We start from the raw sequence: 111,087 nt of genomic DNA, 5'->3' as shown, positions 1-111,087 counted from the left end.
CTACCAGATCGTCTTCTCGGGTTCGGAGGCGGCGCAGATCACCCAGATCAAGCAGTTCGCCAAGGGCAAGAAGCCGTTCCTGTCGTACTGGTACGAGCCGCAGTGGCTGTTCAACCAGGTGCCGATGGTCGAGGTCAAGCTGCCCAAGTACACCGACAAGTGTGCGAACGAGGGCACCAAGGACCCCGAGTCCGTCGACTGCGCCTACCCGACCACACCGCTGCAGAAGTACCTCAACGCGGACTTCGCGAAGCAGGGCGGGAAGGCGTCGGCGTTCCTGAAGAAGTTCCACTGGACCAAGCAGGGCCAGAACGAGGTGTCAGAGCTGATCGCCTCGCAGGGAATGTCGGCCCAGGACGCCGCGAAGAAGTGGGTCGAGGCGCATCCGGACGTCTGGAAGAAGTGGATGCCCTGAGCCCGGATCGCGCTCAGGGCGTGCCCGCGTAACCGGATTACTTGAGGAAGCCCGCGGTGTCGAGTTCGAGGCCGAGCGGTTCGGGGAGCGTCAGCGGCTCCCCGAACGCCGCTCGGTGCTCGTCCCGGTAGCGGCCCTTTCCGTCCGGTGCGGAGTACACGGTCGTGGAGCCCTCGTCGTCGTGCGGGTCGATCAGCAGATAGATCGGCACGTTGGAGTGGGCGTAGCCCTTGACCTTGGCCTGGAGATCGCGAGCTCGTGTGGAGGGCGATGTGATCTCGGCGACGAGCAGGACGTCACCCGCCTGGACCTGCCATTCCTCCATGCTCTTCAGCGCTTCCGACTCACAGATGAGCAGGTCCGGAATGAACCTCTCTTCCGTCGCGGGGAGGAAGACCGTTGTGGTGTTGGTAATGCGCCATTGAGTCGGTACCTCGCGGACGAGCTGGAGGTTCAGTTCGCTGAAGATCCAGTTGTGGAAATTCGCAGGCGTCGGTGAGATGACGATCTCCCCCCCGATGAGTTCTGCCCGCATTCCATCCGGCAGCTCCAGCTGGGCATGGATGTCGAGCAGATTTTCGAACTCTTGGTCGGGCAGTGGCGCCGTCATCACGAGACCTCCCATCGGTGGGTCCCCCTTCTGGCTGTGTTGCCTTCGTGCCGTACTGCCTTGCGAGGGCCTGTCACCATCATGCGTTACGCGATGACTCCGACGTCGGACAACGGCCCCCGTCGTCATCAACGACGCCGGGGGCAGATGGTCACACGGTCGGCTTATAGGCGCCGGGGGTCATGCGGGTGGTCACACCGATGCGGTTCCAGGCGTTGATGGTGAGGATCAGCGCGATCACCTGCGCCAGCTCCTGCTCCTCGAAGTGCTTGGCGGCGCGCTCGTAGACCTCGTCGGGGACGAAGCCGTCGGTCAGGACGGTGACGGCCTCGGTCAGGGCGAGGGCGGCCTGCTCCTTCTCGGTGTAGAGGGAGCCGGCCTCCTCCCAGGCGTTGAGGAGGTAGAGGCGCTCCTCGGACTCGCCCGCCGCGCGGGCGTCCTTGGTGTGCATGTCGATGCAGAAGGCGCAGTGGTTGAGCTGCGAGGCACGCGTCTTGACCAGCTCGGCCAGCGCCGGGTCCACGCCCTTCCGGGCGGCCGCGTCCAGGCTGATCATGGCCTTGTAGACCTCGGGGGCGGCTTTGGCGAATTGCATCCGTGGGCCGTGTGCATGAGAAGTTCCGGTCGTCATGCCTCCACGCTAGAGGCCGGGCGGCCCAGGGGTATGGTCCATTTCCATGGCGGATTCATGGGCCACTCCGGGGGACGAACCCGGACAGCGGACGGACAGCGCGGCCGGGCCGGGGGCGGATCTTCATCTGGATCTGCCGCCCGGTGGCGGGACCGGGGTGCGAGTCGCGCTCATCCGCGCCCTGCGCGACGCCGTCCGCACCGGGCGGCTCGCCCCGGGCGCCCGGCTGCCCTCCTCCCGCTCGCTCGCCACTGACCTCGGCATCGCCCGGAACACCGTCGCCGACGCCTATGGGGAGCTGGTCGCCGAGGGCTGGCTGACCGCCCGGCAGGGCTCGGGCACCCGGGTCGCCGAACGCGTCGTGCCGCCCGAGCCCGCCCCGCCGCGCACACTCCCGCCCGCCGCCGTGGCCGCCACCCGGCCCACCTACGATCTGCGGCCCGGCGAACCCGATGTCTCGGCCTTCCCCAGGACCGCCTGGCTCTCCGCGGCCCGGCGCGCCCTGATCGCCGCGCCGAACGACGCCTTCGGCTACGGTCACCCCGCCGGACGGCCCGAGCTGCGGCGGATCCTGGCCGACTATCTGGCGCGTGCCCGCGGGGTGCGGGCCGCGCCGGAACGGATCGTGGTCTGCGCGGGGTTCGTCCAGGGGCTGGCCCTGCTCAGTCGGGTGCGGGAGAAGGCGGGACACCGTGAGGTGGCCGTGGAGTCCTACGGGCTCGACGTCCACTGGAATGTGATGCGCGGGGCCGGGCTGCGCACCGTACCGCTGCCGGTCGATCAACAGGGGGCGCGGACGGCGGAGCTGGACCGGTCGGCCGGGCTGCGGACCGTTCTGCTCACCCCGGCGCATCAATTCCCCATCGGAGTTCCGCTGGACCCCGACCGGCGCGCCGCCGTGGTCGACTGGGCCTCGCGCGTGGGCGGACTGGTGCTGGAGGACGACTACGACGGGGAGTTCCGCTACGACCGTCAGCCGGTCGGGGCGCTGCAGGGGCTCGACCCCGAGCATGTGGTCTATCTGGGCACCGCGAGCAAGAGCCTGGCGCCCGCGCTGCGGCTGGCGTGGATGGTGGTGCCGGACCATCTGATGGACGACCTCCTGGCGCTCAAGAGGACGGGGGAGTGGGAGTCGGGCAGGCTGGACCAGTTGACGCTCGCGGAGTTCATCGACTCCGGGGCGTACGACCGCCATGTGCGCGGTATGCGGATGCGCTACCGGCGCCGCCGCGACCAGTTGGTGGCGGCGCTCGCCGAACGCGCCCCGCGGGTGCGGGTCACGGGCATCGCGGCCGGGCTGCACGCGGTGCTCCAACTGCCGCCGGGCACGGAGCAGTCCGTGGTGCGGGGCGCGGCCTGGCAGGGCCTGGCGCTGGAGGGCCTGTCCCGCTACCGCTACCGCGACGAACAGGGGCAGGAGCGGCAACAGGAGCCGGGCGAGCCCGGACCGGGGCCGGGCGGGCAGCCGGACGCGCTGGTGTTCGCCTATGGCACCGCGCCCGACCACGCCTTCACGGGCGCACTGGAGGCGCTGTGCCGGGTGCTGCCCTGAAGCCATGCGTTTCAGCGGCCTGAACCCACATTCTTCGGCCGAGCCCCGGCGTCCATGGGCGCGGCAGCTCCCCCTAGGGTGGGCGGTTGCGGCCTCGGGAGACCGGGGAGACCACGCCCTCGGGAGAGACGATGGCCTCGGGGGAGAGGAACGGGGGAGACGGGGATGGAACGAAAGACGACGCGGCGACTGCGGTCGAGCACGGTGATCCTGGGCGGTATGGGCGCGCTGGCGGCGACGCTCACCTCCTGTGGTTCGGAACCGGACAAGCGCTGTGTGGACCGGAACAGCTATGACGCGGTGAATGGGTACCGGGTCGTCGACTCCGGCGCCTGCAAGGGCTCTTCGTCCACCACGGGCGGCAAGGGGAAGAAGAGCCGGGGCACGAAGAGCGCCGACGGCGAGTGGTACTACGACTCCGAGGTCAGCGGCCGCTGGGCGGACTACGGCACGTTCGACAAGAGCAAGGCGGCCGACCGGGGCGGCTTCGGCTGCTCGGGCTCCGGCGGCGGCTGAGCGGGCCGCCCCACGATGAAGCGCCACACCATCGACCCCCGCCCCGACTGGCAGTCCACGGTGGAGGAGCAGGGGGTCATCTATCCGCTGACCCGCTACCCGGACGGCTCGCTGCGCCCCTACTGGGACGAGAGCGCCTACTACGCCTTCTCGCTGCCCGAGGTCGAGGCGCTGGAGGAGGTCGTCGAGGAGCTGCACCGGATGTCGCTGGCCGCGGCCGCCCATATCGTCGAGACCGGCAGCTTCGCCGACCTCGGCATCGACGATCCGCGGTTGGCCGGGCTGATCGCCGAGTCCTGGCACCGCCGGGCCGAACAGCCCAGCCTCTACGGCCGGTTCGATTTGCGCTACGACGGTGAATCGGGCCCGGCGAAGCTGCTGGAATACAACGCGGACACGCCCACCTCGCTGGTGGAGGCGGCGAGCGCCCAGTGGTTCTGGATGGAGGACCGCTTCCCGGGCGCCGACCAGTGGAACTCCCTCCATGAGCGGCTGGTCGACGCCTGGCGGAGCCAGGCCGCGCTGCTGCCGCCGGGGACGCCCCTGTACTTCGCCCATTCGGCCGGGGACGAGCTGGGCGAGGACCTGATGACGGTGGCCTACCTCCGCGAGACGGCCGACCAGGCCGGGCTGAGCACCGAGGCGATCTCCATGGAGGACATCGGCTGGGAACGGCTGTCGGGCCGCTTCGTCGACAAGCGGTTCCGCTTCATCCGGAGCTGCTTCAAGCTCTATCCCTGGGAGTGGCTGGTCACCGACCGGTTCGGCCCGCAGGTGCTGGACACCCTCGACAACGGGGGCGGCACCGGATCCACGCTGTGGATCGAACCGGCCTGGAAGATGCTGCTGTCCAACAAGGCGCTGCTGGCCGTGTTGTGGGAGCTTTTCCCGGACCACCCCAACCTGCTGCCCGCCTACCTCGACGGCCCCCGTGAACTGTCCGGCGCCAACGGCTATGTGGCCAAGCCGCTGCTCGGCCGCGAGGGCGCCGGGGTCACCGTGCACCCGCCGGGCGAGGAGCCCGTCCTCCGCGATGAGCCGTGCTGCTACCAGGAACTGGCGCCGCTGCCCGACTTCGACGGCAACCGGGTGGTACTCGGCACCTGGGTCGTCGAGGGCGAGGCGGCGGGGCTCGGCATCCGCGAGTCGGCGGGGCTGGTGACAGATGAGTACGCGCGCTTCATCCCCCATGTGATCCTCTGAACCAAACTGATTCTCCAAGCAGGACAGGGCCACCGAGCCGTACCGGGTCATTCGGCCAGCACCGCCCTGAGCTGGTCCAGCGCCCACTCCAGATCCTCCTCGCTGATCACCAGGGGCGGGGCGATGCGGATGGTGGCGCCATGGGTGTCCTTGACCAGCACTCTGCGGTCCATGAGCCGCTCGGAGATCTGCCGCCCGGTGCCCCGTGACGGATGGATGTCCACCCCTGCCCACAGCCCCCGGCCACGCACCTGCTCAACTCCCCTTCCCACGAGCAGCCCCAGCTCCCGGTGGAGCAGCTCGCCCAGCGTGGCCGAGCGCCGCTGGAACTCCCCGGTCCGCACCATGGCGATGACCTCCAGGGCGATCGCGCAGGCGAGCGGGCTGCCGCCGAAGGTGGAGCCGTGCTCCCCGGGGCGGTGCACCCCGAGCACCTCGCCGGAGGACACCACCGCCGACACCGGTACCACCCCGCCGCCCAGCGCCTTGCCCAGCACATAGACATCGGGGACCACCCCCTCGTGCTCACAGGCGAAGGTGGTGCCGGTGCGTCCGAGGCCCGACTGGATCTCATCGGCGATGAACAGCACATTCCGCTCCCGGGTCAGCTCCCGGACCCCGGCCAGATAGCCGGGCGGCGGCACCACCACTCCGGCCTCGCCCTGGATCGGCTCCAGCAGCACGGCGACCGTCTCCTCGGGCGCGGCGTCGAGCGCCGCCTCCATCGCCGCCAGATCCCCGTACGGCACGATCGAGAACCCGGGGGTGAAGGGACCGTGGTCGGCACGGGCCTCCGGATCGGTGGAGCAGCTGATGAGGGTGATCGTCCGGCCGTGGAAGTTGTCCCTGGCGGCGATGATCCTGGCCCGGCCGTCCGGTACGCCCTTGATCCGGTAGCCCCATTTACGGGCGGTCTTGATGGCCGTCTCCATCGCCTCCGCCCCCGTGTTCATGGGCAGCACCATCTCCATGCCGCACAGCTCGGCCAGCTCGGAGCAGAAGGCGCCGAAGCGGTCGTGGTGGAACGCGCGGGAGGTGAGGGTGACCCGGTCCAGCTGCGCCTTGGCGGCCTCGATCAGCCGGCGGTTGCGATGCCCGAAGTTGAGCGCCGAGTATCCGGCGAGCAGATCGAGATACCGGCGGCCCTCGACATCGGTCATCCAGGCGCCTTCGGCGGACGCGACGACGACCGGCAGCGGATGGTAGTTGTGCGCGCCATGGGCCTCGGCGGCGGCGATGGCCCGCTCCGCGGAGCCTCCCGATCCCATCTTGTCCTCCTTGTCTCACTAGCTAGAGTGGGGGTGCGCACCGTGACTGGCGAGCCGAGCGTGGAACCGACCACGAGGAAGCGATGCGCGGCCTTAGCGCCACGAGGTGCCGCCCGCCTGGGCACCCCGGGACACGACCGGACCGTCACCGATCGCCCCGGAGGACTCGATGAGCCTGCCCCTTTCCCATCCCGCCCTGTCGGCCGCCGACCCTGAACTCGCCTCCCTCGTCGGCTCCGAGGAGCTGCTGCAGTCCGAAACCCTGCGCCTGATTCCGAGCGAGAACTATGTCTCCGCCGCCGTCCTGGAAGCCTCCGGGACGGTGCTGCAGAACAAGTACAGCGAGGGCTACGCCGGCCGCCGCTACTACGAGGGCCAGCAGATCATCGACCAGGTGGAGACCCTGGCGATCAACCGGGCCAAGGCCGTCTTCGGCACCGAGCACGCCAATGTGCAGCCCTACTCCGGCTCGCCCGCCAACCTCGCGGTCTATCTGGCCTTCGCCCAGCCCGGTGACACCGTGATGGGCATGTCACTGCCCATGGGCGGTCATCTCACCCACGGCTGGGGCGTCTCCGCCACCGGCACCTGGTTCCGCGGCGTCCGGTACGGGGTGCGCCAGGACACCGGCGCGATCGACTTCGACCAGGTGCGCGAGCTGGCCCTCGAGGAGCGGCCCAAGCTGATCTTCTGCGGTGGCACGGCGGTGCCCCGCACGATCGACTTCGCCGCCTTCGCGGAGATCGCCCGCGAGGTGGACGCGGTGCTCGTCGCCGATATCGCGCATATCGCCGGTCTGATCGCGGGCGGCGCCCACCCCTCGCCCGTTCCGTATGCCGATGTCATCTCCACCACCACTCATAAGACGCTCCGGGGTCCGCGCGGCGCGATGCTGATGGCGCGCGGGACCCATGCCAAGGCCATCGACAAGGCCGTTTTCCCCGGGCTGCAGGGCGGTCCGCACAACCAGACCACCGCCGCCATCGCGGTGGCCCTGCACGAGGCCGCCCAGCCCGCCTTCCGTGACTACGCCCATGCCGTGGTCGCCAACGCCAAGGCGCTCGCCGAGGAGCTGCTCGCCCGCGGCTTCGATCTGGTCTCCGGTGGCACCGACAACCATCTGATCCTGATGGACCTGACGCCCAAGGAGGTGCCGGGCAAGGTCGCGGCCAAGGCCCTGGACCAGGCCGGGATCGTGGTGAACTACAACACCGTCCCCTACGACCCGCGCAAGCCCTTCGACCCCTCCGGCATCCGGATCGGCACCCCCTCCCTCACCTCGCGCGGTCTGTCCACCGAGCACATGCCCGCCGTGGCCGACTGGATCGACCGCGGGGTGACCGCCGCGAAGAGCGGTGACCAGGGCGGCCTCATCAAGATCAGGGCCGAGGTGTCCGAGCTGATGGCGGGCTACCCGGCTCCCGGTCTGCCGACCGGCTGACGCCGCCCGCGGGCCCCTGCCCGGCCTCCAGGCCGGGCAGGGGCCGCCACCACTGCTCCTCCCGGATCCGGTCGTCGGCCACCGGCACCGGCAGGCCCACGATCCGGGCGAGCACCCGCTCGACCAGCGTCTCCCCGCCCTCCGGCGGCGCGCCGCCCTCCAAGGACTTGGCTCCCTCCAAGGACTTGGCTCCCTCCGGGGGCACGCCTGCCTCCGGGGGCACGCCGCCCGCCCGGGACACGCCGTGCCGCGACGGTCCGCCGGACGGCGGTATCTCCAACGCCCGCCCGAGCGCCCGCAGCTCTCCGGGCAGCCCTTCCTCGGCCATCTCCTTCGCCTCCCCACTCGGTCCCATCGGCCGTCCGTTGAGTTTCCTCGGCCGTCCACTGCCTCACATCGGCCGTCCAGCGCGTCCCATTGGCCATCCACCGCGTCTCATCGGCGGTCTCCGACGGCCCCAGCAGCCGCTCCAGCCGTCTCAGGGCGCGGCTCAGCCGTGATTTCACCGTGCCGCGCGGCCAGCCCAGCGCCTCCGCGGTCTCCCCCTCGTCCAGATCCAGCAGATAGCGGTAGATCACCACCCGCCGCTGCGGCTCGCTCAGCTCCTCCAGCGCGGCCAGCAGCCGCTCCCGCCGCTCGCCCGCCAGTGCCACGGCCGCCGGATCGGCGGACTCCGGTATCACCGGCTCGGCCCCGGCCAGCAGCGCTCCCTCCCGGTCCGCCGCCGTCCGCCTCCGGCGCGCCGAACGCACCGCGTTACTCGTCTCATGGGCGACGATCCGCAGCAGCCAGGGCCGGAACGCCGCCTCGCTCTCGAACCGCCCCAGCGCGAGATACGCCTTCACAAAGGCGTCCTGCACCACATCCTCGGCATCCGCGCCCGCCCCGAGCAGCCGGGCGGTGCGGTGCGCGATCGGCGCATGGGCCCGCACCAGCTCGGCATATGCCTCGGTGTCGCCGGCCAGCACCCGCGCGATGATCTGTGCTTCACGAGTCCTCACACCTTTCATACACCGGCGGACGGAGTCTGGTTCCACACCTGAGAGAATGGGTGCCATGGTCCTCGATCGTCCCCGTGCGCTCTCCGGTATCCAGCCCACCGCAGGTTCCTTCCACCTCGGCAACTACCTCGGTGCGATCCGGCAGTACGTCGCGCTGCAGGAGACCCACGACGCGTTCTACACCGTGGTCGACCTGCACGCGATCACCGTGCCGCAGGATCCGGCGGAGCTGCGCGCCAACAGCCGGCTCGCCGCCGCCCAGCTGCTCGCCTCCGGCCTGGACCCGGACCGCTGCACGCTCTTCATCCAGAGCCATGTGCCCGAGCACGCCCAGCTCGGGTGGGTGATGAACTGTCTCACCGGCTTCGGCGAGGCGTCCCGGATGACGCAGTTCAAGGACAAGTCGGCCAGGCACGGCGCCGACCGGGCCACCGTCGGCCTCTTCACCTATCCGATCCTGCAGGTCGCGGACATCCTGCTCTACCAGGCCAACCACGTGCCGGTCGGCGAGGACCAGCGCCAGCACATCGAGCTCACCCGGGATCTGGCCGACCGCTTCAACGGCCGCTTCGGCGAGACCTTCACCGTCCCCGAGGCGTACATCGTCAAGGAGACGGGGAAGATCTACGACCTCCAGGACCCGACGATCAAGATGAGCAAGTCGGCGTCCACGCCGAAGGGGATCGTCAGCCTCCTCGATGAGCCCAAGGTCTCGGCGAAGAAGATCAAGAGCGCGGTGACCGACCTCGAGACGGAGATCCGCTACGACGAGGAGAAGAAGCCGGGCGTCAGCAATCTGCTGACCATCTACTCCACCCTGACCGGCACCGCCATCCCGGAGTTGGAGAGCCGTTACGAGGGCAAGGGCTACGGCGCGCTCAAGACCGAGCTCTCCGAGGTGCTGGTCGAGTGGGTCACGCCGTTCCGCGAGCGGACCCAGGAATACCTCGCCGACCCCGCGACGTTGGACGGAATCCTGGCCAAGGGAGCCGAGAAGGCCCGAGCCGTCGCCGCCGAGACGCTGGCCGCCGCCTACGACAAGGTGGGCTTCCTGCCCCCCGCGCGCTGAGCGGCGCGTCGAGCGTCGTTCGCACCACCCGGTGAGCACGGCGCGCCCCGCGCACGTATGGGATACGGACCCGCGCGGACAGCGGAACGCACCGGTCCGGCCCCCTGACCAGGGGGCCTGTGGATGGGTGTGTGGAAGAACCGAGGAATCTAGCCGCGAAGGCGGCGCAGCCGCCACACTGACACGGGTGCAGCGGCCACAACTCAGCAGCCCGGGAGGGCCAGGAGGGAGAACGCAGTGGGGACCGTAACGCTCGGCGTTTCGATCGCGGTCCCGGAGCCGTACGGCAGCTTCCTCCAGGAGCGGCGCGCGGGCTTCGGGGACCCGGCCGCCCATGGCATCCCCACTCACGTCACCCTCTTGCCACCGACCGAGGTCGACGCCTCGGCACTGCCCGCCGTGGAGGACCATCTGGCGCGGGTCGCGGCCGAGGGGCGGCCGTTCCCGATGCGGCTGGAGGGCACCGGCACCTTCCGGCCGCTCTCGCCGGTCGTCTTCGTCAGGATCGTCGAGGGCGCGGAGGAGTGCGCGGTGCTGCAGGAGCGGATCCGGGTGGAGTCCGGGCCGTGCGCGCGGGAGCTGCAGTTCCCGTACCACCCGCATGTCACGATCGCCCACGGCATCGACGAGGGGGCGATGGACCGGGCGTTCGTCGAGCTCAAGGAGTACGAGGCCGCCTGGACGATCACCGGCTTCGCGCTGTACGAGCAGGGGGCGGACGGGGTCTGGCGGCTGGACCGCGAATATCCCTTCGGGGCGGATGAACAGCCGGGCGGTGGCTCGCCCGTGGTGCCCCGTCAGGCCGGTCTCTCGCGTCCGGCGGCGCCCCGCTAGGCGCGCCGCTGGGGTTCCGGTGGCGTTGGTCATCTGCGGGTCCGTCGTGGCTGGTCGCGCAGTTCCCCGCGCCCCTACCGGGGCCCGCTCAGGCGGGAGACGGACCGGGGCAGCAGGCGGCGTGCCGCCATCGTCAGCCGCAGCGCGCCCGGTGCCCAGATGATCGCGGCGCGCCGCCGCAGCCCCTCCTCGATGGCCTCGGCGACCGCCTGGGGCGTGGTGGCCAGCGGCGCGGGCCGCAGCCCGGCCGTGAGCTTCGTACGGACGAAGCCGGGGCGGACGACCATCACATGGACGCCCGTGCCGCGCAGCGCCTCGCCCAGCCCCTGCGCGAACGCGTCGAGACCGGCCTTGGCGGAGGCGTGGATGAAGTCGGTGCGGCGGACCCGTCCGGCGGCGGCCGAGGAGAGCACCACCAGCGAGCCGTGGCCCTGGCGGCGCATGGCGTTGGCGCAGATCAGGGCCGCGGAGACGGCGCCGGTGTAGTTGGTCTGGGCGACGCGGACCGCCGCCGGGTGATCGGTCTCGTCCCGCGCCTGGACGCCCAGGATGCCGAAGGCCAGCAGCACCAGATCGATGTCGCCCTCGGCGAAGACCTTGCCCAGGGTCACCTCGTGGGCCTCGGGCGCGAGCGCGTCGAAGGGCACCGTAAGGGTCTCGGCACCGAGGTCCCGCAGCTGCCGGGCGGCCGACTCCAGGGCGGGAGAGGGGCGGCCGGCCAGCCAGACCGTACGGGCGCGACGGCTGATCAGGCGGCGGACGGTCGCCAGGGCGATCTCGGACGTGCCGCCCAGGACGAGCACCGACTGCGGGGAACCGACTACGTCCTTCATGGGGTGAACGTATCCCCCGATGCGGGGCATATGGAGTGATTGTGTGCCCGTACTCACGGCCTCACCGAAAAGAGTGATGAGCGGAGCGGCTGTCCGGGGAACCCGGATATCCGTATCGCGCACCGGCGCGCCGAGGAGTGACTCCGCGCAGAAGGGTACTTGCTGATCATGGAATCGTTGACCCGGCTGCCCGTCGTCGGCCCCGCGATGGCCTGGCTGATGCGCACCCACGCCTGGCGTACCTACGAACGGCTGGACCGCGTCCACTGGACCCGGCTCGCCGCCGCGATCACGTTCACCAGCTTCATCGCCTTCTTCCCGCTCATCGCCGTCGGGGCGGCGATCGGCGCGGCGACGCTCAGCCAAGCGCAGATGGCCCAGTTGCAGAAGAAGATCGCCCAGCAGATCCCGGGTATCTCCGGCCAGCTCGACCTGGGCGCACTCGTCCAGAACGCCGCCACGATCGGAGTCGTCGCCGGCGCCCTGCTGCTGTTCACCGGCATCAGCTGGGTGGGCTCGCTGCGCGAGTGCCTGCGCGCGGTATGGGAGCTGGAGGAGGACCTCGGCAACCCGCTGGTGCGCAAGGTCAAGGACGCCTTCGTGCTGATCGGGCTGGGCGGTGTGGCGCTCGTGTCGTTCGCCGTGTCCGCCCTGGCCGCCACCGCCGTGGGCCGGATCGTCCGGCTCATCGGCATCCCCGAGAACGGGATCGGCGGCTGGCTGCTGCGGATCGCCGCGTTCGCCATCGCCGTCTGCGCCGACCTCGTGCTGCTGAGCTACGTCCTGACCTGGCTCCCCGGCGTGCAGCCGCCCCGCCGTACGGTCGTGGTCGCCGCGCTCATCGGCGCGATCGGCCTCGAACTGCTCAAGGTGCTGCTCAGCAGCTATCTGAAGGACGTGGCGGCCAAGAGCATGTACGGGGCCTTCGGGGTGCCCATCGCCCTGCTGCTGTGGATGAACTTCACCGCGAAACTCACGCTGTACTGCGCCGCCTGGACCGCCACCCCGCCCGCCGCCCAGGCCGAGCGCGAGGCCGAATGGGCGGCGGAGGCGGACAGGGCCCAGCTGTCCGACGCGGACAAAGCCGAGCCGTCCGGGCCGGACCAGGCCGAGCCGTTCGAGCCGGGCCGGACCCAGCCGTCCGAGCCGGAGGTCGAAAAGCCACGCGCCCGCAGGCCCGAAGGCCCGCAGGCGGCGGCGTGACGGCGACCGTAAGAGGGCCGGCTCGGCCGTAAGGGCTCGCTCAGTCGCGCGAGCGGCGCCGCACCAGCTCCGGCAGCGGCCAACGGCGGTGCACCCCGAAGGCCACCGCGCCCAGCAGCGCCAGTGAGCCGCCCGCGATGCCCACCGCGGTCCATGCCCCGCCGGAGCCCCCGTTGTCCGTGGAGACGGACGCCTGGGCGTGCTTGTGGCCGTCCTCGCCGCCGGCCGAGGGGTGGTTCGCGCCCGCCGCACCGGGGCGGACGAGGGTGCCGACCGGGTGCACCGAGCCCGCCGCCTTGAAGCCCCAGTCGAAGAGCCTCGCGGTCTCCTTGTAGACCTCGTTCGCCTCCTTCTCCTGCGGATTCATGACGGTGACCAGCAGCACCCGGCTTCCGCGCTGGGCGACCCCGGTGAAGGTGGCGCCCGCGTTCGTGGTGTTGCCGTTCTTGACCCCGGCGATGCCCTTGTAGGGCTCGACGCCGAAGCCGGTCAACAGCCGGTTGGTGTTCTGGATGCCGAAGCTGGAGCGCTTCTTCTTGCCCTTTTCGAACGTGCCGGGGAACTGCGCGGTCGCCGTCGAGCAGTACTCCCGGAAGTCCGCCTTCTGCAGCCCCGAACGGGCGAAGAGGGTCAGGTCGTACGCGCTGCTGACCTGGCCCTTCTCGTCGTAGCCGTCGGGTGTGACCACATGGGTGTCCCTGGCGTTCAGATGCTTCGCGTGTGCCTGCATGTCGCTTACGGTCGCCGGGACACCGCCGTTCATGGCCGACAGCACATGCACCGCGTCGTTGCCCGAGCGCAGGAAGACGCCGAGCCACAGGTCGTGGACCGAGTAGGTGTAGTTCTCCTTGACGCCGACCAGGCTGCTGCCTTCACCCATCCCCTCCAGGTCGGACAGCTGCACCTTGTGGGTCTTCGTCTTCGGCATCTTCGGCAGCAGCGTGTCCGCGAACAGCATCTTCAAGGTGGACGCGGGCGGGAGCTGCCAGTGGGCGTTGTGCGAGGCGAGCACATCACCGGACTCGGCGTCGGCCACCAGCCAGGACTTTCCGCTGAGCTCCTTGGGCAGCGCGGGCGCGCCCGCCTTGGGGTCCACCTGGGTGCCGGGGCGGCCGAGCCGCTTCCCGCCCACCGTGGACATACGGGCGGGCGGCTTGACCGCCTCGGTGGAGCCGCCCGGCTGATCGGCGGCGTGCGCCGGGGCGGCGGCGAGCGGCCCGCACAGCAGGAGGGCGGCGGCGGTGGCGGCCAGCGGCACGGCGGCGCGGCGGGCGGGGGTACGGCGACTGCTCGTGCGGGTGCTCTTGCCGGTGCTCTTACGGGTGCGGTCTCGGACGTGAGTGCTGGTGAAGGAAGGTGTGGGCACGGAGGTGAACGTACCTGGCGTCGCTGAGGAGAGCGACAGCGGCGCCGACGTATTGACGGCAGACCCCCGCGTGGAGGTATCCGGGGCCGTGCCCATACTGGATCCCATGAAGCTCAGCCGCCCCGTGTCCTGGTTCCTGCTCGCCTTCGGGGTCTGGAGCTGGGTCATCTGGTTCACCTTTGTCAAAAACTTGTGGAAGGACGCCAGCGGACTCGCCTTCGACGACTCCGGCGACCCCACCACGTACTTTTGGGTGCATCTGCTGCTCGCGATCACCTCGTTTCTCTTGGGGACGGCGATCGGGGTGATCGGGTTGCGTGGGGTGCGCGCTCTGCGTCGAAACGACGCCTCCGAGTAGCCGTTCCGGGCAGCCGTCGGGTAGTCGCTAGGGGAGGGGACCGGGGATGGTCGTGCTCTACGTCCTGATCGCGCTGGCCGTCATGGGTCTGCTGACCGGCGTCCACTGGTATGTGTGGCGGCGGCTGGTCGGCGACACGACGGCGCGCGGGGGGTGGGTGCGCCGTACGGGCACGACGGCGGCCTTCGTGCTGCCACTGATGAGCGTCGGCGCGGTGATCTCGGGCCGCGCGGGCGCGCCCTTCGCGCTCCAGCGCGTCCTGGCCTGGCCGGGCTACCTCTGGCTGGCCCTGCTCCTGTACCTGACCCTCGCCCTGCTCGTGGGCGAGGCGGTACGGCCCTTGCTGCGCGCATGGCTGAGCCGTCGTGACTCCGCCAAGTCCGCTGATGTGCGGTCGACCGAGGGCCCGGCGGCGGATGCGGATGCGGCTGCCGCCGCCGGGCGGAGACCGGATGCCGGTTCGGCCGTGACCGCCGACGAGACCGGCGCCGTCGGTCCCGCCCCGGCGGCCGTCCGCACGGAGGGCCGCGAGGGCGTGGCGGCCGGGGACGGCGCGGGCGGGGACGGCCCCGTCGGCGCCGTCGCGAGCAACGGCGGCGGTGGGGCGCTGGCATCCGAGGGGGCGTCGGGCGGGGTGCCGACGGCGCTCGCCGACGACAGCGGGGCCGCCGTGACGGTGGTGCCCGACGGCGGGGCCACAGCTCTGGCAAGCGACACGGTGGCGGCCAGAGACGGCGCGGGCTGGGCTGGCAGGGCGGCCGTGGACAGCCCGGTGGCCGCCTTGGACGGCCCCACGGGTCGGGCGTCGGCAGGCGCCGCGGGCCTGGTGAAGCACGCGGTCGGGGACGGCGAGGGCGCGGCTGTGGCGAGCGGAGCGGCGGCGGCCGGAAGCGTCTCGGGCGGGGCTGCGGAGGCCGCTGCGGACGGCGCGGCGCCCGCCGCCTCCCGGCGGCTGTTTGTCGCGCGGGCCGTGGCCGTCGGTGCCACGGCCGTGGCCGCCGGAACGGTGGGCTACGGGACGAACACCGTGCTGCGCGGGCCGCGGGTCAAGAGGATCACCGTGCCGCTCGCCAAGCTGCCGCGCCAGGCGCACGGCTTCCGGATCGCCGTCGTCAGCGATATCCACCTCGGACCGATCCTGGGCCGCGCCCACACCCAGCGGGTCGTCGAGGCGGTCAACCGCACCAACCCCGACCTCATCGCCGTCGTCGGCGACCTCGTGGACGGCAGCGTCGCGGACCTTGGCCCTGCCGCCGAGCCGCTGCGCGCGCTGCGCGCCCGTCACGGCAGCTACTTCGTCACGGGCAACCACGAGTACTACTCGGGCGCCGAGGAGTGGGTGGACCATGTGCGCGGGCTGGGCCTGCGTCCCCTGGAGAACGAGCACACCGAGCTGCCCGGCTTCGATCTCGCCGGGGTGAACGACGTAGCGGGCGAGAGCGAGGGGCAGGGCCCCGACTTCGGCAAGGCGCTCGGCGACCGCGACCGCTCGCGTGCCTCCGTGCTGCTCGCCCATCAGCCCGTGGTGATCCACGACGCGGTGAAGGCGGGCGTCGATCTCCAGTTGTCCGGCCACACCCACGGCGGTCAGGTGTGGCCCGGCACCTATGTGGCCGAGCTCGCCAACCCCACCGCCGCCGGTCTCGAGCGGTACGGCGACACCCAGCTCTATGTGACCCGCGGGGCGGGCGCCTGGGGCCCGCCGGTACGGGTCGGGGCGCCACCGGACGTCACCGTCGTGGAGCTGGCCTCGACCCGTACCTGAGCGCCTGAGCGCCCGCCATCCCGGCCCCACCCCGCATCAGCGCGAGTCGGCGGCGGACCGCTGAACCTCCGCCGAGCCGGTGGCACCGGTAGGCCCGCTGGGACCGACGGGACCCGTGCTGACCAGCGGACGGTCGAGGTCCCCCGCCGGTGCGTCGTCGACGGCCCGCGCCACCGCCACCGCGACCGGCTCCGACTCGGCGGCCTGCGCGGCGGCCCGTACGCCGCCACCCTGCGCGTCGGCCCGTTTGGCGCGGCGGTGCGGCAGCGGGGCGTTGCGTATGCCCGAGATACGGTCGTGCGGGGCCAGCCGGTCCGGGTGGCGCAGCGTCTTCCGTACGCAGGTGGCGGTCAGTGCGAACCCGGCCATCACCGCCAGCAGTTGGATGGGGCTCAGCGCCGTAAGGACCGCCGCCGCGCCCTGGGCGCCCGAGTCGCGGACGGTGGCGAACAGACCGGACGGCCACGGCTCGTGCAGCAGGGTCAGCATGGCCAGGAACAGCCCCGACAGGAACGGCATCACCAGCGCCCCGAGCAGCAGCGCGCGCAGCGTCAGCCGCCAGGGCACCAGCGGGCCCCCGTCGTCCGACACCAGCTTCAGCAGCAACAGCCGCTTTCCGGGGGTCGCGCCGGTCGCCAGCGGCAGGAGGATGAACCAGGCCACGAAGATTCCGACCGGTATCCATGAGGGGGCCGCGCCGCCCTGATAGGTCATCACGGCCGCGGCAAACACCGATGCGACGACATATCCGGCCACATCCACGACCAGCGCCGTAAGCCGCCGCCCGAAGGGCACCGGACGTGCCGCCAGCGCCCGCCCGTCCAGTGCCTCCAGGGCGGGCAGCATCCGCGCGACCGGTCCGGCCAGCAGCCAACCGACCACCGCACCCGCCGTGTTGACGATCAGGTCGTCCACGTCGAAGAGCCGGTACGGGCAGTTGTACAGGCCCCACACCCCGGTCCACTGCGTCAGCTCGAAGGACATCGAGACCACGAAGCCGATCCCGGCGGTGGCGCGCAGCGAGCGCCCGAAGTGGTAGCGCAGGAAGACACCGAGCGGCAGAAGCAGCAGCAGATTGAAGACGGTCCCGGCGACGGCGGGGTTCTGGAGGACGAGCGAGTTGAGCCCGACCTTGTGGTGGGCCTCTTTCCAGATGTCGCTGAAGGTGTTCCCGGGCATCCACTGCGGATGGGCCACGGGTGCGAACCGCTCGCACATGTCGCCGGTCTGTTTCGGCAGCGGCACGATCGTCATGCAGAAGGCGGTGAGCGAGTAGTAGAGGAAGCCGTACAGCGACAGCGTCCGCCCCCGGGACATCACGCCATGACGGCGGTACAGGACGACGGCTGTCGGCAGCAGCAGTAAGAGTGCCAGCAGCGGGAAGAGCGCGGCGGCGGTCTTGATCGGCAGAAGGTAGGCGGTGGCCATGCGCAGGACTATACGCCATGCGTATACATCGTGTGTATAGCCACCCGGCGTGCGCCGATACGACAAGGGCCCCGCCCCCGGAATCCGGGAAGCGGGGCCCTCGCCCACAAGCTCGGAGCCACAAGCTCCGAGCCAAAGGCAGGCTCAGAGCCCAAAGGCTCCGTGGCTCAGAAGCGGCGCGTGATCAAAGCGCGCTTGACCTCCTGAATGGCCTTGGTGACCTCGATGCCCCGCGGGCACGCCTCGGTGCAGTTGAAGGTGGTGCGGCAGCGCCAGACGCCGTCCTTGTCGTTCAGGATCTCCAGCCGCTGCTCACCGCCCTCGTCGCGGGAGTCGAAGATGAAGCGGTGCGCGTTGACGATCGCCGCCGGGCCGAAGTACTGGCCGTCGTTCCAGAACACCGGGCACGAGGAGGTGCACGCGGCGCACAGGATGCACTTGGTGGTGTCGTCGAACCGCTCGCGGTCCTCGGCGGACTGCAGCCGCTCACGCGTCGGCTCGTTGCCCGTCGTGATCAGGAAGGGCATCACATCGCGGTACGCCTGGAAGAACGGCTCCATGTCCACGATCAGGTCCTTGAGGACCGTGAGCCCCTTGATCGGCTCGACCGTGATGGGCTTCTCCGGGTTGATGTCCTTGATCAGCGTCTTGCAGGCCAGCCGGTTGCGGCCGTTGATCCGCATCGCGTCGGATCCGCAGATGCCGTGGGCGCAGGAGCGGCGGAAGGTCAGGGTGCCGTCCAGCTCCCACTTCACCTTGTGGAGACCGTCGAGGACGCGCTCCTTCGGGTCCATGTCGATCTGGAAGTCCTCCCAGACCGCCTGGTCCGAGACCTCCGGGTTGAAGCGCCGGATCCGGAAGGTGACGGTGATCAGGTGCGAGGCGGTGGCGTCGGCCGCCTCGGGGGCCTGGTCGGACTTCTCAAGGGTGGGGGTGCTCATCAGTACTTACGCTCCATCGGCTGGTAGCGGGTCTGCACGACCGGCTTGTAGTCGAGGCGGATGGACTCGGAGCCGTCCGCGCCCACCTCTCGGTACGCCATGGTGTGCCGCATGAAGTTGACGTCGTCGCGGTTCGGGTAGTCCTCGCGGTAGTGGCCGCCGCGCGACTCCTTGCGGGCCAGCGCCGAGATCGCCATGACCTCGGCCAGGTCGAGCAGGTTGCCCAGCTCGATGGCCTCCAGCAGATCGGTGTTGAACCGCTTGCCCTTGTCCTGGACGCTGACGTTCTTGAAGCGCGCCCGCAGGTGGCCGATCTCCTCGACGGCCTCCTTGAGCGTCTGCTCGGTGCGGAAGACCATGACGTTCTTGTCCATGGTCTCCTGCAGCGCCTTGCGGACCTCGGTGACCCGCTCGGTGCCGGTCGCGTCCCGCAGGTTCTCCACCTGGCTCTGGACGAACGCGGCCGGGTCCTCCGGAAGCTCGACGAAGTCGGCCCTGGCGGAGTACTCCGCGGCGGCGATGCCCGCCCGGCGGCCGAAGACGTTGATGTCGAGCAGCGAGTTGGTGCCCAGCCGGTTGGCGCCGTGCACCGAGACGCAGGCGACCTCGCCGGCCGCGTACAGGCCCGGGACGACGGTGTCGTTGTCCGCCAGCACCTCGCCCTGGACGTTGGTCGGGATGCCGCCCATCGTGTAGTGCGCGGTCGGCTGGATCGGGATCGGGTCCGTGTACGGCTCGATGCCCAGGTACGTCCGCGCGAACTCGGTGATGTCCGGCAGCTTGGCGTCGAGCTGCTCCGGCGGCAGGTGGGTCAGGTCCAGATAGACGTGGTCGCCCTCCGGACCGCAGCCGCGGCCCTCACGGATCTCCGTGTAGATGGACCGCGATACGACGTCTCGCGATGCCAGGTCCTTCATGACCGGCGCGTACTTCTCCATGAAGCGCTCGCCGTCCTTGTTGCGGAGGATGCCGCCCTCACCGCGGGCGCCCTCCGTCAGCAGGATGCCCATGCGCCAGATGCCGGTCGGGTGGAACTGGAAGAACTCCATGTCCTCCAGCGGCAGCCCGCGCCGGTAGGCGACCGCCTGGCCGTCACCGGTGAGGGTGTGCGCGTTGGAGGTCACCTTGAAGAACTTGCCGCAGCCGCCGGAGGCGAAGACGACGGCCTTCGCCTGGAAGACGTGCAGCTCACCGGTGGCCAGCTCGTAGGCGACCACACCGGCGGTGCGCTTGACCCCGTCGACCTCGGTCATCAGGAGGTCCAGGACGTAGAACTCGTTGAAGAACTCCACGCCCTCCTTGACGCAGTTCTGGTACAGCGTCTGGAGGATCATGTGGCCGGTGCGGTCCGAGGCGTAGCAGGACCGGCGGACCGGGGCCTCGCCGTGGTTACGGCTGTGGCCGCCGAAGCGGCGCTGGTCGATGGTGCCGTTCGGGGTGCGGTTGAACGGCAGGCCCATCTTCTCCAGGTCGAGGACGGAGTCGATGGCCTCCTTCGCCAGGATCTCGGCGGCGTCCTGGTCGACCAGGTAGTCACCGCCCTTGATCGTGTCGAAGGTGTGCCACTCCCAGTTGTCCTCCTCGACGTTGGCGAGGGCGGCGGCCATGCCGCCCTGTGCCGCGCCGGTGTGGGAGCGGGTCGGGTAGAGCTTGGTGAGCACCGCGGTGCGGCTGCGCTTGGTCGACTCGATGGCCGCGCGCATTCCGGCCCCGCCGGCGCCGACGATGACGGTGTCGTACTTATGGATCTTCATGAGTGGATACCTCAGCCCCGGGGCCTAGCGGATGTTCGGGTCGAAGGTGAAGATCACCAGAGTGCCGAGCACGATGGTGAATCCTGCCGCCGTGTAGAGCAGCGCCTTCAGCCACAGGCGGGTGGTGTCCCGCTCCGCGTAGTCGTTGATGATCGTGCGCAGGCCGTTCGCGCCGTGCAGCGTGGCGAGCCAGAGCATGATCAGATCCCATGTCTGCCAGAACGGCGAGGCCCAGCGGCCGGCCACGAAGGCGAAGCCGATCTTGGTGACACCGCCGTCCAGCACCAGCTGGATCAGCAGATGGCCCAGGACCAGGACGACCAGCAGGACGCCGGACAGGCGCATGAAGAGCCAGCCGTACATCTCGAAGTTCGTACGGGTCGCCCTGGGCGTCTTGCGGGTACGGGCCCGCGGCGGCTCGATGACCGGGGCCGGATGATCCACGTCGTACCCGGTGACCGGGTCGCTCGCGGGGGTGGTGGTCTCGGCGGACATGTGCGTCAGCTCCCGAACAGTTCGCGCAGCGTGTGCTGGAGGATCGGGTAGAAGGCGCCCGCCATCAGCACGACCCAGATACCGACGACGCCCCAGAGCATCTGGCGCTGGTACCTCGCTCCCTTGGACCAGAAGTCGACGGCGATGACGCGAAGGCCGTTGAGGGCGTGAAACAGGATGGCGGCCACGAGGCCGTACTCCATCAGGTTCACGACGGGATTCTTGTATGTGGCGACCACGTTGTCGTACGCCTCGGGCGAGACGCGGACCAGCGAGGTGTCCAGCACATGTACGAACAGGAAGAAGAAGATGAGGACGCCGGTGACTCGATGAGCCACCCAGGACCACATGCCTTCCCGGCCGCGATACAGCGTTCCAGCCGGCACGGAAAAACCCTCCGGAAGCGGATTTGGGGCCTGCCGGCTTCACGGTCGGTCGGGCCCGGCCGGGTACGGTCCACCGGCCCTGGCCATCGTACCGACGTGCTGTCGGCAGGTTCGTCCGGGGGGCTCAGGTGTGATCTATCAAGCACGAACGGGCGATCATGCGATACGGAACCCGGATACGTCCGGGGACCGGGAGGTGTTCGCGGCCAGCCGGACGAGCCTGCCGCGGGCGATGCGCCGCAGCTCCTCGGCGGTGTTGTCGCGCTCCCTCTCCCGCTCGTTGCCCAGCCGGTTCCGGATCCCGGTCAGCAGCCGGTCGAGCCGCTCCTCGGGCCGCAGACCATCCAGACAGATGACGAAAACGTGACCGAATCGACGCTCGTACGCATCGTGGGCGGCCCGGAGCGCGGTGTGGGCGGCCGGCGACCCCAGGCTCTCCGCGGGCGGCAGCTCATGGCCGACGACCGACTCGTCAGCGAGCGCCTCGTCCAGATCGGCCGGGGTGAGGTCGTAGCTGGCCTCGTCCCCGGCGGCCAGCAGCGCCTCCAGATCGGGGTACGGGCGGTGGGCCGCGATCAGCCGGGCCCAGCGGCGGCTGCCGCAACAGGCGAGCAGCGCGGCCTCGGCCGCGTCGGCGGTGGCGGCGTTGAGCCGGTCGAGGCGGGAGGCCGCGGCGCGGGACCTGGGCGTGGGCCTGGACCTGGACATGGACCTGGACAGCGTGGACTCCTCGGACACGCGGTGGACTCCTCTGGCACGCAGGGGACACGCATGGGAGCGGACGCCCAGGAGAAAGGACACCCGGGAGAAACGGACACCCGGGAGAGGCGCGGGAGACATGGCTGGGCGTATGAGCAGTACACGCTAACGATGCGGGGAGGTGGGTGTGCCGGGGGGAACGCGATATCACCCGAACGGGGACGTTTTACTGCATGCGGTGGACGGCATTCGGGGCGCAGGGTGTTTTTCGGCCCAGAATCGGCCGAATGCCCGAAGCGGGGAGGGCCTAAGGAGGTACACCGCCATGGGATTGCCGCTCAGAGCCACCAAGGCGTCCTGCGTCCGCGGTCTCATCGCGGGTGCCGTCGCCACCCTCGTCCTGGCGGCCCTCGGCTGTCAGCAGACGGGCGGTGGCCAGGGCCAGGCCGGCACCCGGTCCTCGCCGGCCCACTCCGCGCACGCCATGACCGCCACCTCGGCGCGGTCCCCCTCCGCCTCGCCCCACGGAACGGCGGCCTCCGCGCCGCCCCGCACCATCCCCTCCGTCCGCGACTTCACCCCGGCCACGGGCCCGGGCTGGCGGCCCGGCAGCGGCAGCCGGGTGGTGGCCGACCTCAATGGCCCGCTCGCCGACGAGGCCCGCACGATCGCCGCGGAACTGGGGCTGCGCACCGCCTCCGGCACCGCTCGCCGCGGTGATCTCTCCCTCGCCCTCGACCCGGGGCAGAGCGGTGGCGGCGAGGCGTACACGCTGACGGTCGGCGGTGGCCGCGCCCGGATCACCGGCCCGGCCGACGCGGGCGTCTTCTACGGCACCCGCACCGTGAAACAGGCCCTGCGCTCCGGCGGACGCCTCCCCGAAGGCGTGATCCACGACCGGCCCGGGCGCCCCCAGCGCGGCCTCAACCTGGACATCGCGCGCAAGTTCTTCACGGCCGGGTGGATCGAGGCCCGGATGCGCGAGATGGCCGACCTCAAGCTCAACCAGCTGGCCCTGCACTTCTCGGACGACCAGGGCTTCCGCATCCAGAGCACCAGCCACCCCGAGATCGTCTCGGCCCAGCACCTCACCAAGGCCCAGGTCCGGCAGATCGTCGCGCTCGGACAGCGGCTGCACATCACCGTCATCCCCGAGATCGACTCGCCGGGCCACCTCGGCGCCGTCATCAGGGCTCATCCGCAGCTCCAGCTGCGCAACGCGGGCGGCACCACGTTCCAGGGGTCGGTGGACATCTCCAATCCGGCCGCGGCCCGCATCGTCGATCAGCTCATGCGCGAGTACGCCCCGCTCTTCCCCGGCCGCTGGTGGCATCTGGGTGCCGATGAGTACCTCGCGCTGACTGTCAAGGACCCCCAGGCGTCGTTCCCGAAGCTGGTGGCCGCCGCGAAGGCGAAGTACGGCCCCAACGCCCGGGTGCAGGACCTGGTCACCGGCTGGCTGAACGACCGGGCCCGGCTCGCGCGGCAGCTCGGCAAGCAGCCCAAGGCGTGGAACGACGGCTTCTTCGCCGGCGGCGTCGTCAAGCCCGACAAGAACATCGAGGTCGAGTACTGGACGGGACGGCTGAAGGAGACGGCACGGCCGCCGCTGGAGTACCTGAAGGAGGGCCGCAAGGTGGTCAACCTCAACGACTCGTACCTCTACTACGTCCTCGGCGAGCCCGGCGGCTTCACCTACCCGACCGGCGAACGCATTTACGAGAGTTGGTCCCCCGCGGTACTGCGCAGTTCCACGCCCGTCGCCGACAAGTCCCTGACCGGACCGAACCGGATCCTCGGTGCCCGTTTCGCCATCTGGGGTGACCGGCCCGAGGCCCAGACGCCCGCACAGGTGGCCCAGGGCATCCGGCTGCCGCTCGCGGCGCTGGCCCAGCGGGTGTGGGACCCCGGGAAGCCGCCGCTGAGCTGGTCCGACTTCACCCGGCTCGCCGAGCGGCTCGGGGTCTGAGCGCGGGCCCGAGCGGGAGAGCAGCGGGAGAGCAGCGGGAGAAAAGAAGGACGGTCGGGGCCGCCACCCCCCACAGGAGAGGCCCCGACCGTCGATCAGGGAGAGCCCGCATGAGGCTCGCACCCCTTACAGCGTCGCACGCCTCGATTGCGTCACACCTCCCCTTGCGCGAAACCGGGGACTTCGCCCCGTGTCCAGGGTCCGTTCCGCTCTGGACTTGACCGGTCGGATGCCCGTAACGTGCAGGTCCGCGCTCTGGGCGCGGTCAGAGGCTTTATTTTCTCGCGTGGCCCGCAGCGGGTCACGTTCCCAGGGGGACTCAAAAGACCATGTATCCGTGTGGGAACTGCCGCGCTGTCGCCGTCGGCCCCGACGGGCGCTGTGCCGCATGCGGGACGTACCAGCAGCAGCTGCAGCCCTCCGCGCCGCAGCAGCCGTCCGTCCCGCCGCAGATGGCGCAGATGCCGCCGATGCCCGGCGGCTACCCGGCGGCCCCGCCCATGGGCCTGCCGACCGGCGGGGTCGATCTGCGGCGCGGGCTTTCCACCACGCTCGTCGCGCTGTTCGGCGTGGCGCTGCCGGCGCTCGTCTTCCTCTTCGTGGGGCGCTCCGGCCAGTACAGCGTGATCGGGGACATGCTGGACGCGGTCGAGGGCAAGTCCGTCTCGATCACCGAGGACGACCTCAACGACGCCGACGACCTCTTCACCACCGCGCAGGTCATCTACTCGCTGCTCACCGTCGCGATCGCCGTGGTCTGGGCGATCTGGTTCCGGCGGCTGCGGCTGAACGCCGAGGTCTTCGCGCCCGGCCAGCACCGCTTCAGCAGCGGCTGGGCGGCCGGTTCATGGTTCACCCCCGTCGTCAACTTCTGGTTCCCCAAGCAGATCGCCAACGACATCTGGCGCGCCAGTTCCCCGCAGGGGCCGCACGCCGTCAGCCGCGGTCTGCTCAACGGCTGGTGGGTCACCTGGATCGTCGCGCTGGTCACCAACGCCATCGGCGGCATCCGCTACAACCTGCTGCGGGGCAAGGTGGAGGCCGACGACTACGCCCCCTCTCGCTCCGAGGCGAAGAGCGACATCGAGAGCCTGCACTCCATCCTGGCCTTCGACATGTTCGCGATCGTGATCTTCATGGCCGCGGCGGTCCTCGCGCTGCTGCTGGTCCGGCAGATCACCGCGATGCAGGAGCAGCGCGCCTCGCTGTCCCCGCAGCTGGGCGGCCCGGCTCCGTACGGCATGCCGGCGCCGAACCCGTACGGCGCCCCGGGCCCCGGACCGGCCCCGTACGGCGCCCCGGCCCCCGGGCCCGGCCCGTACGGTGCCCCCCCGATGCCGCCGACCCCGCCACCCGGCCAGCCCGGTCAGCAGTACCCGCCCTACGGGCAGGGCTAGCCCGCGGCTACGCCGGAATCGACTGGACCACGGATTCTCCGAGTGGGGCAGGAAGAGAGCGTGCAGGCGGACGACGCGGAACTGACGGCCGCGGTACTCGCGGCGCAGGAAGGGGACGAGACCGCCTTCCGGACCGTCTACCGGTCCGTGCACCCTCGCCTCCTCGGTTATGTGCGCACGCTGGTCGGTGACGGAGACGCGGAGGACATCACCTCAGAAGCATGGCTGCAGATCGCCCGTGACCTGCAGCGCTTCAGCGGAGACGCCGACCGCTTCCGGGGCTGGGCGGCCCGGATAGCCCGCAATCGCGCACTGGACCACATACGGATGCGCGGCCGCCGCCCGGCCATCGGCGGCGACGAGTCGGAGCTGGAGTTCCGCGCGTCCGACGCGGACACGGCCGGTGAGGCGATGGAGGCCCTCGGCACCGGCCGGGCGCTCGGGCTGATCGCCCAGCTACCGCAGGACCAGGCCGAGGCGGTGGTGCTCCGGGTGGTCCTCGGCCTCGACGCCAAGAGCGCGGCCGCGGTGCTGGGCAAGCGGCCGGGGGCGGTGCGCACGGCCGCCCACCGGGGTTTGCGGCGGCTCGCCGACTTGATCGGCCCGGCGGCGGGGGGCGATCCGGCGGTGCTCGAGGGGATCCCGGGGCAACGCGAGTCACACGGCGGCGGCGCAACCAAGCCGGGTGCGGCGAAGTCTGCTGGTGTGACGGATTCATGCGCGCCAACGCAGAAGGACATGTGATGGCCGAAGACCACCGCTACAGCTGGCTGGATGACAGTGCCGCGGAGCGGTTGCTTCGCGGCGAACCGGTCGAGGGGCAGCCCGGGGCTCCCGACGGCCGGGGCGACGAGTCATATGCCGAAGCGGAGCGGTTGGCGGCCGTGCTCAGCGCCGTCGCCGGAGCGGGCCGCCCGGCGCCCCCCTCCGCCGGCGCGTCCGCGCTTCCGGGCGAGGAAGCGGCCATGGCCGCCTTCCGGGCCGCCCGTGTCGAGGTCGAGGCCGCAGCGGAAGCCGTCGCCGAGCCGGGTGTGGCCCGGCGGGCACAGCGGATCCGGCAGTTCAGAAAGAGACAGCCGCGACTGCGCCGCCCGCTGCGGGCGGGCATGATCGCGATGGTGGCCGGCTGTGCGCTGAGCGGTTTCGCGGTCGCGGCCGCGGCGGGTGTGCTGCCCACCCCGTTCGGGCCGAGTCACCACACTCCGGGCCCCTCGGTGAGCATGTCGGACGCCGGACCCGGCGGGGAATCCGCCCACCCGGAGATCTCCGAGGACGGCGGTACGACGGCGCCCGGTCCCAGTGGTTCAAGCGACAACGATGCCAGCGACGTGGGTTCGAACGGCGCCCAGGGCGGAACCGCCCCCTCCGATCCGGAGGACGGCGACAAGGGCAAGGACGGGAAGGCGAAGGACCCCTCGTCGAAGGGGAAGCACGGCACCCCGGGATGGGCCCTCCGCGTCTGCCCCCGTTACCTGGCCGCGGAGTTGGGGGGCGCGGACCTCGACGAGACGTCGCTGAAGAAGCTGACGAAGGCGGCCGGCAGCGCGTCCGCCATCCACGGCTACTGCACCCAGATCCTCGCCGACGACAGCACGGACACCCCGCGCAGCGACGACAGCACGGACAACAGCGGCACGGACAGCGGTTCGGACAATGGCGGCGGCATCGGGGACTCCGACGGGTCCGGCTCCGGTGACAGCGGCGGTTCGGGCGGCGGCGATTCCGGTGGCGATTCGGGAAAAGATGGCGGGGACGACACCACGGTCCCCCAGCCCCCGCCTCCGCCGAGCGACACCACCGGCACCACCGGCACGCCGACCGTCACCGCGACACCGGCGCCCGCAGATGACTCAACGGCGTCAACGGACCCCGTGACGCCCACGGAAACGGGTGCCGACTGAGACTCCGGCACCCAGGTGTGACGTTTTTTTCAGCGGTGACGCTGAAAGAAACGGGCCGACTGGTCATCGGCCGCGCGGGAGCCGAGGTTCCCCCCGTACCGACGGCTCCGCGCATTCGGCGCGGGCAGAGCACGTTCCCCCGGCTCTGCCCGCGCCGCCCCCTCTTTGCGCCTGAACCGGCGCCGCTCTCGCGGACCGGGTCCTCGCCGTCGGGGTTGCTCAATTGATGGTCGCGGCCTTACTTGTAAACCACGACCTTGTCGCCCGCCTTGACCTTCCCGAAGAGCGCAGCGATCTTCTTCTTGTCGCGGACGTTCACGCAGCCGTGCGAGGCGCCGCTGTAGCCGCGGGCGGCGAAGTCCGACGAGTAGTGCACCGCCTGGCCGCCGCTGAAGAACATCGCGTACGGCATCGGGGTGTGATAGATCGTCGACACATGGTCCCGGCTCTTGAAGTTGACCTGGAACAGCCCCTCCCGGGTCGGGGTGTACTCCGAGCCGAAGCGCACATCCATCGCCGACACCACCCGCCCGTTGACCATCCAGGCCAGGGTGCGGCTGGTCTTGCTGATGCACAGCACCCGGCCGGTCAGGCACCGCGGATCCGGCTTGGCCAGCGGAAGAGTGGTCGGCGGATAGAGCTGGTCGCGCGTGGGGGTCTTGGTCGCCGAGCGCAGTGAGGTCCAGGTGCGCCGGCTCACCGAGCCGGTGACCGAGAGGCCGTGGCCCCGCTGGTACGCGCTGACGGACGCCTGCGTGATCGTGCCGTAGTAGCCCGTCGGGTTCCGGTTGAAGAGGCCGAGCGCGCGCAGCCGCGCCTGGAGCTCGCGCACCCGGTCCCCGCTGGTGCCGACGGCGATCACGGGCGGGGCCACCCTCGGCGCGGTGCGCCGCGGTGTGACGGGCGTCGTGGTGCGCGGCGGCACCACGACCCGCTTGGGCTTGGGCTTGGCCTTGTGCGTGAACGTGCGGTGCGGCCGGGGGGTCTCCCGCGCGGGTGTGCTCGTACTGGCCCGGGCCTGCGGTCTCTCCTGCCCCCGGCCGTCCACGGTCGCTTCCCCCGCCCGGCACCCCGCGACCAGTGCCGCCGCCGTGGCCGTGGCCAGCGCTGTGCCGACCACCGCTGTCCGGTGCATCTGAACCCCCCACTCCCTGATCTTTTTGCTCTGAATGCTTCCCGAAGCTGCCAGGAGGCGAACATCGACGCATGCTGTGAGCAAGGCCCCGTACCGGGAGAACGCCCGGTATCAGCCACCAGGAGGCGTGGACCCATGGCGCGCGAGTCGGAGTCGGGATTCCCCGTCGAGCCGGTGTACGGGCCCGGCGCGCTCAGCGGCTGGGATCCGGCCGGGCGGCTGGGCGAGCCGGGGGAGTACCCCTTCACCCGCGGGGTCTATCCGACGATGTACACCGGCCGCCCCTGGACGATGCGGCAGTACGCGGGGTTCGGCACCGCCGACGAGTCCAACGCCCGCTACCGGCAGTTGATCGAGCACGGCACCACCGGACTGTCGGTGGCCTTCGACCTGCCGACCCAGATGGGCTACGACTCCGACGCCCCCCTCGCGCACGGCGAGGTCGGCAAGGTGGGCGTGGCCATCGACTCGGTCGAGGACATGCGGGTGCTGCTGGGCGCCATCCCGCTGGACCGGGTCTCGACCTCCATGACCATCAACGCGCCCGCGGCCCTGCTGCTGCTCCTCTACCAACTCGTGGCCGAGGAGCAGGGCGTGGCCGGGAGCCGGCTGACCGGCACCATCCAGAACGACATCCTCAAGGAGTACATCGCCCGCGGCACCTACATCTTTCCGCCCGGGCCCTCGCTGCGGCTGGTCGCGGACATCTTCAAGTACTGCAAGGCCGAGCTGCCGAGGTGGAACACCATCTCGATCTCCGGCTACCACATGGCGGAGGCCGGGGCCTCGCCCGCGCAGGAGATCGCCTTCACCCTGGCCGACGGCATCGAGTACGTCCGTACGGCCGTCGCGGCGGGGATGGACATCGACGACTTCGCGCCCCGGCTCTCCTTCTTCTTCGTCTCCCGCACCACACTGCTGGAGGAGGTCGCCAAGTTCCGCGCCGCGCGCCGGATCTGGGCGCGGGTGATGCGGGAGGAGTTCGGCGCCCGCGATCCGAAGTCCCAGATGCTGCGCTTCCACACTCAGACCGCGGGCGTCCAACTCACCGCCCAGCAGCCCGAGGTGAATCTCGTACGCGTCGCCGTCCAGGGCCTGGCCGCCGTGCTCGGCGGCACCCAGTCGCTGCACACCAACGCCTTCGACGAGGCCATCGCGCTCCCGACCGGCACCTCCGCCCGGCTGGCGCTGCGCACCCAGCAGGTGCTGGCGTACGAGACGGATGTGACGGCGACCGTGGACCCCTTCGCGGGCTCCTACGCCGTCGAGTCGCTGACCGACGCCGTCGAGGAGGCGGCCGTCGATCTGATGCGGCGGGTCGAGGACCTGGGCGGTGCGGTGGCCGCCATCGAGCGGAACTTCCAGAAGGAGGAGATCGAGCGCAGCGCCTACCGGATCGCCCAGGAGACGGACGCGGGCGAACGGGTGGTGGTCGGCGTCAACCGCTTCCAACTGGAGGAGGAGGCGCCGTACGAGCCGCTGCGGGTCGACCCGGAGATCGAGGCCCGGCAGCGCGACCGGCTCGCCCGGCTGCGCGCCGAACGCGACCGGTCGGCGGTGGGCGCGGCGCTGTCGTCCCTGCGGAAGGCCGCCGAGAGCGAGCCGGGCACGGCCAATGTGCTGTACCCGATGAAGGACGCGCTCGCGGCGCGGGCCACGCTTGGCGAGGTGTGCGACGCGTTGCGGGAGGTGTGGGGGACGTACAAGCCGGTGGACGCGTTCTGAGGCGGCCGGAGTCGATCCGGAGTCGATCCGGAGTCGGTCCGGGGCCGGTCCGGGCCGGGTTGTCAGGGGGGTGGGTGACACTGGAGCCATGTCGTCGTCACCCCGCCGCGCCTGCCCGGTCTGCACCCGTGAGATCGCGGTCGTCGGTGGGCGCTTCGCCCGCCATGACCCGCCGGGGCGGCGCTCCGCCCTCGAGCTGATCTCCTGCCCCGGTTCGCGGCGGATCGCGCCGCTGCTCACCACCCCGCCAAAGCTCTTCGGAGAGGACGAGCCGCCGACCCCGGGCCAGCAGTCGCTGTTCTAGCCCGCGGCGGGCCGACATGCGGCTCCGCCGCGGGCTTGGGGTGTCCGGGGCTCTGCCCCGGACACGGGGTCCAGGGGCGGAGCCCCTGGTTGCGGGAAGGGGCGGGTAGGGGAAAGACCCGCCGGGCCTACCGCTCGCGCTACGCCGCGCCCACCAGCCGGGAGGCGAGCGTCACCCCCGGGCCGGCGTCCGTCAGCGCCTCCATGAGCTGGTCACCGGCTGCCTTCAGCGCCGTGTCGTCCATCGGGCCCAGCGCGTCCAGCACGAACATCGCCCGCGTGGTCTCGTGCGTGAGCCGGGTGCGGGTGCATTGGCGCCAGTTCCAGCGGCGGCAGGTGACGCCCGCCTCGTCCCGCCACACGACCTCGCCGGGGGCCGGGTGCTCCACCACGGGCTCGCCCCCGGCCGTCGTCTCGAAGGTCTCGTCGCCCTCGGCGCGCACGAGCCGGGCCGCGCCCACGTAGTGGTCGAGGTCCTCGCCGCCCAGGGGGATCACATGCGCGACCGAGATCGCGTTGTAGATGTCGGTCAGCCGGTCCACCCGGGGCAGCCCGGCGGGCGCCCGCCGCAGCAGCGCCTCCGCGCTGGGCCGGGTGCGCTGGGGCTTCGCCCCGAAGGCGCGGAACGCCTCCCGCCAGGCGGCCAGGTGCGGATGCTCCTCCACCGGCCCGTCCCCGAACCGCTCCCGCGCCGCCAGCTCGGCGTCGGCCAGCAGCCGCTCGCTCAGCTCGTCGCTCGGCCCGGGACGCAGCCCCTCGGCGGTGATGAGCAGCGCCCGGTAATCGGGGCGCAGGGTGTGCACGGCGGGGTCGATGGCTGCTGAGTCCAGCCAGCCTGCGGCGTCGTTCGTCATGCGGTCCACTATGACATACGGCGTGGTGCACTGTGATGTACGAGCGCTGGGGTCACCCCGTGCGGGCGCTGGGGCCACCCCCACCCCGGAGACGGTGGGCGGCCTGATGGTGGCGTACGGCCGGGAGCGGCACGCTCTTCGGCATGACCACACGTACTTCCGACTCCGGCCCCCGCCGCCGGGCACTGCTCGCCGCCACCGCCCTCGCCGCCGTAGGCATGGGGATGGCGCAGCCGAAGGCGGTCGCCGCCCCGGCCGCGCGGCGGGTGCGGCTGACGCTGCCCGCGCCCACCGGGCCGTATCCCGTGGGCACCGTCTCCCACCGCCTCGTCGATCAGGACCGGCCCGATCCCTGGGTCGCCTCCCGGCCGTCGCGCGAACTGATGGTCAGCGTCCGCTATCCGGCCCGGGACGTCGAGCGGTATCCGCGCGCCACGCAACTGCTGCCGGGCGAGGCGGCCGGTTTCGACCGGCTGAACAACTTCGGGGGTGTACCGCAGGGGCGCGTCGACTGGGCGGCGACGCGCACCTGCGCGCACCAGGGGGCTCCGCCCGCGCGGGAGCGCCGGGGCGCCGCGCGCCCGGTGGTGCTCTACTCGCCCGGCGTCGGCGACCCCCGTTCGCTGGGCACCACGCTCACCGACGAGCTGGCCTCGCGCGGCTATGTCGTGATCTGTGTCGACCACACCTACGACGGGTCGGCGGTCGAGTTCCCGGATGGCCGGGTCGAGACCAGCAGGTTGCCGGAGGAGTACGTAAGGGCCAAGCAGGAGGGCACGGTCGTCGAACTGCTGCGGAAGACCTGTGCGGTGCGGGTGGCGGATCTTCGCTTCGTCCTCGACCGGCTGGAGGCGCTCGCCCCGATGCCGCTCGACCGGTCCGCCATCGGCGCGTTCGGGCAGTCGGCGGGCGGTTTCGCGGCCCTTCAGGCGATGCATGACGACCGGAGGATCGCGGCGGCCGCGAATCTGGACGGGGTGTTGGCCTATGTCGAGGAGGACCAGGACCCCGGCCCCCTCTCGACGGTCGCCGCGGACGGGGTGGACCGTCCCGTGCTGACCATGGGCAAGGACGGAAACGACCACCACACCGTGCCGTCGTGGGGTGCGCTGTGGGAGCACAGCTCCGGCTCGCGCCTCGATCTGACGCTGCTCGGTTCGGCCCATGCGACCTACACCGACGCCACGTCGATGCTGCCGCGGATCGCCGCGCGGCTCGGCCTGCCGGAGAAGGTGGTGACCGATGCGATCGGCACGGTCGCCCCGGAGCGGGCGGTGGCCGTCCAGCGCGCGTATGTCCCGGCGTTCTTCGACCGTGAGCTGCGCCACCGTGATGACGCGGGGCTGCTGGACGGGCCGTCGGCCCGCTACCCGGAGGTGCGATTCGCCGACTAGGCCCCCGGGGCCGGATCCGGGCCCCTGGTCCGGGCCCGGACCAGGCCGCGTGCCCCTAAAACAGTCCGAGCTGGGTGGTGAGCAAGGCGAGGACGACGACGAGCGACCAGCCGAGCAGCTGCTCCAACAGGTGATCCTGGTCGTCGGAGGGGCCTCCGGTGCGGGAGTGGAGGCCGGTGCGGCGCGCCGCGATGTCGGTCATGCGGGTGTCCTCTGTGCTCAGCGATGATCGTGATGAAAGTGATGAAACGGGTCATCACCGTTGCCCAGGGTGCGCGGAGCAGCCGCCAGGGGTAAAGGGGGAGTGGCCGAACTCACCCGAGGAGGACCACGGTGACCAGCGTCATTCCCAAGGGTCTGGGCGAGCAGATCCGCGCCCTGACCGGAGGCGAGGTGACCTCCCATGCGCTGGTCGAGCAGGCGCTCGAGCGCATCGCCGAGACCCAGCCCACCCTGAACGCCTTCCGTCGCATCCGCGCCGAGGCCGCCCTGCGCGAGGCCGCCGAGGCCGACCGGCGGCTGGCGGCGGGGGAGCGGCTGCCGCTCCTCGGGGTGCCGCTCGCGGTCAAGGACGATACGGATGTGGCGGGCGAGCCCACCGCGTTCGGCTGCCGCGGCGACTTCCCGGCCAAGGTCGAGGACGGCGAGGCGGTGCGACGGCTGAGGGCGGCCGGGGCCGTGATCGTCGGCAAGACCAACACCCCCGAGCTGGGCCAGTGGCCGTTCACCGAGGGCCCCGCCTTCGGCGACACCCGCAACCCCTGGAACCCGAAGTACACCCCCGGCGGCTCGTCCGGTGGCGCCGCGGCCGCCGTCGCCGCCGGTCTGGTCCCCGCCGCGCTCGGCTCCGACGGCGCGGGCTCGGTCCGTATCCCCGCCGCCTGGACGCACCTCATCGGCATCAAGCCCCAACGCGGCCGGATCTCCACCTGGCCGGACGCGGAGTCCTTCAACGGCATCACCTGCAACGGCCCGCTCGCCCGTACGGTCGCCGACACGGCGCTGCTGCTGGACGCCGTGAGCGGCAACCGCGAGGGGGATCTGCACTGCCCGGAGCCGGTGGATGTGCTGTCCGCGGTGGGCCGTGACCCGGGGCGGCTGCGGATCGCCCTCTCCTTCAAGACGGCCTTCACCGGTACGCCGAAGAAGCTGGACCCGGCCGTGCGGGCCTCGGTCGTCCGGCTCGCCGAGCGGCTGGCGGCCCTCGGCCATGAGGTCGTGGAGGCCGAGCCGCGATACGGGCTCGTGGGCTTCTCCTTTCTGCCGCGCGCCACGGCCGGGCTCTTCGAATGGTCCGGCCGCGTCCCCGATCCGCTGTTGCTCGACATCCGCACCCGCCACGCCGCCCGCAACGGCCGGCTGCTCGGCGGCGCCGCGCTGCGGTGGGCGCGGTCGTACGAGGAGCCGCTGCGGCGCCAGGTCGGGGCGATCTTCCGGCGCTTCGATGTCGTCCTCTCCCCGACGACGGCCACGCCCCCGCTGCGGATCGGCGCCATGGCCGCGCTGTCGGGGGGGCAGACCGATCGGGCCATGATCGCGGCGTGTCCGTACGCCTGGCCGTGGAACGTGCTGGGGTGGCCCGCGATGAACGTCCCCGCCGGGTTCGCCGACCCCGAGCGCACGCTGCCGCTGGGCGCCCAGTTCCTCGGCCCGGCCAACAGTGAGCCCGTGCTCATCTCGCTGGCGGCCCAGTTGGAGGCCGACCAGCGGTGGTACGAGCGCTGGCCGTCCGTCCAGCCGCCGGTGTGACGTTTTACGGCCGCCGGGCGCCGTAAGGCGTGAGCCGACTGGTCATCGTCCGTACTCGTACCGACGATGCCGGGAGGCGACATGAGCGGGGAGTTCTGGCGGACGATCCAGCTGGCCATGGAGAAGGACAACTGGACGGCCCGTCTTGTCGTAGTGAGCTGCGTGACGGCGGCGGTCGTGCTCGGCATCTGCGTGATCGGCGCTACCAGGTGATCAGGACCGGCGGCCGCGTGGCGTCGGCGTCGGGCTGGATGTCGTCGTGAGCCGTGTCTCATTTTCGCTGGTGCCCCAACTCGTCGGCCATGGGCGCCGGGGGGGGCGTCGGCCCCTGCTGCCGAGGGGTCCGCCGGGCCTCCGGCCCCGGCGGCTCTCCGGGAAGAAAATCCCAGGTCAGATGGGCATCTGCGGGGAGGGAGGGCGCGGTCGCGGTCCGTCGGCGGTGGGCGGAGCTCTGGCTAGACTTCCGCCACATGGTGACGACAGTGGCCGAAAAGAGACGGCGGCGGAGAAAGCAGACCGGGCAGATATTCGTCAACGCCTCCGGTGGGCGGCGCCAGCTTCTGGCGCTCGCGGCGCTGGCCGTCGGCTGCGCCTGCCTCGGTTATCTGCTGCTTCTCGGCACGGCCCTGTCCGGGGTGCTGTGGCAGGCCGACCAGGAGCCGCCCAGGACCGTCGAGCGGTCCACCACGGGCGGCACCACAGGCACTACGGGCCGCACCGGCACCACGGGCGGCACCATCGGCGGCGACCAGGCCGCCGGGCACTGGCCCAGCACCTACTCCTACGGCGCCGAGGTGACCGAGCCCCTTGCCGATGCCGAGCCGTCCAGGGGCGGCCCCTGGTGAGCCCCCGGCACGCACACCGCCGCGAGCCGCGTGGCCACTGGCTGTTGCTGATCATCGTCGTCTCGGCCGTCGCCGCCGCGCTGGTCTTCGAGGGCTGGACCACCCACGAGGTCGCGTCCCAGTCGATGCGCCGCCCCTGTACGAGCCCCATGCCGAGGGCCGCCGACACCGGGAAGCCGGTCGTACGCATCGGAGGCGGCGGCACGGTCGAGACGGCCGGGATGCCGGACCGCACCGTCGCCCTCACCTTCGACGGGGGCCCCGACCCCGTCTGGACCCCGCGCCTGCTGGACCTGCTGCGCAGCCACCACGCGCACGCCACCTTCTTCCTCTCCGGCGCGCAGGCGGTCCGCCACCCCGCGCTCGTCAAGCGGATCCGCGCCGAGGGGCATGAGATCGGCTCCGGCGCCTACACCGGATCCGACCTGGGCTCGGCTTCGTCCCCGCGCACCCGGCTGGAGCTGTCCCTCACCCAGACCGCGCTCGCGGGCACCGCCGGCATCAACACCAAACTCGTGCGGCTGCCGCTCACCACCCAGGCCGACACGATGTGCGGCGGTGAGTGGACGGCCGCCCGGCGCGCGGCCGATCAGGGCTACCTCCTGGTCGCGGCCGACCGGCCGCTGCGGAAGCCGGAGCGGGGCGTCGTCCGGCAGTACAGCCAGAACGACACCGGCTACGCCGAGGCGAACAAGCTCCTCCGGAACCGGAAGATCGAGAGGTTCGCCACGGTGTCCGAAGGGCTCGGCGGGCCCCCGGTCAACACTCCGGTGTCGATCGTCGGCCGCCTGCAGGGCGAGGCGCTGATCCGGGTCCAGGGCATCGGGCACATCTTCGTCCAGGCCATGACCTGGGTACTCGGCATCGCGGGCGCCCTGGCCCTGCTGCGGCTGGCACTGCTCGTCTTCTTCGCCCGGGCCCATGTGCGGCGCCTCCGGCGCCTCCGGCCCGGCGCGCCCTGGCTGCGCGAGGTGGACGAGCCGGTGACGGTGCTCATCCCCGCGTACAACGAAGAGGCGGGCATCGAGTCCACCGTCCGCTCACTTCTCGCCTCCACCCACTGGCAGCTCCAGATCATCGTGATCGACGACGGCTCGACGGACCGGACGGCGGACCTCGCCACCTGGATCGACGACCCCCGGGTGCTGGTGGTCCGCCAGCCCAACGCGGGCAAGGCCGCCGCCCTCAACACCGGCCTCGTCCACGCGCACCACGACATCGTGGTGATGGTCGACGCCGACACCGTCTTCGAACCGGACGCCATCCACCGCCTCGTCCAGCCCCTCGCCCATCCGGCCGTCGGCGCGGTCAGCGGCAACACCAAGGTCGGCAATCGCCGTCGGCTGCTGGGCAAGTGGCAGCACCTGGAGTACGTCTTCGGGTTCAACCTCGAACGCCGGATGTTCGAGGTGCTGGAGTGCATGCCGACCGTGCCCGGCGCGATCGGCGCCTTCCGGCGGGACGCGCTGATGGGCGTCGGAGGCGTCAGCGAGGCCACCCTCGCCGAGGACACCGACCTCACGATGGCCCTGTGGCGGGCCGGTTGGCGGGTGGTCTACGAGGAGACCGCCATCGCCTGGACCGAGGTCCCGACCTCCCTGGGCCAACTGTGGCGCCAGCGCTACCGCTGGTGCTACGGCACGCTCCAGTCCATGTGGAAGCACCGCCGCGCCCTCCGCGAGGTCGGCCAGGCCGGACGCTTCGCCCGCCGGGCGCTGCCCTATCTCTTCCTCTTCCAGGTCGCGCTGCCGCTGCTCGCCCCCATCGTGGACGTCTTCGCGCTGTACGGCGTGCTGTTCGCCGATCCCGTGGAGTCGATCGGGGTGTGGCTCGCCTTCCTCGTGGTGCAGCTGCTCGGCGCCGGATACGCGTTGCGGCTGGACAAGGAGCGGCTGACGGCGCTGTGGGCGATGCCCCTGCAGCTCTTCGTCTACCGGCAGTTGATGTATCTGGTGATCATCCAGTCCGTGGTTAGCGCGCTGTTCGGCACGCGGTTGCGGTGGCATCGCATCCACCGCTCCGGCTCGGCCGCGGACCGGCTGGCCGCCGGGTCCGCCGGGTCCGCCGAGCGTCTGTCATCCAACTGAGGAGGTGAGGGAGAACGATGTTCCACGACTGGCCGGGCAACGGCAACGGCAACGGCTACGAGTCCGGCTACGACGACGAGTACGACTCGGGCTACGGCGAGCCCGCGCCCCGCCGCCGGTGGCCCCGGCGGTTGCGGCGCACGGTGGTCGTCCTGTTCACGGTGGCCCTGGTGGGCGGCGCCTCCACCTACGGCTGGGCCTGGTCCAAGCTCAACACCGACGTCGACTTGGGCAAGGTCGAGCACCGCCCCCCGAAGGGCAAGGGCACCAACTACCTCGTCGTGGGCTCCGACAGCCGCGACGGGCTCTCCGGCCGGGACAAGAAGACCCTGCACACCGGCTCCGCCGAGGGCCGCCGCACCGACTCGATGATGGTGCTGCACACCGGCGCCCGTGGCGCGACGCTGATGAGCCTGCCGCGCGACTCCTGGGTGACCATCCCGCCGTACACCTACCCCATGACCGGTAAGCGCCCCGGGCCGTCGAAGAACAAGCTCAACGCCGCGTTCTCGGCGGGCGGTCCCGAGCTGCTGGTGCGGACCATCGAGCACAACACCGGCCTGCGGATCGACCACTACGCGGAGATCGGCTTCGCGGGCTTCGTGAACGTCGTCAACGCGGTCGGTGGCGTCCATCTCTGCCTCGACAAGCCCATCAAGGACAAGAAGTCGGGCGCCGACCTGAAGGCAGGGTGTCAGACCTTGGACGGCCGCCAGGCGCTGGCCTTCGTCCGCCAACGCCACCAGGAGGCCAAGGGAGACCTCGGCCGCAGCCAGAACCAGCAGAAGTTCCTGTCCGCGCTGGCAAAGCAGGCCGCACGCCCGAGCCAGGCCCTCGTCCCGTGGAAGGTCTTCCCGACCGTGGGCGCGGGCCTGGACACGCTCATCGTGGACAAGGGCATGGACCTGCGAACGCTCATGACCATGTTCAAGGCCATGCAGAGCGTCGCGGGCGACCATGGCCGTGGCCACGGCAACCGGCTGAACGTCCCCGTGACGGGGCATGGCCTCGCGACGTCCAAGGGCAGTGCGGTGCAGTGGGACGATGCGCGGGCGAAGTGGCTGTTCGGGCGGCTGCGGAACGATCAGCCGGTGGGCGCCCGCCGCGACTAGGGCCTGACCGGTGGGTCCACGTGACAGGCACCACGGAAACCCGGTAAGCGCACCCAGCCCGGCGTCGGCAGATCAGACCCACCATTCCGGAGCGCCGCGACCAGCGGACCCACCGCCAGAACCGCGGCAGCCGAGGAGGGCAGGCCGCGAAGTAGCGCGCACGCCAGGCGTCGCTGACGAAGCGGCCGACATCGGGCTGGGAACGGGCTGTTGTGGGCTCGGGCACGGCCACCTCCTGGGCAGTCGGTCTTTGTGATACGAACGCACCACAAAGGTGGTACGGCTGTATCATCAAAAATCGGAGACACGATCCGAGGAGCGGAGAGTCGAACCATGCCCAAGCGCGTGGATCACGCAGAGCGACGCACCGAGATCGCGCAGGGCCTCGTCCGGGCCGCCGGACGGCAAGGGCTGCACGCTGTGGGTATGCGGGACGTGGCGGCCGAGGCGGGCGTCTCACTGCGGCTGGTGCAGTACTACTTCGAGTCCAAGGAGAAGCTGCTCCTCTTCGGACTGCGGCATCTGGCCGACAGGTTCGGGGAACGGGTGACCGCCCAGGTCCACCCCGCCGGCGACAACCCCGGGCCACGGGCGGTGATCGAGGCACTGCTGACGGCGGCCCTACCAGTCGACGAGGAGAGCCGCCTGTTCCATCACCTCTACACCTCGTACGCCGTGCTGTCGGTCACCGACGAGGCCCTCGCGGCCCAGCCCTTCATCAAGGATCCCGACACCGCCGAGATCACCCTCACCGGGCTGCTGCAGCAGGCGGCGGACGCCGGACTGCTCCGGGCCGGCACGGACACCCATGCCGAAGCAGTCGGCTTGCTGGCCATGTCCGCGGGGCTCGGCACCAGCGTCCTGGTGGGCCAGCGCGACGCCGAGTCCGCCACGGCCGTCCTCCACTACCACCTGGACCGGATCTTCCGGCCCTGAAGCACGGACGCCGCCGCCCCGGGGCCAGGACACCCGCGAGGAATTCTCGCCTTGCCGGCCGTGCCACCCTGAGCCTCTGCTACGCCCACGAGACGTTGGCGGACGATGCCTGTGAAGTGGCCTCCACGTCATGTGAGTTGCGAGGCGTCCGAGGGCGGGAGGGGAGCGGCCCGCCGCAGGCGTCACGGTCCGTCGGGCCCTAGTTGTTGCTGGCGTAGGTGACGAACGCAGTCCAGGCGGTGGGGGTGACGGCGAGTTGGGGGCCGTTGGGGTTCTTGGAGTCGCGGATGTGGATGGTGTCGCGGGTGGGGGTGGTGGCGACCTCCACGCACGAGGGGCCGTCGCCTGTGCTGTAGCTGCTCTTGGTCCACGCCACCTCGATGCATTGCGGACCTTCGTTACTGCTGTAGCTGCTCTTGGTCCACTTCAGAGCGCCTCCGGCGGAGGGCTTGAGAGTCATGTCTCTCCCCGTAGTTTTTCGATGAAGGCCAGCGACTCCCGTGGGGTGAGCGCCTGCGCTCGGATAATTCCATATTGGATCTCCAGGGTCTGCACCTCGCGCGGGTCGGAGATGAGGCGAGTGAACCGCTGCACCTCCAAGTGCCCCACTGTGGTACCTCCCTTCAGCTTCAGCAGCTGGAGTTGGCCGCCCATGCCCGCGTGGTCGTCGCGCTCTGTCGGCATCACTTGGATCTCGACGTTTCGCAACTTCCCCAATTCGAGCAGGTGTTCAAGCTGCCTCCGCTGCACCATTTTGCCGCCGATGGGTCGGCGCAGCGTCACCTCTTCTTGGACAAAGCTGAAGATCGGCGCAGGCTGCTTCGTGAAGATCTCCTGACGGGCCATTCGGGCTTCCACCCGCTGTTCGATCACGTCGTCTGAGAGCAGCGGCCGTCGCATCGTGAACAGCGCGCGCGTATGTTCCTCCGTCTGCAGCAGGCCGTCCATGTTGTGATTGCCGTAGGCGCCCAGCTCAACTGCCTCGGCCTCCAACTTCGCAAGATCCCGTACCGTCTTGGGGTATCGCGCCTCCGCAACGTCCTTCTTCATCGCGGCGATCTTGCCGTCGGCCCCCAACACCCGATCCGCGTTGTCCAGGAACTCCGGGCTGGGGATGCGTCGGGCCCGTTCGACGGCCGAAACCTGCTCCTCCCCGTAACCGATCGCCGTCCCCAACTCCGCCTGCTTCAGCCCGGCCGCTTCCCGCCACAACTTGATCTGACGGCCGACCGTCCTCAGGACCGCGCCGCTCTCCTCATCCTCCATACGGGACCACCTCCCACCCGGCGCCGCCGGACAGGCCCGGACCAGGGCCGGACAGTCACTGCCCGTATCGGCGTCGCTACTTTTCAGCCTAATGACGCGCGGCCACTCTGAGTGACGTGAGCCAACAAATCACTCGAACCGACACTTCCGTTTCGCCCTTCACCGTCCTGCTCTCGGCCACCCGCAAGGGCGCCCGCCTGGCACGACTCCTCGGGACGGAACGCATCCGCTCATGGGGCCTGCCGCATGAGACGGCGGCGTTGATCATCGCCGAGCTGGCCGCGAACGCCGCGCTGCACGGCCGCGTCCCGGGACGGAACTTCCGGCTGACACTCACCGTCACCGGCTCCACCCTCCGTATCGAGGTGCGGGACCCCCGGGTCGAACGGCTGCCGACCGTTCGCCCGGCCCCCGAGCCCGAGGCGCCGCGCGAGTGCGGGCACGGGCTGCTGCTGGTCGATGAGTTGGCCGACCGGTGGGGCGTCGTGCCCGAGTTGATCGGCAAGACGGTGTGGGCGGAGATCGGTCCCGGTGATCTGAGCGGGGCCTGATCGGCTCGGCTGAGTGCGGCTTTCGTCTCGCGCCTTCGGTGCAATTGAGCAGCGGGCAGGGGAGCGGGGGCGCGGGGCGCGCCGCCGACTGCCGGGCCGGTGGGGCAGAGGGCCGGTGGCGGCTCCCGTTGTCCGGGGCCAAGGTGGACGCCGGACAGCAGGGGGTTGGGGTACCCCTCTCGAAATTGCTTGATGTATTAGTTGCGCCATATCAAGCATTTTTCGAAGGGGTACCCCAACCCCCCCCTTGCCGCCCGCAGTCCGGAGGGACCCCGGCCCCCGAACACGAAAGCCGCCACCGGCGCCCACACCCGCAGCCCCGCCGCCCGGCGGCGAACCCGCGCCTCCCACTCCCCGCCCCGCTGCTCAATTGCGCCGAAGGCGCGAGACGAAACCCGCACGTTTTCGCGACTCCCCGCTGAGATCGGGACCCACGGGGTGTCCGGCAGGGACGGGAGCGGCCTGCCGCAGGCGTCACGGTCCGTCGGCCCCTCCTAGGCGGGCGGCCAGTTGCGCAGCGCCATGTCGGCCACCTGCTGCAGCTCCTCCTGCGTGGCGCCGCTGGCCGCTTGGACGGCCATGCCGTTCGCCACGGTCATGAGGTAGCGGGCGAGCACTCCGGGATCGGTGTCGGGTGGCAGGTCGCCTTCGTCGACGGCCTGCCGGAATCGGTCGCGGAGGTGGGCCGTGCCCTCGTTGCGCCAGGCGATGAGGGCGTCGCGGGCGTTGCGTCCGGGGTCGCCGGCGGCGAGGGAGCCCTGGACGCCGAGGCATCCGGCCGGGCAGCCGGGGCGGGTGTTGGCCCGGACGGAGCCGCCCAGGAACGCGGTGGCCACCTGCCGGGCGGTCGGTTCCCGCATGGCCCGCTCCGCGTACGCGGCGGGGCCCTCGGTGTAGCGCTCCAGGGCCTTGCGGAACAGGTCCTCCTTGTTGCCGAAGGCCGCGTACATGCTGGTGCGGGTGATGCCCATGGCGCTGGTCAGGTCGGTGAGGCTGGCGCCTTCGTAGCCCTGCTCCCAGAAGACCCGCATGGCGCGTTCGAGGGCCTCGTCGGCGTTGAAGCCCCTCGGTCGGCCGATCGGTGCCTTCTGCCGCGCGTTCATGGCATGGAGCATACCTCTTCAGTACCGGTCGGTGCAGAAGTGCGCTACGCTCACTTTCAGTACCGAGCGGTACTGAAATTTATGGAGGTCATTGTCATGGGACAGCTTGAGGGCAAGACCGCCGTCATCACCGGCGGCGGCACCGGGATCGGCCGGGCCACCGCGGTACGGCTGGCGGCCGAGGGCGCGCACGTGTTCATCACCGGTCGGCGGAAGGCCGAGCTGGACGCGGTCGTCGAGGCCATCGGCCCGGCGGGGGCCACCGCCGTGGCGGGTGACGTCACGAACCTGGCCGACCTGGACCGGCTCTACGACGCGGTCCGCGCCCGGGGCCGGGGCCTGGACGTGGTCTTCGCGAACGCGGCGACCGCCGCGTTCGCGACACTGGAGGAGGTCACCGAGGAGCACCTCGACCGGACCTTCGCCGTCAATGTGCGGGGCACGCTGTTCACCGTGCAGAAGGCGCTGCCGCTGCTCAACGACGGCGCCTCGGTGATCCTGAACGCTTCCACCGCCGCCGACAACGGCACGGAGGCGTTCGGCGCGTACGCGGCGTCCAAGGCCGCGATCCGGTCCTTCGCGCGGACCTGGGCCAACGAACTCAAGGGCCGCGGCGTCCGGGTCAACGCGGTCTCGCCGGGCCCGATCGACACTCCGGGGATCACGGACCTCTTCGGCGAGGAGAACGCGGCCGACGCCAGGGGGCACCTCGCCACGACCGCCGCGATCGGCCGGATGGGACGCCCCGAGGAGGTCGCCGCGCTCGTGGCGTTCCTCGCCTCCGAGCAGAGCGGCTTCATCCTCGGCGCCAACTTCTACGTCGACGGAGGCGAGAACCAGATCTGACCCGGGCGCACCCGGCCACGTGTGTATGCGGCATCGGACCTCCTTGTATGAGGCCCATCTCTTGGAGGCCCGGCGGTGGGGGCACCCCCGTCCCCAACTGCCCGCCGCCGCTGCTCAATTGCGCCGAAGGCGCGAAACGAAACCCGCACCCGACAGGCGGCCGATGCGGAGCTGGGCAGCTGGACAGGCGTCCTCAGGGCGCCAGGATGTCCAGCTCCCGCAGGGCCCCCACCGTGATCTCCCGCGTGTAGCGCTCCGCCGTCTCCGCGTCGCTCGCGCGGACCGCTTCGGCCACGCGGACGTGGAGGGTGACCGCCTCCGGGTCGGGGTCGGTGAACATGACGCGGTGCTGGGTCCGGCCGGTCAGGACCTCGGCGACGACGTCGCCCAGGCGGGCGAACATCTCGTTGCCCGAGGCGCGCAGGATCACGCGGTGGAAGGCGACGTCGTGGATCAGGTACGCGGGCAACTGCTGGCCGCGTGAGGTGGCGACCATGTTGAGCGCGTGCTCGGTGAGCTCGGCGCACTGCTCCGGCGTGGCGTGCTCGGCGGCCAGCGCGGCGGCGGCTGGTTCGATGGCCGAGCGCAGGGCGGTGAGGGAGCGGAGCTGGCGGGGGCGGTCGGGGCCGGCCAGGCGCCAGCGGATGATCTGGGGGTCGAAGACGTCCCACTCCTCGGCGGGGCGCACCGTCACCCCGACCCGGCGGCGGGACTCCACCAGGTGCATGGACTCCAGGACCCGCACCGCCTCCCGGACGACCGTCCGCGAGACGTCGTAGCGCCGCTCCAGCTCATCGGTGCGCAGAACGGTGCCCGGCGGATAGTCGCCCCCCGTGATCGCGGGGCCGAGGGACTCCAGGAGCCGGTCGTGCAGCCCTTGGGGCCTGGGCCTCTGACCACGGCCCTGGGGCCCCTGTTCGTCCATGCGCTCAGCCTACGCGGCCACCCACCCATCAAATAAGTATGACTTTTAAGTCACGGACCCTTGAATACGTCGTATCTGTGGGGTTGAGTGTCCCCGGCGCCGAGGTCGAAGAAGACAGCGAGGTTTCACACAATGCACGCCCCCCAGGTTGTCGTGGTCATGGGAGTGTCCGGAACGGGCAAGACCACGGTCGGCCCCCTGCTGGCGGAGGAGCTCGGCGTCCCGTACGCCGAGGCCGACGACTTCCACCCACCGGCCAACATCGCCAAGATGTCGGCCGGGACCCCGCTGGACGACGACGACCGACGCCCCTGGCTGGACGCCATAGGCGCCTGGGCCCACGACCACGCCGCGGGCGGTGGCGTGGTGAGCTGCTCCGCGCTCAAGCGGAAGTACCGCGATCGGCTGCGGTCCGCCGCGCCCGGCATCGTCTTCCTCCAGCTGACCGGCGACCGCGAGCTGATCGCCGAGCGGATGAAGGAGCGCAAGGGCCACTTCTTCTCCGGGGAGCTGCTCGACTCCCAGCTCGCCACGCTCGAACCGCTGCAGCCGGACGAGTACGGCGTCGCCGTGGATGTCGGCCCGGAACCCGAGCTCATCACCGAGCGGGCCGCCGCCGAACTGCGGCGGCTCGAACACCAGTAACGCAGGTTAGGAAATCCCCGTGACCAGACTCAGCGTCGAGATGCTGGCAGCGGACACCGTCGACCCGATCACGTCGGCCGGTCACGCACAGCTCGGCATAGCCGTCCTCGTCGGCATAGCCGTTCTCGTCCTCCTCATCACCCAGACCAAGTTGCACGCGTTTTTGTCGCTGACGATCGGCTCACTGGCGCTCGGCGCCGTCGCGGGAGCCCCGCTCGACAAGGTCATCACCAGCTTCTCGGCCGGCCTCGGGTCGACCGTCGCGGGCGTCGGCGTGCTGATCGCCCTCGGCGCGATCCTCGGCAAGCTGCTCGCCGACTCCGGGGGCGCCGACCAGATCGTCGACACGATCCTCGCCAAGGCGAGCAACCGGACGATGCCCTGGGCGATGGTGCTGATCGCGGGGATCATCGGGCTGCCGCTCTTCTTCGAGGTCGGCATGGTGCTGATGATCCCGGTGGTGCTGCTGGTCGCCAAGCGCGGCAACTTCTCCCTGATGCGGATCGGCATCCCGGCGCTCGCGGGCCTGTCCGTGATGCACGGCCTGGTGCCGCCGCACCCCGGCCCGCTCGCCGCGATCGACGCGGTCCACGCCGACCTGGGGATCACCCTGGCGCTGGGCGTCCTCATCGCCGTGCCCACCGCCATCATCGCGGGCCCCGTCTTCTCGCGGGTCGCCGACCGCTGGGTGAAGGTCACCCCGCCGGACCGGCTGATCCCCACGCGGCCGTCGGAGGAGCTGGAGCGGCGTCCCGGGTTCGGCGTCACCGTGCTCACCGTGCTGCTCCCGGTCGTGCTGATGCTGATCAAGGCGCTCGTCGACATCGTGGTGGACGACCCGGAGAACACCGTCCAGCGGGTCGCCGACGTCATCGGCGCTCCCCTGATCGCGCTGCTGGCGGCGGTGATCGTGGGCATGTTCACCCTCGGCCGGGCCGCGGGCTTCACCCGGGACCGGATCTCCTCCACCGTGGAGCACTCGCTCGCGCCGATCGCCGGAATGCTGCTGATCGTCGCCGCGGGCGGCGGTTTCAAGCAGACGCTGATCGACATCGGCGTCGGCAAGATGATCATGGACATCTCGCAGGACTGGAACGTCTCCGCGCTGCTGCTCGCCTGGCTGATCGCGGTCGCCATCCGCCTCGCAACCGGCTCGGCGACGGTGGCCACGATCTCGGCCGCCGGGCTGATGACCCCGCTGGCCGCGGATATGTCGAGCACCCATGTGGCGCTGCTGGTGCTGTCCATCGGCGCCGGGTCGCTCTTCTTCAGCCATGTCAACGACGCGGGATTCTGGCTGGTCAAGGAGTACTTCGGGATGAGCGTGGGGCAGACGGTGCGGACCTGGTCGGTGATGGAGTCGATCATCTCCGTCGTCGGGCTCGTCTTCGTCCTGCTGCTGTCCCTGGTGCTTTAGCGCCGTATCGAGTGCGAATGGCCGTTCCGGGATCGAGTGCGAGTGACCGTTTCGAGTGCGAGTGAACGTTCTCGCTCGCGAGCACAGGTAGGAGTACGCACGTCATGACGACACATCCGCTCTTCGACATCGCGGACCGCACCGCGCTGGTCACCGGCTCCAGCCGGGGCATCGGCCACGCCCTCGCGCGCGGTCTGGTCGAGGCCGGCTGCACGGTGGTGCTCAACGGGCGCGATCCGCACGCCCTCGAGAAGGCCGCCGCCGAGCTCGGCGGCGCCGACGCGGGGGTGCACACCGCCGCGTTCGACGTCACCGACGGCCCGGCCGTGGCCGCCGGTATCGCCGATGTGGAGGAGCGGGTGGGCCCGCTCGACATCCTGGTCAACAACGCCGGGATGCAGAACCGGGCGCCGCTGCTGGAGTTCACCGACGACGCCTGGCGGCAGATCCTGGACACCAACCTCACCAGCGCCTTCCTGGTGGGCCGGGAGACCGCCCGGCGGATGACCACACGCGGCCACGGCAAGATCGTCAACATCTGCTCACTGCAGAGCGAGGTGGTCCGCCCCGGAATCGCCCCGTACTCGGCGACCAAGGGCGCGCTGAAGATGCTCACCAAGGGCATGTGCGCGGACTGGGGCCGGTACGGGATCCAGGTCAACGGGCTCGGCCCCGGCTATATCGAGACCGAGCTGACCCGGCCGCTGGTCGAGGACGAGGAGTTCAGCGCCTGGGTGCGCGGACGGACCCCGGCCGGGCGCTGGGGCCGCACCGAGGACCTGGTCGGCGCGCTGCTCTATCTCGCCTCCCCCGCCGCGGACTTCGTGAGCGGACAGATCCTGTACGTCGACGGCGGCATGACGAGCGTGCTCTGAGCCCTGGCGGGCTCTGAACCCTGAAATCATATGAGGAGGCTGGGCGGATGGTGCTGGGCTGTGTGATCCACGGACAGGGTGATCTGCGGATCGAGGAACTCCCCGAGCCGGAACCGGCGCCAGGGCAGGCGCTCGTGGCGATCCGGTACGGCGGGATCTGCGGGTCGGATCTCCACTACCACCGGCACGGTGGGGTGGGCGACTTCCGGCTCCAGGAGCCGATGGTGCTCGGGCACGAGGTCGTCGGCACGGTCGTGGCGTACGGCGAGGGCGCGACCGGACCCGCGATCGGCACCCCGGTCGCCGTCCACCCGGCCACGCCGTGCGGGGTGTGCCCGGAGTGCTCCGACGGCCGCGCCAACGTCTGCCGCGACACCCGCTATCTGGGCAGCGCCGCGCGCACCCCGCATGTCCAGGGCGGCTTCGCCTCCCAGATCGCCGTCCCGGCGGCGCAGCTCCGGGTCCTCCCCGAGGGGCTGGAGCCGCGCCGGGCCGCGCTCGCCGAACCGCTGGCCGTGGCGCTGCACGCGGTGCGGCGGGCGGGCGCGGTGAAGGGCCGCCATGTGCTGGTCACGGGCGCCGGTCCGATCGGCTGTCTGACCGTCGCGGCGGCCCGCGCGGCGGGCGCGGCGACCATCACGGCGACCGATCTGCTGCCCCGCGCCCTGGAGTTCGCGGCGGCGGCCGGGGCGACGGCCTGCGTACGGGCCGACGATCCGGACGACCCGAACTGGCCCTCGGACGAGATGGACGTCGCGATCGAGGCGTCGGGCGTTGCGGCTGGGCTCGACACCTGTTTGCGCCGGGTGCGGCGCGGGGGTGTGGTGGTGCAGCTCGGCATGCTGCCGCCCGGGCAGAGCCCGTTCGCCGGAAACCTGCTGGTCGCCCGGGAGATCGAGCTGCGCGGCGCGCTCCGCTTCCACACCGAGTTCGACGACGCGTTGCGGCTGTTGGCGGCCGAGCCGTCGTTCGACGCGCTGATCAGCGGGGTGCGGCCGGCGCGGGAGGCGGTGGAGGCGTTCGGCCAGGCCGCCGACCGCGGCCAGTCGTGCAAGGTGCTGCTGGACTTCGCCGACTGATCGCGCGGGTTCCGCTGGGTGCGGGTGTGTGGGTGGTGCGGGGTCCGCTGGGTGCGGGTGCGGGTGCGGGTGCGGGTGCGGGTGCGTTGGTGCGGGTTGTGCGTGGTGCGCCTGCTGTTTGTGGTGGGTGGCGGGGGGTGGGGCCTCCGGTGCGGCGCCCTGGACCGCATATTTACGGCGCCGGTGCCCGGGGGCGTGGGGTGGGCCGGGGATTGGCGCCACAAATATGCGAAAGCGTCCAGGACACCACCCCTGCGACCGCACCCCCTCCCGCCGTCCCGCGGCTACCCGCCGGTGACCCAGGGCGTCCGTCCGGCTCACGTTCAGCCCGGGGGCCGTGAATTCAGCCCCTCCGGCGTTTGAGGAGCGGGGTCCGGGGCGGAGCCCCGGCGGGGGCGAGGGGCGGAGCCCCATCCCGCGCGGCGGAGCCGCATATTGATGCTGTGGGAAGGGGCGGGGTGGGGGCTGTCCGCCGGAGGCGCCCACGGTCCGCACTCGGTATTCGGCCCTGGGGCCGGGTGTTGGGTGGGTGCGGCCCTTCTCGTCTCGTCGGCGGCTCCCCACCGGTGGCACGAGCCGCTTGCCGCCGTGAGGCGGTTGACATGACGCTGGGGCCGCCGAGGGCTACCCGCCAGCGGCGGAGGTGAGCGCGGACCTGTTGCAGGACTGCGAGGCGCGCTTCGAGGCGAACCGCCCCGGCTAGGGGGATCCCTAATTGTGACGTCCGGCACCATGGCAGGTCTGGACCAGTCGTGGCACTCTACCGGCGACCAAGCGTCAGACAACGTTGTCCGACGCTCTCGGGCACCTCCAACGGACTTGGAGCTCACCGCATGAGACGTGTCGCCACCTTATTCAGCGCCCTCACTCTCGCCACCCTCGGCTGGACCGCCGGAACCGCCGCCCACGCGGCCCCCTCCGCCGAGGGAGCCGGAACCTCCGTCTCCGCCGAGGAGCAGCGCGCCGCCGCCCGTTTCTGGACGACGGACCGGCTGCGCGCCGCCCAGGACGTCACCGCCCTGCCCGCCGCCCGCACCGCGAAACTCGCGACCGCCCCGCCCACGACGGGCGAGCGGGTGAGTGTGCCCCCGCTGCCGGGTCCTGCCGCGTCCACCTCCGCGCCCTCGACCCGGGCCACCTCCCCCACCGCCTGGACCGGCGGCGGCCTGATCAGCACCACGGCGGGCAAGGTCTTCTTCCAGAACGACTCCGGCGGCACCTTCGCCTGCTCGGCCACCGTCGCCAACAGCGACAACCGGTCCGTCGTGCTCACCGCCGGCCACTGCGTCGTGGACGCGGCCACCGGCACGGGCTACCGCAACTGGGTCTTCATCCCGGGCTACAACAACGGCAACCGCCCCTACGGCACCTTCTCCGCCCGCAGCCTCTTCTGGGAGCCCCAGTACGTCTCCACGCGGGGCAACGCCAACTGGGACTACGCCTTCGCCGTCATGAACACGTTGAACGGCCGCACCCTGGCCGACACCGTGGGCGCGCAGGGCATCGCTTTCAACTCGCAGACCGGCCGCCATGTCCACTCCTTCGGCTATGGAGGCTCCGCCGCCGAGGGCAACGGCGAGCGGCTGAACCACTGCGAGGGCAATGAGTTCGCCGACGCGGGCCGCCCCGGCTCCACGATGTGGGGCATCGACTGCGTCCAGACCGGAGGGTCCAGCGGCGGCGGTTTCCTCGCCGACTTCTCGGGCGGCGGGGGCTATCTGATCGGCAACATCAGCGTCAGCGCCGGTGCGAACGAATACCACCCGACGCTGGGCAACGAGGCCCTCGACCTCTACCGGCGGGCGGGCGCCGCCTAGGCTCGCCGCCCACCTTGTACGGCCCGCCCCCTCCGTCCCCGACCAGGAGGAGGGGGCGGGGCACTCGCCGCCGGGCGCCCTGGAGCCGCGGCGCACAATGAGCGCATGACCAGGAGCGACGCACGACCGGACCCGGCCACCGCCCACGCCTGGACCGCCCTCGGCGGCGACCCGGCGCTGCTGGGGAACGTGGCCTACCGCGCGGTGAGCGGGGGACTGCCCGCCCGGCTGCCCGTGGCCGAGCTGGCCCGCGCCACCGTGGGCGTCTGCTCGCTGGCCGCCGCCGAACTGGGCGCGCGGCGCTCCGGCGGGGCCGTTCCGGCGATACGGGTCGACGAGGGCGCCGTGGCCACCGCGTTCGTCAGCGAACGGCATCTTCGTATCGACGGCCGGAAGCCCACCAACTTCGCCCCGCTGTCCGGCTTTTGGCGCGCGTCCGATGGCTGGGTCCGTACGCACGCCAACTACCCGCACCACCGCGCCCGGCTGCTCACCGCCCTCGGCCTGTCCGGCGACAGCGGGCCGGACGAACTCGCGGCGGCGCTCGCGGCCCGCCCCGCCCGGGCGATCCAGGAGACCGTCTACGCGGCGGGCGGGCTGGCCGTGGCCGTGGCGGAGCCCGGCGACAGCGAGATTCCGCTCGCCGGGCTGCCGTTGATCGAGTCCCGGCGGATTGGGGAGGGCGCCCCGCGCCCGCTCCTGGGCCCGGTCCCGTTCCCGGAGGCGCCCCTGCCTGCCCGCGGGGCCCCGTCCGGCAGCGTTGTGCTGCCCGCGCGCGGCGTGCGCGTGCTCGATCTGACCCGGGTCATCGCCGGGCCGGTGGCCACCCGCACCCTGGCCCTGCTGGGCGCCGATGTGCTGCGCCTCGACTCCCCGGGGCTGCCCGAGGACCCGGACGCACACGCCGACACCGGCTTCGGTAAGCGCTCCACCGCACTCGACCTCGGCGCGCCCGAGGACCGTCGGACCTTCGAGGCGCTGCTTGCCGACGCCGATGTGGTGGTCACCGGCTACCGCCCTGGTGCGCTCGACCGCTTCGGCCTCGCCCCGGACGCCCTGCTGGAGCGCCACCCCGGGCTGATCGTCGCCCAGCTGTGCGCATGGGGCTGGTCGGGGCCCTGGGGCGGGCGGCGCGGTTTCGACAGTCTGGTCCAGGCGGCGACCGGGATCGCCGCGATCGAGGCGCACGCCGACGCCGACGGTCATCCCGGTGTGCTGCCCGCCCAGGCGCTTGATCACGGCACTGGTTATCTGCTGGCGGCGGGGGTGCTGCGGGGGCTGACGGAGCGGCAGGAGGTGGGTGGCGGGCGCCATCTGCGGCTTTCGCTCGCGGGCACGGCGTCCTGGCTCTTGCACGGCATCGCTCCCGTGCCCCGGGACGGCGGTCCCGCCCATGACCCCGTGCCCTGGCTGGCCGAGACCGCCTCCGGCCAGGGAGTTTTGCGCTACGCCCGCTCCCCGGTCGCTACCCCGGACGGCCCACTGGACTGGGCCCGCTCACCCGGTCGCCTGGGCGCCGACGCCCCACGCTGGCTCTGAGCTCGGCCTGGGGCGGATTTTTCCCCTCCCCGCCCCTTCCCGAAACCGGGGCTCCGCCCCGGACCCCGCTCCTCAAACGCCGGAGGGGCTGGATTGGCTCCCTGTCACGCGGCGGAGCCGCATATCGGTGCTGCGGGAAGGGGCGGGAAGGGGGCAGTCCGCCGCACGCGTCTCCACCCGCAGGGCGCCCCCTGATGCCCTCCGGGCAAATTGGGTTGCCGCCGGGCCCTCCCCTGACGCGTAGTGGTGTCCCACACGACTCAGGAAAGGGGTGCCGATGAGCGCGAGCGCGATGCATGCCGACGAACGGCCCATCGATGTGGCTCTCGTACGGCGGCTGCTCGCCGCGCAGTTCCCCCGGTGGGCGGAGTTGCCCATCGAGCGGTTCGCCTCGTCGGGCACCGTCAATGCCCTGTTCCGGCTCGGCGGCGACCTCGCCGTACGGCTGCCGCGGATCGCGGGTGGGGCCGGGGACGTGGAGCGGGAGCACCACTGGCTGCCGCGGCTCGCCCCCGCGTTGCCGGTTCCCATTCCCGCGGTGCTCGGCAAGGGCGTGGCGGGGGACGGTTTCCCCTGGCCGTGGACGGTCCATCGGTGGCTCGACGGGGAGAATCCGCAGGAGGGGCGCGTCGCAAGGCCCGGACGGCTCGCTGCCGATCTCGCGGAGTTCATCGTCGCCCTGCGCCGGATCGAGCCCGCGGACGGGCCGCCCGCCTACCGGGGCGGACCGCTGCGGGAGGTCGACGAGGAGACCCGGACCGCGATCGGCCTCCTGCACGGCACGATCGACACCGGGGCGGCTACCGCGGCGTGGGAGGAGGCGCTGGCGGCGCCCGGGTGGGACGGGCCGCCGGTGTGGGTGCACTCCGATCTGATGCCGGGCAATCTGCTGGTCGCGGACGGGCGGCTGAGCGCCGTCATCGACTTCGGGACCGCCGGGGTGGGCGACCCGGCCTGCGATCTGATCCCGGTCTGGAATCTGCTCCCGGCGACACCAATCCGACGATGGCGGCCAACGCACGCCATGTGATCCATGAGGTGCTGTCGGCAATGTCAGCGACGAGCAGGGCTCCCCTCGCCGCCGAAACCGGCGAGGGGAGCCTCTGAGAGTACGTCGAGCCCTTACAGCCGGACCGTGGTCAGCGAGCGCTTGATCACCGGGGTGAGCTTCTGTTCGACGAAGCGGTAGAGCAGCCAGGCGAGGCCCAGCATCACCAGTACGGTCAGGGCGAACGTCCCGTAGGAGGGGATGCCCAGCTTCTGGTGGAGGACCCAGACGACGACCCAGCCCAGATGCTCATGGACCAGGTAGAACGGGTAGGTCAGGGCGCCCGCCACGGTCAGCCAGCGCCAGTTCGCCCAGTTCAGCTTGCCGAGCGCGATCAGTGTCACCGCCACATAGCCGAAGGCGACCACGCCGATGATGGCGGCGGCCGAGCGGTAGGAGAACGCGTCGATGTTGGCCGGGTGCCACAGATCGCGGATCGCGTAGTGCTGGCCGATCAGGAAGCTGATCCCGATGATGCCCCAGGACAGGGCGTCGTGGCCGAAGCGGTGGAGCAGATAGATGCCCATGCCGCCGATGAAGTACGAGGAGTACTCCGGCATCAGGACGACGTCCAGCAGTGGCAGGTTCGCGGCCTCGGCGAACGCCGAGCCCAGCGTCCAGACGGCGCAGAAGAGCACCACTCGATGCCGGGTCGCGCCCGGCAGCACCACGAACAGCGCGAAGAGGGCGTAGAACCGCAGCTCGGCCCAGAGGGTCCAGCACACGCCCAGCACCCGGTCCACCCCGAGCGGCTGCTGCAGCATGGTGAGGTTGACCAGCGCGTCGCTGGGCGACACCGCCTTGTAGGTGACCCAGGGGAGCGCGAAGACGGCGGTCACCAGGATGATCGCGACCCAGTAGGCGGGATAGAGGCGGGAGACGCGCGAGGCGAAGAACGAGCGCAGCGGCCGTCCCCATCCGCTCATGCAGATGACGAAGCCGCTGATGACGAAGAAGATCTGGACGCCCAGACAGCCGTAGGCGAAGGTGCTGGAGAGGGTGGGGAACTGGACGCGGGGCGAGGAGCCCCACGCCTGGGCTATCTCACCGTCGCGCCCGCCGTAGTGGTACGCGGCCACCATGAGCGCGGCGAGCAGACGCAGCCCGTCCAGCGCCCGCAGCCGCACCGGATGGCCGCCGCCGCGCGCGGCCGCCTTCGCGGTGCGCTCGGCGGATCGCTCCAGAGCGAGATCGGGGGCACGCGGCGGCGTCGGCGTGGGAGCCGTCGCCGCCGCGGTGGATATCGGCCCGGCGTCGGGAGCGGGCGGCGCGCTCATCCGGTGACCGTCCGCTTGAGGGCGGCCCGCTTGATGGCCCGGGCCCGGCGGGCGACCTTGCGCACCGTCTCATTGCGCGGGATGAAGGCGAGCTGCGAGGGGACCGCCCCGGGCAGGGCGAGCGCGGTCAGCCGGCGCTTCTTGAAGTAGCGCCAGGTCTGGTTGTCCAGGTGGGCGGCCAGATAGCGCTCGGTGGCGGGCCGCAGATCCGGGTAGATCTTGGCCTGCATGCAGAAGCCGACCGCGGTGATCAGTCCGGCCAGCCGCTTGCCCGCCCGCTCGTCGACCGGCTGCGCGGCGGCCACCGCCTTGTGGTTCTCGAGGTCGGGCAGCAGCGCGTCCACGATCGTCACCGGCATGCGGTTGCTGTTCTGGTACGGGGTGAGCCGCTCCAGCAGCGTATCGGTGCCGATCCGGGCCACCGGAAGTCCGTAGAAGACGTCGGCGGTGAGCAGCGCGGTGGAGAAGCAGCCGATGACCAGGGCCGGACTCATCCGCTGGTACAGCACCTCGGCCAGGACCGGGGTGTCCATGACGGTCAGCTCCGCGCCCAGCTCCGCGGCCTTCTTCTCCAGCATCCGCGACCAGCGGGCCGGGGCGGTGGGGTGCGGCTTGAAGACGACGGTGTGGTGGCCCAGCGCCACGGCGCCGCGCAACATCCGCACATGCAGCTCTTCCTCCTCCTGCGGAGTGAGGATGTCCAGCGCGGACAGATACTGCCCGAGCATCAGCGCCGGACCGTTGCCGACGGCGATCCGCTCGCTGGCGGAGACGACACCGCGCGGGGCGGCGTCGGCGATCTCGGTGAGCACCTTGGTGAACACCTCGGTCGGCAGGATCTCCGGTTCGACGCCGAACTCGGTCAGCAGCAGCGGCCGCAGCCCGGGCACCAGGTCCAGGTGGAGCAGCCGGCGGATCCGGGTGCCGATCAGCGGGTCCAGCTTGTTGCGGGTCGGGCCGTAGCTCATCAGGCCGTCCGCGTAGACGTCGATGGGCGCGCCCTGGAAGACATTGGCGACCGCCATCGCCGGGTTGACCTGGATGGACTCCAGGATCAGCTCGATGTTGTCGTCGCCGAGGTTCCACAGCAGCCGCAGATGGCGCTCCCACAGCGGGGCGTCGTCCACGCGCGGGGCCCAGCCGCCGGGGTGGAACGGCGAGATCGTCTCGTTCCAGGACAGCACCCGGTCGAAGCGGCCGCGCAGCCGCTCGAAGCCGGGCATCTCGTCGACCGGCGGGGTGGTCTCCGGCGTCGCGGCGTTGTTGCTGATCAGCAGCAGCCGGCGGTCGGCCGGGCCGACGCTGTCCGCGTCGATCGCGGCCGCGAGGGTCGCCGCCCCATAGAGGGTCGAGGCGAGGAAGATCTGGGTGCGCTTGCGCTCCGCCAGCGGCTTGTAGGCGGACATCAGGCCGCCACCTCCGCCCCGGCGGGCCGGCGCTTGACTCGCCGCAGGCGTGCGGCGCGCTCGTAGTCCATGGAATCCAGTGCGTCCTTCAATACGTCCTGGGGCATGCGTTTCATCGCCGCCGCCGACATGGATCGGAGTTTGCGGGCCACTTGTGGTTCGAATCTCTCGATGTTGCCCAGGTGGTGGGAAATGATCGCGCAGTAAGTGCGGACGGCCTTCGGCAGCAGGGCGTCGGCGTCGCGGTCCCGCGCGGTTTCCTCGATGACCTGGTCGAATGCGCGAATGAAGTCGAGCTGCCGCACATCCCCGATCTGGGTGAGCGAGGAGGAGACCCCTCGCCGGTAGAACACTCCGTGCACGCCGAGGACGGCGAAGCTGCGGGCCTCGCGGTGCAGCCGCCAGATCCAGGGCCGGTCCTCGGCGGTGCGCAGCCCGTGGGTGAAGTGCAGCAGCCCCTCGTCGGCCAGGCGGCGGTGGTACATGCCCGCCCAGGCATAGGGGTAGTCGACGGAGGTGGAGCGGTCGGCCGGGAGGATCGCGTCCCGCGGGTTCATCACCACATTGCGACGGCCGTGCGGCACCCGGGTGATCGAGCGGGCTCGGGCGGTGCACTGGACATGGTCGGTGCGGACGAAGTCGCACCCCAAGTCCTCGATCGCCGCGAGCATTTGCTCGTAGTAGCCGGGGGCGAGCCAGTCGTCGCCGTCGAGGAAGGTGATGTACTCGCCGGTGGAGTTGTCCAGGCCGGTGTTCCGGGCGGTGGCCAGCCCACCGTTCTTCTCGTGCCGCACGTAGACGGCCCCCGGAAGGTCGCGTTCGGCGCGCTCCAGGATCTCCGGCGTCCCGTCGGTGGCACAGTCGTCGACGAGAATGAATTCGAAGTCCTCACGCGCGTTCGCGCGCAGACTTCTGAGCGTGTCGGGGGCATAGGTCTGCACGTTGTAGAACGGCACGATGACGGAGAGCTTAACCACGCGGGTGACGCTAGGTCGCTGTTCGGCATTCGTCTTGACCTAGGGTGTACGTAGAGGTGAACGAAACACGTCGGAACGGTTAACCCGCCGCTCCAGCCAGCCGATTCTCCAATCGTCGACGTTCTGTTAACCCTTTGTTGCTCTTGCGTTGGGCCGTGAATCGACAACGCTTCCTAGCGTCTGCGACGTGTCCTCACGTACCAATCCCTCCGTGCGAGTCGCCGTGCTCGCCGATTCCGACACCCGGTGGAAATGGGGCGCGCTCACCGCGCATCGCCTCGTACCGGACGAGTCGGGTTCAGCCTCGGGCCGTCGCCTCGACGGCTTCCTGCTGCGCGGCCGCGCCACGCCGACCGCCCGGCAGCTCACCGAGGTCGGAGTGCGCGCCGACGCGATGCGCGAGGTCACGGGCGTGGAATTCGTACGGGCCGTGGACCGTGAGCGCTATGACGTGATCGTGCTCTCGCTGGTCGGCGGCGCCGTCCAGGCCATGCTGCACGGACTGCGCCACGCCTGGCAGGACGACGAGCGCCGCCCCGTGGTCGTCACCGGCTATGTCGGTGTCGTCTACGAGAAGCTGGCCGACGGTCTGCTGCTGCGCCACGGCGCCGATGTGGTGCTGGCCAACTCCCGCCATGACGCCGACCGCTTCCGCGACGTCTACACGGGCGTCGGCGCCGACGGGAACAGCGTCGTCGAATGCGCGCTGCCCTTCCTCGGCGGCGACCGCTACGACGCGAAGGCGCGGCTGGGGCGGAAGTACCCCGGCGGCACGGTCGTCTTCGCCGTCCAGCCGTCCGTCCCGGACAACCGCGCCGACCGCACCTATCTGCTGCGCCGCGCGGTGGAGCACGCGCGCCGCCATCCGGACCGCGAGGTCGTGGTCAAGCTGCGCAGCAAGCCGGGCGAGCACACCACGCATATCGAAGAGCTTCCCTACCAGAAGCTGATCGCCAAGTTCGGCGACGATCTGCCCGCCAACTTCCGGCTCGCCTACGGGAACATGGGCGAGGTCCTGGACACCGCGGACCTGCTGGTCACGGTCAGCTCCACGGCCGCCCTGGAGTCGTTGCACCGCTCCATACCGACCGCCGTCCTCACCGACCTCGGGGTGCGGGAGACGCTCGGCAACCACCACTTCCTCGGCTCCGGCTGTCTCGCCTCCTGGGACCAGCTTGACGCCGGGCACCTGCCGGAGCCGAACGCCGAGTGGCTCAGCCGTCAGGGCGTCGCCGCCGACGGGCCGTACGAGACCTGGTTCGATGCCGCGCGGGACCGGGTCGCCGAGCTGGCCGCCGCACCGACGCTCCCGCCGCTCGCCCCCTTCTACACCCCCACCACCGCGCCCGGCTATCTGCCCGGCCGGCTCGCCCGGTACGGCTTCGAGCCGGACGGCTCGCCCCGCCCCGGGGCCTCGGCCGAGGACGAGGCGCAGGTCTCGGCGTTGCGGCGGGTGGTGCGCAACACGATGCGCGAAGCGGCCCGCGGTGCCTACCGCCACGGCGTGCAGCGCGTGGCCCCCGTTATCCGGCGGATGGGGGAGCTGTGAGCGACGACGCGCGCGCGAACCAAGAGGAGGCCGGGACGGCCTCGATCACCTCTGCAACCCCTGAAGGAGCCGCCATGACCGCCCCGAGCCCATGTGTGCTCGCCGTGATCCCCGCCCGCGGCGGGTCGAAGGGCGTCCCCGCGAAGAACCTCGCCGCCGTGGGAGGCGTGCCGCTGGTCGTTCGCGCCGTCATGGAGTGCCGGGCCGGCCGGCTGGTGACCGACGTCGTCGTCTCCACCGACGACGCCGGGATCGCCGCCGCCGCCCGCGGTGCGGGCGCCGTGGTCATCCAGCGGCCCACCGACATCGCCGGTGACACCGCCACCAGCGAGGCCGCGGTGATCCACGCCATGGACGCGTACGAGGCGTCGCACGACACCACCGTGGACGTGGTCCTCCTCGTGCAGTGCACCAGCCCGTTCATCATCCGCGAGGACATCGACGGAGTGGCCGCGGCGGTCGCCGAGAAGGGCGCCGACACCGCCCTGACCGTGGCCCCCTTCCACGGCTTCGTCTGGCGCGAGGGCGAAGACCCCGAGACGGACGGCGGCGACGGCGTCAACCACGACAAGTCCTACCGCCCGCGCCGCCAGGACCGCCCCCAGGACTTCCTGGAGACCGGCGCCGCCTACGCGATGGACGCCCGCGGCTTCCGCGAGGCCGGGCACCGCTTCTTCGGCCGCACCGACCTGGTGCGCACCGACCCCGCCCGGGTGCTGGAGATCGACGATCCGCACGATCTGGCCCGCGCCCGCGCGCTGGCCCCGCTGCTCGACGCCGAGCGGCCGGGCGCCCTCCCCACCCGCGAGGACATCGACGCGGTGGTACTCGACTTCGACGGCACCCAGACCGACGACAGGGTGCTGGTCGACTCCGAAGGACGCGAACTCGTGGCCGTGCACCGCGGCGACGGGCTCGGGATCGCCGCCCTGCGCCGCGCTGAGCTGGCGCTGTTGATCCTGTCGACGGAAAAGAACCCGGTCGTCGCCGCACGGGCCCGCAAACTCCAGGTCCCCGTGCTCCACGGCATCGACCGAAAAGATCTCGCACTGAAGCAATGGTGCGAGGAGCAGGGCATCGCGCCGGAGCGCGTGCTCTACGTCGGCAACGACGTCAACGACCTCCCGTGCTTCGGCCTTGTCGGCTGGCCCGTGGCGGTCGCAGGTGCGCACGACGTCGTGCGCGGCGCTGCACGTGCGGTCACCTCCACCCCCGGAGGGGACGGCGCGATCCGCGAGATCGCCTCGTGGATTCTCGGAAAGGAACTGTCTTAAGTGAGCTCCAACTCTCGCCTCCGCACCCTCGGCGACAAGATCGCCGGTCCCGGCCACCCGGTCTACGTCACCGGTGAGATCGGTATCAACCACAACGGCGACCTGGAGAACGCGTTCAAGCTGATCGACGCTGCCGCCGAGGCCGGCTGTGACGCGGTCAAGTTCCAGAAGCGAACCCCGGAGATCTGCACCCCCCGCGACCAGTGGGACATCGAGCGTGACACCCCCTGGGGCCGGATGACCTACATCGACTACCGCCACCGCGTGGAGTTCGGCGAGGCCGAGTACACCGCCATCTCCGAGCACTGCAAGAAGCGCGGCATCGACTGGTTCGCCTCCCCGTGGGACACCGAGGCCGTCGCCTTCCTGGAGAAGTTCGACGTCCCGGCGCACAAGGTGGCCTCGGCCTCGCTGACCGACGACGAGCTGCTGCGCGCTCTGCGGGCGACCGGCCGCACCGTCATCCTGTCGACGGGCATGTCGACCCCCAAGCAGATCCGCCACGCGGTGGAGGTGCTGGGCAGCGACAACATCCTGCTGTGCCACGCCACCTCCACGTACCCGGCCAAGGCCGAGGAGCTCAACCTGCGCGTGATCAACACGCTGCAGGCCGAGTACCCCAACGTGCCGATCGGCTACTCCGGCCACGAGACCGGTCTGCAGACCACGCTGGCCGCCGTCGCGCTGGGTGCCGCGTTCGTCGAGCGCCACATCACCCTCGACCGCGCCATGTGGGGCTCGGACCAGGCCGCCTCCGTCGAGCCGCAGGGCCTGACGCGGCTGGTCCGGGACATCCGCACCATCGAGGACTCCCTCGGTGACGGCGTCAAGAAGGTCTACGAGAGCGAGCTCGGCCCGATGAAGAAGCTCCGCCGTGTCGCGGGCGTCGTCGCCGAGTCCGACTCCGCCGACCGCGAGCCCGCCGCGGTCTGAGGCACTCTGCCGTGAATTCTCCGGCCGGTGTGCCCGGCCCTCGCCCGGAAGCGGCGGGCACCTCTGACGCGTCAGGGGCTGCCCGCCGCTTCCGGGCCCTGCCTTTGGACGGTGCGATGGTCTCCGCTGCCCCCCTTGCCCCTCCGGTCACTCTTGCCTTCGTCGAGAGCCCGGTTCAGCTGCTGAACGTGCTGGAGTGGGCGTACGCCGACGCCCAGCGCGCCCAGGGCCCGGACCAGCGCGCCCAGGGCCCGGACCAGCGCGCCCAGGGCCCGGACCAGCGCGCCCAGGGCCTGGAGGCCACGGCGCCCCAGGACCTCACCGTGGTGGTGCTCTCCCCGCACGACCCGATGACCCGCGGCCAGCTACGCCGGATGGCCGAGCTGGCGCGGGACGAGGGCTTCGCCGTGCGCTGGGAGGACGCGCGGGGTGGGGCCGGTGCGCCGGTCAAGACGATCAGCGGGCTGCGCGGACCGCTGCGCCGGGCCGCGCGGATCGTGATAGGCGATCCGTTCTCCCGCTATGTCCAGCTACTGCTGACCCTCACCCGCGCCAAGGACCTGGTCGTGGTGGACGACGGCACGGCCACCATGGAGTTCATCTCCCAGCTCGCCAAGGGGGAGCCCCTGGTGCGCTGGCACCGGCGAGGCAACCGGGGGCCGCGCGACATGGTGTTCGCGCCGGTCTCCGCCACCGCGCGGCGTCGGCTCACCCCGGGCGCCAAGCGCCGGGTCGAGGTCTTCAGCTCGATGCCGGTGGAGGCGCCCGACGGGGTCACCATCACCGCCAACGACTTCGCCTGGACCCGGGCCCGGTTCGGCCCGCCCCGGCTCACCGGCGGCACCGACCTGGTCGGCACCTCCCTGGTCGAGACGGGCGTGGTGGACCTGGAGCGCTATCTGGAGGCGGTCGGCTCGCTGACCCGCGCCCATGGCGCCACCCGCTACTTCGCCCACCGCCGCGAGAGCGTCGAGAAGCTGCACCGGGTCTCGGCCGAGGTGGGTCTTGAGATCGTACGACCCGATCTGCCGCTCGAGCTGATAGCCCGCCGAGGCCCCATCGGCCACACGATCGTGAGCTTCCCCTCGACCGTGGTGCACACCCTGCCGCTCGCGCTCGTGGGCACCGGTGTGCAGGTCGCGGTCTGCGATGTGGACCCCGCCTGGCTGACCAGCAACGCCTCCCCGCGCGCCCAGGGCTTTCTGTCCGGGGTCACCGGCACGGCCCGCGATGTGCGCCGGCTGAGCTCGGGGCCGCCGACGGACCCGGCTCCGCCGAAGGGTTCGGTCCCGCCGAGGGATCCGGCCCCGCCGGGGAGCCCGGGTTCGCCCGCGGCACCGCTCGCGGCGTCCTGAGCTCGTCGCCCGTACGGCCGTGTGGCGCTTCTCACCCGCGACCGGCCGCAAAACGGGCTGTTATACCCCCTGACTAGGGGGATCATGCACCGCGCCGGGTACTTTTGCGTACCCGAAGAGATTGAATTTTTGTTGATCGACATTCGGTGGGCCCACCTGGCGTTCTACGCTTCTTCAGGTGAAGCAATTGATGTCCCTCGATGCGACCGATGCCACACCCGCCGAAGCGCCGGCCCTGCCCGGCACGCTCCCCGACGAGCTGCGTGCCGAACTCATCGCCTTCCGGCGCGATGTACATATGCACCCCGAGCTCGGCAACTGTGAGTTCCGCACCACCGCCGCGATCAAGGCGCGGCTGGAGCAGGCGGGACTGGAGCCGCGGGTGCTGCCCTCGGGCACCGGCCTCATCTGTGACATCGGCCCGCGCGATGGCGTGGCGCCCCTGCTGGCGCTGCGCGCGGACATCGACGGACTGCCCATCCCCGACACCAAGACGGTCGACTACCGCTCGACCATCGCCGACCGCGCCCACGCCTGCGGCCACGATGTGCACACCACCGTGGTGCTCGGCGCCGGTCTGGTCCTGGCCGAGCTGGCCCGCGAGGGGCGGCTGGCGCGTCCGGTGCGGCTGCTGTTCCAGCCCGCCGAGGAGGTGCTGCCCGGCGGCGCGGCCGACGCGATCGAGGAGGGCGTGCTGGACGGCGTCGGCCGGATCCTGGCGTTGCACTGCGACCCGAAGGTCGAGGTCGGCCGGATCGGGCTGCGCGTCGGGCCGATCACCTCGGCCTGCGACCGGCTGGAGATCTCGCTGGACGGGCCGGGCGGCCACACCGCGCGCCCCCATCTGACCACCGACCTGGTGACCGCCACCGCCAAGGTGATCACCGAGGTGCCCGCGCTGCTGGCCCGCCGGGTCGACGCCCGCTCGGGCCTGGCCGTCACCTGGGGCCGGGTGGAGTCGGGCCACGCCTGCAACGTGATCCCGCAGCACGCCGAGCTGTCCGCCACGGTCCGCTGCCTGGACCTGCCCGCCTGGCGGGAGGCGCCCGACCTGGTCCATGCCGCGGTGGACGAGATCGCCACCCTGCACCGCGCCAAGTCGGAGATCAACTACATCCGCGGGGTCCCGCCGGTGGTCAACGAGGCGAGCTCCGCCGAGCTGCTGCGGGACGCCATGATCGCCCGCTGCGGCGCGCACGCGGTCGAGGACACCGAACAGTCGCTGGGCGGCGAGGACTTCTCCTGGTACCTGGAGCGGGTGCCCGGCGCGATGGCCCGGCTGGGCGTGCGTACGGTCGGCGACACCACCCGGCGAGACCTCCACGCGGGCGACTTCGATGTGGACGAGGACGCCATCGCGGTGGGCGTGGAGCTGTTCACGGCGGCGGCTCTGCTCGCCTGAACCTGGAGCACGGTATGCGGCCGGGTGGCATGCGCTCGCCCGGCCGCGCACCGAGAAGGCGTCAGCCCATCGGGCACGGGATCGTCGGGCGGATGCGGTTCGCGCTGCACGCGACGACTTGGACCGAGGCAAATCCGGTGCCACGGAGGTACCAGCCGCCGACGACGTCACCGCCCCAGCCGAGCCGGTCATCCGCTGCCGCGAACCGCTCGGCCTGTCGGGAGGAGTCTTTGTCGTGGTTGGTGAGGAAGGACCGGCTTAAGCCGCCGACCTGGTCTCTGTACCAGGCGAAGGCTTTATCCGGTGCCTCGAAGGTGGCCTTGATCATTCTGGCTGGGCGGAGCAGCCAGTGCGGCACTTCCAGTGGGGGTACGTCGCTCGCCATGAAGGCGGGGCTGGCCGCCGCGATCCGCTTCCATTCCTGGGGCGGGATGTCCTGGACGACGAGGTGCGGTGGCCGCCGGGCGGACTCGTCGTCGTAGGTGCGGCGGTCTCCGGTCCAGCGGTAGCAGTGCCAGTGGGTCGGCATGGGCGGGGGCGGAGCGGCCATCCGGGGTACCTCCTGCGTGCTGGGAGCGGCCCGCGCTTCCGGGCGCGGGCCGCCGTTTGCCCAGGGCGTCGGACGTCGGCTACTTGGCGTACTGGCGTCCGTCGTCGGAGTCGCCGGGTGCCCGGCCGCTCGGTGACGGTGCGTCCGTGTCCGGCATGGTGTCGCCGTCCTCGGGGTCCTGGTGGACGACGGCGTGCTGTAATCGCATGGGGCCTCCGTGAGTTCACTGGCGCGCGGGTGTCCCCGCGCGATGGCGCGGTGCTCGTCCCGGCCACTGGCCTGCAAGCGGGAGGCCGGGGCGAGCCTTGCTGGAAGGGACTCCGACCTGTGGTTCAGACCGGTACCGGAGTTCCCGTCACCCCTGCCTCGTCGGTGGCCGCGTCGGCTCGTGCCGACCGGCAGGGGGTCTTGGAGGGCGGCCCGTCGGCGCCGTCGTCGGGTACGGGGGCCAGGAACACCAGCAGCCCACCCGGTCCAAGGGGCCGGGGTGCCGGCGATGCGCAGGGCGACGACGCCCACCAGCAGGGTGGCCCAGGCCGACGACCGCACCGGCGCGGGCGGCACGGAAGATGTGCCGCTGGGCTCTATGCGGCACCGGCGACCTCCTTGCACAGCGGGCGGCACGCGTACAGGTCGACGTCCTCTTTGGTGACGCCGCCGCAGGTCCACTCGACCGTGCCGAGTAGCTGGTCGGCGAATAGCCGCTGCTCGCACAGGGCGCAGTCCCAGCCCTGGAGTTGTGGCCCGGTCAGGGTTTCGGGGTCCGGCAGCTCGATGCCCGGGAGCAGGGAGGACTGGGGGCAGGTCGTCATCGGGGCCGCCCCTCGTGCTCGGCCGTGGTCGCGCTGGTGAGACTCCCCGGCTCGCGCTTCGAGTCGAGCGGCGCGTGGGTGGGGCAGGCATAGGTGACCTTGCCGACGGCGCTGCGGCCGTCTTCCACCTCGACCGGGATCGGCTCGTCGGTGGGCAGCCGGCAGCGGTAGCAGAGTTGGCGGCCGTCGGGGACGCGGCCATATGCGGCACGGTCAGCCTCGGCCAGCGCCTCCCACAGCTTCCAGGCGTCGGTCAGGTAGTGGTCGGTCGAGAGGGGCACGCGCCAGTGGGTCCGGGGGCCCCTGGTCCAGGAGGCGGGCGGTACGCCGAGATACGTACTCTCGTCCGCGAGCTCGGTGAGGACGCGGACGTGCCGGAGGTGCCGGCTCGTCGCGGTGCCCACGGCGACGAACCAGTACAGGGGGCCGTGCTTGTCCTGGATGACGGCGCCGGTCTCCTCGCCGAGCAGCTGCAGGGCGCGTTCCCCGACGGTCGGCGCAGCCCGCACCGCGTCCCACCATTTACCTGCGGGTAACGCCTCGACATCCGCAGTGTTCGGCGGTGTCCACGGCAGGGCTCGCGCCGTATGGCCCCGCTCCTCGCCGGCCGGCGGACGGGTGGTGGAAGTGGCCATGCTGGCGCTCCTCGTGGCGTTGGCCGCGCCCCGGGAGGCTCCGCCGCCTCGCTGGGGTTTCGTGGTATCCGCCGACGCTAGGAGCGTGAACAGCGTCGATACCAGCAGTGTGCAGATCTGTGCAGCACTTCCCCTGTAGAGGCATGTTGGCAGGTTTGTGCTCTTGACCCTCGGGCTTCATGGAGGTGAGGTGATTGCAGAAATCTGCACACCACTTTGAGGGAGGCAGCCATGGCACTACTGTTCGTTGGGATCGATCCGAACACCGGCGATGACGAGAGCCCTACGGTCTGGGTCGACCAGGAGAAGCACGAACTCGTCTTCCAGGGATGGAAGCCGAGCCCAGAACTCCAAGCCGAATGTGCGGCGTTCGAGGTCTCCGGTCACGCGAAGGGGATCCCGGCGCACGAGGCTGTGATCCGTATCCCCGCCAGGATGGTGCACATGATCAGGGAGGCATGCGATGCCGTCGAGCGCACCGACGTTCGCTGAACTGATGGCAGGTTGCACGCGCTCAGCCGTGCACCTGGAGATGCGCGACGTCTACTCGGTCGACAGCGAACGGCAGCAGTTCGAGGCGTGGCGCCAGGGTTTCCGCCATGACCCGGCAGACCGCGAGTCTTGGTGGCGGCCGTGGCTGGACCTGATCCAGGACACCGTTGCCCGCGGCGTCGTCGTGCGCCGCGCGCGGATCGTGTCTGAGCCGGTCAGCGAATACATCCGCTTCGAGCACTCCGGCACCTTCACCAACATCGCGGCAGGCGAACAGGTGCGCTGGCTCCCACGCCGCCGCGCGTCCGACATCGCCCTGCCAGGCAATGACTTCTGGCTCTTCGACAGCTGCATCATTCGGTGGAACCACTTCACGGGCGATGGCGGGTCGGCGGGCCAGGACCCCTCAGACGATCCCGCCGCCGCCAAGCTGTGCGCCACCGCGTTTGACGAGGTATGGGCCAGAGCTGTCCCGCACGAGCAGTACGAGATCCGCTAGCAGAAAACGCCGGTAAGCCAGCTTATGCCCGTCTCCCCATCCTCGTCTGCCCAGGCCGCTCGCGAGGTCGTCGCCGGACGACTGCGTGACCTACGCAAAGAGGCAGGACTGACGATCACCGAGCTGGCAAACCGGTGCGGCTGGCACCACTCCAAGACGTCCCGCATCGAGAATGCGATCACCGGCCCCACGGCCAACGACATCCGCCAGTGGTGCGCTGCCACTGGAGCACAGTCCCAGGCGCAGGACATCATCGTGCAATCGGTGAGCGCCGAGTCGATGTACAGGGAGTGGCGCCACCAGATCCGCAGGGGTCTGACAGAGCTGCAGGAGAACACTGGCAAGCTCTTCCGCACCACAAACCGTTTCCGCGTGTACTCGTCCACGCTCGTCCCTGGCCTCCTTCAGACCGAGGGCTACGCGACCAGCGTCCTCAGCGCGGCAGCCCATTTCCGTGAACTCCCTGTTGACGACGGTGCCGAGGCCGCGCGTGCCCGGGTCGACCGCTCGCGAGTCATCCACGACCCCGGCCGTCGCTTTGCCCTGCTCATCGAAGAGTCCGTCCTGCACTGCCAGATCGCCGACATCGACGCGATGGCAGCGCAGCTCGGCTACCTCCTTACTGCTGGCGCGATCCCCACGGTGTCCCTAGGCATCATCCCGGCAGCCGCGCGCCTGCGTTGCCAGTGGCCACGCGAGACCTTCCATGTGTATGACGACAAGCTTGTGTCCGTGGAGATGGTGTCCGCCAGGGTGCGGATCAACCAACCCTCCGAGATCACCCTGTATGTGAAGGCGTTCGAGGAGTTGCGCAGCATGGCCGTGTATGGGGCCGAGGCGCGGGCGCTGATCCTGAAGGCCATTGAGGCCCTGCACTGACCTCAGGCACGACAAAAAGCTCCCTACGCTCGAAAGCTGACCCCGCCGGGCGAGGTTGGTGCACATCGGAGTACGACGACACGGGAGACGACATGCCCCAACCGTCCATTGAATGCCGGGAGTGGCGGCGCCGCGTGCGCACCGGTCTGGCCAAGCTCCAGGACAGCTACACACAGCTGTACCGGTCAACGGAACTGCTGCGCGTCTATTCGCCGGTCCTGGTCCCCGGCCTGTTGCAGACGGAGGGCTACGCGAGAGCGCTGCTGTCGATGAATGCGCGGTTTCTTGAGTTCCCCGACGACGGGGCGGAGGCTGCGGCGGCCCGCCTGGAGCGGTCGCAGATCATCCACGAGCCGGGGCACCGTTACGTGTTTCTCGTCGAGGAGGCCGTGCTGTATTACCAGCTCGGCAACGCGGACGCGATGGCTGCCCAACTGGGCTACTTGCTGACCGCGGGGGCCCTGCCGCAGGTGTCGTTCGGCATCATCCCGGCCGGGACGCGCGAGCGGGTTCTGGGGCCGCAGGAGACATTCGACGTGCACGACGACACGCTGGTGTCCGTCGAGTTGCTCTCCGCCGAGGTGAACGTCACCCAGCCGTCGGAGATCGCAATGTATGTGAAGGCGTTCGAGCAACTGCGCGGCATGGCCGTGTACGGGGCCGAGGCGCGGGCGCTGATCCTGAAGGCTGTCGAAGCCCTGCACTGACTCCGGGCGAGGGGCATTCGTCGCGTCCAGGAAGCGTGACGGCCCCACCGAAATGGGGGCCGATCGGCAGTACCCACGGAGCCGACCGGCGGTACATTGCGAGTGTCAGCACGCAATTGGGAGTCAGTATGCCCGAGACCAGCGGCAAGCACATCGGCGCCCGCATCCGCGAATTCCGCCTTATCCGAGACTTCTCCCTCGCCGAGCTGGGCCGACGTGCCCACGTATCCACCAGCCAGCTCTCCCGAGTGGAAACTGGTGAACAGCCGGCCAGCCCATCCGTCCTCGCCGCCGTTGCCCGCGCGCTCGGCGTCACACTCTCCGTCCTTCACGGCCAGCCGTACATCCACATGCTCCAGAAGGACCAGCTCGATCGACTGCTCGCGCCCATCAGCAGTGCGCTGGACGCGTGGGACATCCCCCCGAGGACAATCTGCCGCTGCGCCCGCTGGACGACATCGCAGCGGACACAAAGGTCGTCGCCAAGAGGCGCGCGCAGGGGGAGTTCGGGGCGGCGGCTGAGGCACTGCCAGAACTCATCACCGATACGGCACTCGCCGTACAAGCTCACACGGCGCCGGGCAGGGGCCGCGAGCGAGCGCATAACCTCCAAGCGGAGGTTGCGAGGACGACGGCGATCGTCGCGTACCGGCTCGGTTACATGGACCTGGCCCGGCTCGCCCTGGCTCGCATGGCCGTAGCCGCGCCCGAGTCCGGAGACCCCCGGCAGGTCGCGGTCGAGAGGTACGAGCGTGCCGTCATCACCCATGCAGAGACTTCGCGTCCCGACCGTGGTGTGGCGCTGATGCGGCAGGCGCTGCGCGACCTGGACGACGATGGCGACCCGGCGACCAGGGCCGTGCGGGGCACCTTGCTCCTGCGCGCCTCGGGGCTCAGCGCGGTGCAGAAAGACCACGCCGCCGCAAGGGATTGGCTCGGTCAGGCCGAGGAGCTGGCCGAAGCTGGAGCAGCGGCGGACGCGGCCGAGGAGCCGCCTGGATCTCGGTACGCTTTGGCGTTCGGGGAGTTGAACGTGAATCTGGGACGGCTGGATGTCGCGATGTTCCAGGACGATTATGAGACCGCCGTCCGCGTCGCTGAAGATGTGCGGCTGCCGGACTCGTACCAGCCCACCAGGGTGGCGGGGTTCCTGATCCGACGGGCCAGTGCGGAGGCGTGGACAGCGCGTCATGACGAGGCGCTGGCCTCACTGGAGCAGGCCCGAGAGAAGGCGCCGCAGCTGACCCGATACCACCCCGAGGTGCATCAGACGGTCGGGACGCTGCTGCGGGCGCGACAGAGGGCGGCGGAGCCACTGCGCGAGTTCGCCCAGTGGAGCGGCGTGTAACCAACTGTGCACGCATTGTCAAGGTTCCGGTGTCCCTACCTTAGGGAAATCGGGACCTTCCCGCGTCGGCACTCTGTGACGGTCAGCACACAGACCGCACGGAGCCGACCATGACGACCAGAACCTTGCCGTGGACACCGCCGAACACCGAGGACGTCGAGGCGTTACCGGTGGGCAAATCGTGGGACGCCGTGCGCGCGGCCCCGACCGTCGGCGAACGCGCCCTCGAACTGCTCGGCGAGCAGACCGGTGCCGTCATCCAGGACAAGCACGGCCCCCTCTACTGGCTCGTCGCCGTAGGCACCGCTACAAGCTGGCACCTGCGGCAAGTCCGCGTCCTCACCGAGTTGACGGATGAGCGCACCTATCTCGGCGTGCCGCCCATCTCCAGGGCGGAGGGCCCCGGCACCCACTGGCGCGTGCCGCTCTCGGCCGACCACTACCTCACCGACGCCTTCACGCTATGGGGAGCACTGGCCGAGGCCGACCGGGCCGAGTTCGGCTCGGTCCCGCTTGGCCGCCAGACCTGCCATCGCTGCGAACTCCCCACTGACGAACCGGTCATCGTCGACGTCCAGCACGGCGGCAGCGGCGCCGGACGCACTGTGTACGCTTGCCCCCGCCATGCCCGGGCCTGCCAGCAGGACTCGGTGGCCGAGGCCGCCGCCATGCGGCGCATCCGTGAGCAGGGGCACGCCCGGTGACGGAGGACGAGCGCACCGAGCAGGAGCGGATCGCCGAGTTGCGGAAGCCCGGCCGGAAGTGGGTCTTCGGACAGCTCCAGGGCTGGAACTGCGCCCTGTGTGCGACGCGCCTCTACGCGGACCGGCCCATCTGCACGGTGGAGGTGGACTACGGCGGCGTCATTGAGACGTGCCAGTTGTACGTCTGCGCGCCCTCATGCGAGGCGGCTCGCCAGGCGCTGCGTCCCGCCACGCCGGACGGAGGCCTCCCGCCGATCCGCGCGCCCCGGCAGCGGACGGCCACGTAGACCGGGTGGGTCGCTGGTGTTCCGGGCCCCGAACCGGACGACGGCGCCGGCGGCCCACCCTCCCGGCGCCCTGAGGTCGGTGCGGCCAGGCGCGGCCGCCGCCCGCAGGGCAGGGGCTCCGGCCCCGATCTGGGGACCGCGGGCCGGAGTCCCGCACGAGAAAGCCCCCGCCCCGGCCGCCTCCTACTCGATCCCAGAGCCTCGCCCGGCGGGTCTCATAAGGGGAAATACCGGGCGCAAACGCGGCCGTTTTGCCCGCCCGAAACGTTGTGTAGACCTGGCGGACACGAGAGGTTCGCGACGATCCGATAACAGCTTCCGAGGGGGCCTTTATCTGGCATCTACGCGCGTTACGATGCGGCGGAGCCAGCGCCGCAAGGGGCGCTTCGAGAACATCAGAGGGGACCCTCGTGCGCCGGGTATCCACGATAGCGGTCGCGGGCATTGCCACCGCGGCTCTCGCATTCTCCGTCACCGCGTGTGGCAGCAGTTCCGAAGAGGGAAGCAAGGACGCCGGCATCGGCCTGGCCTATGACGTCGGCGGCCGTGGCGACCACTCCTTCAACGACTCCGCCGCCAAGGGCTACGACAAGGCCCTGAAGGACTTCGACGTCAAGGGCAAGGAGCTGACGGCGAAGGACGGCGACACCGACGCCGACCGCTACGACAAGCTGGCGAGCCTGGCCGAGGCGGGCTACAACCCCGTCGTCGGCGTCGGCTACGCGTGGACCCCCTCGCTCACCAAGGCCGCCAAGAAGTACAAGGACACCGACTTCGCCATCGTCGACTCGGTCGTCGAGGCCAAGAACGTGGCCAGCCTGGTCTCCGCCGAGCACGAGGGCTCCTACCTCGCCGGCGTGGCCGCGGGCCTGAAGACCAAGTCCAACAAGGTCGGCTTCATCGGCGGCACCGACAGCGCGCTGATCAAGAAGTTCGCGGGCGGCTTCCAGCAGGGCCTGAAGGACACCAACCCCAAGGCGTCCCTGGACGTCCAGTGGGTGCAGGTCGGTTCGCCCAAGGGCTTCGGCATGCCGGACCGCGGCAAGGACATCGCCGAGGGCATGCTCTCCAACAAGGTCGACGTGATCTTCTCCGCGGCCGGCGGCTCCGGCGCGGGCGCCATCGAGGCGACCGCGGGCAAGAAGGGCACCTGGTCGATCGGCGTCGACGGCGACCAGTACTACGACAAGGGCCTGGCCCAGTACAAGAACTCGATCATGACCTCCATGGTCAAGACCGTGGACGGCTCGGTCTACGACTTCATCAAGAGCGTCGTCAAGGACAAGAAGCCCGAGAGCGGCGTCCAGTCCTACGACCTCAAGCGCGGCGGCGTCTCCCTCTCCTACTCCGGCGGGTTCATCAACGACATCAAGCCGAAGATCGAGGCGGCCAAGAAGAAGATCGTCGACGGCCAGATCAAGGTCAACGACACCTACAAGGACTGACCCTCGGGCCACGGATCCGTACGGCACCCCCGGGTGTCCGCCCGGGTCCGTGGCACATCCGGCCGGTCCGGCCCCCGGCCCGCCCCACCTCCGTCGCCCCTCAGGAGTGCGCCATCGAAGCCGCCAGCCCACCCAAGGGCGCTCCCGCCGGTGCCGTCACCGACGTCGCCGTAGAACTCCACGGAATCACCAAGCGGTTCCCCGGAGTCGTCGCCAACCACGACATCGACATCACTGTGCGCCGCGGCACCGTGCACGCCCTCGTGGGCGAGAACGGCGCGGGCAAGTCGACGCTGATGAAGATCCTCTACGGGATGCAGCGCCCGGACGAGGGCACCATCGCGATCGACGGCGAGACGGTGGAACTGCACTCCCCGGCGGACGCCATATCCCGCGGAGTGGGCATGGTGCACCAGCACTTCATGCTCGCCGACAACCTCACCGTGCTGGAGAACGTGGTCCTCGGCGCGGAGAAGCTGCACGGCATCAGCGGCAGGGCGCGCGCCCGGATCAAGGAGATATCCGACGCCTACGGGCTGGGCGTCCGCCCCGATGTCCTCGTCGAGGACCTGGGGGTGGCGGACCGTCAGCGCGTGGAGATCCTCAAGGTCCTCTACCGGGGCGCCCGGACGCTCATCCTCGACGAGCCGACCGCCGTCCTCGTCCCGCAGGAGGTCGACGCGCTCTTCGACAACCTCCGCGAGCTCAAGTCCGAGGGTCTGACGGTGCTGTTCATCTCGCACAAGCTGGGCGAGGTGCTCTCCGTGGCCGATGACATCACCGTCATCCGCCGCGGCACCACGGTCGCCTCCGTCGCACCGTCCGAGACCGACCCCCGGCAGCTGGCCGAGCTGATGGTCGGCAGCGAGCTGCCCTCGCCCGAGACCCGCGAATCCACCGTCACCGACACCGAGATGCTCGTCGTGGACGCGCTGCGGCTGACCGCCACCGATGTGGACGGGGTGGAGCGGGCCGTGCTCGACGACATCGTCTTTACCATCCGCAAGGGCGAAGTCCTCGGCATCGCCGGTGTGGAGGGCAACGGCCAGGCCGAACTGGTCGAGGCCATCATGGGCATGCGCGACCCCGACGCCGGCACCATCACCCTCGACGGCGCCGACATCTCCCACGCGCCCACCCGCAAGCGGCGCGAGGACGGCATCGGCTACATCCCCGAGGACCGCCACCGGCACGGACTGCTGCTGGAGGCGCCGCTGTGGGAGAACCGCATCCTCGGCCATGTCACCGAGGTGCCCAACAGCAAGGGCGGGCTGCTCAATCCGGCCGCCGCCCGGCGGGACACCGAGCGGATCGTCGCCGAGTACGACGTCCGTACGCCCGGGATCGAGGTCACCGCGGCCTCGCTGTCCGGCGGCAACCAGCAGAAGCTGATCGTCGGCCGGGAGATGAGCCACCACCCCAAGCTGCTGATCGCCGCGCACCCCACCCGGGGTGTGGACGTGGGCGCCCAGGCGCAGATCTGGGACCAGATCCGCACCGCGCGCCGTGAGGGCCTGGCGGTGCTGCTGATCTCGGCCGACCTGGACGAGCTGATCGGCCTGTCCGACACCCTGCGGGTGATGTTCCGCGGCCGGCTGGTCGCCGACGCCGACCCCGCCACCATCACCCCGGAGGAGCTGGGCTCGGCCATGACCGGCGCCGCCTCCGGCCGTCTGGACCACCCGGCCGACGACGGGACCGAGGCCGCGACCGGGGGAGAGGCCCGATGAAGAAGCTGGACAAGGAGCGGGTGCTGCTCGCGGTCGCCGCCCCGGTGCTGGCGCTCGCCGCCGCGTTCGTGGTGACCGCGCTGGTGCTGCTGGCGACCGGCAAGGAGCCGTTCAACGCCTTCGGCATCATGTTCGACTACGGGGTGAAGGCCGACAGCCAGGTCTACATCCTCAACAAGGCGACGACGTACTACCTGGCGGGGCTCTCGGTGGCCATCGGCTTCCGGATGAACCTCTTCAACATCGGCGTCGACGGCCAGTACCGGCTCGCCGCCTTCTTCGCCGCCGTCGTCGGCGGGGCGCTGAAGCTGCCGGGGCTGGTGCAGATCCCGCTGATCATCCTGGTCGCCATGCTCGTCGGCGCCATGTGGGCGTCCATCGCCGGTCTGCTGAAGGTCTACCGGGGCGTCAGCGAGGTGATCAGCACCATCATGCTGAACTCCCTCTCCGGCATCGTCATCAGCTATCTGCTGGTGGACGGGCGGCTGGCCGACCTCGACAAGCAGACCAACATCGTGGCCACCGACCCGCTGCCGACCTCCAGCCACTTCTTCACCTTCCCGGCGGGCGGCGACCTCGACCCCATCTGGGGCTTCATCGTCGTCGCGGCGCTCGCGGGCATCGGCTTCTGGTTCCTGCTCGGGCGCACCCGGTTCGGCTTCGACCTGCGCGCGGTGGGCCGCTCCGAGTCCGCCGCGCAGGCCAGCGGCGTCAACGTCAAGCGCATGGTGCTCACCAGCATGGTGCTCTCGGGCGCGATGGCCGGTCTGATCGGCATGCCGACCCTGCTCAACGACACCCACCAGTTCACCTCCGACTTCCCCACCGGCATCGGCTTCACCGGTATCGCCATCGCGCTGCTCGGCCGCAACAACCCGGTCGGCATCGCGCTGGCCGCCGTGCTGTGGGGCTTCCTGGAGCGCGGCGCCAACCGCCTGGAGTTCGAGGGCTACGACAAGGAGATCGTCGGCGTGATGCAGGGCGTGATCGTCCTGTGTGTCGTCATCGCGTACGAACTGGTGCGCCGCTACGGGCTCAAGCGCCAGCAGCAGCGGGTCGGCGCGGAACTCGCCGCCCAGGCCAGGGCCGACAAGGGCATCGACAAGACGGAGACGGAGGTGCCGGCATGAGTGCCACGGTGACCACCACCAAGACCACAAGCACGCCGGGCAAGGGGAACGGGCCCGCCTCCCGGATGTCCCTGGGCAAGGTGCTGCTGATCGTCGCCGGGGCGCTGGTCGCGCTGTCGGTGCTGCGGGCGTTCGTCGACGCCGCCCAGCAGGCGGACTTCGACCGCGTCACCTCCTCCGGGCAGATCGCCGCCGCGCTCTCCATGGCCGTGCCCATCGGCCTCGCGGGCCTCGGCGGACTGTGGTCCGAGCGGGCCGGTGTGGTCAACATCGGCCTCGAGGGCATGATGATCCTCGGCACCTTCTTCGGCGCCTGGGCGGGCTACCAGACCAACCCCTGGGTGGGCGTGCTCGCGGGCGTCCTCGGCGGCGCGGTCGGCGGTCTGGTCCACGCGGTGGCCACCGTCACCTTCGGGGTGGACCACATCATCTCCGGTGTGGCGATGAACATCCTCGCCCTCGGCGCCACCACCTATCTGGCCAAGCGCTGGTTCGAGCCGCTGGGCGACATCGGCGGCTCCCCGAAGAACTCCCCGCAGGTCGACCCCATCCAGACGTTCACCGTCCCCGGACTGTCCGACTGGCTCGCCGACCTGGAGAACCACCACTGGTTCCTGGTCTCGGACGTCGCCGGCATCCTCGGCGGTCTGGTCACCGACATCTCCGCGCTGACCGTCGTCTCCATCCTCCTGGTCGTGGGCAGCTTCTTCGCCCTGTGGCGGACCTCGTTCGGCCTGCGGCTGCGGTCCTGCGGTGAGAACCCGACGGCGGCCGAGTCCCTCGGCGTCAACGTCTACCTCTACAAGTACGCGGCCGTGGTGATCTCCGGCGCCCTCGCCGGGCTCGGCGGGGTCTTCCTCGCCCTCGTCCGCTCGCACATCTACAACGAGGGCCAGACCGGCGGCCGCGGCTACATCGGCCTCGCCGCCATGCTCTTCGGCAACTGGCGGCCGGGCGGGCTCGCGATGGGCGCCGGTCTCTTCGGCTACTCCGACGCCCTGCAGCTGCGCAACGGCGGGGCGACCGTCCACGCCCTGCTGATCCTGGTGGCACTCGGCCTCGCCGCGCTGGCGGCCTGGCGGATTGTCCGCAAGAGTTATGTCGCGGGCGCGGTGTCCGGCGCCGCGGCCGTCGCGCTGCTGCTGTGGTACGCCCTGACCGACACGGTCCCCAACGACCTGGTCAGCGCCACGCCGTACATCGTGACCCTGCTGGTCATGGGCCTCGCCTCACAGCGGCTGCGGATGCCCAAGGCGAACAACAGGCCCTATCGAAAGGGACAGGGCACATGAGCACTTCCGCCGCCGCGGCCCCCGACTGGGAGGGCTTGCGCGTACAGGCCCGGGACGCCATGTCCCGGGCCTACGCCCCCTACTCGGACTTCCCGGTGGGCGCCGCCGCGCTCGTCGACGACGGCCGCACCGTCAGCGGCTGCAATGTGGAGAACGCGGCGTACGGCGTCGCGCTGTGCGCCGAATGCGGCCTGATCTCCTCCCTCGTCGCCTCCGGCGGCGGCCGCCTCACCGCCTTCACCTGCTGCGACCGCGAGGGCGCCGTACTGATGCCCTGCGGCCGCTGCCGTCAGCTCCTGTGGGAGCACGGCGGCCCCGAGCTCCAGATGGACACCCTCACGGGCATCCGCCCGCTCGCCGAACTCCTCCCGGACGCCTTCGGCCCCGCCGATCTGCGCCGCGCCGCCGCCCACGGCTGACGCCCGCGCGACGCCCCGGCCCACCCGGTCGGCCCCCTGCACACGAAAGGCCCCGTACCGCCCCCATGGACGCCATCTCCGTCATCCGCGCCAAGCGCGACGGCACCCGCCTGACCGACGCCCAGATCGACTGGGTCATCGACGCCTATACGCGCGGCGAGGTGGCGGACGAGCAGATGTCCGCACTCGCGATGGCGATCTTCCTCAACGGCATGGACCGGGCCGAAATCGCCCGCTGGACCGCCGCGATGATCGCGTCCGGTGAGCGGATGGACTTCTCCTCCCTGCCGCGCCCGACCGCCGACAAGCACTCCACCGGCGGCGTCGGCGACAAGATCACCCTGCCGCTCGCCCCCCTCGTGGCCGCCTGCGGAGCCGCCGTACCGCAGCTCTCCGGCCGGGGCCTCGGTCACACCGGCGGCACCCTCGACAAGCTGGAGTCCATCCCCGGCTGGCGCGCACAGCTGTCCAACGAGGACATGCTGGCCGTCCTGCGCGATGTGGGCCCGGTCATCTGCGCGGCGGGCGAGGGCCTGGCCCCGGCCGACAAGAAGCTGTACGCGCTGCGCGATGTCACCGGGACGGTCGAGTCGATCCCGCTCATCGCCTCCTCGATCATGTCCAAGAAGATCGCCGAGGGCACCGGCTCTCTGGTCCTGGACGTCAAGGTGGGCTCCGGCGCCTTCATGAAGGACATCGACTCGGCGCGCGAACTGGCCACCACGATGGTCGGCCTCGGCAATGACCACGGCGTCCGGACGACCGCCCTCCTCACCGACATGTCCACCCCACTCGGTCTCACGGCGGGCAACGCCCTCGAGGTCCGCGAGTCCGTGGAGGTCCTGGCGGGCGGCGGCCCGGCCGATGTCGTCGAGCTCACCCTGGCCCTGGCCCGCGAAATGCTGGACGCGGCGGGCCTGCCGGACGCCGACCCCGCCAAGGCTCTGGCCGACGGCACGGCGATGGACCACTGGCGCCGCATGATCGCCGCCCAGGGCGGCGACCCCGACGCCCCGCTCCCGGTGGCCCGCGAACACCACGTCGTCACGGCCACCGCCGACGGGGTCCTCACCCGCCTCGACGCCTACGCGGTGGGCCTGGCCGCCTGGCGCCTGGGCGCGGGCCGCGCCCGCAAGGAGGACCCGGTCCAGGCGGGCGCGGGCGTCGAACTCCACGCCAAACCGGGCGACCGCGTCACGGCGGGCCAGCCCCTCCTCACCCTCCACACCGACACCCCGTCGGCCTTCGCCTACGCCCTGGAGGCACTGAAGGACGCGGCCACCTACGCGCCCCACAACACGGAGTTCACCGCCACCCCGATCGTGCTGGAACGCATCGCCCAGGGGTGAGCTGCTTCGGCCGCATCGTTCGACGGGGGAACAGAAGTCAGAGCTCAACGTGGATGGGCATGAGCTTCGGGCATCCGGGTGGGTGCCTGCCCAAAACAGACGCGCGTGGTGCGTACGTCGGCAGGCGCACGGAAGCCCCGCCCAATGCTGCGGGGGTCAGCTCATGGGCGGGGCCGGTCTGGTGGGTTACAGCTTCCCGCTGTAGGTGATCACCACGACGGCAGCGCAGGTCCCGTAGATACGGCAGCGCAGGTCCCGTAGATGATGATCAGCGCTGTGACGTCGAACAGCCAACGTCCCATCGCCTTGGCCGCTCGCTTCATGATCCCCCTTCGTACAGCTTCGCGGGTACGCCCGCGTTTTCCATAGCGATGTCGATCACGATCCGCGCTAGTGCGTGCCGTTCCATCGCCGACCCGGGACGTGCCGTGCACGGACGGCATGCGCACACAGGCCATCTGTGCGGCACGATCGGCAGGAGGTTGTCTTTCTCGGCATCGTGGACGCGCACGGGGCCGTACGTCTTCCCGCTGTCCCGGGACACCCGGATGGTCATGATGGCGCCGGAGCTTCTCATGCCGGCCCCCCGAGGGTGCGTCGGGCGCTGATCCTCGCCAGCACTACCTGTAGCTGTTGCTCGGCTACATCGGCGCTGACTTGGCATCGGGGGCACCTGCACATCGGCCATCGGTCCGACATGAGCGGCAGCAGCGGGTTGTTGGCGGCGCTGTACACGACTTGGGGCCCGAACGTCTTCCCCCCGTCCCGGGACACGCGGAGCGTCATATAGGTGTCGTGATCCCTCATGACTCCTCCTGGTGCATTGGCCCCTTGTGATGCCACTGGCGTTCACGCACGCATGCGGCGGCCATCTGGACGTCGCCTTTGCGTCGGTGCTCCGCTTGCTGGCGCAGTAACGCGTCGCATAGGTCGCAGTTCTCGGCCGAAGGCGTTGATGCGTCAGTTGACCGGCCGGTCATGCGGACACCTCCGCTCCGCGAATCCGCCGGGGGCCGAAACCGACGCCGTGAGCGGCCAGATACAGGGCACGGCGGCGCACCCGCTGCTGCCGTCGCTCATGAGCAACCAAGTACGGCCGGACAAGCCCGATGTCCTCACCACTCAGCGCGGCTACACGGGGGGCACTCATGGGCCGGGAGAACGATCGCTGATCAGTCGCCCGGTGACGACCTACAGGGGGAAGTAAGAGCTGTAGCAACGGCAGGAACAGCCTCGCTGTAGCTTGGGACACGTCGTCAACCTCCATGGGGTTGATGGCCACGCCCCCGGGCCGGTCGCACGGTCGCGGGGGTCCTTGCTGCCCTCCCCACGCTTCCGCTCCAATGAGTGACTGCATAGTGGCCCCCTGTAGGCCAACTGTCGGCCACAATTGGCACATGGGCAGCGACATCGGGGCCAACATCCGACGCCTACGCGAAGAGCACGAGTGGAGTCAGGCACGGCTAGCGCGTGAGGTTTGCCGGGCAGCCGGATTAGCCGGTGATCCAGTGGGGCGGCAGGAAGTCAGCCGGTGGGAGAACGGGAAGCGCACACCTCGGGAATGGTTGCCCTTCATTGCCACCGCCTTAGGCGTGACCGTGGAAGTTCTGAGAACGCCTCAGGAGCCCGCTGCACCGCCGTTGCCGACACTCGCTGACTTCCTGCCCGAAGGCGACCCCCTAAGCCCGTTGGAAGCCCGCAAGGGGTGCCGTATCGGCATGCGTGCGGTGGACGACCTACAACAGCGCGTGCATGGGCTCAGACTTGCCGACGACGTCCTTGCCGGAGGCGACCTAATCCGCCCAGCGCTCCGGGAACTCCGCTCAGCCGTGAAGCTGTACCGTGAGGGAACCCACAGCAGCGAAGTAGGACGGCAACTGCTACGGCAAATCGGTGAGTTGACACAGATTGCCGGATGGATTGCGAGTGACGCCGGACAACATGTAGAGGCAGAGCGCATCTACAGGCTAGGAATCGGCGCTGCAAGGCAGGCCGAGGATTACATCCTTTCCGGGAATATCGCAGGATCGCTGGCCTATCAATTCAGCAATACGGGGCGGGAATCCGAAGGGGTCAGGCTCGCTCAGGCGGCGTTCAATGACGCACGCGCCGAAGCGCCCCCGAAAGCCCGCGCGCTGTATCTGGACCGTGTGGCCTGGGCGCACACAAAAGCCGGGGGCACTGAGAACGGCCAACAAGCCATGCGTGCACTGGGGGAAGCCGGGCAGGCGCTCAGCGAAGACAGCGACGGCACCGAGTCGCCTGCCTACCTGTATTGGGTAGATGCCGGGGAACTCCGTGTCATGGAATCACGTGTCTATACGGAGCTTCACCGCCCCTTGCGCGCAGTGCCGTTGCTTCGGGAAGTGCTCAGCGAGTACGACGCCACGCACACGCGCGAAATGGCGCTGTATCTGTCTTGGCTCGCTGTCGCTCTTGCTGACGCCAATGAGCCTGAAGAAGCGGCGACAGTGGCGGAACGGGTCATCACCATTTCGGCCGACATCGCTTCAGAACGCACGGCGGAAAGAGTGCGGGTCATACTTGGCCGGTTGCAGGAGTATGCAGACGTACCGGAAGTCGCCGCTCTGCTCGGTGAGCATGAAGTGGCTTAACGTGAACACAGGAGCGCGTCCGTGGCTGAAACGACACTTGCGCTGATTGCCATCATCATTTCTGTCGGAACTGCCGTGGGGACCTTCATCTACACCCATCAGCAGATGAAGGCAGCGAAGAGGGCTAATGAGCTAACTGAAAAAGCCCAGCAGGAACAAGTTCAGCCGTACGTGGTTGCAGAAATTCGTGAGCGCGTGCCGGGCTCGCAACTGCTCGTTTTCTCCATCGAGAATACTGGACCCACGATGGCACGTGACGTGAAGGTCACGGTAGACCCGCCCCTTCGGTCGACTCTCGGGGATGATGTCGAGCAAACTCTGAATGCAGCGGTATCCCGTGAGATTCCGGTACTGCCACCAAAACGGCAGTTGACATTTCTCGTGGATGTAGGCCATAAGCTATTCGCGTCAGATCTGCCGCGCCGATACACGGTAGTTGTGAAGTCGGCGGGTCCGTTGGGTGTGGTGGAGCCACTGACGTACACCATTGACCTCGACGTGCTTCAGCATTCACTTCTGAACAGGGAATCTCTGGAGTGGAGTACGCACGTACTTGCCGAAGAATCTAAGAAGGCAAGGAAGGCCCACGAGAAGCAGGCCAATGCCATGGCCCAGCTTTTCCGTGCAGTGGCCAATGAATTGGAAGCTAGGCGCACCGAGTCACCGGAAAACGAGCCGCCGACCAGTGGCGCTGATGCTGACTGGCGCGATGACCGAAGCCCCGTAGTCGACCCAGCAGGGCAGTCGGTGGCCTGACCGTCGTGGACGGTTAGGCCGGATACCCGGGCACATGGTCGATCGCGTCAACTCCGATGACCTGCGCGAGAAGATGATCGGTGCCGTATCAAGACCTCGGCCGCGGCGGATGAGCTGACGGGCTGGTCGGTGTCCGAGGGCGGAACACGTGGCGGCGGTCCAGCGCTCCGCAAAGAGTTGGAAGAACGGGAATACGGAGGGCGCGCAGGTCGTCCTGAGAGCCCGAAGGACTATTTCTGCATCTCCGCGGAGACGTACGGCGAGGAGAACAGCTTCCTTCGCGAGGTCAGCGCCCCGTGCCTGCTGCCTCCGGGCGTCAAGCAGAAGAAGATTACGGAACGCGTCGCCCGGCCCGGGCGTCTTTTGTTGCGAAACGATCAGCGCAACGAGAGGACGTCCCGCTGTGAAGACCATGGGTGCCCGCACGTCCCGCCGTGCACTGCTCTCCTTCGGCGCTGGTACGGCGCTCGCTGTTCTGCTGCCGACGCACGCCTCGGCGCGGGAGGGGATCCCGGGGCGGATGGGGGAGCTGGAGCGGGAGTACGACGCCCGGCTCGGGGTGTTTCGCCCTCGACACCGCCACCGGCAGGACGGTGCTCCACCGCGCCGATGAGCGGTTCCCGATCTGTTCGGTCTCCAAGACCCTCGCGGTCGGGGCCGTGCTCAGGGATCTGGACCGGAACGGAGAGTACCTCGCCCGGCGCATCCGTTACACCGAGGACGACGTCAAGACGGCCGGTCATATCCCGATCACCGGTACGCCCGAGAACATCGCCAACGGGCTGACCGTCGAGGAGCTGTGCGCCGCGGCGATCTCCTACAGCGACAACGGCGCGATGAACCTCCTGCTCCATGAGCTCGGCGGCCCCACTGCGATCACCCGGTCCTGCCGCTCCCTGGGGGACGGGGTCACCCGGCTCGACCGCTGGGAGCCGGATCTGAACTCCGCCGAGCCTGGGCGGGTGACCGACACCACCAGCCCGCGGGCCATCGGGCAGACCTACGCCCGGCTGGCCGTGGGCCGCGCCCTCGACACCGGGGACCGTGAACGGCTGTCGGGCTGGCTGGTGGCGAACACGACGGGCGACGCCCGCATCCGTGCCGGCGTTCCCGCCGACTGGACCGTGGGCGACAAAACCGGGACCGGCCGCTACGGCACCACCAATGACGTGGGCATCGACTGGCCCCCGAACCGGGCGCCGATCGCGCTGGCCGTCCTCTCCACCCGGTAGCAGCAGGACGCCGAGGCCGTCGACCCCCTGATCGCCAAGGCCACCGCACTGGCGGTCGAAGCACTCAGCTGACCCCGGACGGAGGCCACCGCCCCCGGGCTGAACACGGAACGACCAGGCGCCCTGGTGCCACCGGCGGGCGGCCGCGGACGGCGGGAGGGGGTGGGGTCGGAGGGGTGGTGTCCTGGACGCTTTCGCATATTTGTGGCGCCAATCTCCGGCCCACTCCACGTTCCCGGGCACCGGCGCCGTAAATATGCGGTCCAGGGCGCCGCACCGGAGGCCCCGCCCCCGGCACCCACCACACAACCGACCGCGCACCCCAGCAACCACCACGCACCCGCACACCCACGCACCCCTACGTCAGCAACTGACCCCGCCGGCTCAGCAGAAACGTCTTGAAGGCCGCCACCGGCGGCGTGTCCGGGTGGCCGTCCAGCCACGCGACCCCGATCTCGCGGACGGCACGCGGCGCGGTGACGGTCAGCTCCGCCACCCCGGGGCGGGGAACGGCAGGAGGTGGGAGGAGGGCCACCCCGAGGCCCGCCGCGACCAGGCCGCGCAGCGTCTCCGCCTCCTCGCCCTCGAAGGCGATCCGCGGCGTGAATCCCGCCTCGGCGCACAACGCATCGGTGATGCGCCGCAGCCCGTAGCCCGGTTCCAGCGTGACGAACAGCTCCGAGGCGGCCTCGGCGAGCCGGACCCGGCGGCGCCCGGCCAGTCGGTGGTCGTCGGGGACCACCAGCCGCAGCCGCTGTTCGTCCAGGCGGCGGGCGACCAGATCGGGGGCGTCCGGCACCGGGGAGGTCAGGCACAGGTCGAGGCCGCCCGCGCGCATCCGCTCGAGCATCGCCTCGCCGTAGTTCTGGACCAGTTGGAACCGCACTCGCGGATGGTCCACCCGAAAGCTCCGGATCAGACCGGGCACGGTCTCGGTCCCCAGCGTGTGCAGGAAGCCGAAGGAGACCAGGCCCGCCGCCGGATCCGCGTCGGCCCGTACGGACTCGGCGGCGCGGTCGACTTCGGCGAGGGCCCGTTCGACCGAGTGCAGGAACGTCCGTCCCGCCGGGGTGAGCGCCACCGTACGGCCCCGGCGGGCGAAGAGCGCCACGCCCAGGTCCTCCTCCAGCCGGACCATCGCCCGGCTGAGCGTCGACTGGGGCACCCCCATCTCCTGTGCGGCGCGCGTCACATGCTCATGGCGGGCGACGGCGGCGAACTGGGCGAGGCGCGGTGTGAGGGCGGCGGCCCAGGACTCCGCCTCGACATCTGCTGTCACCGGAATGTCGTTTTCGTAACTGATGCGTGACACGGGCGCCCCTGACCTTTGCTCATGCGGCAGTGGATTGATTATCGCCATTCCGTGCATTGGACGCATCAACCGTGCTTACGTACGGTCGAACCATGCCTCCTGCTGATACCGGGGCGTCCACCGGAACCCACCGTGTGGACGCCTCCGCTTCGATGTCGACGACCCCGAACTCCTCCCAGCCCGCCACCGCGAAGGCCGCGAACCCCGCGAGCGCGGCGAACCCCGCGAACGACGCGAGCCCCGCGTCCAAGCAGATGAGCCCGGGCCACCCCGGTTACGTCCGGATGCGGCTCGCCCTCTTCACCGCCGGACTCGCCACCTTCGCCCTGCTCTACTCGACCCAGGCGCTGCTCCCCGCGATCTCCGACGATCTGCGGGTCCAGGCGGACCAGGCCAGCTGGAGCGTCTCCGCGGCCACCTTGGGCCTGGCGCTCGCGGTCGTGCCGCTGAGCGCGCTGTCCGAGCGGTTCGGCCGACGCGCCATGATGACCGGCTCGCTCACGGTCGCGGTCGTCCTCGCCCTGCTGGTGCCGTTCGCACCGGACCTGGGTTGGCTGATCGGACTGCGCACGGTCCAGGGCGTGGCGCTGGCCGGGATCCCGGCCTCCGCGATGGCGTATCTCTCGGAGGAAGTTCACCCCAAGGCGTTGGTCGGCGCGATCGGGCTGTTCGTGGCCGGTAACAGCGTCGGCGGTATGAGCGGCCGGATCCTCACCGGCTGGGTGGCGGACGCCTGGGGCTGGCGCGTCGCGCTGGCCGCGGTCGGCGCGATGGCGCTGCTGTGCGCGGCGGCCTTCCGGCTGCTGCTGCCCAAGGCCCGGAACTTCACCCCGGCCGCGGTGAGCCCGCGGGCGCTGGCCCGCACCCTCGCCGGGCATCTCTCCGATCCGCTGCTGTGCCGGCTGTACGCGATCGGCGCGCTGTTCATGACGGTCTTCGGCGGGGTCTACACGGTCATCGGCTACCGCCTGGTGGCCGAGCCCTTCGGCCTCTCGCAGAGCCTGATCGGCTCGATCTTCCTGATCTACCTGGTCGGCACGGTCTCCTCGGCGGCGACCGGCAAGCTGGTCGGCCGGCTCGGGCGGCGCGGCGCGCTGTACGTCGCGGTGTCCACGACGGCGGCCGGACTGCTGCTGTCCCTGCTGAACTCGATCCCGGCGGTGCTGGCCGGTCTGGTGCTGATCACCGCGGGCTTCTTCGCGGGCCACGCGGCGGCGTCCTCGGCGGTGAGCCGTACGGCCAAGACCGGGCGTGCCCAGGCCGCGGCGCTCTACCAGGCGTCGTACTACATCGGCAGCAGCGTGGGCGGTGCGCTGGGCGCACTCGCCTTCCACGCGGCCGGATGGGGCGGCACGGTCGCCATGGGTCTGGTGGCGGTCGGCGGCGCGGCGGCGATCACGGTGTACGCGACGCGCAAGGCGCAGGCCGAACGGCGCGCGGAGGCCGCGCGCCGCGAACTGGTCGGCGTGGCCGCCTGATGCTCCGCTGGATGTGCCGTGACCTGCCGGCCGTCGATCGTCCGCGGCACCGTCGTGGCTCGTCGCGCCCATGCGGCGGAGCCGCACATCGACACAGCCCCGCGCCCCTTCAGGGCGCTCCGCACCACGGCCGACGTCCACCGATCCACTGAGGCCGACCTCATGAAGCCCGAAGGGGCCGCCCCGCCACTGTCCCGGCGGGACGGCCCCTTCGCCTGTGCGGGCTCCCGGCCTTGTGCGGGCTCCCGGCCCGTGCGGGCGGCTCCTGCCGCGGGCGGGTCCGGCACTGGGTGGCCCATGGGAGGCCGTTCGGCCGGGGCGGGCCTCGTCTCGCGCCGTCGGCGCGACTGACCAGCGGGCAGGGCGGGGGCGCGGCCTCGCCCCCTCACCGGCCCGGCGGCCGACGGCGAGGGACTGCCCGGTACCCCGACCCTGCTCCAAGGCGCCGGAGGCGCCGAAGGCGCGAGGCGGCGCCGCGCTCGGCAGGATGCACAAGCCTCCGACGCGCCCGGCCCCCGTCCGTGCGGCGCGGAAGCCGCACGGACGGGGGCCGGGCGCACACGCACAACCAAGCGCTCAGCGCCGCAGGTTCGCCCCGAAGCCCGCCGCCAGCGGCATCCGCAGTCCCAGCGGCGGCGGAGCCGCCAGCGCGTCGGCGACCGGGCGGGAGAAGCCGGAGTGGAAGAGGGAGCCGAGGAGGAAGTCCACGGCCAGCGCCTGCACCTCGGAGCGGTGCTGATGCAGCCCGTGCCCGTCGGTGTGCACCTCGAAGCGGCACACATCGCGATTGGCCTTCTTCGCCCGCTCCGCCAGCCGGTAGGACAGCTCGGGGTCGGACCGCTCGTCGTTCGTGCCGTGAGCGATCAGCACCTGCCGTCCCACCAACTGCTTCACCGGCTCGGGTTCGAGCACCTCGTCCGGCGCCGGAAGCCAGGGCGCCAGCGCCACCACCGAGGCGACGGCCGGGTGGCCGGCGGCGCGGAGGGCGGCGCGTCCGCCCATGCCGTGGCCCGCGAGGCAGACCGGCACATCGCCGTAGCGCCGTACCACCTCCTCCACGGCCCACGCGGCATCGGAGGCGGGATCGGCGGCGGCCCCGTTCCAGCCGCGGCGCCGGTAGTGGACGACATGACCGGCCAGCCCCTCCTCCCGGCCCGCCCGGATCAGCCGCCGGGCCAGCGGCAGTGCCGCGGCCGCCGTGAGTCTGGAGGGCCGTCTCGTCCCGTTGGGTTCGCCCTCGGGGAGGAGCAGCACCACACCGTGTACGGTCCTTTGCGTGGCGGCCGCGCCCATCGGCCGCCCCAGCCGTGCGCCCCGCTCGGGCAACGCTTGCTGAGCCATGGCGACACGATCGCAGAAGGATTGGTGTACTCCACTACCCGTGCGGGTCACTGTTCCGTATCTATCCCTCATGTTCTACGCGCGTAGGGGCTATGGTGCCCAGATGACGAGCGAGCACAGCCATGAGCCCACCCCCGAACAGATCCGCCGCGCCCCCAAGGTGCTGCTCCACGACCACCTCGACGGCGGGCTGCGCCCCGGCACGATCGTCGACCTCGCGAGGGAGACGGGGTACGACGCGCTGCCGGAGAACGAGCCCGACAAGCTGGGCGTCTGGTTCCGTGAGGCGGCGGACTCCGGATCGCTGGAGCGCTATCTGGAGACGTTCTCCCACACCGTCGGCGTGATGCAGACCCGCGACGCGCTCGTCAGGGTCGCCGCCGAATGCGCCGAGGACCTCGCCGAGGACGGCGTCGTCTACGCCGAGATCCGCTACGCCCCCGAACAGCACCTCGAGGGCGGGCTGACCCTGGAAGAGGTCGTCGAGGCGGTCAACGAGGGCTTCCGTGAAGGGGAGCGGCGGGCCTGGGAGAACGGCCACCGCATCCGGGTGGGCGCCCTGCTGACCGCGATGCGCCACGCGGCCCGCGCCCTGGAGATCGCCGAACTCGCCAACCGCTACCGCGATCTGGGCGTGGTCGGCTTCGACATCGCGGGCGCCGAGGCCGGTTTCCCGCCCACCCGGCACCTGGACGCCTTCGAGTATCTGAAGCGGGAGAACAACCACTTCACGATCCACGCGGGCGAGGCGTTCGGACTGCCGTCCATCTGGCAGGCGCTCCAGTGGTGCGGCGCCGACCGGCTGGGCCACGGCGTCCGCATCATCGACGACATCAAGGTCGCGGACGACGGCTCCCTCGCCCTCGGCCGCCTGGCCTCGTACGTGCGCGACAAGCGCATTCCGCTGGAGCTGTGCCCGACCTCCAACCTCCAGACGGGCGCGGCCAGTTCCTACGCCGAGCACCCCATCGGGCTGCTCCGCCGACTGCATTTCCGCGCGACCGTGAATACGGATAATCGTCTGATGAGCGGGACGAGCATGAGCGCGGAATTCCAGCATCTTGTATCAACGTTCCATTACACGCTTGACGACATGCAATGGTTCACGGTCAATGCCATGAAATCGGCCTTCATTCCTTTTGACGAACGTCTGGCGATGATCAGTGACGTGATCAAGCCCGGATACGCCGAGCTGAAGTCCGAATGGCTGTTCCGAAATGTGGCCTCCGCGTCGGCCGTGACCAGGGATTCCGTGCCCGAGGGCCGCTGAACGAGCGCACGGGGATCATGACCTGGGCGGGGTATCGGGGGCCGTTTTCGGCGTTTGCGGGCAGCCGAAATCCATGGCTACGTTTCCGTATCGGTCAAGCCCCCGTCTCAAGGACAGATTTCTGATGAAGCAGGGAACGCTCAAGACTCTCGGTGTCATTGCCCTCGGCGCCGTCGCCGTCATCACCGGAGGCAGCGCCGCGTCCGCTGCCGCCAGCGCGCCGGTCCCGGGCGGCTCCGCGGGCCGTGTCGCCGCCCCGGGGCAGCCCGCCGCCCAGCCCGCCGGAAAGCCCGCCGCCCCCCAGGCCAAGCCCGGCCAGGGTGTGCTGGGGCAGCTCCCGCTGCAAGGTCTGCCGACCGGCAGCCTCTTCAAGCTGGGCTGATCCCCACCTGGGCACACGGCCGGGCCGCACATCCCGATGGGGCGTGCGGCCCGGCCGTTCCGTATGGGCTGTATTCCAGGATCACGCCGCGACGCCGCGACGCCGCGACGCCGGTGGAGCAGGGTCACCACGCCTCGCGGTAGGCGGCGTCCTCCGCCGGAAGCAGGAACCACAGCGCGAGATAGAGCAGGAACTGCGGCCCCGGCAGCAGACACGAGACCACGAAGAGCACCCGCATCGTCGTCGGCGTGGTCCCGAAGCGCCGGGCGAGACCCGCGCAGACACCGGCGATCTTCTTCTCGTGGCGGGGGCGGACCAGCGGTGCGCTCATGATGGGGACTCCTCCTCGTCGAGTGGGCTCGGGAAGAGCCAAGTTCCCGATGTCCTCAACGCTATGTCCGGGTGCTGGAGGAGACGTCGCTCCACGGCGCGATCCCGACCCTGGGAATCGTCGGGGTCGGGACCAGGGCGCCGTCGTCCCGGGGGAGGGGCGCGGCCCGGCCCCGGTCAGCCCGACGGCGGAGCCACGTCCGGACGGCGGGGACCACCAGTACGTGCGCGAGAGCGACCCCGACGGTGTTCAGCAGCACCGCGTCCACGTTCATGATCTGCCCGGTCACCTCGCTGCGCAGCAGCGCCACCCCCATGGCCGCCATCGCCCCGCTGAAGGCCGTACGGGCCAGCGAGGCCAGCGGATACGCCTCCACCCGCCCCCCGGCCAGCGGCAGCAGCACCCCCAGCGGCGCGAGCAGCAACAGCCCGCCTCCGATGGAACGGGCGGCCCCCCAGGGGCTGAGCGCCAGATCGGCGCGGATGGTGGCCAGCGGTTCGAGGGTCGCGGCGGACACCCAGGGCACGTTCGTCGGTCGCAGGGTCAGCCAGCAGACGAACACGAGATGTGCGACGAGGAGGACGAAGCCCGCGACGCGGTAGCGAAAGGCGGCCCTGCGGCCGAAAGGACCCTGCACGCACTTCAGGACGCCGCCCGCGGGGGTCGTGGTTCCGCCCGCGCCCCGCTGGTCAGCACCTTGTTACCGACAAGTCGCCGACCTGGGACGAGGCGGTACCGGCAGGTAACGAATCAGGAGACCAGGACCCCGGAGTTGACCGCGATCATGGGATTGCGGCGCATCTCCTCGGTGCACTGGTACGCCTTGAGCGGATCCCGCTGGCTGTCCGGGCCGCCGAGCACCACCTTGCCGTCATCCCCGGCCACCGTGGTGTCCGCGAGAGTGCAGACGATCTGCGCGAGCGCCAGGGACTGGATCTCCTCCGGCGGTCGGCTCAGCCGCAGCGCGCTGTCCGGGTCGTCCTTGGCCGGACCGGAGATCTCCACCCAGTCCTCGACCGCCGTGGTGAACCCGGCCGCCGCCTCGGCCGCCGTCGGCGGCAGCCGCAGCTGCTCCAGCAGCGCCTGGGCGACCCGCACCGGCTCCTGGGACGCCTTCTCGTCGCCCAGCCGGGTGGTCCGGCTCACCGACAGGACCCGCGAGGAGCACAGCAGATAGATCCGTACGGAGGCCCTGCTCATCCCCTCGGCGGCCCGCTCCGACTCCGGCGCCCGGCAGGACGCCCGCGAGGGCGCGGCCCCGGCGTCCACCGGCACCGAGGTGCCGCGTATCCCGCAGCCGGACGCCAGCAGTGCGACCGCGCCGGCCAGCAGAAGAGCGGCCGACCGGCTCCACCGCGCGCTCATGGCCCGCCCTCCTCGTTCCGGCCCGTGCCCCTGGCCGAATTCCTGCCCTTGCCCTTGCCCCAGGTCCTGCCCTTGCCCCTGGCCCTGCCGCCGTCGTCGCGCTCGCCCTCGGCGGCGCCCTCGCGGTCGAGATCGCCCAGCTCGCCCAGCTCGTCCCCGGCCTCGTCGGAGGCGATCCGGGAGGCGTCCATCGGCAGCCGCAGCGTGAAGACGGCCCCGCCCTCCGGGGAGTTCGCGGCGCTGATGTCGCCGCCGTGGATATGCGCGTTCTCCATCGCGATCGACAGCCCGAGCCCGCTGCCCTCCGAGCGCGGGCGGGACGCGCTCGCCTTGTAGAAGCGGTCGAAGACATGCGGCAGCACATCCTCGGGGATGCCGGGACCGTGGTCCCGGACCTTGATCAGCAGCTCATCGCCGTCGGTGCGCACCGAGACCCGCACCGGCGAGCCGCCGTGCTTGAGCGCGTTCCCGATCAGATTCGCCAGGATCACATCCAGCCGCCGCGGATCCAGCCGGGCCACGATCCCACGCGCCGCGTCCAGCTCCACCGCGTCCAGCCAGGCGCGGGCGTCGATGCACGCCGTCACCTGGTCGGCGACATCGACATCGTCGAGCACCAGCCGGGCCGTGCCCGCGTCGAAGCGGGTCACCTCCATCAGGTTCTCCACCAGGTCGTTCAGCCGCCGGGTCTCGCTCACCACGAGCTGCACCGCCGGAGCGATCATCGGGTCGAGGGAATCGGCCTCCTCCTCCAGCACCTCCGAGACGGCCGTGATCGCGGTGAGCGGGGTCCGCAGCTCATGCGACATGTCCGCGACGAAGCGCCGGCTGGACGCCTCCCGCGCGGACAGCTCCGCCACCCGCTTCTGCAGCCGCTCCGCGGCCCGGTTGAAGGTGTGGGAGAGATTGGCCAGCTCATCGGAGCCCGAGACCTGCAGCCGGGTGTCCAGATGCCCCTCGCCCAGCCGGTGCGCCGCCTCCCCGAGCCGCTGCACCGGCCGCAGCACCGTGGCCGCGGCGGCCTGCGCCAGCAGCGCGGCGCCGATCAGCGCGAGCCCGGTGGCGATCCCCAGCGACCAGGCCAGCGAGTTCAGATCCTGGCGCTCGGTGTCCAGGGACTTGAGCATGTAGCCGGTCGGCCCGCCGCCGTTCACCTTGGCCCCACCGACCAGATACGGGGTGCCGTCCAGCGTGATCCGCTGCCAGTAGAGGTGGTACGGCGAGGTGTTCCCCTTGCCCACCGGGCGCTTCTGGTCCACCGCGCGCCGCAGCGACGCGGGCACCGCGTCCAGCGTGAACAGCGCCTTGTCCGAGGCCGCCGGACAGCTTCCGGCGTCCCGGGTCCGGGTGATCAGCAGCACCTCGTACTTCTGGGTGTTGTCCGCCATACGACCCGCGGCGTCCCGCAATTCGGAACAGGTCGGGAGGGAGGGCAGCGGGTCGGTGTCGTCCTTCAGCGATTTACGGAACTCGTCCAGCGCCGCGTCCTGGGTACGGGTCAGCACCGCGTCACGGTTCAGCCAGTACGCGATGGCCGACGCGGACACGGCGGCGGTCAGCGCCACCAGGCCGAAGACCAGCATCAGCCGCAGCCGGAGGCTGAACCACCGCAAGAGCCCCGCGGCCCAGCCCCGGGCCCGACCGGGCTCGTCGCTCACTGCGCTCAATTCCGTACTTCTCCGCCCCGGCGCGCACCACGCATAGTCCCCGCTGTGCCGTTTTGTTCGCTTCTCCGCCCGTGCGGCGGGGGTGCGGGCATCGTCGTCGGCTGCGGGCGGGTGGCCGCACGTGCGTCGCTCACTGTGCTGGTTTGTTCGCTTCTCCGCCTGTGCGGCGGGGGTGCGGGCATCGTCGTCGGCTGCGGGCGGGTGGCCGCACGTGCGTCGCTCACTATGGCGCGTCCAGCCGGTATCCGACCCCGCGCACCGTACGGATCAGCGTCGGCGACGACGGGACGTCCTCCACCTTCGCGCGCAGCCGCTGTACGCATGCGTCGACCAGCCGCGAGTCGCCGAGGTAGTCGTGCTCCCAGACCAGCCGCAGTAGCTGCTGACGGGACAGCGCCTGCCCCGGCCGGCGGCTGAGCTCCAGCAGAAGCCGCAGCTCGGTGGGGGTGAGCTGCAGGTCCTCACCGTTCTTGGTGACCGTCATGGCCGCGCGGTCGATCAGCAGACTGCCGAAGGCCGCGGAATCGTTGGCCTCCCGCTCGCCACGCCGCAGCACCGCGCGGATCCGGGCGTCCAGCACCCGGCCCTGGACGGGTTTGACCACATAGTCGTCGGCGCCCGACTCCAGGCCGACGACGACGTCGATGTCATCGCTGCGCGCGGTCAGCAGGATGATCGGCAACTGGTCGGTACGGCGGATCCGGCGGCACACCTCGAAGCCGTCGATCCCGGGCAGCATCACATCGAGCACGATCAGATCCGGCCGCTGCTCACGCAGCAGTTTCAGGCCGTCCTCGCCCGTCGCCGCGGTCGCCACACGGTGGCCCTGGCGGGACAGAGAGAGTTCGAGGGCCGTGCGGATGGCGTCGTCGTCCTCGATCAGCAACAGGAAAGGCACGTTGGTCATTCTGGCCTACAAGGGGCCTGTAGTTCGACCGTCAGGGGTTTATCGGTCCGATCGCCTGTGACGAGCCTGTGACAGTCGACAGACAGCCCCATGAAACTGACCCGGCAAAGTCTTCTGTGCACCGGGCGGAACGACACCGGCCGGGGCAGCCAGCAGACCGATCAGGCTCCACCGACGGGGGGCGCGGAATGAGCACACTGCACTTCACGAACACCAGCGCAGTTCGCACGCGCCTCCACGACACCGGCCGGGGCAACGAGAAGTCCGGTGCCGTGAGCGGGCGGGGGTGCGCTCGCGGCGCCGGGCGTCAGCGGCCTCCTTACATGGTGGCCATTGACGCGATCACGGGGGAGAAGGAGGCCGGTCACGGCCTCGGGGGGACAACGGGGGACCGGGGGGACACGGGGGAAGCTCGTACAGGGAAGCAGAGGGGGAGCGGCGCACCGCGTCGGAGGCGGAGTTCACCGCCTATGTCCAGGAGCGCCGCGCCTCCCTGTACGCAACCGCCTACCACCTGACCGGTGACCGCTTCGAGGCCGAGGACCTGCTGCAGAGCGCGCTGTTCTCGACCTACCGGGCCTGGGACCGGATCAGCGACAAGGCGGCGGTCGGCGGCTATCTGCGCCGTACCATGACCAATCTGCACATCAGCGCCTGGCGTCGGCGCAAGCTCAACGAGTACCCGACGGAGGAGCTGCCGGAGACGGTGGGCGACCATGACGCGATGCGCGGCACCGAGCTGCGCGCCGTGCTGTGGCAGGCCCTGGCCCGGCTCCCCGAGCTGCAGCGCACGATGCTGGTGCTGCGCTACTACGAGGGCCGGACGGATCCGGAAATCGCGGACATCCTGAACATCAGTGTCGGAACGGTCAAAAGCAGCATCTGGCGCTCACTGCGCCGGCTGCGCGAGGACGAGACCCTCAGCTTCGGCCGTAACGAGGAGGAGTCCTTCGGCGAACTGGTCGCCTGACGGCGGCTGGACGACCGAAGGCGGGGGGAAAGCGGGGGAAACCGGGGGAACACGGGGGAAACGGGAGGGGAACAAGAAATCGGGGGAGCACGGGGGAAACAGGCGCGAGGTCGGACATCCGAGGGGGATTGTCCGGCCTCACGCCTTTTCCCGCGCCTTTGCTCGCTACACGGACGCCTTCTCGCCGGAGGCGGGGACCCGCCCTCCCGCCGTCGCGGCCGCTATCCGGCCCAGCGCCGTGCCCTTGCCGCACGCGTACGCGCCCAGCGCCGTCTGCCGGGCCACGATCCCGCGCTCCGCGCGCATCAGCCGCCAGCCGCGCCGCAGCAGATAGCCCGCGGGCTTACGGCCCTCCCGCAGATCGCGCAGCAGTCTGCGCCGGAAGGTGGTGGAAGGACGGCCGCGCAGACAGAGCGCGTCCGCGAGCACCCCGAGATCGGCACACCGCCCGATGATGTCGGCCGCGAAGATCCCCTCGGCGATGAACAGCGTCGCCCGTCCGATGGCCAGCGCCTCCTCGCCGACGCGGGAGCTGGTGGCGATGTCGTACAGCGGCACGGTCGTCCGTGACGTACGGCACAGCGTCTCGATCGCCGCGACCGCCGCGTCCGCGTCCCAGGAGCGTGGCGAGTCCCAGTCGGCGCCCCCGCCGTCGGCGAGTTGCGGGAGCGTCGGGTCGTCGCCCTCCTTGTAGAAGTCGTCGAGGTTGAGCACGGGCAGCCCGGTGCGGGCCGCGAGGGAGGACTTTCCCGAGCCCGAGGGGCCGGTGAGCAGGACGACACGGGCGGAAGGCGGTTGGCTGGTCACGGAACATCAGTGTGACGCATCATTTCGCGCACGTGACCCCCGCGTGACCGACGACGTAACGTCCGACGTCGCCGTGTCACCACGTCGCCACGTCACCGCCCGTGTGCCTGCGCCCCGTCAGACGACCGCGCGTGGCCGTTCCGCCGCCGCCGTGCGGGCCGGGCGGGTGCGGGGGCCGAAGACCGCCAGGATGAGGGCGCCCAGGAGCCAGATGCCGGCGATGAAGTAGAAGACACTCTGATAGCCGGTGCGGTGGTAGAGGGCCGCGATGATCAGCGGTCCGGCGGCGTTGGAGAGACGGCCGAGCCCGTAGGAGACGCCCGTGCCCAGCGAGCGGCCGCGGGTGTCGAACAGCTCGGGGGAGTAGGCGTACCCCAGGGCCGTGTAGCCGCGCTCGAAGAGGTTCACCAGGAAGCCGAAGACCACGATCAGGACCGGGTTGAAGGTCAGCCCGTACAGCAGACCGCACAGCGCGATCACCGTGCCGAAGGCCACCAGACACCATTTGCGCTCGAACCGGTCGGTGACCAGGGAGGCCAGGAACGAGCCGAGCGGAGCGCCCACGGTGGTGAGCGCCACATAGAAGACCGACTTCTCGACGCTGAAGCCCTCCTTGGCCAGCAGGGTGGGCGCCCAGCTCGAGTAGCCGAAGAAGCCGATGGTCTGGGTCACCCACAGGACCGTGAGCAGCAAGGTCGGCCCGAGGTACCGCTTCCGCAGGAGGAGGCGGGGCGACGCCTTGGCGGGCCGGGTCTCGTCGATCGGCGGCGCGGGCTCGGGGAGCGGGCCCTTCTCGGCGGCGACCCGGGTCTCGATCTCGGTGAGGATCGCCTCCGCCGCGTCGTACTCGCCCCTGCTCTCGTGCCAGCGGGGGGACTCCGTCAGGTGCCGGGTGAAGAGGATGAAGAGGAGGCCGAGGGCGCCCCACAGGTAGACCAGCCGCCATGACCAGTCGCTGAGCGGTACGACGAGGCTGGCGATGAGGTTGGTGGCCGGGGTGCCGCAGATGCCGATGACGATCGCGTACGCCTGGTATTTGCCGCGTACGGCGGCCGGATACATCTCGTTGACGTAGATGACCGCCACGACGGTCATCGCGGACAGCCCCGCCGAGGTCAGCACCCGGAAGACGCCCAGTGAGACGACGTCCCAGGAGAAGGCCGAGACCAGGGAGAAGACCCCGAACCACAGCGTGGTGTGGAGCAGCGCCTTCTTGCGGCCCCAGCGGTCGGCGAGGGTGCTCGCGATCACGGAGCCGATGAACATGCCGACGAACGACAGCGAGGTGACGTAGGCGATCTGGTCGACCGTGATGCCCCAGAGGTCGATGAGCTGGGGAGCGGTGGTGGCGAAGGTGTTGATGTCCGCGAACTCGAAGAAGTAGGCGAAGGAGACGGCCAGCAAGGTGATCTTGTGAAACCGGGAGATGGGGAGTCTGTTCAGCCGGTTCACCGCATTGGAGTGCTGCATGGGCGGCCCTTGTCGAAGAGGCGGGGAGGAGGGCGGGGAGGATGAGGCGGGAGGGGACGGGGTCGGGTCTCGGCGGGCGGACCGGGGTCAGGCGCCTTCGCCGGGCCAGTAGAACCTCATGGGGTTGTCGACGAGCAGCTTCCGCCGCTGCTCGGCGGTGACCGCCACCTGGGGCACGTAGTCGACCAGCAGTCCGTCGTCGGGCATCTGGCCGGTGAGGTTGGGATGCGGCCAGTCCGTGCCCCACAGCACCCGATCGGGGAACTCCTCGATCACGCGGCGGGCGAAGGGCACGACATCGGTGTACGGGTGCCGCTCCGGGTTCAGGGCCGGGGGCCCGGTGACGCTGAGGCGCTCGGGGCAGGTCACCTTCACCCACACCTCGTCGCGTTCGGCGAACCGCAGGAAGCGGCTGAAGTCCGGTCCCGCGGCCGGTTCGGTCACCTCCGGGCGTCCCATGTGGTCCACGACGAGGGGGGTGGGCAGGGAGTTGAAGAAACGTTCCAGCTCGGGCAGGTCGGCGCTTTCGAAGTAGAGGACGACATGCCAGCCGAGCGGGGCGATCCGCTTCGCGATGGCGGCCAGATCGTGCTGGGGCGCGGCGTCGGCCAGACGCCGCAGAAAGGTGAAGCGCACCCCGCGCACCCCCGCCGCGTCCAGCCGGCGCAGCTCGGCGTCGGTGACATCCGGGCGTACGGTCGCGATGCCGCGCGCCCGGCCGCCGGACGCCTGGACGGCGTCGACCATGGCGCTGTTGTCCGCGCCGTGACAGGTCGCCTGGACGATCACATTGCGGCCGACCCCGAGGTGGTCGCGGAGGGCGAAGAGGTCGTCCTTGCCGCCGTCGCAGGGCGTGTACTTGCGCTCGGGGGCGAAGGGGAACGCGGCTTGCGGGCCGAAGACATGGCAGTGGGCGTCGACGGTGCCCGGCGGCAGGGCGAAGGCGGGCCGGGACGGGTCGGGGTGCCAGTCCAGCCAGCCCGGGGTCTTGGGGGAGAGCGTGCTCATGAGGGCTCCTCTGGGCGAGTGAGCGGCCCTGCGGTCGTCCTCCTGGGCCGTGCGGTCGTCATCGCGGACCGGAGGCCGTCATCAGGGGACCTGTGATCGCGATCAGCGGACCAGGCGGTAGCCATCAGCGCCCCCGCCTTGTCAGCAGGGCGTCCAGGCGAGGGTAGACGGTACGGGCGTTATGTTCGTAGATGCCGGTCAGATCGGCCGCGGAGAGCCCGGCGGCCTCGGTGTAGCGGCGGGTGTCGTCGAAGTGCCGGCCCGTCCGGGGGTCGACATCGCGGACGGCGCCGATCATCTCGGAGGCGAAGAGGATGTTCCGGGCCGGGATGACGTCGAGGAGGAGGTCGATGCCGGGCTGGTGGTAGACGCAGGTGTCGAAGAAGACATTGCCCAGGACGTGCTCCTCCAGGGGCGGCTTGCCGAGGGCCATCGCCAGGCCGCGGAACCGGCCCCAGTGATACGGAACGGCGCCGCCGCCATGCGGGATGATCAGCCGCAGGGTGGGGAAGTCCGCGAACAGATCGCCCTGCACGAGCTGCATGAACACCGTCGTATCGGCGTTGAGGTAGTGCGCCCCGGTGGTGTGGAAGGCGGGGTTGACGCTGGTGCTCACATGCACCATCGCCGGGATGTCGTACTCCACCAGCTTTTCGTAGACCGGGTACCAGGAGCGGTCGGTCAGCGGCGGGGCCGTCCAGCGGCCGCCCGAGGGATCGGGGTTGAGGTTGACCGCCACGGCCCCGTACTCCTCCACGCAGCGGATGAGTTCGGGCACGCAGGTGGCCGGATCGACGCCCGGCGACTGCGGAAGCATGGCGGCGGGGGCGAAGCGCTCCGGGTAGAGCGCGCTGACGCGGAAGCACAGCTCGTTGCAGAGGGCCGCCCACTCGGCGGAGGTGTGGAGATCGCCGATGTGGTGGGCCATGAAGGACGCCCGGGGTGAGAAGACCGTCAGGTCGATGCCGCGTTCGTCCATCAGCCGGAGCTGGTTCGGCTCGACGCTGTGGCGCAGCTCGTCGTCGCCGACGTGCAGATCGGCGCGGGAGGGGGCGACGGCGGGGTCGGTGAGTCCGTTGATCTGCTGGGTGCGCCATGCCTCCAGCGCCGGTGGCGCGGTGGTGTAGTGGCCATGGCAGTCGATGATCATTCGCTGTTCCTTCTCGGCGTGAGGTTCCTCGCAACCTAACTGTCGATGAAATTGTTGACAATATGTGCGACGAAAAAAGGCCCCCGCGATGTCCGGGAAACGGGCGTCGCGGGGGCGGAGCTGCGGTGGTGCGAAATCGCGGGGCTAGGCGTGGGCTAGGTGCCCATCGGATGCCAGACGGTCTTGGTCTCCAGGGAGGCGAGGAGCCTGCCGGTGCCGGGATCGGCCGCCCAATCCACAGGCTGTGGACGAAGGACCCGCTTCAGGTTCTCCGCACTGGCCTTCTCCAGCTCGACCGCGAGCTCCGCGTCCGCGCCGGCGAGGTCGATCGCGTTGACGTCCTGGTGCGCGGCGAGCGGGGCGGCGATCTCGGCGGTACGGCCGGAGAGGATGTTGACCACGCCACCCGGGAGGTCGGAGGTGGCCAGCACCTCGGCCAGGGAGAGGGCGGGCAGCGGGGACTTCTCGCTCGCCACCACCACGGCCGTGTTGCCGTTGACGATCGCGGGGGCGATCACCGAGACCAGGCCGAGGAAGGACGAGTCCTGGGGCGCGAGGAGCGTGACCACGCCGGTCGGCTCGGGGGAGGAGAGGTTGAAGTACGCCCCGGCGACGGGGTTGGCGGACCCGGCGATCTGGGCCGTCTTGTCCGACCAGCCCGCGTACCAGACCCAGCGGTCGATCGCGGCGTCGACCTGCGCGGTGGCCTTGGCCTTGCTCAGCCCCTCACCGTCGGCGACCTCGTGGACGAACTGGTCGCGGCGGCCCTCCAGCATCTCGGCGACGCGGTAGAGGATCTGGCCCCGGTTGTACGCGGTGGCCCCGGACCAGCCGCCGAACGCCTTGCGCGCGGCGACGACCGCGTCCCGGGCGTCCTTGCGGGAGGCCAGGGGGGCGTTGGCCAGCCACTGGCCCTTCGCTGTGGTCACCTCGTACACCCGCCCGCTCTCCGAGCGTGGGAACTTGCCGCCCACGAACAGCTTGTAGGTCTTCAGGACCGAGAGTCGTTCAGACATCGAGGTATGCCTCCAGGCCGTGACGGCCGCCTTCGCGGCCGTATCCCGACTCCTTGTAGCCGCCGAACGGAGAGGCCGGGTCGAACTTGTTGAACGTGTTGGACCACACCACGCCCGCCCGGAGCTTGTTCGCCATCCACAGGATGCGCGAACCTTTCTCCGTCCAGATGCCCGCCGACAGCCCGTACGGCGTGTTGTTCGCCTTGGCCACGGCCTCTTCGGGGGTGCGGAAGGTGAGCACCGACAGCACCGGGCCGAAGATCTCCTCGCGGGCGATCCGGTGGGCCTGGGTGACGCCGGTGAAGAGGGTGGGCGCGAACCAGTAGCCGGAGCTGGGCAGTTCGCACTCCGGGGCCCAGCGCTCGGCGCCCTCGGCCTCGCCCGCGTCGGCCAGCGCACGGATCCGGGCCAGTTGCTCGGCGGAGTTGATGGCGCCGATGTCGGTGTTCTTGTCCAGCGGATCGCCCACGCGCAGGGTGCCCATCCGGCGCTTGAGCGCGTCGAGGAGCTCGTCCTGGACGGACTCCTGGACCAGGAGGCGGGAGCCCGCGCAGCAGACATGGCCCTGGTTGAAGAAGATGCCGCCGATGATGCCCTCGACCGCCTGGTCGATGGGGGCGTCGTCGAAGACGATGTTCGCGGCCTTACCGCCGAGTTCGAGGGTGGCCTTCTTCTTCGTACCGGCCACCGTACGGGCGATGGCCTTGCCGACCTCGGTGGAGCCGGTGAAGGCCACCTTGTCGATCCCGGGGTGGGCGACCAGCTCGGCGCCGGTCGAGCCGTCGCCGGTGATGATGTTCACCACGCCCTTGGGGAGCCCGGCCTGACGGCAGATGTCCGCGAAGAACAGGGCGCTCAGGGGCGTCGTCTCGGCGGGCTTGAGGACGACCGTATTGCCGGTGGCGAGCGCCGGGGCGATCTTCCAGGCCAGCATCAGGAGCGGGAAGTTCCAGGGGATGATCTGGCCGGCGACGCCCAGGGGCTTCGGGTCCGTGCCGTAGCCGGCGTACGCGAGCTTGTCGGCCCAGCCCGCGTAGTAGAAGAAGTGGGCCGCGACCAGGGGCAGATCGGCGTCGCGCGACTCGCGGATCGGCTTGCCGTTGTCCAGCGACTCCAGGACGGCCAGTTCGCGGGAGCGCTCCTGGATGATGCGCGCGATGCGGAAGAGGTACTTGGCGCGCTCCGAGCCGGGGAGCGCGGACCAGGCCGTGAACGCCTTACGGGCGGCCTTGACCGCGCGGTCCACGTCCTCGGCGCCGGCCTGGGCGACCTCGGAGAGGGCCTCCTCGGAGGAGGGGGAGAGGGTCTTGAAGACCTTGCCGTCGCCCGCCTCGCCGAACTCCCCGTCGATGAACAGGCCGTAGGACGGGGCGATGTCGACGACCGTGCGGGACTCCGGCGCCGGTGCGTACTCGAAAACGGGCATGGCGTATCAGTCCACCGTCACGTAGTCGGGACCGGAGTACCGGCCGGTGCTGAGCTTCTGGCGCTGCATCAGCAGGTCGTTGAGGAGGCTGGAGGCGCCGAAGCGGAACCAATCCGGGGAGAGCCACTCGCCGCCCAGCGTCTCGTTGACCATCACCAGGTACTTGATCGCGTCCTTGGAGGTGCGGATGCCGCCCGCGGGCTTCACGCCCACCTGCACGCCGACCGCGGCGCGGAAGTCGCGGACCGCCTCCAGCAGGACGAGGGTGACGGGCGGGGTCGCGTTGACGGCCACCTTGCCGGTGGAGGTCTTGATGAAGTCCGCGCCCGCGAGCATCGCCAGCCAGGAGGCGCGGCGGACGTTGTCGTACGTCTGCAGCTCACCGGTCTCGAAGATGACCTTGAGGTGGGCGGCGGTGCCGTCCTCGCGGACGCAGGCGTCCTTCACCTGCCGGATCTCCTCGAAGACGTCGAGGTAGCGGCCGGAGAGGAAGGCGCCGCGGTCGATCACCATGTCGATCTCGTCCGCCCCGGCGGCCACCGCGTCCCGGGTGTCGGCCAGCTTGACCGGCAGCGCGGCCCGGCCGGAGGGGAAGGCGGTGGCGACGGCCGCCACGTGGATGCCGCTGCCCTTCAGGGCCTCCTTGGCGGTGGCCACCATGTCGCCGTAGACGCAGATCGCCGCGACCCGCGGGGCGGTGCGGTCGGTGGGATCGGGGTTGATCCCCTTGGCACACAGGGACCGGACCTTGCCCGGGGTGTCGGCACCCTCCAGGGTCGTCAGGTCGATCATCGAGATCGCCAGGTCGATGGCGTACGCCTTCGCCGTGGTCTTGATCGAGCGGGTGCCGAGGGTCGCGGCACGGGCCTGCAGGCCGACCGCGTCGACGCCCGGCAGGCCGTGCAGGAAGCGGCGCAGGGCGCGGTCGTCGGCGGTCACGTCCGCCATCGACGCGAGTCGCTCCGCGGCCTCTTTGCCGTATGCGGGAACTGTGGTGGGCATGGTCACCAGATGAGCATATCTACGCGCGTAGTCGGATGTCACCCCCGCCCCCGGATTCCCTGGGGGCCGGGGCGAGCGATCCCTGGGCGTCCCCCGTCCCGGGAGTGTGGTGCACAATCGGGCGCATGACGAGCCCGGACGACGACTCCGCCCCCGCCGCATCCTCCTCGGTGCCTTCCTCGGTGCCTTCCTCGGTGCCCGAGACCTTCTCGGACCGCGTCTACCGCTCCCCGAGCGGCATCGGAGGCGGGGTGCTGCTGCTCGCGCTCAGCGGCTGGCTGGGCATCGACGCGATGATCCGGGGCGAGGGACGGACGCCGTGGCTGGCGCTGGCCGGGCTGCTGTTCGCGGTGCCGGTGGTGATCGCCTTCACGGTGCGCCCGGCGGTGTACGCGGGGCAGGACCGGCTGCTCGTCCGCAACCCGTTCCGTACGGTCACACTGCCCTGGGCCTCGGTCGAGGGGCTGCGCGCCGGATACACCAGCGAGGTGCTGGCGGGCGGGGCGAGGTACCAGCTCTGGGCGATCCCGGTCTCGCTGCGGCAGCGCAAGCGGGCCGCGAGACAGCAGGCCAGGGCGGCCTCCGAGGACCCCTTCAGCCGTACGTCGGCCCATGTGTCGGCGAACAAGGCCGGGGAGGACCGGCGGGCCCCCTCCGACGTGGCGATCGGCGACCTGCGCGAAATGGCCGAACTCAACGCCCAACGCGATGGCGCCCAGGGGGCGCCCGAGGTCCGGTGGGCCTTCGAGGTCATCGCGCCGACGCTGGCGGGTGCGGTGCTGCTGGTCATCATGCTGGCGATCGGCTGAGCGCCGCGCGGCCCGGAACGCGTCCGGAACGCGTCCGGAACGCGGACGGGGCGCGTCCGGAACGCGGACGGGGCGGCCACCACGCTGCGCATCGGCTCCTGGCCGGCGCGGGTCGTCCGCGGCGGCCAGGACGCCGTGGACGCCTGTCGCGGCGCCGTCCAGTGGGCCGGGCCCACCCCCTCGGCCACGGCACGGAGAACGGCGCCGCGATGCGTACGGCCGTCGTCGTCGGCCATGACTACCGCGGCTTCCAGCAGTTCGCCACCCTGCCCATCGGCACGGTCGTCACCGTGACCGGCCCGTGCGGCACCTTCCGCTACCGCGGCTACGCCCACCACCTGAACCCGGGGCGCGGTGCCCCCGCCCACGGCCTCTGCTGGGGCGACCTCACCCTTCAGTCCTGCGTCGGACCCGACACCGGGTTCAGCTACCTCAGCCGGATCTGACACGGCTCCGGCACCGTCACCGACATCGAACCGATCAGATTCCCGCTGCCGCCGAAAGATCCTTCTTGAGCGCGGCCAGCACGCTGTCCGCCGTGGCGCGGGCCGGGACCAGGGCGACCGCCCCTTGCACGTCGACGACCACCTCCAGGTAGCACTTCAGCTTCGGCTCGGTGCCGCTGGGCCGGACGATCACACGGGCGGATCGGACGGTCTCCTTCCCGGCGAGCTGGTAGCGCAGGCCGTCCGTCGGGGGCAGCGTCTCCGTACCCCGTGACAGATCCTCCGCCGAGGTCACGGCGAGCCCCGCGAGCTCGGTGGGCGGCTGTTCGCGCAGCCGCTTCATCGCGGTGCCGATCAGGGAGAGGTCCGTGACGCGGACGGACAGCTGGTCGGTGGCGTGCAGGCCGTGGGCGACCGCGATGTCGTCCAGCAGGTCGGTGACGGTGCGGCCCTGCTCCTTCAGCTCGGACGTCAGCTCGGCGACCATCAGCGCGGCCGTGATGCCGTCCTTGTCGCGTACGCCCGCCGGGTCCACGCAGTAGCCGAGCGCCTCCTCGTACGCGTAGCGCAGCCCGTCCACCCGGGCCAGCCACTTGAAACCGGTCAGCGTCTCGGCGTACGGGAGCCCGGCGCCCTCCGCGATCCGGGACAGCAGCGACGAGGAGACGATCGTGGTCGCGAAGGAGCCACGGCTGCGCTTGTGGACGAGGTGGGTCGCGAGCAGGGCGCCGACCTCGTCCCCGCGCAGCATCCGCCAGCCGGCGGCGTCCGTGGGGGCCGTGGGATTCGTGATCGTGGGCACGGCGACGGCGCAGCGGTCGGCGTCCGGGTCGTTGGCGATGATGATGTCCGGAGCGACCTTGCGGGCCGTCGCGAAGGCCAGGTCCATCGCCCCCGGCTCCTCCGGGTTGGGGAACGCGACCGTGGGGAACGCCGGGTCGGGCTCGGCCTGCTCGGGGACGACCGCGGGCGCCGGGAAACCGGCCCGCGCGAAGGCCGCGATGAGCGTCTCGCTGCCGACGCCGTGCAGCGGGGTGTAGACGACGCGGGCGTTGCGGGGCGAACCCGGGGTGAGCACGGCGTCCGTACGGGCGAGATACGCGTCGAGGACGTCGTCGTTCAGCGTCTCCCAGCCGCTGTCGGGGCGGGGCACGTCATCCAGACTGCGGATGGCGGCGATCTCGGCGGCGATCTCGGCGTCGGCGGGCGGCACGATCTGGGAGCCGTCGCCGAGGTAGACCTTGTAGCCGTTGTCGCGGGGCGGGTTGTGGCTCGCGGTCACCTCGACACCGGCGACGGCGCCGAGGTGGCGGATGGCGAAGGCGAGGACGGGCGTGGGGAGGGGCCGCGGAAGCACGGCCGCGCGGAAGCCTGCGCCGATCATGACGGCGGCGGTGTCGCGCGCGAAGTCGGCGCTTTTGTAGCGCGCGTCGTAACCAATGACGACGAGCCCCTGCTCATGCTGCTTGCGCAGATACGCGGCGAGTCCGGCGGCGGCGCGGATGACGACGGCGCGGTTCATCCGCATGGGACCGGCGCCGAGCTCACCCCGGAGCCCGGCGGTACCGAACTGCAGCATGCCGGAGAACCGCTCGGCGATCTCGTCGAACGCGTCCTCCGCGTCCTCCGCGCCGTCCGTGTTGGCCTGGAGCAACTTGCTGAGCTCGTCGCGAGTCTCGGGATCGGGATCCTCGGCGAGCCATGCGCGGGCCTGTGCGATGAGATCGGGCTCCGTGGCCATGGGGGGCCTCCTGGGGGTGGTCGTTGGGGTGCGGGGTGCGCGGTGCTGTTGCTCGGGGGCGTGGCGGGGTGCGTGGTGGGTGCGGGTCCGGCTTGCGGGTGCGGTGCGTGGGTGGTGCGCCGGTGTGCGTGGTGGGTGCCGGGTGCGGGGCCTCCGGGGCGGCGCCCTGGACCGTATATTTACGGCGCCATTGGCCGGGGGCGTTGAGTGGGCCGGAGATTGGCGCCACAAATACACGTAAGCGTCCAGGACACCACCCCTGCGACCCCGCCCCCTCCCGTCTCGTCGGCGTCCATGCCTCGGTGGCACGGGCCCCGGCCCGGTTCCGGATCGCCCGGGTGTCGGGTGCGGCCCGTCTCCTTCTCGCTTGTCGGTGTCCGTGCCCTGGTGGCGCTGGGCCCCGCCTCCGCTGGCCTCGTGGCGAACCCCTCGGCCTTTGGGGGTGGTCGGCATCCGCCCCGAGCGACACGCGCCCGCTTCGGGTGAGCCCCTCCGGGGACTGCCGTCGGGCGATCCGGGGGCGGCCAAGACGCGGTGCCGACGAGGCACTCGGCCTCCCGGGTGGTCCGGAAGGGACCGGAGTTCGTGCCACCGCGACGCGGTAGGTGGGGCGGGGCCGTACCCATCCCCGCCCAGTGCCCGCCACCAGGCGACCCGGAAACGGACCAGGGCTGGAGGCCACCGGCGGAGAGCCGCGAGTGAGACGGGAGGGGGTGGGGTCGCAGGGGTGGTGTCCTGGACGCTTTCGCATATTTGTGGCGCCAATCCCCGGCCCACCCCACGCCTCCGGGCACCGGCGCCGTAAATATGCGGTCCAGGGCGCCGCACCGGAGGCCCCGCCCCCGGCACCCACCGCGCACCCCACCGCGCCCCCGCCTCAGCCCCGGCAGAGGGTGCGATGCGACGCTCTGTTCAGTTGGCTGAGGGGTGAGTACCCGCGCAGCACGCCGTGACGCCACCGCCACCGCCGCCACCAGCGCCAGCGCTAGCGCCCGCGCGTCGGAACAGGGTCGCCCGACCGGCGAGGTCAGATGCGGTCGAGGACCTGCGACAGCAGGCTGCCCATGCGGGAGGCAGAGTCGCGGCCGGCCTGGAGGACCTCCTCGTGGTTGAGGGGTTCGCCGGTCATACCGGCCGCGAGGTTGGTGACCAGGGAGATGCCCAGGACCTCCGCGCCCGCCTCGCGCGCCGCGATGGCCTCCAGGGTGGTGGACATGCCCACCAGGTCGGCGCCCAGGGTGCGGACCATGGTGATCTCCGCCGGGGTCTCGTAGTGCGGCCCGGGGAACTGGGCGTAGACGCCCTCCTCCAGGGTCGGGTCCACCTGCTGGCACAGGGCGCGCAGCCGCGGGGAGTAGAGGTCGGTGAGGTCGACGAAGTTCGCGCCCACGATCGGGGAGGTGGCCGTGAGGTTGATGTGGTCGCTGATCAGTACCGGCTGGCCGGGGCGCATGCCCTCGCGGAGGCCGCCGCAGCCGTTGGTGAGGATGATGGTCTTGCAGCCGGCGGCGACGGCGGTGCGTACGCCGTGTGCGACGGCGGCGACACCGCGACCCTCGTAGTAGTGCGTACGGCCGAGGAAGACCAGCGCCCGCTTGTCGTTGATCCGGTACGAGCGGATCCGGCCCGCATGCCCCTCGACGGCAGGCGGCGGGAAGCCGGGCAGCTCGGTGACGGGGAACTCGTGCTCGGGCGCCCCGAGGGCGTCGGTGGCGGGGACCCAGCCGGAGCCCAGGACCAGCGCGACGTCGTGGGTCTCCGCGCCGGTCAGCTCGCGCAGGCGGGTGGCGGCGTCGTCGGCGGCGGCGTGGGGGTCGCCCTGGATGTCGTCCCAAGAAACTGATGCGTTCACGCGCATGAGGGTAGCCGGTAACTGCCTACGCGCGTAGACGGAGTCCGCCGAGGTATTCGGATCGTTGCATAATCCCTGGACCGGCCGGGCCCCCGGAGACGCAGACCCCCAGGCCCCCCGGGGCACACGGCGCGCCCGGAGACACAGGCACACCGGAAACACCGGACTCAGCAGGGGCGTTTCCGCAGCTCCATCACATAGTCGTGCGGCGCGCCCGCGGATTCCGCCGCGTCGGCGATTTCGCCCAGGTAGCGGGCCGAGGGCAGGCCGCCCTCGTAGCCGTTGAGGACGTAGAGCCAGGCGGGTTCGTCGCCGTCCAGGGTGTGGACGCGGATCCGCATCCGGCGGTAGATGTCGAGGCCGACGCCCTCCCAGCGGTCCATGGAGTCCTCGTCCATGGGCGCGATGTCGTACAGGGCGACGAAGACCTGGGAGCGCGGGGCCTCCACGATGGTGGCGAGGGCGCCTTCCCAGCCCATCTGCTCTCCGCCGAAGGTGAGACGCCAGCCGTTCAGCCAGCCCGTTCCGCGCAGCGGGGAGTGCGGTGCGCGGCGGGACATCAGCCGCGCGTCGAGGTTGCCGGCGTACGCGGCGTAGAGCGACATGGGTCTGAGGGTACGGGAGTGGGGCGGAACGGCCCTCGGGGTGGGAGGTTCGTACGTCAGTCGCCCCCGCGAAACCCCCCGGGCGGAAGCCAGTCGAACCGGTGCGGGACAATGGAGCATGTGACTCGGATCGTGATCATTGGTGGCGGACCCGGCGGCTATGAGGCGGCGCTGGTCGCCGCGCAGCTCGGCTCGGAGGTGACCGTCGTCGATTGCGACGGTCTGGGCGGCGCGTCGGTGCTCACCGACTGCGTGCCGTCGAAGACGTTGATCGCCACCGCTGAGGTGATGACGACCTTCGATTCCTCCTATGAGGAATTGGGGATCATCGTCGCCGACGACACCCCGCCGCTGGAGCAGGCGGCCCGGGTGGTCGGCGTGGATCTCGGCAAGGTCAACCGCCGGGTGAAGCGGCTCGCGCTCGCCCAGTCGCACGACATCACGGCCTCGGTCACCCGGGCCGGTGGCCGGGTCATGCGCGGGTACGGGCGGGTGGAGCCGCAGCAGTCGCTGGACGGCTCGCGGCGGGTGATCGTGCGGGCGGTGGACGGCACCGAGCAGACGCTGGTGGCGGACGCGGTGCTGGTGGCGACCGGTGCCCACCCGAGGGAGATCCCGGACGCGAAGCCGGACGGCGAGCGGATCCTGAACTGGACGCAGGTGTACGACCTGGACGAGCTCCCCAAGGAGCTGATCGTGGTCGGCTCCGGTGTCACGGGTGCGGAGTTCGCGGGTGCGTATCAGGCGCTGGGGTCGAAGGTCACGCTGGTCTCCAGCCGGGACCGGGTGCTGCCGGGCGAGGACCCGGACGCGGCGGCGGTCCTGGAGGACGTGTTCCGGCGCCGGGGGATGAACGTGATGTCCCGCTCGCGCGCGCAGGCGGCCAAGCGGGTCGGGGACCGGGTGGAGGTCACGCTCTCGGACGGGCGGGTCATCTCCGGCACCCACTGTCTGATGGCGGTCGGCTCGATCCCGAACACGGCGGACATGGGCCTGGAGGAGGCCGGGGTCAAGCTCGCGGAGTCGGGGCACATCCTGACCGACAAGGTGTCCCGGACCAGCGCGCCGGGCATCTACGCGGCCGGTGACTGCACCGGGGTGCTGGCGCTGGCCTCGGTGGCGGCGATGCAGGGCCGGATCGCGATGTACCACTTCCTGGGGGACGCGGTGGCGCCGCTGAACCTGAAGACGGTTTCCGCGAACGTCTTCACCGACCCCGAGATCGCCACGGTCGGCTACTCGCAGGCGGATGTGGACGGCGGGAAGATCGACGCCCGGGTGGTGAAGCTGCCGCTGCTGCGCAATCCGCGGGCGAAGATGCAGGGCATCCGGGACGGCTTCGTCAAGATCTTCTGCCGTCCGGGCACCGGCATCGTGGTCGGCGGTGTGGTGGTCGCGCCGCGGGCGAGCGAGCTGATCCACCCGATGTCGCTGGCGGTCGACAACAACCTGACGGTGGAGCAGATCGCCAAGGCGTTCACGGTCTACCCCTCGCTGTCCGGTTCGATCGCCGAGGTGGCGCGGCAGTTGCACACCCGGAAGACTCAGGAAGAGTCGTAGATCCGGTCCTTATAGCACTTCGTGCCTTCAGAGATGTCCAACTTCTGCTAATTGGTGCAAGCTGCTGAAAACAGACGGTCGTTGGCGTTACTGTCAGTTTCGTGTTCGCTGCAGAACGTCGCCAATTGATCCTTGAAATGGTGCGTGCGAACGGAGCGGTGTCGCTCCGGGAGCTCGCCCGCGTCGTCCAGACCTCCGAAGTGACCGTACGGCGTGATGTGCGGGCGCTGGAGGCAGAAGGACTGCTCGACCGCCGGCACGGCGGTGCGGTGCTGCCGGGCGGATTCACCAGGGAGTCCGGCTTCCCGCAGAAATCCCATCTAGCGACCGCGGAGAAGACGGCCATCGCCGATCTCGCGGCCGGTCTCGTCGACGAGGGCGAGGCCGTGGTCGTCGGCGCCGGAACCACCACGCAGGAGCTGGCCCGCCGGCTCGCGCGGGTTCCGGGGCTGACCGTGGTCACCAATTCCCTGCTGGTCGCACAGGCGTTGGCGCATGCCAACCGGGTCGAGGTCGTGATGACCGGTGGCACCCTGCGCGGCTCCAACTACGCCCTGGTCGGCAGCGGCGCCGAGCAGTCCCTGCAGGGGCTGCGGGTCTCGCGCGCCTTCCTGTCCGGCAGCGGGCTGACCGCCGAGCGCGGCCTGTCCACCTCCAACATGCTTTCGGCCAGTGTCGACCGGGCGCTGGTCCAGGCGGCGGCGGAGGTGGTCGTGCTCGCCGACCATACGAAGCTGGGCACCGACACCATGTTCCAGACGGTGCCCACCGATGTGATCACGCGGCTGGTGACCGATGAACCACCCGCCCATGACGACCGTGCCCTGACCGAGCTCCAGGCCCTCGCGGACCAAGGGGTTCAGATCGCCGTGGCCGGGCCGGGCGCGGGGTCCGGCCCGGCCGGGAGCGGTGAGGGCGGTGGTTCGGCGGGGCGGCAGTCGGGGCGGCTGGGCGCGTCCCAGGGCCGTGGCGGCGGCGAGGAGGGCCTGCCGCTGCCGGGGCCGCGCCGTAACCACCCCCATCCGCCGGGCGGCCCCGGCTCCGCGCAGTTGCGCGGCGCGGTGCCGCTGGGGGAACAGCCGGGGCGGGTGGCGGATCTGGCGCCGCGCCGCCGCTAGCGAGGGGCGCCGGCCGGTGTCAGCGGGCCTTGAGACCGGTGAAGGCCAGTGCCAGCAGCCGGTCGGCCAACTCAGGGTCGTCCGGCGACTGCTCCACGGCCAGCCCGATCGCGTTGGTGAGCTGCATCAGATCGGCGATGACCACATCGGACCGTACGGCACCACTCTGCTGGGCGCGGGCGAGCAGTTCACTGCCCGCCTCGCGCAGCGGCAGACCGCAGCCGCGGGACAGCGCGGAGGTCTCGTCTCCCGAGCACGCCATCAGGGCCCGGGAGAGCCCGCGGTAGATGCTGGCGTGGTCGACGATGGCGCGCAGCCAGTCGATCAGCGCCTGACATGGCCGCGGCGCCTTGGCCAGCTCCCGCGACCGCTCCAGCAGGGCGCATATCTCGCCCTGGAAGACCGCGCCCATCAGCGCGGTGCGGTTGGGGAAGTGGCGGTAGAGCGTGCCGATGCCGACGCCCGCGCGGCGTGCGATGTCCTCCAGCGAGGCATCGGTACCGTGCCGGGTGAAGGCTGTGCGCGCCTCGGCCAGCAGCCGTTCGTAGTTGCGGCGCGCGTCGGCGCGCATGGGGCGCGGTGGCATCTGCGCCGTGGCTGTCTCGATCGCCATCGCGGTCCTCCCTGCCGTGGCTGCCCGTGAGTCAAGCATGCCATTTCGTGACCGGAGGCACGCCCTGGCCAGGCAACGCGGGTGCCGCGAACGGCATCAAACAGGGCGACGGCATCGTGCGTTGCGGTGCGTCGGAGTGGAAGAACGATGGGACTGACCAGTCGCTCACTCGAGTATGTGATGATCGCCCTCGCCGTAGGGTGCGCGGGGCTGACGCTCTGGCTGTGGCCGCGCTTCGCGGGCCGGGGCGTACGGGCCTGGCTGGGCCGGCTAGCCGCCCTCGCCGTGACCCAGTGCGCGATCGTGGCCGCGCTGGCCCTCGCGGTGAACACCAACTTCCAGTTCTACGGGTCCTGGGACGAACTGCTGGGCGAGGACGACGCGGCACCGGCGGCCCTGTCCCATGTGCAGGGCGGCGCCGCGGAGCCGGTCGGGGCGTCGGGCGGGCTGGTGCGGCCCGCCCCGCCGCAGGGGCTGGACACGGTGCACGGACTGCCGAGCGGGCCCCCCGACAAGGCGGGCAAGGTCGAGTCGGTGCGGATCCTGGGGCGCCGCAGCCAGGTGGCCAGCCCGGCGTATGTGTATCTGCCGCCGCAGTACTTCCAGCGCCAGTACGCCCGGCAGCGCTTCCCGGTGATCGTGGCGATCAGCGGCTATCCGGGCGGATCCTTCCTGCTGGCCCAGCATCTGCGGCTGCCCCAGACCGCGGGCGGGCTGATCCGCACCGGGGCGATGCAGCCGGCGGTCATCGTGATGGTGCGGCCCACCATCGCCCCGCCCCGCGACACCGAATGCGTGGACGTCCCCGGCGGCCCGCAGGCCGAGACCTACTTCTCCCAGGACCTGCCCGAGGCGCTGCGGGGGCACTACCGGATCGGCCATGACCCCAGCGCCTGGGGCGTGCTGGGCTACTCCTCGGGCGGCACCTGCGCCCTTGAGCTGACTTTGCGTCATCCCCGCGTCTACGGTGCGGCCGCGGCCCTGTCGCCCGACTACCGCGTGGTCAACGACCCCACCACCGGCGACCTCTTCGGCCCGGGCCCGCAGGGCGAGCGCGGCAAGCGTGAGCACGATCTGCTGTGGCGGCTGCGCCGGCTGCCCCAGCCGCAGGTGTCGGTGCTGGTGTCCTCCAGCCGCCGGGGCGAGCCCAACTACGCCGCCACGCGCGACTTCCTGGCCGCGGTCCGGCCCCCGATGAGCGCGCAGTCGATCATCCTGGACCGGGGCAGCCACAACTTCCGCACCTGGCGTCGCGAGCTGCCCACGGCCCTGCGCTGGATGAACGGCCAGCTCACCTTCCCCCAGGACGTGGTGCACGGCCGCTGAGCGGGTCGGGAACGACGACGGCGGGCCCCGGCCGGAGGATTCCGGTCGGGGCCCGCCGTCATGTGCGGGGGGAGGCGGGTCAGTCCTTGATCCCCGCCTCAGTCCCTGATCCCTGCGTCAGTCCCTGATCTCCGCCTCAGTCCCTGATCTGCGCGTCAGTCCTTGATCTCGCAGATGACCGCGCCCGAGGTGATGGACGCGCCGACCTCGGCGGCCAGGCCCTTGACGGTGCCCGCGCGGTGGGCGTTGAGGGGCTGTTCCATCTTCATGGCCTCCAGGACGACGATGAGGTCGCCCTCGGCCACGGTGTCGCCCTCGTTGACGGCGACCTTGACGATGGTGCCCTGCATGGGGGAGGCCAGGGCGTCGCCGGAGGCGGCGGAGCCGGACTTCTTGACCGCCTTGCGCTTGGGCTTCTTCGAGCCGCCCGCCGGGGCGGTGGCCATGCCCAGGGAGGCGGGCAGCGAGACCTCGAGCCGCTTGCCGCCGACCTCGACCACGACCGTCTCGCGGCCGGTGGGCTCCTCGTCCTCGTCGGGGCTGACGGGGGCGAAGGGGGTGATGGTGTTGTTGAACTCGGTCTCGATCCAGCGGGTGTGGATCGTGAACGGCTCGCTGGTGAACGCCGGGTCCACCACTACCGCCTGGTGGAACGGGATCGCGGTGGCCATGCCCTCGACCTGGAACTCGGCCAGCGCGCGGGCCGCCCGCTGCAGGGCCTGGGTGCGGGTGGCGCCGGTGACGATCAGCTTGGCCAGCAGCGAGTCCCACGCCG

102 protein-coding genes, 6 pseudogenes and 1 riboswitch (2 of these 109 cut by a window edge) are annotated in these 111,087 nt (G+C 70.8%); of the genes and pseudogenes, 63 read left to right on the top strand and 45 right to left on the bottom strand.

From position 1 onward, the window contains the following. Nucleotides 1-415, top strand: partial view of an ABC transporter substrate-binding protein gene (locus tag CGL27_RS21555; RefSeq protein WP_119989389.1) — the end only. The gene continues 563 nt to the left of window position 1, outside the view; 415 of the gene's 978 nt are visible here — the last part of the coding sequence; its start codon lies beyond the left edge, outside the window; it ends in the stop codon at nucleotides 413-415. A 37-nt stretch (nucleotides 416-452) separates the two neighbouring features. Here the strand turns inward: CGL27_RS21555 and CGL27_RS21550 are convergent, their stop codons facing one another. Together CGL27_RS21550 and CGL27_RS21545 are read right to left on the bottom strand one after the other, a co-directional pair. Continuing rightward, nucleotides 453-1,025 (bottom strand): Uma2 family endonuclease, encoded by a 573-nt coding sequence (locus CGL27_RS21550; protein ID WP_162953036.1) that lies wholly within the window; start codon nucleotides 1,023-1,025, stop codon nucleotides 453-455. Between the two features lie 151 nt (nucleotides 1,026-1,176). Next, on the bottom strand, nucleotides 1,177-1,620 hold the full coding sequence (locus CGL27_RS21545) for a carboxymuconolactone decarboxylase family protein (RefSeq protein ID WP_240450585.1): 444 nt from the start codon (nucleotides 1,618-1,620) through the stop codon (nucleotides 1,177-1,179). Between the two features lie 82 nt (nucleotides 1,621-1,702). Here CGL27_RS21545 and CGL27_RS21540 point away from each other — a divergent pair, with 82 nt between their 5' ends. The 3 genes from CGL27_RS21540 to CGL27_RS21530 all read left to right on the top strand — a co-directional run bounded on the left by CGL27_RS21540 (nucleotide 1,703) and on the right by CGL27_RS21530 (nucleotide 4,927). Continuing rightward, nucleotides 1,703-3,208, top strand: a complete 1,506-nt coding sequence (locus CGL27_RS21540; RefSeq protein ID WP_119989383.1) for a PLP-dependent aminotransferase family protein — start codon at nucleotides 1,703-1,705, stop codon at nucleotides 3,206-3,208. A gap of 165 nt (nucleotides 3,209-3,373) precedes the next feature. Further along, complete coding sequence (locus CGL27_RS21535) at nucleotides 3,374-3,724, top strand: hypothetical protein (protein WP_119989381.1); 351 nt, start codon at nucleotides 3,374-3,376, stop codon at nucleotides 3,722-3,724. Nucleotides 3,725-3,739: 15 nt separating this feature from the next. Next, the gene (locus CGL27_RS21530) at nucleotides 3,740-4,927 is read left to right on the top strand and encodes a glutathionylspermidine synthase family protein (protein ID WP_119989379.1); all 1,188 of its coding nucleotides are present in this window, start codon (nucleotides 3,740-3,742) and stop codon (nucleotides 4,925-4,927) included. A 47-nt stretch (nucleotides 4,928-4,974) separates the two neighbouring features. On the opposite strand, the gene rocD is transcribed toward CGL27_RS21530, so the two are convergent. Further along, nucleotides 4,975-6,195, bottom strand: coding sequence for an ornithine--oxo-acid transaminase (gene rocD / locus CGL27_RS21525; RefSeq protein ID WP_119989377.1), 1,221 nt, complete (start codon nucleotides 6,193-6,195; stop codon nucleotides 4,975-4,977). Between the two features lie 32 nt (nucleotides 6,196-6,227). Continuing rightward, nucleotides 6,228-6,325: riboswitch (ZMP/ZTP riboswitch) on the top strand. Between the two features lie 39 nt (nucleotides 6,326-6,364). On the opposite strand from rocD, the gene glyA reads away from it, so the two are divergent. Continuing rightward, nucleotides 6,365-7,636, top strand: a complete 1,272-nt coding sequence (gene glyA / locus CGL27_RS21520; protein WP_119994482.1) for a serine hydroxymethyltransferase — start codon at nucleotides 6,365-6,367, stop codon at nucleotides 7,634-7,636. A gap of 458 nt (nucleotides 7,637-8,094) precedes the next feature. Here glyA and CGL27_RS52160 read toward each other — a convergent pair. Next, nucleotides 8,095-8,646: pseudogene (locus CGL27_RS52160) on the bottom strand (RNA polymerase sigma factor); the annotation flags it as partial. A gap of 46 nt (nucleotides 8,647-8,692) precedes the next feature. Here CGL27_RS52160 and trpS point away from each other — a divergent pair. Then, entirely contained in the window at nucleotides 8,693-9,706 is a 1,014-nt protein-coding gene (gene trpS, locus CGL27_RS21510) for a tryptophan--tRNA ligase (protein ID WP_119989375.1), read from the top strand. Between the two features lie 237 nt (nucleotides 9,707-9,943). Next, entirely contained in the window at nucleotides 9,944-10,540 is a 597-nt protein-coding gene (locus CGL27_RS21505) for a 2'-5' RNA ligase family protein (RefSeq protein WP_119989374.1), read from the top strand. A 74-nt stretch (nucleotides 10,541-10,614) separates the two neighbouring features. Here the strand turns inward: CGL27_RS21505 and CGL27_RS21500 are convergent, their stop codons facing one another. After that, nucleotides 10,615-11,373, bottom strand: coding sequence for an SDR family NAD(P)-dependent oxidoreductase (locus CGL27_RS21500; protein ID WP_119989372.1), 759 nt, complete (start codon nucleotides 11,371-11,373; stop codon nucleotides 10,615-10,617). Nucleotides 11,374-11,541: 168 nt separating this feature from the next. On the opposite strand from CGL27_RS21500, the gene CGL27_RS21495 reads away from it, so the two are divergent. Further along, nucleotides 11,542-12,576, top strand: a complete 1,035-nt coding sequence (locus tag CGL27_RS21495) for a YihY/virulence factor BrkB family protein (RefSeq protein WP_240450584.1) — start codon at nucleotides 11,542-11,544, stop codon at nucleotides 12,574-12,576. Between the two features lie 40 nt (nucleotides 12,577-12,616). Here the strand turns inward: CGL27_RS21495 and CGL27_RS21490 are convergent, their stop codons facing one another. Beyond that, nucleotides 12,617-14,110, bottom strand: coding sequence for a D-alanyl-D-alanine carboxypeptidase (locus CGL27_RS21490; protein WP_240450583.1), 1,494 nt, complete (start codon nucleotides 14,108-14,110; stop codon nucleotides 12,617-12,619). On the opposite strand from CGL27_RS21490, the gene CGL27_RS52155 reads away from it, so the two are divergent. Together CGL27_RS52155 and CGL27_RS21485 are read left to right on the top strand one after the other, a co-directional pair. Continuing rightward, nucleotides 14,049-14,300, top strand: coding sequence for a hypothetical protein (locus CGL27_RS52155; RefSeq protein ID WP_043241427.1), 252 nt, complete (start codon nucleotides 14,049-14,051; stop codon nucleotides 14,298-14,300). The two genes, CGL27_RS21490 and CGL27_RS52155, sit on opposite strands and share 62 nt — an antisense overlap. 46 nt (nucleotides 14,301-14,346) lie before the next feature. Beyond that, nucleotides 14,347-16,065, top strand: a complete 1,719-nt coding sequence (locus CGL27_RS21485; RefSeq protein ID WP_205587727.1) for a metallophosphoesterase — start codon at nucleotides 14,347-14,349, stop codon at nucleotides 16,063-16,065. Between the two features lie 36 nt (nucleotides 16,066-16,101). Here CGL27_RS21485 and CGL27_RS21480 read toward each other — a convergent pair whose 3' ends face one another. From CGL27_RS21480 to CGL27_RS21455, 6 genes are all read right to left on the bottom strand, one after another. Continuing rightward, nucleotides 16,102-17,493 (bottom strand): VanZ family protein, encoded by a 1,392-nt coding sequence (locus tag CGL27_RS21480; protein WP_119989366.1) that lies wholly within the window; start codon nucleotides 17,491-17,493, stop codon nucleotides 16,102-16,104. 167 nt (nucleotides 17,494-17,660) lie between these two features. Further along, nucleotides 17,661-18,434, bottom strand: a complete 774-nt coding sequence (locus CGL27_RS21475) for a succinate dehydrogenase iron-sulfur subunit (protein ID WP_119989364.1) — start codon at nucleotides 18,432-18,434, stop codon at nucleotides 17,661-17,663. Continuing rightward, nucleotides 18,434-20,188: a succinate dehydrogenase flavoprotein subunit gene (gene sdhA, locus CGL27_RS21470; RefSeq protein ID WP_078641976.1), complete on the bottom strand. Its 1,755-nt coding sequence runs from the start codon at nucleotides 20,186-20,188 to the stop codon at nucleotides 18,434-18,436. Before sdhA ends, CGL27_RS21475 begins: the two co-directional genes overlap by 1 nt. A gap of 24 nt (nucleotides 20,189-20,212) precedes the next feature. Further along, entirely contained in the window at nucleotides 20,213-20,683 is a 471-nt protein-coding gene (locus CGL27_RS21465; RefSeq protein ID WP_078641975.1) for a succinate dehydrogenase hydrophobic membrane anchor subunit, read from the bottom strand. Nucleotides 20,684-20,688: 5 nt separating this feature from the next. Further along, a complete protein-coding gene (sdhC, locus tag CGL27_RS21460; RefSeq protein WP_014061379.1) occupies nucleotides 20,689-21,069 on the bottom strand; it encodes a succinate dehydrogenase, cytochrome b556 subunit in 381 nt (126 codons plus the stop codon). Between the two features lie 156 nt (nucleotides 21,070-21,225). Beyond that, the gene (locus tag CGL27_RS21455; protein ID WP_078647469.1) at nucleotides 21,226-21,777 is read right to left on the bottom strand and encodes a 2-oxo-4-hydroxy-4-carboxy-5-ureidoimidazoline decarboxylase; all 552 of its coding nucleotides are present in this window, start codon (nucleotides 21,775-21,777) and stop codon (nucleotides 21,226-21,228) included. A 316-nt stretch (nucleotides 21,778-22,093) separates the two neighbouring features. On the opposite strand from CGL27_RS21455, the gene CGL27_RS21450 reads away from it, so the two are divergent. From CGL27_RS21450 to CGL27_RS21435, 4 genes are all read left to right on the top strand, one after another. After that, nucleotides 22,094-23,737: a glycoside hydrolase family 20 protein gene (locus CGL27_RS21450; RefSeq protein ID WP_119989362.1), complete on the top strand. Its 1,644-nt coding sequence runs from the start codon at nucleotides 22,094-22,096 to the stop codon at nucleotides 23,735-23,737. Nucleotides 23,738-24,066: 329 nt separating this feature from the next. Further along, a complete protein-coding gene (locus CGL27_RS21445) occupies nucleotides 24,067-25,134 on the top strand; it encodes a DUF4328 domain-containing protein (protein WP_119989360.1) in 1,068 nt (355 codons plus the stop codon). A gap of 60 nt (nucleotides 25,135-25,194) precedes the next feature. Beyond that, nucleotides 25,195-25,878, top strand: a complete 684-nt coding sequence (locus CGL27_RS21440) for an RNA polymerase sigma factor (RefSeq protein WP_078641972.1) — start codon at nucleotides 25,195-25,197, stop codon at nucleotides 25,876-25,878. After that, on the top strand, nucleotides 25,878-27,035 hold the full coding sequence (locus CGL27_RS21435) for a hypothetical protein (protein ID WP_119989358.1): 1,158 nt from the start codon (nucleotides 25,878-25,880) through the stop codon (nucleotides 27,033-27,035). The genes CGL27_RS21440 and CGL27_RS21435 overlap by 1 nt, the downstream gene beginning before the upstream one ends. Nucleotides 27,036-27,273: 238 nt before the next feature. On the opposite strand, the gene CGL27_RS21430 is transcribed toward CGL27_RS21435, so the two are convergent. After that, nucleotides 27,274-28,170: a L,D-transpeptidase family protein gene (locus CGL27_RS21430; RefSeq protein WP_078641970.1), complete on the bottom strand. Its 897-nt coding sequence runs from the start codon at nucleotides 28,168-28,170 to the stop codon at nucleotides 27,274-27,276. 135 nt (nucleotides 28,171-28,305) lie between these two features. On the opposite strand from CGL27_RS21430, the gene CGL27_RS21425 reads away from it, so the two are divergent. Further along, nucleotides 28,306-29,895 carry a methylmalonyl-CoA mutase family protein gene (locus CGL27_RS21425; protein WP_119989356.1) on the top strand — a complete coding sequence of 530 codons (1,590 nt, stop codon included), beginning with the start codon at nucleotides 28,306-28,308 and terminating at the stop codon, nucleotides 29,893-29,895. Nucleotides 29,896-29,983: 88 nt separating this feature from the next. After that, nucleotides 29,984-30,199: a hypothetical protein gene (locus CGL27_RS21420; RefSeq protein WP_043237345.1), complete on the top strand. Its 216-nt coding sequence runs from the start codon at nucleotides 29,984-29,986 to the stop codon at nucleotides 30,197-30,199. A gap of 139 nt (nucleotides 30,200-30,338) precedes the next feature. On the opposite strand, the gene CGL27_RS21415 is transcribed toward CGL27_RS21420, so the two are convergent. Continuing rightward, complete coding sequence (locus tag CGL27_RS21415; protein WP_119989355.1) at nucleotides 30,339-31,052, bottom strand: phenylalanine--tRNA ligase beta subunit-related protein; 714 nt, start codon at nucleotides 31,050-31,052, stop codon at nucleotides 30,339-30,341. 143 nt (nucleotides 31,053-31,195) lie between these two features. Between CGL27_RS21415 and CGL27_RS21410 the strand changes: the two genes are divergently transcribed. Continuing rightward, nucleotides 31,196-32,446 carry a hydrolase gene (locus CGL27_RS21410; RefSeq protein ID WP_119989353.1) on the top strand — a complete coding sequence of 417 codons (1,251 nt, stop codon included), beginning with the start codon at nucleotides 31,196-31,198 and terminating at the stop codon, nucleotides 32,444-32,446. A 55-nt stretch (nucleotides 32,447-32,501) separates the two neighbouring features. Here the strand turns inward: CGL27_RS21410 and CGL27_RS21405 are convergent, their stop codons facing one another. Further along, complete coding sequence (locus CGL27_RS21405; RefSeq protein WP_107439079.1) at nucleotides 32,502-32,648, bottom strand: SCO1431 family membrane protein; 147 nt, start codon at nucleotides 32,646-32,648, stop codon at nucleotides 32,502-32,504. 131 nt (nucleotides 32,649-32,779) lie between these two features. Here CGL27_RS21405 and CGL27_RS21400 point away from each other — a divergent pair, with 131 nt between their 5' ends. The 6 genes from CGL27_RS21400 to CGL27_RS21380 all read left to right on the top strand — a co-directional run bounded on the left by CGL27_RS21400 (nucleotide 32,780) and on the right by CGL27_RS21380 (nucleotide 39,175). Beyond that, nucleotides 32,780-34,195, top strand: a complete 1,416-nt coding sequence (locus tag CGL27_RS21400; protein WP_078641966.1) for an amidase — start codon at nucleotides 32,780-32,782, stop codon at nucleotides 34,193-34,195. 81 nt (nucleotides 34,196-34,276) lie between these two features. Then, entirely contained in the window at nucleotides 34,277-34,408 is a 132-nt protein-coding gene (locus CGL27_RS53185) for a hypothetical protein (protein ID WP_276147871.1), read from the top strand. A 257-nt stretch (nucleotides 34,409-34,665) separates the two neighbouring features. Then, nucleotides 34,666-35,040 (top strand): hypothetical protein, encoded by a 375-nt coding sequence (locus CGL27_RS21395; protein ID WP_162953035.1) that lies wholly within the window; start codon nucleotides 34,666-34,668, stop codon nucleotides 35,038-35,040. Further along, nucleotides 35,037-37,127: a bifunctional polysaccharide deacetylase/glycosyltransferase family 2 protein gene (locus CGL27_RS21390; RefSeq protein ID WP_119989350.1), complete on the top strand. Its 2,091-nt coding sequence runs from the start codon at nucleotides 35,037-35,039 to the stop codon at nucleotides 37,125-37,127. Before CGL27_RS21395 ends, CGL27_RS21390 begins: the two co-directional genes overlap by 4 nt. Nucleotides 37,128-37,144: 17 nt before the next feature. After that, a complete protein-coding gene (locus tag CGL27_RS21385; RefSeq protein WP_119989348.1) occupies nucleotides 37,145-38,239 on the top strand; it encodes an LCP family protein in 1,095 nt (364 codons plus the stop codon). 333 nt (nucleotides 38,240-38,572) lie between these two features. After that, nucleotides 38,573-39,175: a TetR/AcrR family transcriptional regulator gene (locus CGL27_RS21380; protein WP_119989347.1), complete on the top strand. Its 603-nt coding sequence runs from the start codon at nucleotides 38,573-38,575 to the stop codon at nucleotides 39,173-39,175. Between the two features lie 199 nt (nucleotides 39,176-39,374). Here the strand turns inward: CGL27_RS21380 and CGL27_RS21375 are convergent, their stop codons facing one another. Together CGL27_RS21375 and CGL27_RS21370 are read right to left on the bottom strand one after the other, a co-directional pair. Continuing rightward, nucleotides 39,375-39,635, bottom strand: coding sequence for a DUF397 domain-containing protein (locus CGL27_RS21375; protein WP_119989345.1), 261 nt, complete (start codon nucleotides 39,633-39,635; stop codon nucleotides 39,375-39,377). Beyond that, on the bottom strand, nucleotides 39,632-40,441 hold the full coding sequence (locus tag CGL27_RS21370; protein WP_119989343.1) for a helix-turn-helix transcriptional regulator: 810 nt from the start codon (nucleotides 40,439-40,441) through the stop codon (nucleotides 39,632-39,634). Before CGL27_RS21370 ends, CGL27_RS21375 begins: the two co-directional genes overlap by 4 nt. A 116-nt stretch (nucleotides 40,442-40,557) precedes the next feature. On the opposite strand from CGL27_RS21370, the gene CGL27_RS21365 reads away from it, so the two are divergent. Then, entirely contained in the window at nucleotides 40,558-40,992 is a 435-nt protein-coding gene (locus CGL27_RS21365) for an ATP-binding protein (protein ID WP_119989341.1), read from the top strand. A 494-nt stretch (nucleotides 40,993-41,486) separates the two neighbouring features. On the opposite strand, the gene CGL27_RS21360 is transcribed toward CGL27_RS21365, so the two are convergent. Then, nucleotides 41,487-42,095, bottom strand: coding sequence for a TetR/AcrR family transcriptional regulator (locus tag CGL27_RS21360; protein ID WP_119994481.1), 609 nt, complete (start codon nucleotides 42,093-42,095; stop codon nucleotides 41,487-41,489). 96 nt (nucleotides 42,096-42,191) lie between these two features. On the opposite strand from CGL27_RS21360, the gene CGL27_RS21355 reads away from it, so the two are divergent. Then, the gene (locus CGL27_RS21355) at nucleotides 42,192-42,941 is read left to right on the top strand and encodes an SDR family oxidoreductase (RefSeq protein ID WP_078641960.1); all 750 of its coding nucleotides are present in this window, start codon (nucleotides 42,192-42,194) and stop codon (nucleotides 42,939-42,941) included. A gap of 193 nt (nucleotides 42,942-43,134) precedes the next feature. Here the strand turns inward: CGL27_RS21355 and CGL27_RS21350 are convergent, their stop codons facing one another. Continuing rightward, entirely contained in the window at nucleotides 43,135-43,866 is a 732-nt protein-coding gene (locus CGL27_RS21350) for an FCD domain-containing protein (RefSeq protein WP_119989338.1), read from the bottom strand. Nucleotides 43,867-43,998: 132 nt separating this feature from the next. On the opposite strand from CGL27_RS21350, the gene CGL27_RS21345 reads away from it, so the two are divergent. The 7 genes and pseudogenes from CGL27_RS21345 (at nucleotide 43,999) to CGL27_RS21310 (ending at nucleotide 52,345) form a co-directional block, all read left to right on the top strand. Then, nucleotides 43,999-44,511, top strand: coding sequence for a gluconokinase (locus CGL27_RS21345; RefSeq protein ID WP_119989336.1), 513 nt, complete (start codon nucleotides 43,999-44,001; stop codon nucleotides 44,509-44,511). Nucleotides 44,512-44,530: 19 nt separating this feature from the next. After that, entirely contained in the window at nucleotides 44,531-45,928 is a 1,398-nt protein-coding gene (locus CGL27_RS21340; protein ID WP_078641957.1) for a gluconate:H+ symporter, read from the top strand. A gap of 104 nt (nucleotides 45,929-46,032) precedes the next feature. After that, the gene (locus CGL27_RS21335) at nucleotides 46,033-46,803 is read left to right on the top strand and encodes a glucose 1-dehydrogenase (protein ID WP_119989334.1); all 771 of its coding nucleotides are present in this window, start codon (nucleotides 46,033-46,035) and stop codon (nucleotides 46,801-46,803) included. Nucleotides 46,804-46,850: 47 nt separating this feature from the next. Then, nucleotides 46,851-47,882: an L-idonate 5-dehydrogenase gene (locus CGL27_RS21330; protein WP_119989332.1), complete on the top strand. Its 1,032-nt coding sequence runs from the start codon at nucleotides 46,851-46,853 to the stop codon at nucleotides 47,880-47,882. An 833-nt stretch (nucleotides 47,883-48,715) separates the two neighbouring features. After that, on the top strand, nucleotides 48,716-49,699 hold the full coding sequence (locus CGL27_RS21320; protein ID WP_119989328.1) for a hypothetical protein: 984 nt from the start codon (nucleotides 48,716-48,718) through the stop codon (nucleotides 49,697-49,699). Nucleotides 49,700-49,804: 105 nt separating this feature from the next. Then, on the top strand, nucleotides 49,805-51,238 hold the full coding sequence (locus tag CGL27_RS21315; protein ID WP_119989327.1) for a CoA transferase: 1,434 nt from the start codon (nucleotides 49,805-49,807) through the stop codon (nucleotides 51,236-51,238). 277 nt (nucleotides 51,239-51,515) lie between these two features. Next, nucleotides 51,516-52,345, top strand: a pseudogene (locus CGL27_RS21310) (aminoglycoside phosphotransferase family protein). 15 nt (nucleotides 52,346-52,360) lie between these two features. On the opposite strand, the gene CGL27_RS21305 reads toward CGL27_RS21310, so the two are convergent. The 3 genes from CGL27_RS21305 to CGL27_RS21295 are packed head-to-tail and all read right to left on the bottom strand — an operon-like array spanning nucleotide 52,361 to nucleotide 55,946. Next, entirely contained in the window at nucleotides 52,361-53,563 is a 1,203-nt protein-coding gene (locus CGL27_RS21305) for an acyltransferase (protein WP_119989325.1), read from the bottom strand. Continuing rightward, nucleotides 53,560-54,969: a polysialyltransferase family glycosyltransferase gene (locus CGL27_RS21300; RefSeq protein WP_119989323.1), complete on the bottom strand. Its 1,410-nt coding sequence runs from the start codon at nucleotides 54,967-54,969 to the stop codon at nucleotides 53,560-53,562. Before CGL27_RS21300 ends, CGL27_RS21305 begins: the two co-directional genes overlap by 4 nt. Beyond that, entirely contained in the window at nucleotides 54,969-55,946 is a 978-nt protein-coding gene (locus CGL27_RS21295) for a glycosyltransferase family 2 protein (protein ID WP_078641949.1), read from the bottom strand. Before CGL27_RS21295 ends, CGL27_RS21300 begins: the two co-directional genes overlap by 1 nt. A gap of 223 nt (nucleotides 55,947-56,169) precedes the next feature. On the opposite strand from CGL27_RS21295, the gene CGL27_RS21290 reads away from it, so the two are divergent. From CGL27_RS21290 to CGL27_RS21270, 5 genes are all read left to right on the top strand, one after another. Next, nucleotides 56,170-57,495 (top strand): DUF6716 putative glycosyltransferase, encoded by a 1,326-nt coding sequence (locus CGL27_RS21290; protein ID WP_205587937.1) that lies wholly within the window; start codon nucleotides 56,170-56,172, stop codon nucleotides 57,493-57,495. 74 nt (nucleotides 57,496-57,569) lie between these two features. Beyond that, nucleotides 57,570-58,769, top strand: coding sequence for an acylneuraminate cytidylyltransferase (locus CGL27_RS21285; RefSeq protein ID WP_119989319.1), 1,200 nt, complete (start codon nucleotides 57,570-57,572; stop codon nucleotides 58,767-58,769). Continuing rightward, nucleotides 58,770-59,702, top strand: a complete 933-nt coding sequence (locus CGL27_RS21280; RefSeq protein WP_119989316.1) for an N-acetylneuraminate synthase family protein — start codon at nucleotides 58,770-58,772, stop codon at nucleotides 59,700-59,702. It begins immediately after the preceding gene. A gap of 116 nt (nucleotides 59,703-59,818) precedes the next feature. Continuing rightward, nucleotides 59,819-61,057, top strand: a complete 1,239-nt coding sequence (locus tag CGL27_RS21275; protein ID WP_205587726.1) for a hypothetical protein — start codon at nucleotides 59,819-59,821, stop codon at nucleotides 61,055-61,057. A gap of 190 nt (nucleotides 61,058-61,247) precedes the next feature. Continuing rightward, complete coding sequence (locus tag CGL27_RS21270; RefSeq protein ID WP_119989314.1) at nucleotides 61,248-62,459, top strand: amidohydrolase; 1,212 nt, start codon at nucleotides 61,248-61,250, stop codon at nucleotides 62,457-62,459. A 61-nt stretch (nucleotides 62,460-62,520) separates the two neighbouring features. Here CGL27_RS21270 and CGL27_RS21265 read toward each other — a convergent pair whose 3' ends face one another. From CGL27_RS21265 to CGL27_RS21255, 4 genes are all read right to left on the bottom strand, one after another. After that, on the bottom strand, nucleotides 62,521-63,009 hold the full coding sequence (locus CGL27_RS21265) for a hypothetical protein (protein WP_119989312.1): 489 nt from the start codon (nucleotides 63,007-63,009) through the stop codon (nucleotides 62,521-62,523). Nucleotides 63,010-63,088: 79 nt separating this feature from the next. After that, nucleotides 63,089-63,217 (bottom strand): hypothetical protein, encoded by a 129-nt coding sequence (locus tag CGL27_RS53180; RefSeq protein ID WP_260613373.1) that lies wholly within the window; start codon nucleotides 63,215-63,217, stop codon nucleotides 63,089-63,091. 376 nt (nucleotides 63,218-63,593) lie between these two features. Next, entirely contained in the window at nucleotides 63,594-63,821 is a 228-nt protein-coding gene (locus CGL27_RS21260) for a hypothetical protein (RefSeq protein ID WP_119989310.1), read from the bottom strand. After that, nucleotides 63,818-64,456 carry a hypothetical protein gene (locus tag CGL27_RS21255; RefSeq protein ID WP_119989308.1) on the bottom strand — a complete coding sequence of 213 codons (639 nt, stop codon included), beginning with the start codon at nucleotides 64,454-64,456 and terminating at the stop codon, nucleotides 63,818-63,820. Before CGL27_RS21255 ends, CGL27_RS21260 begins: the two co-directional genes overlap by 4 nt. A 231-nt stretch (nucleotides 64,457-64,687) precedes the next feature. On the opposite strand from CGL27_RS21255, the gene CGL27_RS21250 reads away from it, so the two are divergent. The 17 genes and pseudogenes from CGL27_RS21250 to bla form a co-directional block, all read left to right on the top strand. Next, nucleotides 64,688-64,948, top strand: coding sequence for a hypothetical protein (locus CGL27_RS21250; protein WP_119989306.1), 261 nt, complete (start codon nucleotides 64,688-64,690; stop codon nucleotides 64,946-64,948). Further along, on the top strand, nucleotides 64,920-65,447 hold the full coding sequence (locus CGL27_RS21245) for a DUF6879 family protein (protein ID WP_119989304.1): 528 nt from the start codon (nucleotides 64,920-64,922) through the stop codon (nucleotides 65,445-65,447). The genes CGL27_RS21250 and CGL27_RS21245 overlap by 29 nt, the downstream gene beginning before the upstream one ends. 24 nt (nucleotides 65,448-65,471) lie before the next feature. Beyond that, nucleotides 65,472-66,326: a helix-turn-helix transcriptional regulator gene (locus CGL27_RS21240; protein ID WP_119989302.1), complete on the top strand. Its 855-nt coding sequence runs from the start codon at nucleotides 65,472-65,474 to the stop codon at nucleotides 66,324-66,326. A gap of 119 nt (nucleotides 66,327-66,445) precedes the next feature. Next, nucleotides 66,446-67,033 (top strand): annotated as a pseudogene (locus CGL27_RS21235) (DUF5753 domain-containing protein); the annotation flags it as partial. A 128-nt stretch (nucleotides 67,034-67,161) separates the two neighbouring features. Then, nucleotides 67,162-67,302: pseudogene (locus CGL27_RS52150) on the top strand (helix-turn-helix transcriptional regulator); the annotation flags it as partial. A 140-nt stretch (nucleotides 67,303-67,442) separates the two neighbouring features. Further along, nucleotides 67,443-68,381, top strand: coding sequence for a DNA-binding protein (locus CGL27_RS21230; RefSeq protein ID WP_240451083.1), 939 nt, complete (start codon nucleotides 67,443-67,445; stop codon nucleotides 68,379-68,381). Nucleotides 68,382-68,491: 110 nt separating this feature from the next. After that, on the top strand, nucleotides 68,492-69,085 hold the full coding sequence (locus CGL27_RS21225; RefSeq protein WP_119989301.1) for a hypothetical protein: 594 nt from the start codon (nucleotides 68,492-68,494) through the stop codon (nucleotides 69,083-69,085). Further along, nucleotides 69,082-69,372 (top strand): hypothetical protein, encoded by a 291-nt coding sequence (locus CGL27_RS51020; RefSeq protein ID WP_119989299.1) that lies wholly within the window; start codon nucleotides 69,082-69,084, stop codon nucleotides 69,370-69,372. Before CGL27_RS21225 ends, CGL27_RS51020 begins: the two co-directional genes overlap by 4 nt. A 410-nt stretch (nucleotides 69,373-69,782) precedes the next feature. Next, complete coding sequence (locus tag CGL27_RS21215) at nucleotides 69,783-70,817, top strand: BMP family ABC transporter substrate-binding protein (protein ID WP_119989297.1); 1,035 nt, start codon at nucleotides 69,783-69,785, stop codon at nucleotides 70,815-70,817. A 113-nt stretch (nucleotides 70,818-70,930) separates the two neighbouring features. Then, nucleotides 70,931-72,547, top strand: a complete 1,617-nt coding sequence (locus CGL27_RS21210; RefSeq protein ID WP_107439364.1) for an ABC transporter ATP-binding protein — start codon at nucleotides 70,931-70,933, stop codon at nucleotides 72,545-72,547. Continuing rightward, complete coding sequence (locus CGL27_RS21205; protein WP_119989295.1) at nucleotides 72,544-73,677, top strand: ABC transporter permease; 1,134 nt, start codon at nucleotides 72,544-72,546, stop codon at nucleotides 73,675-73,677. The genes CGL27_RS21210 and CGL27_RS21205 overlap by 4 nt, the downstream gene beginning before the upstream one ends. Beyond that, nucleotides 73,674-74,969, top strand: coding sequence for an ABC transporter permease (locus CGL27_RS21200; RefSeq protein WP_119989293.1), 1,296 nt, complete (start codon nucleotides 73,674-73,676; stop codon nucleotides 74,967-74,969). The genes CGL27_RS21205 and CGL27_RS21200 overlap by 4 nt, the downstream gene beginning before the upstream one ends. Next, the gene (locus tag CGL27_RS21195) at nucleotides 74,966-75,388 is read left to right on the top strand and encodes a cytidine deaminase (protein WP_078641930.1); all 423 of its coding nucleotides are present in this window, start codon (nucleotides 74,966-74,968) and stop codon (nucleotides 75,386-75,388) included. The genes CGL27_RS21200 and CGL27_RS21195 overlap by 4 nt, the downstream gene beginning before the upstream one ends. 65 nt (nucleotides 75,389-75,453) lie before the next feature. After that, a complete protein-coding gene (locus tag CGL27_RS21190; RefSeq protein WP_119989291.1) occupies nucleotides 75,454-76,737 on the top strand; it encodes a thymidine phosphorylase in 1,284 nt (427 codons plus the stop codon). Between the two features lie 1,397 nt (nucleotides 76,738-78,134). Further along, nucleotides 78,135-79,352: a helix-turn-helix transcriptional regulator gene (locus CGL27_RS21170; protein ID WP_119994479.1), complete on the top strand. Its 1,218-nt coding sequence runs from the start codon at nucleotides 78,135-78,137 to the stop codon at nucleotides 79,350-79,352. 21 nt (nucleotides 79,353-79,373) lie between these two features. Next, nucleotides 79,374-80,108 (top strand): hypothetical protein, encoded by a 735-nt coding sequence (locus CGL27_RS50125; protein WP_162953034.1) that lies wholly within the window; start codon nucleotides 79,374-79,376, stop codon nucleotides 80,106-80,108. Between the two features lie 412 nt (nucleotides 80,109-80,520). After that, nucleotides 80,521-81,337: pseudogene (gene bla / locus CGL27_RS21165) on the top strand (class A beta-lactamase); the annotation flags it as partial. Between the two features lie 361 nt (nucleotides 81,338-81,698). On the opposite strand, the gene CGL27_RS21160 reads toward bla, so the two are convergent. After that, entirely contained in the window at nucleotides 81,699-82,682 is a 984-nt protein-coding gene (locus CGL27_RS21160; protein WP_078647466.1) for a LysR family transcriptional regulator, read from the bottom strand. Between the two features lie 62 nt (nucleotides 82,683-82,744). Here CGL27_RS21160 and CGL27_RS21155 point away from each other — a divergent pair, with 62 nt between their 5' ends. Further along, complete coding sequence (locus CGL27_RS21155; protein WP_119989285.1) at nucleotides 82,745-84,130, top strand: MFS transporter; 1,386 nt, start codon at nucleotides 82,745-82,747, stop codon at nucleotides 84,128-84,130. Nucleotides 84,131-84,706: 576 nt separating this feature from the next. On the opposite strand, the gene CGL27_RS21150 is transcribed toward CGL27_RS21155, so the two are convergent. Next, entirely contained in the window at nucleotides 84,707-85,471 is a 765-nt protein-coding gene (locus CGL27_RS21150) for an alpha/beta hydrolase (RefSeq protein WP_078641927.1), read from the bottom strand. Between the two features lie 103 nt (nucleotides 85,472-85,574). On the opposite strand from CGL27_RS21150, the gene CGL27_RS21145 reads away from it, so the two are divergent. Further along, nucleotides 85,575-86,741, top strand: coding sequence for an adenosine deaminase (locus CGL27_RS21145; protein ID WP_119989284.1), 1,167 nt, complete (start codon nucleotides 85,575-85,577; stop codon nucleotides 86,739-86,741). A gap of 124 nt (nucleotides 86,742-86,865) precedes the next feature. Then, a complete protein-coding gene (locus CGL27_RS21140) occupies nucleotides 86,866-87,123 on the top strand; it encodes a hypothetical protein (RefSeq protein WP_078641925.1) in 258 nt (85 codons plus the stop codon). A 124-nt stretch (nucleotides 87,124-87,247) separates the two neighbouring features. On the opposite strand, the gene CGL27_RS21135 is transcribed toward CGL27_RS21140, so the two are convergent. The 5 genes from CGL27_RS21135 to afsQ1 all read right to left on the bottom strand — a co-directional run bounded on the left by CGL27_RS21135 (nucleotide 87,248) and on the right by afsQ1 (nucleotide 91,384). After that, nucleotides 87,248-87,454 (bottom strand): PspC domain-containing protein, encoded by a 207-nt coding sequence (locus tag CGL27_RS21135; RefSeq protein WP_078641924.1) that lies wholly within the window; start codon nucleotides 87,452-87,454, stop codon nucleotides 87,248-87,250. A gap of 61 nt (nucleotides 87,455-87,515) precedes the next feature. Beyond that, nucleotides 87,516-88,091 carry a VanZ family protein gene (locus CGL27_RS21130; RefSeq protein WP_119989281.1) on the bottom strand — a complete coding sequence of 192 codons (576 nt, stop codon included), beginning with the start codon at nucleotides 88,089-88,091 and terminating at the stop codon, nucleotides 87,516-87,518. Nucleotides 88,092-88,204: 113 nt separating this feature from the next. Beyond that, nucleotides 88,205-88,819: a hypothetical protein gene (locus CGL27_RS21125; protein ID WP_078641922.1), complete on the bottom strand. Its 615-nt coding sequence runs from the start codon at nucleotides 88,817-88,819 to the stop codon at nucleotides 88,205-88,207. Next, nucleotides 88,816-90,402, bottom strand: coding sequence for a HAMP domain-containing sensor histidine kinase (locus CGL27_RS21120; protein WP_240451001.1), 1,587 nt, complete (start codon nucleotides 90,400-90,402; stop codon nucleotides 88,816-88,818). The genes CGL27_RS21125 and CGL27_RS21120 overlap by 4 nt, the downstream gene beginning before the upstream one ends. Before the next feature lie 307 nt (nucleotides 90,403-90,709). Continuing rightward, on the bottom strand, nucleotides 90,710-91,384 hold the full coding sequence (gene afsQ1 / locus CGL27_RS21115) for a two-component system response regulator AfsQ1 (RefSeq protein WP_174887374.1): 675 nt from the start codon (nucleotides 91,382-91,384) through the stop codon (nucleotides 90,710-90,712). 197 nt (nucleotides 91,385-91,581) lie between these two features. On the opposite strand from afsQ1, the pseudogene CGL27_RS21110 reads away from it, so the two are divergent. Next, nucleotides 91,582-92,363: pseudogene (locus tag CGL27_RS21110) on the top strand (SigE family RNA polymerase sigma factor). A gap of 165 nt (nucleotides 92,364-92,528) precedes the next feature. On the opposite strand, the gene CGL27_RS21105 reads toward CGL27_RS21110, so the two are convergent. The 7 genes from CGL27_RS21105 to deoC form a co-directional block, all read right to left on the bottom strand. Then, entirely contained in the window at nucleotides 92,529-93,170 is a 642-nt protein-coding gene (locus tag CGL27_RS21105; RefSeq protein ID WP_119989278.1) for an ATP-binding protein, read from the bottom strand. 117 nt (nucleotides 93,171-93,287) lie between these two features. After that, nucleotides 93,288-94,640, bottom strand: a complete 1,353-nt coding sequence (locus CGL27_RS21100; RefSeq protein WP_119989276.1) for an MFS transporter — start codon at nucleotides 94,638-94,640, stop codon at nucleotides 93,288-93,290. Between the two features lie 87 nt (nucleotides 94,641-94,727). Next, nucleotides 94,728-95,648, bottom strand: coding sequence for an amidohydrolase family protein (locus CGL27_RS21095; RefSeq protein ID WP_119989274.1), 921 nt, complete (start codon nucleotides 95,646-95,648; stop codon nucleotides 94,728-94,730). 124 nt (nucleotides 95,649-95,772) lie between these two features. Beyond that, nucleotides 95,773-96,798 carry an amidohydrolase family protein gene (locus CGL27_RS21090; RefSeq protein ID WP_119989272.1) on the bottom strand — a complete coding sequence of 342 codons (1,026 nt, stop codon included), beginning with the start codon at nucleotides 96,796-96,798 and terminating at the stop codon, nucleotides 95,773-95,775. A 155-nt stretch (nucleotides 96,799-96,953) separates the two neighbouring features. Beyond that, nucleotides 96,954-97,814 carry an aldehyde dehydrogenase family protein gene (locus tag CGL27_RS21085; protein ID WP_119989270.1) on the bottom strand — a complete coding sequence of 287 codons (861 nt, stop codon included), beginning with the start codon at nucleotides 97,812-97,814 and terminating at the stop codon, nucleotides 96,954-96,956. After that, nucleotides 97,807-99,240 carry an aldehyde dehydrogenase family protein gene (locus CGL27_RS21080; RefSeq protein ID WP_119989268.1) on the bottom strand — a complete coding sequence of 478 codons (1,434 nt, stop codon included), beginning with the start codon at nucleotides 99,238-99,240 and terminating at the stop codon, nucleotides 97,807-97,809. Before CGL27_RS21080 ends, CGL27_RS21085 begins: the two co-directional genes overlap by 8 nt. Nucleotides 99,241-99,246: 6 nt before the next feature. Next, on the bottom strand, nucleotides 99,247-100,242 hold the full coding sequence (deoC, locus tag CGL27_RS21075) for a deoxyribose-phosphate aldolase (RefSeq protein ID WP_205587936.1): 996 nt from the start codon (nucleotides 100,240-100,242) through the stop codon (nucleotides 99,247-99,249). Nucleotides 100,243-100,367: 125 nt separating this feature from the next. Between deoC and CGL27_RS21070 the strand changes: the two genes are divergently transcribed. Together CGL27_RS21070 and CGL27_RS21065 are read left to right on the top strand one after the other, a co-directional pair. Next, nucleotides 100,368-101,051 (top strand): PH domain-containing protein, encoded by a 684-nt coding sequence (locus CGL27_RS21070; RefSeq protein WP_240450582.1) that lies wholly within the window; start codon nucleotides 100,368-100,370, stop codon nucleotides 101,049-101,051. Between the two features lie 161 nt (nucleotides 101,052-101,212). After that, nucleotides 101,213-101,497 (top strand): hypothetical protein, encoded by a 285-nt coding sequence (locus tag CGL27_RS21065; RefSeq protein ID WP_119989264.1) that lies wholly within the window; start codon nucleotides 101,213-101,215, stop codon nucleotides 101,495-101,497. A gap of 34 nt (nucleotides 101,498-101,531) precedes the next feature. On the opposite strand, the gene CGL27_RS21060 is transcribed toward CGL27_RS21065, so the two are convergent. The 3 genes from CGL27_RS21060 to CGL27_RS21050 form a co-directional block, all read right to left on the bottom strand. Then, complete coding sequence (locus CGL27_RS21060) at nucleotides 101,532-103,238, bottom strand: phospho-sugar mutase (protein ID WP_119989263.1); 1,707 nt, start codon at nucleotides 103,236-103,238, stop codon at nucleotides 101,532-101,534. 1,027 nt (nucleotides 103,239-104,265) lie between these two features. After that, a complete protein-coding gene (locus tag CGL27_RS21055) occupies nucleotides 104,266-105,090 on the bottom strand; it encodes a purine-nucleoside phosphorylase (protein ID WP_043237321.1) in 825 nt (274 codons plus the stop codon). A gap of 167 nt (nucleotides 105,091-105,257) precedes the next feature. Continuing rightward, nucleotides 105,258-105,695, bottom strand: coding sequence for a gamma-glutamylcyclotransferase (locus CGL27_RS21050; RefSeq protein WP_014061302.1), 438 nt, complete (start codon nucleotides 105,693-105,695; stop codon nucleotides 105,258-105,260). 111 nt (nucleotides 105,696-105,806) lie between these two features. Between CGL27_RS21050 and CGL27_RS21045 the strand changes: the two genes are divergently transcribed. Together CGL27_RS21045 and CGL27_RS21040 are read left to right on the top strand one after the other, a co-directional pair. Further along, nucleotides 105,807-107,255, top strand: coding sequence for an NAD(P)H-quinone dehydrogenase (locus tag CGL27_RS21045; RefSeq protein ID WP_078641911.1), 1,449 nt, complete (start codon nucleotides 105,807-105,809; stop codon nucleotides 107,253-107,255). Between the two features lie 125 nt (nucleotides 107,256-107,380). After that, nucleotides 107,381-108,373 carry a DeoR/GlpR family DNA-binding transcription regulator gene (locus CGL27_RS21040; RefSeq protein ID WP_257790014.1) on the top strand — a complete coding sequence of 331 codons (993 nt, stop codon included), beginning with the start codon at nucleotides 107,381-107,383 and terminating at the stop codon, nucleotides 108,371-108,373. A 19-nt stretch (nucleotides 108,374-108,392) separates the two neighbouring features. Here the strand turns inward: CGL27_RS21040 and CGL27_RS21035 are convergent, their stop codons facing one another. Beyond that, a complete protein-coding gene (locus tag CGL27_RS21035; RefSeq protein ID WP_078641909.1) occupies nucleotides 108,393-108,986 on the bottom strand; it encodes a TetR/AcrR family transcriptional regulator in 594 nt (197 codons plus the stop codon). A gap of 147 nt (nucleotides 108,987-109,133) precedes the next feature. On the opposite strand from CGL27_RS21035, the gene CGL27_RS21030 reads away from it, so the two are divergent. Continuing rightward, a complete protein-coding gene (locus tag CGL27_RS21030; RefSeq protein WP_078641908.1) occupies nucleotides 109,134-110,312 on the top strand; it encodes an alpha/beta hydrolase-fold protein in 1,179 nt (392 codons plus the stop codon). Between the two features lie 155 nt (nucleotides 110,313-110,467). On the opposite strand, the gene CGL27_RS21025 is transcribed toward CGL27_RS21030, so the two are convergent. Further along, nucleotides 110,468-111,087 carry the final stretch of a biotin carboxylase N-terminal domain-containing protein gene (locus CGL27_RS21025; protein WP_119989261.1) on the bottom strand. The gene runs 1,129 nt beyond the window's last position, so 620 of the gene's 1,749 nt are visible here — the last part of the coding sequence; its start codon lies off the right edge, out of view; the stop codon is at nucleotides 110,468-110,470.

Source organism: Streptomyces sp. 11-1-2 (assembly GCF_003595545.1).
Taxonomy (GTDB): domain Bacteria; phylum Actinomycetota; class Actinomycetes; order Streptomycetales; family Streptomycetaceae; genus Streptomyces; species Streptomyces hygroscopicus_B.
Note: the sequence above shows the minus strand (reverse complement) of the source record. Positions and strands in the feature narration are given on the sequence as shown.

What these genes read in the sequence shown, in the direction of transcription:
- CGL27_RS21550 (WP_162953036.1), bottom strand. Translation starts at nt 1,025, where the DNA reads ATGACGGCGCCACTGCCCGACCAAGAGTTCGAAAATCTGCTCGACATC.
- CGL27_RS21545 (WP_240450585.1), bottom strand. Translation starts at nt 1,620, where the DNA reads ATGCAATTCGCCAAAGCCGCCCCCGAGGTCTACAAGGCCATGATCAGC.
- CGL27_RS21540 (WP_119989383.1), top strand. Translation starts at nt 1,703, where the DNA reads ATGGCGGATTCATGGGCCACTCCGGGGGACGAACCCGGACAGCGGACG.
- CGL27_RS21535 (WP_119989381.1), top strand. Translation starts at nt 3,374, where the DNA reads ATGGAACGAAAGACGACGCGGCGACTGCGGTCGAGCACGGTGATCCTG.
- CGL27_RS21530 (WP_119989379.1), top strand. Translation starts at nt 3,740, where the DNA reads ATGAAGCGCCACACCATCGACCCCCGCCCCGACTGGCAGTCCACGGTG.
- rocD (WP_119989377.1), bottom strand. Translation starts at nt 6,195, where the DNA reads ATGGGATCGGGAGGCTCCGCGGAGCGGGCCATCGCCGCCGCCGAGGCC.
- glyA (WP_119994482.1), top strand. Translation starts at nt 6,365, where the DNA reads ATGAGCCTGCCCCTTTCCCATCCCGCCCTGTCGGCCGCCGACCCTGAA.
- trpS (WP_119989375.1), top strand. Translation starts at nt 8,693, where the DNA reads ATGGTCCTCGATCGTCCCCGTGCGCTCTCCGGTATCCAGCCCACCGCA.
- CGL27_RS21500 (WP_119989372.1), bottom strand. Translation starts at nt 11,373, where the DNA reads ATGAAGGACGTAGTCGGTTCCCCGCAGTCGGTGCTCGTCCTGGGCGGC.
- CGL27_RS21495 (WP_240450584.1), top strand. Translation starts at nt 11,542, where the DNA reads ATGGAATCGTTGACCCGGCTGCCCGTCGTCGGCCCCGCGATGGCCTGG.
- CGL27_RS52155 (WP_043241427.1), top strand. Translation starts at nt 14,049, where the DNA reads ATGAAGCTCAGCCGCCCCGTGTCCTGGTTCCTGCTCGCCTTCGGGGTC.
- CGL27_RS21490 (WP_240450583.1), bottom strand. Translation starts at nt 14,110, where the DNA reads ATGACCCAGCTCCAGACCCCGAAGGCGAGCAGGAACCAGGACACGGGG.
- CGL27_RS21485 (WP_205587727.1), top strand. Translation starts at nt 14,347, where the DNA reads ATGGTCGTGCTCTACGTCCTGATCGCGCTGGCCGTCATGGGTCTGCTG.
- CGL27_RS21480 (WP_119989366.1), bottom strand. Translation starts at nt 17,493, where the DNA reads ATGGCCACCGCCTACCTTCTGCCGATCAAGACCGCCGCCGCGCTCTTC.
- CGL27_RS21475 (WP_119989364.1), bottom strand. Translation starts at nt 18,434, where the DNA reads ATGAGCACCCCCACCCTTGAGAAGTCCGACCAGGCCCCCGAGGCGGCC.
- sdhA (WP_078641976.1), bottom strand. Translation starts at nt 20,188, where the DNA reads ATGAAGATCCATAAGTACGACACCGTCATCGTCGGCGCCGGCGGGGCC.
- CGL27_RS21465 (WP_078641975.1), bottom strand. Translation starts at nt 20,683, where the DNA reads ATGTCCGCCGAGACCACCACCCCCGCGAGCGACCCGGTCACCGGGTAC.
- CGL27_RS21455 (WP_078647469.1), bottom strand. Translation starts at nt 21,777, where the DNA reads ATGTCCAGGTCCAGGCCCACGCCCAGGTCCCGCGCCGCGGCCTCCCGC.
- CGL27_RS21450 (WP_119989362.1), top strand. Translation starts at nt 22,094, where the DNA reads ATGGGATTGCCGCTCAGAGCCACCAAGGCGTCCTGCGTCCGCGGTCTC.
- CGL27_RS21445 (WP_119989360.1), top strand. Translation starts at nt 24,067, where the DNA reads ATGTATCCGTGTGGGAACTGCCGCGCTGTCGCCGTCGGCCCCGACGGG.
- CGL27_RS21435 (WP_119989358.1), top strand. Translation starts at nt 25,878, where the DNA reads ATGGCCGAAGACCACCGCTACAGCTGGCTGGATGACAGTGCCGCGGAG.
- CGL27_RS21430 (WP_078641970.1), bottom strand. Translation starts at nt 28,170, where the DNA reads ATGCACCGGACAGCGGTGGTCGGCACAGCGCTGGCCACGGCCACGGCG.
- CGL27_RS21425 (WP_119989356.1), top strand. Translation starts at nt 28,306, where the DNA reads ATGGCGCGCGAGTCGGAGTCGGGATTCCCCGTCGAGCCGGTGTACGGG.
- CGL27_RS21420 (WP_043237345.1), top strand. Translation starts at nt 29,984, where the DNA reads ATGTCGTCGTCACCCCGCCGCGCCTGCCCGGTCTGCACCCGTGAGATC.
- CGL27_RS21415 (WP_119989355.1), bottom strand. Translation starts at nt 31,052, where the DNA reads ATGACGAACGACGCCGCAGGCTGGCTGGACTCAGCAGCCATCGACCCC.
- CGL27_RS21410 (WP_119989353.1), top strand. Translation starts at nt 31,196, where the DNA reads ATGACCACACGTACTTCCGACTCCGGCCCCCGCCGCCGGGCACTGCTC.
- CGL27_RS21405 (WP_107439079.1), bottom strand. Translation starts at nt 32,648, where the DNA reads ATGACCGACATCGCGGCGCGCCGCACCGGCCTCCACTCCCGCACCGGA.
- CGL27_RS53185 (WP_276147871.1), top strand. Translation starts at nt 34,277, where the DNA reads ATGAGCGGGGAGTTCTGGCGGACGATCCAGCTGGCCATGGAGAAGGAC.
- CGL27_RS21395 (WP_162953035.1), top strand. Translation starts at nt 34,666, where the DNA reads ATGGTGACGACAGTGGCCGAAAAGAGACGGCGGCGGAGAAAGCAGACC.
- CGL27_RS21385 (WP_119989348.1), top strand. Translation starts at nt 37,145, where the DNA reads ATGTTCCACGACTGGCCGGGCAACGGCAACGGCAACGGCTACGAGTCC.
- CGL27_RS21380 (WP_119989347.1), top strand. Translation starts at nt 38,573, where the DNA reads ATGCCCAAGCGCGTGGATCACGCAGAGCGACGCACCGAGATCGCGCAG.
- CGL27_RS21375 (WP_119989345.1), bottom strand. Translation starts at nt 39,635, where the DNA reads ATGACTCTCAAGCCCTCCGCCGGAGGCGCTCTGAAGTGGACCAAGAGC.
- CGL27_RS21370 (WP_119989343.1), bottom strand. Translation starts at nt 40,441, where the DNA reads ATGGAGGATGAGGAGAGCGGCGCGGTCCTGAGGACGGTCGGCCGTCAG.
- CGL27_RS21360 (WP_119994481.1), bottom strand. Translation starts at nt 42,095, where the DNA reads ATGAACGCGCGGCAGAAGGCACCGATCGGCCGACCGAGGGGCTTCAAC.
- CGL27_RS21355 (WP_078641960.1), top strand. Translation starts at nt 42,192, where the DNA reads ATGGGACAGCTTGAGGGCAAGACCGCCGTCATCACCGGCGGCGGCACC.
- CGL27_RS21350 (WP_119989338.1), bottom strand. Translation starts at nt 43,866, where the DNA reads ATGGACGAACAGGGGCCCCAGGGCCGTGGTCAGAGGCCCAGGCCCCAA.
- CGL27_RS21345 (WP_119989336.1), top strand. Translation starts at nt 43,999, where the DNA reads ATGCACGCCCCCCAGGTTGTCGTGGTCATGGGAGTGTCCGGAACGGGC.
- CGL27_RS21335 (WP_119989334.1), top strand. Translation starts at nt 46,033, where the DNA reads ATGACGACACATCCGCTCTTCGACATCGCGGACCGCACCGCGCTGGTC.
- CGL27_RS21330 (WP_119989332.1), top strand. Translation starts at nt 46,851, where the DNA reads ATGGTGCTGGGCTGTGTGATCCACGGACAGGGTGATCTGCGGATCGAG.
- CGL27_RS21320 (WP_119989328.1), top strand. Translation starts at nt 48,716, where the DNA reads ATGAGACGTGTCGCCACCTTATTCAGCGCCCTCACTCTCGCCACCCTC.
- CGL27_RS21315 (WP_119989327.1), top strand. Translation starts at nt 49,805, where the DNA reads ATGACCAGGAGCGACGCACGACCGGACCCGGCCACCGCCCACGCCTGG.
- CGL27_RS21305 (WP_119989325.1), bottom strand. Translation starts at nt 53,563, where the DNA reads ATGAGCGCGCCGCCCGCTCCCGACGCCGGGCCGATATCCACCGCGGCG.
- CGL27_RS21300 (WP_119989323.1), bottom strand. Translation starts at nt 54,969, where the DNA reads ATGTCCGCCTACAAGCCGCTGGCGGAGCGCAAGCGCACCCAGATCTTC.
- CGL27_RS21285 (WP_119989319.1), top strand. Translation starts at nt 57,570, where the DNA reads ATGACCGCCCCGAGCCCATGTGTGCTCGCCGTGATCCCCGCCCGCGGC.
- CGL27_RS21275 (WP_205587726.1), top strand. Translation starts at nt 59,819, where the DNA reads ATGGTCTCCGCTGCCCCCCTTGCCCCTCCGGTCACTCTTGCCTTCGTC.
- CGL27_RS21270 (WP_119989314.1), top strand. Translation starts at nt 61,248, where the DNA reads ATGTCCCTCGATGCGACCGATGCCACACCCGCCGAAGCGCCGGCCCTG.
- CGL27_RS21265 (WP_119989312.1), bottom strand. Translation starts at nt 63,009, where the DNA reads ATGGCCGCTCCGCCCCCGCCCATGCCGACCCACTGGCACTGCTACCGC.
- CGL27_RS53180 (WP_260613373.1), bottom strand. Translation starts at nt 63,217, where the DNA reads ATGCGATTACAGCACGCCGTCGTCCACCAGGACCCCGAGGACGGCGAC.
- CGL27_RS21260 (WP_119989310.1), bottom strand. Translation starts at nt 63,821, where the DNA reads ATGACGACCTGCCCCCAGTCCTCCCTGCTCCCGGGCATCGAGCTGCCG.
- CGL27_RS21255 (WP_119989308.1), bottom strand. Translation starts at nt 64,456, where the DNA reads ATGGCCACTTCCACCACCCGTCCGCCGGCCGGCGAGGAGCGGGGCCAT.
- CGL27_RS21250 (WP_119989306.1), top strand. Translation starts at nt 64,688, where the DNA reads ATGGCACTACTGTTCGTTGGGATCGATCCGAACACCGGCGATGACGAG.
- CGL27_RS21245 (WP_119989304.1), top strand. Translation starts at nt 64,920, where the DNA reads ATGCCGTCGAGCGCACCGACGTTCGCTGAACTGATGGCAGGTTGCACG.
- CGL27_RS21240 (WP_119989302.1), top strand. Translation starts at nt 65,472, where the DNA reads ATGCCCGTCTCCCCATCCTCGTCTGCCCAGGCCGCTCGCGAGGTCGTC.
- CGL27_RS21225 (WP_119989301.1), top strand. Translation starts at nt 68,492, where the DNA reads ATGACGACCAGAACCTTGCCGTGGACACCGCCGAACACCGAGGACGTC.
- CGL27_RS21205 (WP_119989295.1), top strand. Translation starts at nt 72,544, where the DNA reads ATGAAGAAGCTGGACAAGGAGCGGGTGCTGCTCGCGGTCGCCGCCCCG.
- CGL27_RS21200 (WP_119989293.1), top strand. Translation starts at nt 73,674, where the DNA reads ATGAGTGCCACGGTGACCACCACCAAGACCACAAGCACGCCGGGCAAG.
- CGL27_RS21195 (WP_078641930.1), top strand. Translation starts at nt 74,966, where the DNA reads ATGAGCACTTCCGCCGCCGCGGCCCCCGACTGGGAGGGCTTGCGCGTA.
- CGL27_RS21190 (WP_119989291.1), top strand. Translation starts at nt 75,454, where the DNA reads ATGGACGCCATCTCCGTCATCCGCGCCAAGCGCGACGGCACCCGCCTG.
- CGL27_RS21170 (WP_119994479.1), top strand. Translation starts at nt 78,135, where the DNA reads ATGGGCAGCGACATCGGGGCCAACATCCGACGCCTACGCGAAGAGCAC.
- CGL27_RS21155 (WP_119989285.1), top strand. Translation starts at nt 82,745, where the DNA reads ATGCCTCCTGCTGATACCGGGGCGTCCACCGGAACCCACCGTGTGGAC.
- CGL27_RS21150 (WP_078641927.1), bottom strand. Translation starts at nt 85,471, where the DNA reads ATGGCTCAGCAAGCGTTGCCCGAGCGGGGCGCACGGCTGGGGCGGCCG.
- CGL27_RS21145 (WP_119989284.1), top strand. Translation starts at nt 85,575, where the DNA reads ATGACGAGCGAGCACAGCCATGAGCCCACCCCCGAACAGATCCGCCGC.
- CGL27_RS21140 (WP_078641925.1), top strand. Translation starts at nt 86,866, where the DNA reads ATGAAGCAGGGAACGCTCAAGACTCTCGGTGTCATTGCCCTCGGCGCC.
- CGL27_RS21135 (WP_078641924.1), bottom strand. Translation starts at nt 87,454, where the DNA reads ATGAGCGCACCGCTGGTCCGCCCCCGCCACGAGAAGAAGATCGCCGGT.
- CGL27_RS21125 (WP_078641922.1), bottom strand. Translation starts at nt 88,819, where the DNA reads ATGAGCGCGCGGTGGAGCCGGTCGGCCGCTCTTCTGCTGGCCGGCGCG.
- CGL27_RS21120 (WP_240451001.1), bottom strand. Translation starts at nt 90,402, where the DNA reads ATGCTGGTCTTCGGCCTGGTGGCGCTGACCGCCGCCGTGTCCGCGTCG.
- CGL27_RS21100 (WP_119989276.1), bottom strand. Translation starts at nt 94,640, where the DNA reads ATGCAGCACTCCAATGCGGTGAACCGGCTGAACAGACTCCCCATCTCC.
- CGL27_RS21095 (WP_119989274.1), bottom strand. Translation starts at nt 95,648, where the DNA reads ATGAGCACGCTCTCCCCCAAGACCCCGGGCTGGCTGGACTGGCACCCC.
- CGL27_RS21090 (WP_119989272.1), bottom strand. Translation starts at nt 96,798, where the DNA reads ATGATCATCGACTGCCATGGCCACTACACCACCGCGCCACCGGCGCTG.
- CGL27_RS21085 (WP_119989270.1), bottom strand. Translation starts at nt 97,814, where the DNA reads ATGTCTGAACGACTCTCGGTCCTGAAGACCTACAAGCTGTTCGTGGGC.
- CGL27_RS21080 (WP_119989268.1), bottom strand. Translation starts at nt 99,240, where the DNA reads ATGCCCGTTTTCGAGTACGCACCGGCGCCGGAGTCCCGCACGGTCGTC.
- deoC (WP_205587936.1), bottom strand. Translation starts at nt 100,242, where the DNA reads ATGCCCACCACAGTTCCCGCATACGGCAAAGAGGCCGCGGAGCGACTC.
- CGL27_RS21070 (WP_240450582.1), top strand. Translation starts at nt 100,368, where the DNA reads ATGACGAGCCCGGACGACGACTCCGCCCCCGCCGCATCCTCCTCGGTG.
- CGL27_RS21060 (WP_119989263.1), bottom strand. Translation starts at nt 103,238, where the DNA reads ATGGCCACGGAGCCCGATCTCATCGCACAGGCCCGCGCATGGCTCGCC.
- CGL27_RS21050 (WP_014061302.1), bottom strand. Translation starts at nt 105,695, where the DNA reads ATGTCGCTCTACGCCGCGTACGCCGGCAACCTCGACGCGCGGCTGATG.
- CGL27_RS21045 (WP_078641911.1), top strand. Translation starts at nt 105,807, where the DNA reads ATGGAGCATGTGACTCGGATCGTGATCATTGGTGGCGGACCCGGCGGC.
- CGL27_RS21035 (WP_078641909.1), bottom strand. Translation starts at nt 108,986, where the DNA reads ATGGCGATCGAGACAGCCACGGCGCAGATGCCACCGCGCCCCATGCGC.
- CGL27_RS21030 (WP_078641908.1), top strand. Translation starts at nt 109,134, where the DNA reads ATGGGACTGACCAGTCGCTCACTCGAGTATGTGATGATCGCCCTCGCC.